The following is a 115,343-nucleotide window of genomic DNA, read 5'->3' as shown; positions in this document are numbered from 1 at the left end:
TGGCGAGCCGGAACCTCGTTCCCCGGCAACGACTACGGCATCATCCGGTACGCCAACGGCTGGGACCGGCCCGGCGGCGTCTACATGTACAACGGCACCGTGCGCGACATCAACGGCGCGGCCGATCCCTACGTGGGCCAGGACGTGGAACGCAGCGGCAGCACGACCGGCAGGCACGGCGGTCGCGTCACCGGCCTGAACGTGACCGTGAACTACCAGGAGGGCTCCGTGTACGGCATGATCGCCACGACGGTCTGCGCCGAACCGGGCGACAGCGGTGGCGCGATGTTCGCGGGCAACACCGCACTGGGCCTCACCTCCGGCGGTAGCGGCAACTGCACGACCGGCGGCGAGACGTTCTTCCAGCCCGTCGTCGAGGCGATGCGCAACTACGGCGTCTGGGTCTACTAGCCGCCTGCTGGCTCTGGCGTCTGCAACTACCTGTACTTGCAGACGCCAAGCCACACTTCCCAGATTCCTGTCCGGTCGTCAACCCGCCGCACGGTTGACCGATGACAGATGACTGCAAGACCATGAGAGCGTTTCCACCGCAGGGAGCGTGGTCGACGTGCTCAACCTCGTGATGGCTGTTTCCCTCGTGCTGGCAGTGCTTCCCACCGCGCCGCCCAGCACCCCCGCGACGCCCGTCGCCGTGGCCGCAGTGGTGTGCGTGTTGTCCTGCGACACCGTCGACCCCTCGCGTGCCAGGCAGGAAACGTTCCCAGTGCCGGAGAAGCAGATCAACGGCAGACGGCTGGTGCTGCACGCGTCGGACCTCGACGGCATGGCGTGGGGCAGCATCGACGGCGGCGTCGCCGGGGACTCGGTGTGGCTCGACAGGTCCTGGGACGGTGGCGTGACCTGGGAAGGCCTGCTGGGCAGAGCGAGCATCCCCGGCACGTGGACGGGCACGAGAACGCTGATGTACAACGTGACCGATCCTGGCCACCACCGGCGCGGCCTCCTGCGCGCCTGCGGCGACGCCGCCGCCGTTGCCTGCACGGACTGGATCTACCCCGCGGTCTGCGACGTGACCTGCGACCGGACCGACGCGGGGCAGGCCAACGGCGACGCCCAGCCGGTGCCACCGACGATCTTGTACGGCCGGGTCATCCGGCTGCACACCGACCAGAACTCGATGGCGTGGGCGAGCATCGAATCGGGTGGCCGCGGCGACGAGGTCTGGCTGGACCGCTCGTGGGACGGCGGGGCCAGTTGGCCGGCCGGTTCGTCGCTCGGCCGGACCGCGGTGGCCGTCGGTGCGAGCACGGCGCGGACCACGATGTTCGCCACGCGGGATCCGCGCGGCCGCCACTACGGCGGGGCCGTGCGGGCCTGCGGCCGGGAAGCCGCCCATCAGGAAGGCAGCTGCACGGCGTGGGCGCGGCCCGCACCGACGCGAGCGCGCGCCGCCGCGGATGCATTGCTGTACTCCTACGACCCCTCCCCCGGCTGGTGGCCCAACAGCTGGTGGAACTCGGCGGCGACGCTCACCTCGGTGATCGACTCCGGTGTCCGCGAGTACGACTGGATCATCGCGCGCACGTTCGACGTGAACCGCGGCCGGTTCGCGGCGGGACAGCGCAGCACCGACCCGATCGACGGCGACTTCATCAGCCGGTCGATCGACGACAGCGCCTGGTGGGCCCTCGCCTGGGTGGCCGCCTACGACCGCACCGGCGACCAGCGCTACCTCGCCATGGCCTCCACCATCGCGGCGTACGTGCACCAGTTCTGGGATCCGGGCACGTGCGGCGGTGGCGTGTGGTGGGACCGGGAACGCACCTACAAGAACGCCGTCACCAGCGGGCTGTACCTGCGGCTGACCGCTTCGGTGCACCGGCGCACCCCTGGCGACTCGGTCTGGCTGCAGCGCGCCCGCACCGCCGCGAACTGGTACCTCGGCAGCGGACTGATCAACAGCGCGGGTCTGGTCAACGACGGATTGACCCGCGACTGCCGCAACAACGGCCAGATGGTCTGGAGTTACAACCAGGGGCTGGGCATCGGCGGTCTGGTCGAGGTGTGGCGGGCAACCGGCGACACCAGGTTCCTCGACGGCGCACGGCGTCTCGCCGACGCCGCGATCGCCAGTCCGCAGCTGACGCGCGGCGGGGTGCTCACCGAGTCCTGCGACATCGGCCAGAGCTCCTGTGATGACAACCAAAAGCAGTTCAAGGGCATCTTCATGCGGTACTTCGCCGACCTCACCAAGGCGACGAATTCCGCGGTGTACCAGCGGTACGCGCGTCAGCAGTCCGACTCGATCTGGGCCACCGACCGCGACGCGCTCAACCGGATCGGCCAGCGCTGGGCCGGCGGCACACCCAACCAGCAGGACTGGCGCACCCAGGCGAGCGGCCTGGGGGCGCTCATCGCCTGACCCGATCGACCGGCCGCCCACCCCTGCATCGGGAGGTCTCAATGTTGAGAGCTGCTGTGCTCACGTCCCTGCTGACGTCCACGCTCGTCGTGGCCGTGCCGTCGGAATCGGTGGCCGTCGCGCCACAGGTGGGTCAACCGACCGCGGATTGCGGCAACTACTGCGACAACCGCGATCCCGCGCTGCCACCCAGCGCGCGGCGCTCGCCTTACCGGCCGGACACCAGCGCACCGCCGCCGACCGGTGGCCCGCCGTCAACGGGAAACGCCGCGCCCTCCCCCACTGCCGTCATCTGCAACAGGTACTGCGACGCCCGCGATCCGGCCCTCGCACCGTCGAACAGGCTCGCGCAGACCGTGACCGTCGGCGGACGCCGGATCTCCCTGCACTTCAACGACACCGACGCGATGGGCTGGGCGGCGATCGCTGCTGCCGGGCAAGGCGACGAGGTGTGGCTGGACCGGTCCTTCGACGCCGGTGTCAGCTGGGGTTCCGGCTCCAGGCTCGGCAACACGGCGGTCCCGCCGGGCTTCGGCGACTGGCGCACGATGATGTTCAACGTGGACGACTGGGCCAATTTCGGCGTCGGCCTGCTGCGAGCCTGCGGACGACCGGCCGGGTCGACCGCGATCGCGTGCACCAGTTGGTATCGCACGACGTGGAACGCCGGTGAACGCCGGACAGCCGCCGCGACGGCGTTGATGGAGCGGTACAACCTCGGCAACGGCTTGTTCGACACGACCAGCTGGTGGAACTCGGCCAACGCGCTCACCGCGATCATCGACAACATCCGGGTGACCGGGATGCCCAGCTACCGCTACGTCATCGCCCGCACCTACGACCTCAACCTCCATGCGTGGCAGGGCAATTTCATCAACGACTACAACGACGACGTCGCCTGGTGGGGCCTCGCGTGGCTGGCCGCCTACGACCTGACCGGCGACAGCAGGTATCTCAACACCGCCAGGATCGGCGCGGACCACATCTTCCGGTACTGGGACTCGGTCTGCGGTGGCGGCATCTGGTGGAGTTCGAGCAGGACCTACAAGAACGCGATCGCCAACTCGCTGTACGTCCAGCTCAACGCCGCCCTGCACAACAGGATCCCCGGCGACGCCGTTTACCTGCAGCGCGCGAGGACCGGCTGGACGTGGTTCCTCAACAGCAAGATGATCAACAGCGCCAACCTGGTCAACGACGGCCTGACCTCCACCTGCGCCAACAACAACTTCACGCCGTGGAGCTACAACCAGGGCGTTCCGCTCGCCGCGCTCACGGAGCTCTACCGGGCCACCGGAGACGCGAGTCTGCTCGCCAGGGCACGCACCCTCGCCAACGCCTCGACCAGCAGCACCTTCCTCAACCCCGGCGGCATCCTGTTCGACGACGGCGGCGGCGGGGACGTCCCCTCCTTCAAGGGGATCTACGTCCGGGGCCTGGCCGCGCTCAACAGAGCACTGGCGGACCGCCCGTACACGAGCTACCTGCGCCGCCAGGCCGACACGGCCTACGCGCGCGATCGCTCCAGCGCCGACGCGTACGACCAGCCGTGGGCAGGCCCCTTCCAGCGCAGTGACGCCGCCAGGCAACACAGCGCCGTGGACCTGATGAACGCCGCCGGCTGATCTCCCGGGGTACCGCTTCAGAGTTTTCGCTCGTCTTCGAATTGAAACGTTACAACTCCTGATTGAAGGTAGTTGATGCGCACAGCAAGCTTGATGAGTGCTTTGCTGCTGGTGGGTCTCTCGACGACACCACTGCCCGTCGCGGCCCAGCCGGGCGCCCGCCCGCTGCCCGCCGCGCTCGCCGCGGTGGCCGCTCCACCCGGTGCCATCGAGGCGCTGAACCTCTCGCCGACATCCCGGACCGTGCGACCGACCGCCGTGCAGGGCACCTCGGGTTCGGTCGCCAACCCGCAGAACGTCCTGTCCGGGCAACCGACCCGGCTCTCCGGCACGAACTCGTCGATCACGCTGGACTTCGGCAAGGAGGTCGGCGGGATCGGCACGCTCTCGTTCGGCGCCACCAGCGGCGGCCAGCGGGTCGGGCTGGCGTTCACCGAGTCGTCACTCCACATCGGACGGTCCAGTGACGCCAGCAGCGGCGGCAACCCCGACGGCGCGATCTACGGAAATGCCCCGACGAACGGCACCTACGTGATGCCGGCGGCGAGACTGCGTGGCGGTTTCCGTTATATGACGGTGTTCCTGAACACTGGCGGCTGGGTCGATCTCACCGGCGTGTCGCTCAACTTCACCGCCGCACCGGGCAAGCCGAACCCCGCCGACTACGCGAACTACTTCTACTCCAGCGACAACCTGCTCAACCGGATCTGGTATGCCGGTGCGTACACGGTGCAGACCAACGTGATCGCGTCCAACCAGGGCCGGGCCTGGCCGCCACCTCCGTCCGAATGGGACAACAGCGCGACCGTCGGGGTGGGCAACTCCGTCCTCGTCGACGGCGCGAAACGGGACCGGACCGTCTGGCCGGGCGACCTCGGCATCGCGGTCCCGACCGCCTACGCGTCGATGAACGAGCTCGAAGCGACCCGCAACGCGCTGACCACCATGTACAACGTGCAGGCCGCGAACGGGGAGATCCCCTGGTCCGGCCCGCCGTTCAACCTCAAGGACTCCGACACCTACCACACGTGGACCCTGCACGGGACCTCGTTGTACTACAACTACTCCGCCGACCGGTCCTGGCTCGACTCGGTGTGGGCGCGCTACACGCGCGGGATGCAGTTCATCATCGCCAAGATCGGCGGTAGCAACCTGCTCAACGTGACCAAGACCCAGGACTGGGCGCGGGCCGGTCAGGGCGGGGAGAACATCCAGGCGAACGCGTTGCTCTACGCCGCACTGACCGGAGGCGTCACCCTCGCGAACGCCAAGGGGGACAGCGGGTTGGCGGCGACCTACGCGAACAGGGCCGCGGCGTTGAAGTCCGCGGTGAACTCCCGCCTCTGGGACGCGAACGCGGGCATGTACCGGGACAACCCGACGAGCAACCTCTATCCGCAGGACGGCAACGCGCTCGCGGTCTGGTACGGCCTGACCGACTCGGCGGCGAAGAACACCAGCATCACCCAGAAGCTCAGCACTCGGTGGAACGCCTTCGGCGCAACAACTCCCGAGTGGGGCGGCAACGTGCACCCGTTCACCGGCGGCATGGAGGTGCACGCGCCCTTCACCGCCAACAACGACTTCACCGCCCTCGCGCAGATCCGCCGGACCTGGGGTTACATGCTCGACAGCCCGATCGGCACGAAGAGCACGTTCTGGGAAGGCATCAACGCCGACGGCGGTCTGGCCTACGGCGGCTCGTTCATGAGCCTGGCCCACGGCTGGTCGAGCGGCCCGATCTCGGCACTGACGTTCCACGTGCTCGGCACCGCGCCGGAGCCCCAGGTGGGCCAGTACCGCTTCGTGCCGCACCCCGGCGACCTGACCAGTGCCGAAGGCCGCATCACGCTGCCACAGGGCCAGCTCAACGCCGCCTGGTCCCGCGACCCCGGTGCGGGCACCTACACCGCCCGGCTCACCAGCCCAGGCAACACGACGGGCCGCATCGGCGTGCCGAAACTCAACGGCGCCAACGTGTCCGTCTCGGTCAACGGGGCAGTCGTGTGGAGCAACAACACCTTCACGCCTCGGCCGGGCATCGGCGGAGCCGGTCAGGACAGCACCCACGTCTACCTCACCGGCGTGGCCCCGGGCACCTACGACGTGACGGCCACCGGGCTCGGCAACCCGACCGCTCCCCCGCTCCCCACCGCCGGCGGGCTCCCGGCCGGTTTCACCCACTGTGCCAGTGAAAGCGGCCAGTGCGTGTTCAGCGGCACCCGCAACGTCGCCTACGGCGCGGGCAGCCACACGTTCAAGACCGCGACCTCGTCGATCGCCTGCACGAACGAGGCGTTCGGTTCGGACCCGGCCGCGAACCTGCTCAAGTCCTGCTACGTCGCCCCGCTCGGCGGCCCGCCGGGATACACGGCCTGCGCGGGCGAGAACGGGACCTGTTCCATCAGCGGTTACGGCCGCAACGTCGCGTACGGCGCGAACGGTGCCTTCATCTACCGCGTGTTCAGCTCCAGCACGCCGTGCACCAACGCCGTGTTCGGCGATCCGGTCGGCGGTGTCGCGAAGTCCTGTTACGTCGCACCGGCCGGACCGCCTGCCGGAGGGTGGAGTCAGTGCGCGGGTGAAGGGGGCACCTGTCCGGCGGTGAGCGGTCAGCCGGTGGCTTTTGGGGCCTACGGCGCGTTCCGGTACGCCAACGCCACCGGAAACACCTCGTGTGCGAACGGCTCGTTCGGTGGCGATCCGATTCCTGGTGAGGCCAAGGCCTGCTACACGCGGAGTGGCAGTCCTCCCGGGTACTCCACGTCGTGTGCCGGTGAAGGGGCCACGTGTGGGTTCTCCGGGCAGCGCACGGTTGCTTTTGGTGCGCGTGGGGCGTTCGTCTATCGGACCTTCACGGGTGGAACGGCCTGCACGACCGGGGCTTTCGGCACGGATCCGTTGAACGGGGTTTCGAAGTCCTGCTATCTGACCCCGTAGTTTCGCTGGAACGAACGCCGCACCGCTGCTCGGCGGTGCGGCGTTCACTCAGGTGCTACTCGGCTGCGCGCCAGGCGAAGTAGCCGAGGCCGATGGCTCCGGCCGCCATCGGGATGCTGGTCAGCAGACCGGCCACCCCGCTGCCGGGGATGACGAAGGTCAGCACGACGGTCAGCGCGGTGATGGGCACCCACTTCGGCACGGCGTGCGAGCGGAACAGACCGACGCACTGCAGCACGGTGCCCAGCAGCACCAGTGCGGCGCCGGGAATCATCAGCGCGAAGAGGTGGCCGGTGTCGTTGTTGGCCGCCTGGACCACGGCCTCGCCGAACGCGCGGTCCACGCCGGGGTCGGTCGGGAAGTAGTAGGCTGCCGCCCAGCCCGCGACGCCCGTGGCCTGCAGTCCCCCGCCGATCCACATGAGCACGGCCCCGCAGGTCGCCCAGGTGCTGCCGCGGCGCCGGACGAGGAACATCGTCGCCAGCGCCTGCAGCGGAATGTTCAGGACCTGCATGGCCGCCAGCCCGGTCAGCAGCCCCCACCACAGGTCGCGACCGGCCACGATGTCGGCGTACGAGTAGGTCTCGCCGCCGCCGGCCGGTTCCGGCCAGTACAGCCCGCCGACGATCGCGGCGACGGACGTGACCCCCAGGACGGCCGCGAGGATGGCGACGCGTCCGCGCGTGGAGCTCGCGGCGGTGTCGTGCGCCGCGGTGATGTCGACGGACATGATCTCTGCCTTTCCGTGGGAATGTGGTTGCTCCAGACAACCGGTGGAAGGACCTGGGTCGCATCGGTGCGGGCGCGGAACCCGGTCTCAGTGCTGGCACGGAGGCCGGGTCGGCGCAGCGGCTCTACCCTGGGCCGATGAGGTGGCCGCGGTCGGTGGGACTGGGCCTGCTGGGCCTCGCCGTCGTGCTGGCGGCGGGCGGCGGCTGGCTCCTCGTCCGCATGCGGACGGGCGGCGACCTGGCTGGCGCGTTCACCGGCTTCGCGGCGCTCGGACTGGCCATGGCCGGCCTCGGCGTGGTGATCGCGTTCCGCGTCGGCGCCAACCCGGTCGGTGCCCTGCTGACCTGGACCGGCTCGATCGTGGTCTTCCTGGCCGCGCGTGACGTGTACTACCGGAGCTGGCTCGACGACCCCGCTTCGGTTCCGCTGGACTCCCGCGTGGTCGCGGTGTTCAACGAGAGCGGCTGGTGGCTGCTCGCCGCCGTCGCATTGCTGTTGCTGTACTTCCCGGACGGCACGCTGCCCGGCCGGCGGTGGTCGGTGCTGCCGCCCCTGATCGTCGCCCTCGCGCTGGCCCAGCAGGGCTTCGGGATGGTGCCGCGGGAGCCGTTCACGTCGCCGATGGAAGGGCTCGCGCACCCGTGGGGCCCACCGTCCGATGTGGCCTATGCACTCGGTTTCGCGGTGAACATCGGGCTGGTCGTGGCGTTCCTCGCGTCTGGTGTCTCGCTGGTTCTGAGGTTCCGCCGGTCCACCGGCGTCGTCCGGGCACAGCTGAAGTGGCTCGCGTTCGCGGGCCTGGCCGCCATGGCGTACCCGGTGGTGTGTCTCGCCGAGATCGTGGTCACCGGCCGAAGTGGCGTCGTAGCAACGGTTTTCGGCGTCGTGACGATCATCGCGCTGCTGTGCTCGGTGGGTGTCGCCATGCTGCGTCACGACCTCTACGACGTCGACCGCGTGCTGGCCGACGCCATCAGCTACACGATCGTGCTGCTGATCCTCGTCGGGGCGTACGCGGTGTCGGCCCTGGCCCTCGGTCTCGTGGTGGGCAAGGACTCCCCCGCCGCCGCGGCGGGTGCCACCGCGATCTGCGCCGTGCTGCTCGCGCCGGTGCGCAAGCGCCTGCAACGACTGGTGGACCGGCGGCTCTTCCCGCGAACGAAAGCGGCCCTGCAGGCTGTCGACGATCTGCAACAACGCGTGCACACACAGGCAGCCCAGCCGGAAGAGCTGGAGTCGGTGCTGCGCACGGCATTGAGGGATCCCGCGCTGCGGGTGGGCCTGCTGCTCCCCGGCTCGGCCGGGTTCGCCGACGCGCTTGGCGCACCGGTGGCCGACACCGGCCTCGTCCCGATCACCCTCGGAGGCACGCAGATCGGCGTGCTCGCCTCGGCCACCACCACTCCGGCCGTGCTCCGGGTCGTGGCGTCCGCCGCGGCCAGCCTCGTCGAGGTGGCCCGGCTGCGCGGTGAACTGGCCACCGCCCTGCGCGAGGTAGAGGCCAGCCGCGCCCGGCTGGTCCAGGCAGGCGACGCCGAGCGGCGCCGGCTCGAACGCGACCTTCACGACGGCGCCCAGCAGCGGCTGGTGTCGCTGGGCATGGCGATGCGGCTGGCCCAGCGGCAGCTGCCCACCGGAGCGGTGGACGTGCACGCCCTGCTCGACCAGGGCGTTGCCGAACTGGCGACCGCCATCGCCGAGCTCAGGCAGATAGCGCACGGCCTGCGCCCCACCAGCCTCGACGACGGACTGCACTCCGCCCTGGCCGCGCTGACGCACAAGCTGCCGGTACCGGTGGCGCTGGAGATCATGTCCGAACCGCTGGCCGACGACATCGCGATCACCGCCTACTTCGTCGCCGCCGAGGCGATCACCAACGCCGCCAAGCACGCGCACGCCAGCGCCATCACGGTCCGGGTCACGCAGCAGGCCGACGAGGTGAACGTCTTCGTGAAGGACGACGGCTGTGGCGGCGCCGATCCGCGCGCGGGCTCTGGTCTGGCCGGGTTGGCGGACCGCGTTGCGGCGTTGGGCGGCTCGTTGCGGCTGAGCAGCCTTCCGGGCGGCGGCACGACGATCCAGGCGGTGCTGCCATGCGCATCGTGATCGGGCTCGCGGGCCCGCTTTCCCACGCCGGGCCAGCCGATCGCGTCGCGGCGCCCGGTTGCGGCACGACGATCCAGGCGGTGCTGCCATGCGCATCGTGATCGGGCTCGCGGGCCCGCTTTCCCACGCCGGGCCAGCCGACCGCGTCGCGGCGCCCGGTTGCGGCACGACGATCCAGGCGGTGCTGCCATGCGCATCGTGATCGGCGAAGACTCCGCACTGTTCCGCGAAGGCCTGGCCAGCCTCCTTTCCCACGCCGGCCACGACATCGTGGGCCGTGCCGCCGACGCCGAAACCCTGGTGGCCGTCGTGGCGCAGGCCGAGCCCGACCTCGCGATCGTCGACGTCCGGATGCCTCCCGACCTCAGCGACGACGGCGCCCGCGCGGCCCGCCGGATCCGGTCCGCCCAGCCCGGGGTCGCGATCCTGCTGCTCTCCCAGCACATCGAGACGCGGCACTCCGTCGAGCTCGTCAGCCAGGGCGGGTTCGGCTACCTGCTCAAGGACCGCGTGCTCGACGTCGACGACTTCCTCGAGTCGATCACACGCGTCGCCGCAGGCGGGTCGGCCCTCGATCCCGAGGTGGTGGGCCGGCTTCTCGGCCGGCCCGCCACCGGGGCGCTCACCCCGCGCGAACGCGAGGTGCTCGGACTCATGGCCGAGGGCTGCACGAACGTCGGGATCGCGCGGAGGCTCTGGCTCACCGATCGCACCGTCGAGACCCACGTCGGCAACATCATGGCCAAGCTGGGTCTGGCCGCCAACGTCGAGGAGCACCGCCGGGTGCTGGCCGTGCTGACCTACCTCGCCGAGTACAGCTAGGGGTCAGCACGGCCGAACCCGGTCAGGGAGTCAGGTTGAGGCTCCACGTGTCGAGCGTCCCGACATCGGCCTGCGCGACATCCTGCACGCGCAGCTTCCACGTGCCGTTGGCGGTCTCGCTGGACACGTCGACGGTGTACGTGGTGTCGATGTTGTCGGTACTGCCACCGGTGCGGTTGTGCAGCGTGTACGCCGTGCCGTCCGGCGCGATCAGGGCAACCGTCAGGTCACCGATGTACGGATGCACGATCTTCACCGCCACCGCGGCACGGTTCGACGGCGCCGTGGGGCACCCGTTGATCACCACGTCGCTGTCGACCGCGGCACCGGCGTCCGGAATGGCGACGTCGTTCGGGTTCGTGCCGTTGCAGCTGCCGGTACCGCCGCCGGTGACGGTCAGCGTGTAGGTCGCGGTGTGCGTCACCGCGCCGGTCGCGGTGATCGTGACCGGGTAGGTGCCGTTGATGACCGACGCCGTGGTGCTGATCGTCAGCGTCGAGTTCGAGCCGGTGGTCACCGACGCGGGGTTGAACGAAGCCGTTGCGCCGGAAGGCAGACCCGACGCCGACAGCTGCACGGTCTGCGGCTGGCCGGTCACGGTCTGGGTCTGCACGGTGGTGTTCACCGACGAACCCGCCGCCACCGAACCGGACGCAGGCGACACGGCCACGGAGAAGTCAGCCGACGGCGTGCTCGTGACGGCCGACTTCCAGAGGGTGTAGGCGATACCGTCGACCGCGCGGTTGAGGTGCGTGTCGCTGATGTTGGCCGTGGTGTCGCAGGACTGGTGGTAGCACGGGTCGAAGGCGCCGCCCGACGTACCGCCCCACTTCGTCGCCTGAGCCGCGGTCTTCCTGGCGCTCGCACCCATGGCGTAGCCGGACGCCGGGATGCTCGCGTTGGTGAAGGACGCGTCGTCCGAACGGTTGCGGCCCTCGGTGTTCTCCTCCGGCTGCAGGCCAAGGGAATCCCAGTAGGCCTTCATGTGCGTCGACTGCGCGGCGGTGATGTTGTTGATGAAGTAGCCGCCGTTGACCGAGCCGATCATGTCGAAGTTGTGGTAGGTCTTGATCTTCGTGCGTTCAGCGGCCGGCAGCTGCGAGACGTAGAAGCGCGAGCCGTTGAGGCCCTGCTCCTCGTCGGTCCACCAGCCGAAGCGGACCTTGTTCAGCATCGTCGGGTTCGTCCTGGCGAGCACGAGCGCGGTCTCGAGCAACGCGCCCGAGCCGGAGCCGTTGTCGTTGATGCCGGGACCGGCGGACACACCGTCGAGGTGAGAACCGAACATGTAGACGTTGTTCGCGTTGCCGCCGGGCCATTCCGCGATCACGTTCGGGCCGGCGCCGCTGGTGCAGCCCGAGGTGCAGGGCTGCTCGGTCACGGTGAAGCCCGCCGCGGTGAGCTTGTCCTTCACGTAGGTCACCGACGCGCGGTACCCGGCCGTGGTGGAGCGGCGGTTGCCACCGTTCTGCGAGGCGATCGTCCCGAACGCGGCCAGGTGCTGCTTGACCGCCGCGATGTCGATGTCGGGGATCTGCACCCCGCCGCCGGTGGTGACGGTCAGCGTGTAGGTCGCGGTCTTGGCCGTGGCACCGGCCGCCCGCACGGTCACCGGGTAGGTGCCCGCGGCGACCGACGACGTCGTGCTGATCGTCAGCGTCGAGTTCGACCCGGTGGTCACCGAGGCGGGGTTGAACGACGCCGTCGCACCGGCGGGCAGGCCGCTGGCGGTCAGCTGCACGGTTTGCGCCTGGCCGCTCGTGGTCTGCGTCTGCACGGTCGTGGTCGCGGACGATCCCGCGGCCACCGAACCGGAGGTCGGCGACACGGCCACGGAGAAGTCGTTCGCCGGAGTTCCCGTGCCGAGGTTGAGCGACCAGGAGTCGATGCGGCCGACGTCGTTGGCCGCGTTGTCGTTGACCCGCAGCTTCCACGTGCCGTTCGAGGTCTCGCTCGAGAGGTTGACGGTGTAGGTCTGGTCGATGTTGTCGGCGGAGCCGCCGGTGTGGTTGTGCAGGGTGTAGGCCGAGCCGTCCGGCGCGATCAGGCTGACGGCGAGATCACCGATGTAGGTGTGGACGATCTTCACCGGCACCGTGCTGGTGGCGGACGGAGCCGAGGCGCACTCGGAGATGGTGATCGGTGATTCGACGGTGGTGTTGTCGCCGATCGCCACGTCGGTGTCACTGGTGCCGGAGCATCCCGCGGCAAGGTTCGCGGGAGGCTGGGACGCTGCGGCGGCAGGGACGACCATCGCCACCGCGACCAGGGTTGCCAGTGCAGCAGAGAGCAGGGGTCTTCTTCGCACCGTGGGGCTCCTTCGCAGGGATTGCAGGGTCTGGCCCCGGCACCCTGGGTGCTCCAGAACGCCGAGGCCGTCGCGGCGAACGTAACCCCGGCGCACGGGATCGACATCCAGTCGTTCGGATGGTTTGTCATCACGGTTGACCACGGCACACCACCGAGGTCGTGCCGACGCGGCGCGCTGCCCGGCCGGTCAACTGGGGCAGATTCACCGACCAGTAGGGCATAATGGGAATGTGCCACGCCCCAAGCATGTTCCCGCCGACGATCTGACATTGCCCGACGCGTTGGTGCCGGACCGCCCCAAAGGCGACCAGCTCAGGGAAATTCTGGAGTGCGTCGCCACCGACGCGGGGCCGGGCCGGTTGATTCCGTCGGAACGATTTCTCGCCGAGCACTATGCGATCTCCCGGGGCACGGTGCGGCTGGTGATCAACCGGCTGGTGGCCGACGGGCTGCTGTACCGCCAGCACGGCAACGCCACCTTCACCGCGGAACGTCCGCCCAGGCAGATCGACATGCTCACGTCGTTCACCGCGGACATCCGCGGCCGCGGCGCGGTGCCGGGGACGAAGGTGCTGCGGGCCCTGGTGGAATCCGCGGGCGCCAAGATCGCGGGCCGGTTGAACATTCCTCCGGGTGCGCCGGTTTTCCGGTTGGAACGGCTCCGTTTGGTCGATGACGAACCACTCGCGCTGGAACGCACGAACCTCTCGGTCGACCGTTTTCCGGGTCTCGACGAATTCGACTGGGCGGAGCAGTCACTGCACAAGACACTCGCCGAGCGCTTCGGCGTCGTGCCGGACTGGAATGACACCGCCATCGGCGCCGAATTGCCGAATCCGCACGACGCCGCGTTGCTGGAGATCGAGGCGACCCAGCCCTGCCTCGTGCTCAGCGGCACGTTGCACGCGGCGGACGGCCAGGTGATCGAGGCGGGGCGCTCGCTCTACCGCGCCGACCGCTACACCGTGTTCACCACCGCACGCCGGTCCCGGTGAGCGCGGAGCAACTCGACACAACGTTCCACCAGCACCTCCGCGGCTCCCTGTTCCACCAGCGCGATGTAGGACTCGTAGAGCCCGTCGCGGTAGGCGTCGCGGTCGGGCAGATAACCGAGGTAGCCGTCGGTGTAGCCGATCACCCTCGTGTGCGCGAACGGGCTGGCGTCCCTGATGCGCAGGCCGATCGACGCGAACAGCTCGAACGGGGTGTGCAGCCAGGCGACCTCGCCCAGCGACACCACGGTGATCGGCACCTCCGCCTCGCCGGGCAGGCCGGCGGCGGCCAGCGTCGTGAGCATCAGCGTGCCCTCGTACCGGGTGCGCGCGATGCGGACGGCGGGGTCGTTCTCCCCACGGGACAACAGCTTTCGCCACCCGCTCTCGGCGTCCTGGCGCAGCCGCCCGCACTCGGCGAGCGACGGCAGCGTGCGGTGAGGCAGTCGTAGCGCCGTCCGCGTCAACCGGACCGGACCCTCGACCGGCTGGCCGAACGGCAGCAGCCGGGTGATCGACTCGGCGAGCCTGCTGCCGAGCGCGGTCACCTCGGCGTGGCCGCGGCCGCGCCGGACGAACCGCGAGCTCGCGTCGCCCGCCGCGCCCTGCAGGAACGCGGACACCGGGGCGAGCGCGGCCAGCCCCCGGCGGGTGGCACCCGGCCAGTCCGCCGACCAGGCGAGGTTCTCGGCGCTGAGCACGGTCGGGTGGCTGGCGTAGTCGAAGAGCAACGCCGCTGCGGCACCATCCGGGTGGCGCAACGCCAGCACGCCCACCGATCCGTCGTGCGGGCCGTCGTGCCGGTGGCGGTTGGTGCCCACCGCCCCGGCCGCGCCGGCGTGCCACTGCGCGGTGACCGGTGTCCGTTGTGGACGGAGCTGCCGCGCGGCCGCCCTGATCTGCTCGGTCAGCCGCCGCACCAGCTCGGGTTCCCGCTCCGCGGGCAGCCCGGGGTGGATCGACCCGGTCCACCCGTCCGGTCCGGAGTGGGTGTGCGAGGCGCACACCAGCACTCGCTCGGCGGGCACACCCGTCTCCTCGGCCACCCCGGCGACCAGCGCGCGGGTGAGCGGGACGTCGGTGGCCAGCGCGTCGAGCGTCACCCAGAGCACGCCGGGATCGTCCTCTGTGGACAACCAGACCAGCGTGGCCTCCAGGTCGTCGTGCACGCCCGTGGCGACGCCCTGCCTCGCGAGGTAGCCGCCCATGGGGTGGCCGGGCTCCGGTGTGATCACCGTGCGCCCGGCCGCGAGCAGCAGCGTCATCGGGTCAGCACCGGTTCGGTCAGCACGCCGTCGCGCCCGGCCGACTGCGCGAGTCCGGCGAGCTCGTCCAGGTCTCCCCCGCGCACCAGGACCTCCAGCAGCATCGGCAGGTTCAGGCCGGTCACGATCCTGATCCCGCCCCGGCGCGCCGCGAGCAGCTTCGCCGCGTTGGCGGGCGTGCCTCCTGGCAGATCGGCCAGCACGAGCACACCGGCCCCGGTGCCGGACACAGGACCGGCCAGGTCAGCGAGACGTTCGCGGTAGGACTCCGGGCTCTCGGCGGGACCGAGTTCGCAGACGGCGAGCCGGGGCTGCGGTCCGAGTACGAGTTCGGCCGCGTCGGCGATGCCCGACGGCAGCGCGCCGTGCCCGGCCAGCAGGACGGGGATCGTCATCGGAGCTTCCTAACTCTTGGGTTCGGCGGGCACGAACCAGCCGAGCCAGCCCAGCACCACACCCACCACCACAACGATGCCGATGACCAGCACCGGTTTCAACTTCGCCTTGGCCAGCAGCAGGTACACCGCGGCGGTGACGAGCACCGGGAACAGGTGGGGCAACAGGTCGTCGAGCCGCGCCTGGATCGGCACGGTCTGCGTGACCTGCTGGTCGTCGACGGTCGTGGTCTGCCGGTACGTCAGCGTCGTGACGACCTTGACGATCGACGGGATGAACCCGCCGAGCACGACGAAGCCGAGCACGGTCGCGCCCTGCGAGAGGGGCTCCAGCGCACCGGTGGCGAGGCGACCGGCCAGCCGTTTGCCCTCGCGGTAGGCGAAGCGGAACTGCCAGCGGCGCACCAGCGCGTACGGCACCAGCACCATGAGAATGGTGAACGCGGGCCCGAGCCAGTTGCCCTGCAGGGCGAGCGACGCGCCCACGGTGAAGATGATGCTGTTGTAGATCGCGAAAACGAGGGTGTCGCCGATACCGGCCAGCGGTCCCATCAACGCGACCTTGGTGCCCTCGGCGGATTCGGGCGACCGCGCCTCCTCCAGCGCGATGGTCGAACCGAGGATCAACGGCCCGCCGACCAGCACCGAGGTGTTGAAGAACTGCATGTGCCGCTGCAGACCCTGCACGTAGTCCTGCTTCTCGGGGTACAGCCGGCGCAGCACCGGTTCCATGGCGTACGCGAAACCGAGGCCCTGCATCCGCTCGTAGTTCCACGACACCTGGCTGGACCAGAAGTACCGGCGGTACGACCTCTTGAGGTCCTGGTCCGTCAGCCTTCTGTCCACATCGGATTCTTCGCCGTCGGCCGGTTCCGCGGGCGCAGGAGCGATCCGCTCGGTGCGGTTGACGACCAGGAAGGCGATCGCGACGCCCAGCAACGCGATGCCCAGCACCGGCACGTCCATGTACGCGAACGCGACGAAGCCGATGAGCAACAGGTACCAGTACTTCGACAGCTGCATCATGGACAGCAGCAACGCGAAGCCCACCGCGGGCAGCAGCGAGCCGGCGAGCGTCATGCCCTTCACGAACCCGGCGGGAATCTCCCTGGTGAGCGTCTCCACGACGCCACTGGACGCCGTGAGAGCCGCGAGGAACGTGGGAATCGCCCGGACCCCGCACCACGGCACGAGACCGAGCCAATGCGTTCTGGCCAGACCACGTGCGTCGCCGGTGGCGGCGTAGTGGTCGGCGCGGTGCACCATGCCCGTCGTGATCATCTTGCCGACCGGGTCCAAAGTGGACAACAGGATCGCGGCGGGCAGTGCCACCGCGATACCGACCGCCACCTGGGCACTGAGCGGTCCGGCCGCGCTCCCCGCGAGCGCGGTGCCGACGATCGCCCCGGTCTGGTAGTCCGGAATCGTCGCGCCGCCGTACTGGTAGACCCCCAGAGCTGCCAGTTCGAGCGTCGCGCCGATCGCCATGCCGAGCAACGGGTCACCGGTGATGAGACCGGCCACCGAACCCGCCACCAGAGGACGCCCCGCGAACAGCAGGAACGGCCCCAGCACGTCGTAGGTGCAGATGGCGGCCCACAACGTCAAAGCCACTGCGACGATCATCCGCGCTACAGCCCTTTCCGGTCGAGCAGCGCGGTGAAGTCCGCCGGCTTGTCACGCGGCATCAGCTGCGCGACAACGGGAACTCCGGCCGCGGCGAGCCTTCGATAGCCCGCCGCGTCCTCGACGGTCACCGCGATCGACCTGGTGACCATCGTGTAGTTCGTGCCTGGGCGGGGTGCGACGTTCCCGACGTTCACCACCCCTGGCCGCACCCCGCCCTCGACAAGACGGAACGCGTCGTCCGGGTCTTTCGCGATGACCATCACGTCATCGCCCCAGTCACGCGTTACCGCCTCGGCGACGGTGAGCACCTCGGTCGGCAGCCCCCTCGCTGCCTGCGGCAGCAGCATTCGCTGCAGCTCGTCGCCGGCCACGCCGTCGTTGCAGACGACCAGCCGGTGCACGCCAAGACTTCCGGTCCACGCGACCGTCACCTGTCCGTGGATAAGCCGGTTGTCGACGCGCAGGTGCACACCCGTCATGTGCCACTTCCCCCCTGCCAACCCCCCGGTCAACCAACGGGGCTAATACTGGTGCAAACCAGTATTTCTTGTCAACGGGTGGAGAGGAATCCGATTAGCGGCAGATGCAACCGCGGGGCAGTGCGGACACCGCGGTCGCGTTGCAGTACCGCACACCGAGCGGGTCGTGCTCGTCGCGCGGGTGGGGGCAGACGTCGCAGGAACCGGTGGTGTCGGGGGTGTCGGCGAGGTCTGCGGTCAGCGACTCAGACGTGGACATGCGGATACTCCGATGAACGATGCTGGAAAGACAGGATGCGGGGGTTCTGGATGACGCCGGCGCGGATCTCGATGGCGCGCCGGATGATCTCGCTGGCGTCCCAGGCGCCGGTGAGAACCGAGCGCAGGTGCGGGAGCAGCGCTTCGCTGATCTCCCAGGTCGCCGAGTTCCAGAGGTACGACGGACTGTGGTCCACCCCGTAGTAGCGGACGTGATCGCCCACCTCGAAGGACGGCTCGGCGAACGAGGTGGGACGGGCCCAGGTGAAGCCCATTCCCCGGTCGCAGGAGACGTCGATGATGAGCGTGCCAGGAGGCAGCGTCGCCAGGTCGTCCTCGATGAGGAACGTCAGCGGCTTGTCGGAGTCCTGCAGCACGCAGTTGACGATGATGTCGTGCTCCGCGAGGAATCCGGCCAGCGGGACGCGCCCGTCGTCGGTCAACGCGTGGCTGCGCCGCGGATCGGCGTCGTCGTGGTCGAAGTGGACCATCTGCGCGGAGTGGATCGGCGAGCCGACCGCCGTGATCCCGCGGTTGGTGAGGATGTTGACCTCGTGCACCCCGTGCGCTTTCAGCGCCGTCACGGCTCCACGCGCGGTGGCACCGAAGCCGATCACGGCGGCACTCAGCCTCCGGCCGTAGTCACCGGTCGAGCCGACGAGTTGCAGGGCGTGCAGGACCGAGCAGTAGCCGGCGAGCTCGTTGTTCTTGTGGAAGACGTGCAAGCCGAACGAGCCGTCGGTGGTCCAGTGGTTCATCGCCTCGAAAGCGATGAGGGTCAGCCGTCGTTCGATGGCCAGCTGGGTGAGCTTCGCGTCCTGCACGCAGTGCGGCCAGCCCCACAGCACCTGGCCCTCTCGCAGTTCCGCGACATCTTCCGGGAGGGGTTTGGGCAGCAGGATGACGTCGCACTCCGCGATGAGCTCTTCGCGTGTGCGCAGCCCCGCGACCGACGTCGCGAGGTGCTCGTCGGAGATGCCGAAGCGTTCGCCGTAGCCGCGTTCGAGGAAGATGCGGCCGCGCAGATCCGCGTCGATCCGGTCCAGGTGCAGCGGGTGGATCGGCAGGCGGAGCTCGTTCTCCTTGCGCGACTGGGCGATGACTCCGAGGCTGAGGTGACCGCCGGGTATCAGCGGGTCCGCCTGACCGGCGGAACGAGCGCGGGCACGGCGATCGCCGGGTCGGTCGACAACGGCCGCCAGCTCCCGGCGAAGTGCCCGTCGGACAACGACTTCGATTTCCGCGACAACCTCTGACCGGGTTCCAGGGTCACAAGTGCGGTGGTGCAGAGCAGATCCGAGATCATCTCGGCGCTCCCGCCTCCAGCCGAGACCGGCCGGGCTTCGTGATGCGCCCAAGGCGGCACCAGCTTGACCGCTGTTGCACGACATGCCCTCGGTAGGTCGATTCTACTCGCCTCTGGACCGATCCACCGCAGCGGCCTGCTGGCGGCGACGCTGCCGCCCTGGTCACAGGCCCATCAGCCACGCCACCTGAGCAGTTCCAGGGCGGCCGCCACCCCCGCCACGTTCTCCGCGAGCGGCCGCGGCAAGAGCTCGTCCGCCCGTGCCAGCCGCCTGATGACCGTGTTCCGGTGCGTGTAAAGCCGTTCGGCCGTGCGAGAGGTGTTGAACTGCTCGGCGACGTAGGTGTGCACGGTGTCGAGCATGTCCGGATCGGCGGAGCGCAGGTCGCCGAGCGTGTCCGCCACGAACTCGTCGGCCTGGGCCGGGTCCGCGCTGAGCAGGACGACGAGGTGCACGTCCTGGTAGCGCGCGATCTGACGTGGTGAGGTCAGGCGGGTCAGCATGCGCTGGGTCGCCACCGCGTCGAGATGGCTGCGGCGGAACCCGGCCAGGTCCCGGCCGGCGCGGCCCACCGCCACCCGCACGCCGGGGTGCGCGTGCAGCGCGGCCTCCAGCTGGTGCGGCACGTCGGCCACCGGCAGCCACACCCACAACGCCGACGCACCTGGGATGACCGTCAGGCCGCGGGTGGCGCCGCTGACCTTCGTGAGCGTCTCGGCGACGCCTTGCAGCGCGGCACCGGCGGTGGACCAGATGATCGCGGCGGTGTGGGGGCCGGTGAGCCCGTAGCCCAGTTGTTCCTCGGCATGGCGGCGGTTGATCGGGGCGCCTTCGAGCAGCAGTGCCACCACGGCCCGGCGTTCGGCGTGACTGCCCTGGGTGAGCTCCTGGCGTTCGGCCTCGATGCGGGCGGTCAGGCCGGCGATCGTGTCGTCCAGGAACGTCGAGATCGACAGCGACGAGAAGTCGAGCAGCTCGCGCAGCTCCGCCTGGTCGGAGGTCAGCTCGAAGCAGATCTCCATCCACCGCCGCCACGCCGCGGCCTGGCCGGTGCGGTAGGAGTCGAGGACGCGTTCGTCGAGGCCGCGGCGGGCGAGGTCGCGGGCGATCTCCAGGGTGTGCGGGCCGACGTTCGCCGCCACCCGGTGACCGGGGTCCTGCACGTTCGCCGCCGCCCAGTGGATCAGGTTCGACACGGTGTTTCGCCGCAACGCCGCCGACAGCACGGGATCCTCGGCCAGCACCCGCATCCGGTCGCCGACGAACACCGCCGCGTGCAGCTCGTCGAGCCACTCCGGCCGCGGGTTCAGCGCGATCTCCGCACCCTGGCGGAGCAGCTCGCGCACCGACGGCGAGGGAAGCGGCCACATGGTGAACATTCTGCACCACAAACTGGCACCGAACGTGGCAGATTGTGCCTTTGTGGAACGCGCCGGACTCGGCAATGTGGACGTAGCCAACCGAGGGAGCAGCCATGACCGCCGAGCACCTCGACGTCCTGATCGTCGGAGCGGGCATCTCCGGGGTCGGGGCAGCCCGCTACCTGCGCGCCCGGCACCCGGCGAAGTCGTTCGCGATCCTCGAGGCGCGCGGTGCGACGGGCGGTACCTGGGACCTCTTCCGCTACCCCGGCATCCGGTCGGACTCGGACCTGCACACCTTCGGCTACGAGTTCAAGCCGTGGCGGGAGAAGGAGTCCATCGCGAGCGCCGATCGGATCCTCGCCTACCTGCGCGGCACCGTCACCGAGAACGAGCTCGAACCGCACATCCGGTTCCACCACCACGTCCTGAGCGCCGACTGGTCGTCGCGTGACGGGCGCTGGCAGGTCGAGGTGCGGCGGGGCGACACCGCCGAGACGGTCACGATCACGGCGAACTGGATCTTCTGCGCCGCCGGCTACTACCGCTACGACGAGGGCTACACCCCGCACTTCGAGGGACGCGACCGGTTCGCCGGCGAGATCGTGCACCCGCAGCACTGGCCGGAGGACTTCGACACCACCGGCAAGCGCGTGGTCGTGATCGGCAGCGGCGCCACCGCGGTGACGCTGATACCCGCGCTGGCGCAGTCGGCCGCGCACGTCACGATGCTCCAGCGGACCCCGTCCTACGTGCTGCCGCTGCCCAGCAAGGACGGCCTGGCGAACCTGCTCAAGCGACTCCTGCCGGAAGACCGCGCGTACGCGTTGACGCGACGCAAGAACATCGCGCAGCAACGGCTGATCTGGCGGTTCTGCCGCCGCTTCCCGCAGGCCGCGCGCAGGCTGATCCGCTGGACGAACCGGAAGGCCCTCCCGGAGGGCTTCCCGGTGGACGAGCACTTCAACCCGCCCTACGACCCGTGGGACCAGCGCATGTGCATCGTCCCGGACGGTGACCTGTTCAAGTCCATCCGGGCGGGCAAGGCGTCCGTGGTCACCTCACCGGTCACGAGGTTCACCCCCGCCGGCGTCGAAACGGCGTCCGGCGAGGTGATCGAGGCCGACGTCATCATCACCGCCACGGGTCTCAACCTCCAGGTCGCCGGCGCGATCGGGCTGTCCGTCGACGGACGGCCGGTGAGCCTGCCCGACACCGTGGTCTACCGGGGCATGATGCTCAGCGGAGTCCCCAACTTCGCCCTCGCCATCGGCTACACGAACTCGTCGTGGACGCTGAAGATCGGCCTGCTCTGCGAGTACTTCTGCCGTCTGCTCGCGCACATGGACGCCACCGGCAGCGACACCGCCTGGGCCGTCGCCGATCCGGACATGCCCACCCGCCCGCTGCTCGACTTCGGCGCGGGTTACGTCCAGCGTTCGCTGGCGGACCTGCCGAAACAGGGCCCGGCGGCGCCGTGGCTGATGTCCATGTCCTACGCCGAGGACCTCGGGTTGCTGCGCGCCGGTGCGGTCGCCGACGAGCACCTGCACTTCGCGTCGTCGGCGGATCGGCAGGAGGCCGGCACGCCTCGCTCGGCGTGACGTCGACTGTCCTTTGAGGACTGTCAGGCTCCCTGCGAGGGCTTGACCGGCTGGCAAACGAGTCACGGTCCTCCCACCGGGGCACGCCAGCCGGTAGCCTCGGCAGGCTGGCCGACCAGTAGCCGCCCGGTCCCCGCGGTCTCGTCACCTCGCCGTGAGGAGATCGACCGATGGGCAGAATCGCACTGGTGTCCGAGCACGCCAGTCCTCTGACAGCACCCGGCCGGCTCGACGCGGGAAGCCAGAACCTCTACGTCGCGGCGCTCTCGGCCGCGTTGTGCGGCCTCGGCCACGAGGTCGCCGTCTACACCCGGCGCACCGAGCCGGACGCGCTCAGCCGGGTGCGAGCCGCCGCCGGTTACGAAGTGGTCCACGTGCCCAGCGGGCCGGCCAGGAGGATCACCGGCGACGAGGCGACCGCCCACGCCGGTGAGTTCGCCCGCTTCCTCAGCGCCGCCTGGACCACGAGCCCGCCGGACGTCGTGCACGCACAAGGCTGGCTGTCCGGCATCACGGCGGTGCTGGGAGCCCGCCGCAACCAGGTGCCGGTGGTGCAGACCTTCCACACCCTCAGCGCCGGCCACCAGCGACCTCAGCCCGATGTTCCCCCGACGAACCGCCTGGCCGTCGAACGACTTCTCGGCCACGAGGTGGCGCGCGTCGTCGCCACCCGCTCGGACGAGGCGGACGAAGTGCTCAAGATGGGGATCAACCGGTCCAAGGTGACCGTCATTCCCCACGGCGTCGACCTGACCCTGTTCACCCCGCAGGGTGCGGTCGCGGAACGCAACGGCGGCCGCCGCGTCGTCTCGGTCGGGCGACTGGCGCCGCACCAGGGCTTCGACGACCTCATCCGCGCCCTGGCCACTGTGGACGACACCGAGCTCGTCATCGCCGGCGGTTCCACGAACGGACGGCTGCGCGGCGACATGGAGGCGAGGCGGTTGCGAGCGCTCGCCCGTGTTCGAGGCGTCGCGCACCGGGTCACGTTCGCAGGACACGTACGCCACGACGAGCTGCCCGCCTTGCTGCGATCGGCGGACGTCGTCGCGTGCACGCCGTGGCACGAGTCGTTCGGCATCGCGGCCCTGGAGGCGATGGCGTGCGGGGTGCCGGTCGTGGTGACCGCGGTCGGCGGTCTGGTCGACACCGTGGTGGACGGGACGACCGGCGTGCAGGTGCCCCCGAGGAATCCGCGCGCGATCGCGAAGGCGTTGAGAACACTCCTCCCGGACAGCTCACGACGACTGCTCCTCGGTGCCGCCGCACACGACAGGGCGCAGGCGCGGTACTCCTGGGATCGCATCGCCGCCGAGCTGGTGCAGGTGTATTCCGCCGTCAGCCGGGCGCCGTCGGCAGTCCGGAAAGGACTGTCGCATGTGGACTTCTGAGCAACGCATCGGGCGCGGCGACCGCGCTGCTGACGACCGGCATCACCGAACGTGACGGACGTCGTCGACTCGCTGGGGGTTTCGTCAGCGCTGCAGCACGGGTACACATGAGGTATCGGCGCGACGGCGCCGACGCTTCTGACTGTTCTCCCGATCGCCCGAGACCCCGGCGGCCAACACCAGCTCGCCGCACCGGAGGTCCGCGACGTGAGTACGACAGTGTCCCGCGTGCAGGCTGCGCCGCAGCCGATGCTCTCGGGTGAGAACACCCCGTTCGAGATGTTCCTGGTCAAGCTCTTCGCGGTGGTTCCCGCGCTGGCGCTGGCCGCCGCGGTCCCGTTCGCGTGGGGCTGGGGCCTCGGCTGGACGGACATCGGTCTCGCCGTCTTCTTCTACACCCTCACGAGTCTCGGCGTGACGATCGGATTCCACCGCCACTTCACCCACGGCGCGTTCAAGGCCCACCGGGGGTTGCGGATCGCGCTCGCGGTGACCGGCAGCATGGCGATGCAGGGCCCGATCATCGGCTGGGTCGCCGACCACCGCCGCCACCACGCCTACTCCGACCGCGAGGGCGATCCGCACTCCCCCTGGCTGTTCGGCACGTCGGTCATCGCGCTGGCCAGGGGGTTCTGGCACGCCCACATGGGCTGGATGTTCCGGCGCGAGCTGACCAACGCCACCCGGTTCGCACCCGACCTGCTCGCCGATCCCGACATTCAGCGGGTCAACCGCTGGTTCCCCGCGCTGACCGCCGTCACGCTGCTCACGCCCGCGGTGGCGGGCGGGCTCATCACCTGGAGCTGGTGGGGTGCGCTGACGGCGTTCTTCTGGGCCGGTCTCGTGCGGGTGGCCGTGCTGCACCACGTCACGTGGTCGGTCAACTCGATCTGCCACATGATCGGCGATCGGCCGTTCGAGGCGCGCGACAAGTCCGCGAACTTCTGGCCGCTGGCGATCCTGTCCATGGGCGAGTCCTGGCACAACTCGCACCACGCCGACCCCACCTGCGCACGTCACGGCGTGCGGCGCGGTCAGATCGACATCTCCGCGCGGATCATCCGGGTGTTCGAGATCTTCGGCTGGGCAACCGCCGTCCGCTGGCCGCGGCAGGAGCGGATGGCGCGCAAGCTCAAGACTTCCGGCATCGGCCGAACAGCGGCGGACCCCGGTGAAGCACCGCACTAAGATCAGCAGTGCGCCTGCTCGGGCAGGCGCCAGGTCGACCAGCCGCCCCGGTCCCCGGCGGTGCCACTTCCACCCGACCCTGGTCTGGAGTGCTGCCCGCCATGATCAGTCTCTCCGATGTCACGCGCCTGGAGCAGGACACCCGCGCGCTGCGCGAATCGGACTACCGCCACGGCGGCGAGCTCTGCCTCGACCGCGTGCGAACCCGGATCCGCGAGAGCGTCCCGATGCTCACCTCGAACGCGGCGCCGGAGGTGCTGCGGCGGCTCCACGTCGCGGTGGCCGACCTGCGGAACCTGGCGGGCTGGGTGTGCTTCGACGCCGGACTGCTCAGCAACGCGCACAACCACTTCTCGCACGCGCTGGCCCTGGCCGGGATCGCCCGTGACGACGGGTTGATCGCCAACGTGTGTTACCGGCTCGGGCGGGTCTACCTGCACCACGGACACCTCGACGAGGCGTTGCGGTACTTCGACGTCGGCCAGATCGCCGCCTCGCGGTCCGGTGACCGGCTCGCGGCCAGCATCCTGACCGTGAACTCGGCGTGGGCCTGCGGCAAGAAGGGCGCAGAGCACAGTGCCCTCACCCTGCTCGACCGCGGTTACGAGCAGTTCAACGCGGCGGACCGCACCGCCGTGGCCGACTGGGCGAAGTTCTTCACCGAGGCCGATCTGTCGGCGCTGGCCGGAGCCGTGCACACGGACCTCGCCGGCACCGTGGGACGGCATCACGCGCGGACGGCCGTTCCGCTCCTCACCACGGCGATCAACGGCTACGGCGAGGACATGGTCCGCAGCCGGACCCTCAGCCTGATCCTGCTGTCCACCGACCACCTCATCGAGGGCGACGTCGAAGTCGGCGTCGGTACCGGACTGCGGGCGCTGGCGTCGGCCGGCGACATCGGTTCGGCCCGTGTGCGCGATCGGTTCCGCCCCCTCGCCGCGCAGGCGCGCAAGCACGGCGCCCACTCCGGCACGCGGGATCTCGCCGAGCGGATCGACGCCGGCACCGCCACGCCCGCCCAGAACCCGCCGTGAGCGACCCGGCATGGCATGCTCCGGGACAACGGAGGGCGGAATCCTTGAGCGGGGAGCGACTGGCCAAGGTGCTCGCACACCTCGCCGACGACGCGATGAGGCGCGGAGTCGCGACCTCCAGCGAAGCGACGTGCGAGGCGTGCGTCGCCCTGATCGGGGTGACCGGCGCTCAGCTGACCCTGATGAACGGCACGGGCCGGGGGGAATCGCGGTACTCCACGAACGAGATCGGCAGCCAGCTCGAGAACCTGAGGTTCACCCTCGGGGAGGGGCCGTGCGAGGACGCTGTCCGTTCCGGTGTGCCGGTGCTGGTGGGAGACTTGAACTCGTGGGAGAACCACCAGCGGTGGCCGCTGTTCGTGCCGGCTGCTGGCGCTTTCGGTACACGAGCGGTGTTCGCGTTCCCGTTGCGCAGTGGCGCGATCCGGTTGGGCGCCCTCGTGTTGCACAGAACCAGCCCGGGGTTGCTGACCCCGGAGCAGCTGTCCGACGCGTACGTCGTGGCGGACATCGTCATGTCGTTGGTGCTGGACGAACTGACTCGCGTCCACCTCGACACAGAGGTTCCCCCGCTCGATGCGATGCCGCTGAGCCGCGCCGAGGTGCACCAGGCAACCGGGATGCTGTCCGTCCAGATGGGGGTGAGCATGGATGAAGCACTGGTACGACTCCGTGCCCACGCGTTCGCGCATGACCTGCCGGTCGTCGACGTCGCTCGCGACATCGTCGCCCGGCGCCTGCGACTGTGTCCGGAAGGCCGGCCTGATGCTCGATGACCAGGTTTCCTTCCGGCGATCGATCAACAGAGGTGACTCTCATGTCCGTGGAGAACCTGGCCGAGACGTTCGTCGAGCTGGCCGACACCCTGGTGGCCGACTACGACCCGATCGAGTTCATGCATCTCCTGGCCAACCGCTGCGTCACCGCACTGGGGGTGGATGCCGCCGGCATCCTGCTCGTCGACCACCACGGTGAGCTGCAGGTGGTCGGGGCTTCCAGCGACCGCGCCCGGTTGCTCGAACTCTTCGAACTCCAGCACCGGCAGGGGCCGTGCATGGAGTGCTATCTCACCAGCGAACCGGTGACCGTCACCGGCCTCGCCGATCCGCCGCCCCGGTGGGCCGAGTTCTGCTCGGTCGCGAGAGACGCCGGGTTCGGTGCGGTGCACGCGCTGCCGATGCGGTTGCGCGAGCAGACAGTCGGTGCGCTGAACCTGTTCACCGTCGCCGAGGGTGCGCTCACCGAGTCGAGCGTCCGGGTGGCCCAGGCCATGGCGGACGTCGCGACCATCGGCCTGCTCCAGGCCCAGATCATCAGTCACCGCGAACTGCTCGCGGGACAGCTGCAGAACGCGTTGCAGAGCAGGGTGCTCATCGAACAGGCCAAGGGCGTGCTCGCCGAGCGACTGCAGATCGACATGGGCAGGGCGTTCGAAACGCTGCGGCAGTACTCGCGCAGCAACAACAAGCACCTCAGCTCCGTGGCGGAGGGGGTCATCGCGGGCACGATCGAGCTGACCGCGCTGGCGGCCGCCGCGACAGATTCGCCCGGCGGCCGCAAACGGCCTTAGGCCGGCGGGCTCACCGCCAGGACGGGGCGAGGTCCTCCTCGGCGTGGACGACCATCGACTCCAGCACCGGGCCGCCGTAGGTGGTGACCATGGCGACGTCGGCGGCGTCCCTGCCCCGGCCGATGACGACCCGGCCCTTGCGGGGCATGTTGTTGCGCGGATCGAAGGTCCACCAGCGGTCACCCAGCCAGACCTCCATCCACGCCGCGAAGTCCATCGGCGCGCCGTCCGGTGGTACGTCCAGGTCCGGCAGATAGCCGAAGACGTACCGGGCGGGGATGTTGAGTGCACGGCAGAACGAGATCGCCAGGTGCGTGAAGTCGCGGCAGACCCCGATTCCCGCGGCGTTGACGTCGGCCGCGGTGGACAACGCCGTCGAGGTGCCGTAGCTGAAGCTCAGCGAGTCGTGGACGTGCTGGCAGATCTCCCGCACCCGGCCGTAGCCGGGCGGATGAGCGCCGAACCTCGACCAGGCCTCGTCGCCCAGCACGTCGGACACGCAGTACCGGCTGGGCAGCGTGTACAGCAGCACGTCGTCGGCAAGACGATCCGGCGCCGTCTCCTGCGCGCTCTCGTCGATGTCCTCGACGCGGTCGGGCACGTCCGCCCACCCGCTGTAGTGCACCGTGGACGTGCCACTCGGCAGAACGACGCGTGCGCATCGGTTGCCGTAGAGATCGAAGTAGTGCCGCACGGGGGTGTCCGGCTCGACGGTCATGCGCTCACAGCTCACGCGCACTTCGCCGGTCTGGTCCGGTCGCACCAGCAACACCGCCGGTGTGGGCACTTCGGCTCGGTAGGTGAACGCACAACCGACGCGGAGCAGCCGGCTGCCCTGCGTCGGTTGTACCTCGCTACCGTGGTGGACCGAGGTCAACGCACCCGCTCCGGGATGTGGTCCAGCGCGCGCAGCACCTGCACGGCGAGATCTCGCGTCGCCTTGTCGTCGAGCGCGGTGTTGCCGGTAAGCACGTCCTGCACCATCTTGAGTCTGCGCTCGTAGGCGGATGTGTAGATCGTTGTGGTCATCGTGATCCTCGCGCTGTCTGCTGGGGTATGCGGCCGCCCTCGGCCTCCCACGCGTCCACAGTGGACTCCGCGGCGGCGCGGACACCCTCGCGGAACAGGTCCTCGACGGTGTCGGCGTTCTCGCGCTGGGCGGCGCGCATCATGGTGTGGTGTGCGGCGGACGGGTCGGTGTCCGGGGGAACGAGGAGCAGTGTGAGGCGATGCCGGTTCGCCGAGATGAGGTCCACGGTGTGCGCCGGCCTGGACCAGAACCCGTTCAGCCGGATCCGGACGCCGTCGGCCGCGATCTGCCGCGGCGCGGTGTCCCACTCGGTCAGGTTGTAGCTCACCCGCGGGATCTCACCCAGCCGAACCGCCAGCACCGCGAGCAGTGCGGGCAGTTCGGCGGCGAGGTCACGGGAACGCGGCCACCACGCACCGTCGACATAACCCTTGGTGAGCGCCTTCGGCCGCAACCGCAATCGCAGCGGATACCGAGGCTGCTCGTTGGCCGTGACGGCCGATGGGGCGATGGATTGGTGAGGAGCCGACGTCATGCCGAGACTCCCGTCTCCGACCGAAAAGAGGCCGGTTCAGGTTTCGCCGAGTACGACTTGAGCTTGACCGCTCAGGTGCGAGATGTTCTCGACAAAATTCACACTACACTCTTTCAGGCATGATCGACCGAAATGGGCTCTTGATATTTCTGGGCACTTCCAGTAGCCGTCTCCGCTGCTAGCGGCACCTGCGGCGACCGCACAGCCGCTGCTCGGCCGTTCGGCCGCCGAATTATCAGCCCACCTCCAGCAGACCGTTGACACAGATGGCACGAAATGAGTCGAAGAGTGTGATAATGACCGTTCCCGGGCTAAGCTGAGAAAACCGCCCGGACCCTGCGGTGACTCTGGTCTCGTGAGGAGATGTCAGTGAGCACCGTCAGCGGCAACGTCAGGAACGCGATTCCGGCGGACTCGTCATTGATCGCCGAGCACCCGCGCCTCGCCACCGGCTTCCCCGCGTCCGAACGCGAGTGGGTCGCCGGACGTCTGGCCGCCTTCCGGGCCCGTTCCGGTAGCTCCAGAGATCGACTGGCGACGTGGGCGGCGATGACAACGAGTGAGAGGTGACCGGCCGTGTCGGACCAACAGGTGGCACAGACCTTCGTCAAGCTGGCTGACACGCTGGTGGAGCGGTTCGACAGCATCGAGTTCCTGCACGTGCTGGCCGACCGCTGCGTCGAGCTGCTGCACGTGGACACGGCGGGGTTCCTGTTGGCCGACGAGACCGGCGCGCTGAAGCTGATGGCCACGTCCAGCGATCTGACCCGTCCCCTGAAGCATTTCCCGCTCCAGGCAGGAGACGGCCCGTCCGAGGAATGCGTCCGCTCCGGGCAGACCGTGCGGTGCGACGACCTGCGCGCGGAGCCCCAACGGTGGCCGATGTTCGCCGCCACTGCCGTGCAACTCGGGTTCGCCGCGGCCGACGCGGTGCCGATGCGGTTGCGCGACGAGGTCATCGGCACGCTGAACCTCTTCCGGACCTCGCCCGGTGCCCTCCCCGCGGAGACCGCCTGCCTGGCGCAGTCGCTGGCGAACGTCGCGACGATCAGCCTTCTTCAGGTGCGATCGGCCCGGCAGAACCAGATGCTCGCCCACGAACTCCAGTCCGCGCTGACGAACCGAGTCACGATCGAGCAGGCCAAGGGCGTGCTGACCGAACGCCTCGAGATCAGCGTCGCGGACGCCTTCTCCCTGATGCGGAACTACGCCCGCAACAGCAACCAGCTGCTGTCCGACGTCGCCGAGCAGGTCAACGCCCGCTCACCGGAGGTCAACGGGCTGTCGAGGATCAGCCGGCCGCGGCCCCGCTGGTGACCGAGGATCCACAGTGGACTGTCAGGCTTCCTGGACAGGAGTACCGTCGGGGAATCGACGAATCAGCGAGCGACTCACCACCGGGCTCGGCTCAGGTCACCGGAAGAATCTGGGCGGGCGCCGCCGTGATGGCAGGCGTGCTCGGGCTGCTCGCGGCGGCCCTGGTGGTGGCTCTCGGTGTGTCGCAGGCGGGTGCGGTGCTGCTGGGCGTGCTCGGCTGGCTCGTCGCACTGGCGGCACGCCTGCCGGTGCTCGCCTCGGCGGGCAGGCTGCACGATGCCCGGCGTCGCGAGACCATTCTCGCGGCGGCGTCGGGAACCACGGACGAGGTGGTCCGTCTCGCGCTCGTCGTGGCCGTCGTGGGCGGGTTCGGACCGGCGCTCTGGGCCGGCTTCGGGTGGGCGCTGGCGGAACTCGTGTTCCTCGCGGCCACCCAGTTGACGAGGTTCGGCTGGCCCATCGGGGAACGGGCCGTTGAGCAACTGAAGGCGCAGGGTGGATTTGTCGGCACACATCCCGTGCACAGCGGTGTTCGCGGCGTCGCGGCAACGTCTTTCAGCATCGGCGCGACGCTGCTCCTGGTGGCCGGGCCGTGGTGGGTGGTGGCCACCGCCTTCGTCCACGCCGCGGTGAATGTCGCGTTCGCGCGGTGGGCCGGGCGGCGGCTGGTGTCGGTCGAGCTGTTCGGTGCTGTCGTGGGGGTGGGGCTGGTGGTGGCTGGGCTGTTCGGTACCGGCTTGTCTTGAGCCGCCTTCCCCCAGACGCCAGAGGGAGCGTGCATCGGAGGATGCACGCTCCCGTGAAGTCAGCGAGCGATCAGTTCTTCTTGAAAGCGTCCTTGATCTTCTCCGCCGACTCCTTCAGGTGACCCTTCGCCTGGTCGACCTTGCCCTCGGTCTGCATGCTCTTGTCGCCGGTCGCGTCGCCGACGCCTTCCTTGACCTTGCCCTTGAGCTCGTCGCTCTTGGCGTCGAACTTGTCGTCGGTGCCCATGTGGCCCTCCTCGGCACCCGAATCTCAGGTGCCACGTTGCACCACTGGATGCCCCCAGCGGCGCGCCTCAACCTTCGAATGCGCCACAGTCGTGCCGGGTTTGTGGCCGGCGTGGCGGGGAATCCGGAAGGTGGCGTGCGAACGCCCCCCCCCCCCGATGACCCCAGACCCCGGCGTCGGTACTCGACACCGGAGGTACAGACGCTGTGAGCATCGACCGCGATGGCGTCGCGCCCACGCGGGGTTCGGTCCCGGCTGTGTTGCGCGTCAGCGCGGCGCTGGGTTGGCGCTTTCTCGTCGTGGTGGCCGCGCTCTACGTCATCGGCTTCATCTTCGGCAGGCTGGCATCGCTCGTCGTCCCGCTCGCGATCGCGTTGCTGCTGGCCGCGTTGCTCGCTCCGGCCGTCGGCTTTCTCATGGCGCGCCGGGTTCCCCGAGGTCTCGCCACCGTTCTCGTGCTCGTCGGCGGACTCGTCGTGCTCGGCGGGATGCTCACGTTCGTCGTGATGACCTTCATCAACGGTGTGCCGGAACTCGCGGCGCAGCTGGCGCGCAGCATCGACACGGTGTCCGGCTGGCTCGTCAGCGGTCCGTTGCAGCTCAGCGAGACGCAACTGCGCGACTTCGCCGACCGGATCGTGAAAACCTTGCAGGACAACCAGTCGGGTATCACCTCGGGTGCCCTCACCACCGCCGCGACGGTCGGCGAGACCCTGATCGAGATGCTGCTGGTGCTGTTCGCGCTCGCGTTCTTCCTCTACGACGGTCCGCGGATCTGGCAGTTCCTCATCCGGATCGTTCCCGACGGCACCCGCAGGCGGGTGGACGTCGCGGGCCGGCGCAGTCTCGCCGCGCTGGTGAGCTACGTCCGCGCGACCGGGGCGGTCGCGGTGGTGGACGCGCTGGGCATCGGCATCGGGCTGGCCGTGCTGCGCGTGCCCCTGGCGGTTCCGCTGGCGGCACTGGTGTTCATCGGTGCGTTCATCCCCATCTTCGGTGCCGTGGTGGCGGGTGGCGTGGCGGTCCTCATCGCGCTGGTCGCGAACGGTCCCGTGACCGCGGCGATCGTCCTGATCATCGTCATCGCGGTCAACCAACTCGAAAGCCATGTCCTGCAACCATTCCTGCTGGGACGGGCGGTGAAGCTGCACCCGCTCGCGGTGGTGCTGGCCATCGCCTCCGGCGTGCTCGTCGCCGGGATCGCGGGCGCACTGCTCGCGGTTCCGCTGCTCGCGGTGCTCAACTCCGCGATCCGCTCGCTGCTCAGCGAGGCCGACGAACACGTGGCGCCCGCCGACGTGCGCACCAGCGAACCCGAGGAGTCCGGACCGGACGAGCCCGGCCTGGACACCGAATCCGCGAGCGACCACTCACCCGGAGCAGATCAATGACCTCGACGACCAACGTCCGCACCGACACGGACGACCGCCCACAAGGCAGCGACTTCGCCCGCCTGACCAAAGAACTCAAGGCAGCCGGTCTGCTGAACCGCCGGCGCGGCTACTACCTGCTGCGGATGACGATCAACGGGTTGTTGCTCGGCGCGATCGCGGTGGCGTTCGTGCTGCTGGGCAATTCGTGGTGGCAGGTGCTCACGGCGGGCATCCTCGCCGTGATCTCGACCCAGCTCGCGTTCATCGGGCACGACGCGGGGCATCGGCAGATCTTCCGCACCCACCGCAACAACAACTTCGTCGGGCACCTGCACGGCGGGCTGACCGGCATCAGCTACCAGTGGTGGGTGGCCAAGCACAACCGCCACCACGCCAATCCCAACCACGAGGGCCACGATCCGGACATCGAGATCCACGCCCTCGCGTTCAGCCGCGCGCAGGCCGCCCACAAGCGCGGCGTGTACAGCTGGATCACCAAGCACCAGGCGTTCCTGTTCTTCCCGCTGCTGCTCGCGGAGGCGGCCGTCCTGCGGATCGCCGGCCTCGTCGCGTTGTGCCGCAACGAACTGCGCAACCCGTGGCGGGAGGCCGCGCTCCAGATCGTGCCTCTCGCCGCCTACCTGGTCGCGGTGTTCCTCGTGCTGTCACCCGTGAAAGCCGTCGTGTTCATCGCCGTGCACCAGGGTCTGATGGGTGTCTACCTGGGATGCTCGTTCGCGCCGAACCACAAGGGAATGCCGATCATCGCCGAGGGGCAGCGCCTCGACCACCTCCACAAGCAGGTGCTCACCTCGCGCAACGTGACCGGCGGCCGGTGGGTCGACGCCCTGCTCGGTGGCCTCAACCACCAGATCGAGCACCACCTCTACCCGCACATGCCCCGTCCCAACCTGCGGCGCGCGCAGCCCGTCGTCGAGGACTTCTGCCTGCGGCACGGCATCCCGTACAGCAAGACCACGATGGTGCGCTCCTACGCCCAGGTCCTGCGCCACCTGCACGACGCCGGAGCGCCTCTGCGGTGACTCAGACTGCGGCGCGGCACACCTCAACGGGGTCGCGCACATCCGCCACCGTCGCCGCCGCAACCGATGCGGCGGCAGCAAAACGCGGGTCGCCCAGCACCTGGTCCACGGCCGCCCGCAGACCGTCCACAGTGGCCGGCCGGACGATCACCCCGCTGCCCTGCCGGGCCACCCGGTTCGCCATCTCCCACTGGTCACCCGCCCCCGGCACCACCACGACGGGAACCCCGGCCAGCAACGCCTTGACGAGCATGCCGTGCCCACCGCCGCAGACCAGCACCGAGGACTCGCGCAGCAACTCGTCCTGCCGCCCCGGCCCCGACCGCGCCCACTCCGGCAGTCCGGCCGGCGCCTGTCCGAACGTCGACACCACGGCCCGCACTCCCCTGTCCCGCAACGCGGTGAGCGTCATCTCGGCCATGCCGGTGGCGCCGGTCCACGCAGTCGACGGGGCGACCATCACCAGCGGATCGGCGCCCGGTGGCGGGCTCATCCGCTGCCGGCTCGCTTCCCACAGCAGCGGCCCGACCACGTGCGCGTTGCCCGGCCAGTCCGGGCGCGGCACCTCCAGCGCGGGCAACGTCGCGATCAGCCGCACCGCTGGGCCCGCACCCCGTGCGCTCAGACCGATGCGCTGCCGCACCACGGCGCGTTGGCGCTCACCCTGGCGGATGGACCTCGCTGTCATCGTGCGCAGCACCGAGTCCCGCAGCCTGCCTCGCACGCCGGTGCCGACGGCCAGCCCGCTCCCGATCGGCGGCAGCCCTCTCGACGGTTCGTACAGCGGGTGGGGCGACAGCTGTGCCCACGGCACGCCGAGCAGTTCCGCCGCCATGCTCGCGCCCAGCGCGAGGACATCGCACACCACCAGATCCGGCGCGTGGGCAGCCAGTGCAGGGGCGAGCGCCGACGCCAGCAATGCGGCCTGGTCGTGCAGCGCCCCGCCGAGATCCTGCGCGTCCCGCAGATCGGCCAGCGCCAGACCGGGCACGCGGGAGGCTCTGATCCCCTCGCTCGCGGCGGCGTCGACCCACCGGTCGCCGGTGAACAGGACCGGGGTGTCACCCGCCTCCGTGAACCTCAGGCACAACGCGATCGCCGGAACGACATGCCCCGGGTCGCCCCCGGAGACAACGGCTACGCGCACACCCACCAGACTCCCCGCACACCGGCCGGACGCTCCGCGCTCAGCATGCCACGGCTGGCGCCGGCGTCAGCTGAGCAACTCCGCCACGTGCACCACCTGGCTGGGAGCCCACATCCGGTGCTCACCACCGTGAAAGTCCACCAGCACCTCCTCACCGGACGTCACCGAGGTCACCTGACCGATCGGCCCGATCGAACCGTGCAGCCGCACGACGTCACCCGGCGCCAGCTCGTCCGCATATCGCGTCCCAACATTCCGCGCCCTGGACGCGGGCCTCAGAAACCCGGTGAACACCGACCACGACACGCCGCACAGCACCGGAACCGTGAGCACCAGGACGCCGGCGGCGACCGGATACGTGCCCACCAGCGCGGCCGCCCCGACCACCGCCCACAGCAGACCCACCACCGCGGCGAGGTGCGCCGAGCTCACCGGGTGGTCGCCCACCTGGAGCCATCCCGTCGTGCGCACCCAGCCACCCGAGGTCAGGCCGCGCGGCGGACTGCCGTCGACGACGGTCGGTGCCCTGTCGACGTTCGCCGGTTTGCTGAACAGATCGATGCGTTCCTCAGTCTGCACGCCGCCACCTCAGCTGGTTCCTGCTGTTGCGGGCGCAGACCATCTCGCCGCCATCCTCGGTCTTCCACCGCGCACCCTCGATCAGGCACGGCCGGCCAAGCCTGGCGCCGTCGAACGTCTCGCTGGGCGGCAGCGTGGAGGACGTGACGTGCGGCTTGGACGATGACGGCGGTGCGGAGGACTCCGTCGTGGGCGGCGTGGTCGTCGTCGGGGTCGTCGAGCTCGGCGCAGGCGACGAGGGAGCGCTGGAAGACGTCTCCGTCACCGTGCCGGGAGCACAGCCGGACGCCCACAGGCCTCGGCGTTCCAGCCGGGCCGCGGACTCGACCGTCGCGAGCTCGCCACGGGCCGACAGGTCCGCGGCAGCCGCCCCTTGCTGCACGACGGTCCGCGCGTAATCGGTTTCGTCTGGCAGCCGCACGTCCACCGCGATCCGATCGCCCACGGAACTGGCGTCGTTCCTGACGGTCAGCTTCACGTTCTTGCCGCGCAGCATGTTCTGCGCGGTATCACGTGACTCCGTCACCCAGCAGTCCGCGATTCCGCGCACCCCCGCCACACGGGCGCGGAAGGAGAGGCCGGTAGCGGACTCCATTCCCTCGAAAGAGTCCACATCGGACACCTTCTGCACGATCACCTCGACGGCATCGCCCCGATGCATTGCCGCGTCGAGTTCAGCGTTCCCGCGGTCGTCCTGGAGCGCATCCCCGCTGAAGGCGGCCGCTCCGGTGGTGGCGAGCGCTGCGACGACACCGACACACGCGATCGTGAGCCTCGCCGGTTGGCTGGTGCGCCACCAGAAGCGGCGGACAATCCCCGGACACATCTTGTGAATGGTGGACTCGGCTGTGCTCGGCAATGGCGTTCCCCGACTTGATGAGGTTCGGACAATCCGTGATACAAATAGGCGGATGATTAGTTGTTTTGGGCAGCGTGATCCCTGACGACATCACCGTCAAGAACGAAAAAGGTTCAATCGAATTCTGCGTCGTCGTTCACAGAACTAGGTGCTGTGATTGCTCCCGCACACGGGCTCAGCCACGTCGCCCGCTGATCGCTTCCGGCAGGCTGTAGTACAGGTCAAGCACCTCGTTCAGCGTGGTGGCCCGCAACGCCCGCAGCACACTTCCCGACGGCGACACCAGCCGCAGCGAGATGTCCTGGTCGCCACCGAGCTGGTGGTACTCGATCAGCACGGAAAGCCCGGACGACGCGAAGAACGCGACCTCGCTCAGGTCGAGCACGACCGGCAGACCCGCGGTGGCCGCAGCGGTGAACGCCGCTGCCAGGCTTTCGCGCAACACCGGGGCTGTGTAGGAATCGACCTCACCCGCGGCCCGCAACAGCACTGCTTCCGCGCGGTGCTCGGTCTCCACCTTCAGTGCGGCCATTCCCTCGTCCGAGCTCACCTGCACGCCTCCCGATCAGTTCGTTCAGCACCACGCTACTCAGGTGTGAACGCGGGACGCGCTACTGCTGCTTCTCCGGCCACACCGTTTCCTCGTTCCACACAGCGCCGTCGAGCAAGGCACCGGTCACGTCGGCGTGGTCGAGCCTGGCACCGCTGAGGTCCACGTCCGTGAGGTCCGCGTCGACGAGCTTCGCGTAGGTCAGGTCGCTGTCGGAGAGGTCGCTGCCGGTGAAGTCGACGCGGCTGAGGTCGGCACCCTCGAAGCTCGCCCACGCGAACTTCGAGCGCGGCAGCCGGGACCCGGCCAGGTTGGCGCCGTCGAGATCGATCGACACGCTCCACGAGTTCTGGTCACCGCGTCGGTGTGCGTGCAGGATGCGCAGCGCGGTGACCCGCACCTGCGCCTCCTCCCGGTCGGTCTCGTAGGGCATGCGCAGGTAGGCGCAGATGACGTTGACGATCGTCTGCCGTTGCTCGGCGTTGGCCACGCCGAGCCGTTCGAGCGCGTACAGGCCGGCCAGGCGCACGGGCGCTTTGTCGCTGCCCAACTGATCCGCGGCCTTCGTGTACAGCTCGGTGATGCGACGTTCGATCGCGTCGTACTCCGCCTGGCGCGCGATCTCCTGCTGGTGCTTCAACGTCAGCTCGGCCGACCGTTGCCGGCGCGCGGCCAGCAGGAGCGCCACCGCTCCCCCGGTGCCCACCACGATCGTGCCCGCCGTGCGAACGGCGTCCAGGTGGGCCTGGTCCTGGGGCGACCCGCCGCCGTAGAGCGTGAGCAGGAGGGTCAGCATCACGCCGCCGACCGCCAGCACGGTGAGGCCGCCCAGCACGATCGACCGCGTGGTCAACGGCTTTGGTCCGGGGTCTGCCATGCCGCTCATTGTGCGGCAGGCGGCACTTACCGGGCTCCGGCCGAGTTCAGACTCGCCACTTCCCAGGCGAACCCGTCCGGGTCGGTGAACGGCTCGGCGGCACCGCTGACCGCGATCCGGTGCGAGCCGGTGCCCTCGGGGGACACTCCGGCGTCCTTGGCGAGCGCGCGGCGCCGGTACAGCGCCAGCTTGATGGAACCTGCCGAGGCGAACTCGACGTACATGCGGCCGAAGCTCTTCGCGACGGTGAAGCCGTGGTCGAGGTAGCACTGCTTGCTCGCGCCCACGTCGGTGGCGCCGAGCAGGAGCACGATGGTGTCGATCTGCCCGGTGGCCGGGCCGGTGTCCTTCTTCGCCGAGGTCGCGATCTTCCAGATGGTGCCGTCCGGGGCCTGCACGACGCCGCCGTAGCCCCACATCGACTTGGCGGCGGGCTTGAGGACCGTCGCACCGGCGCCGACCGCGGCGTCGAACAGCACGTTGACGTCGGCGGGCTGGGACACCGTGAGGGACAGGGTGAAGCCGCGGAAGCCGGTGGCCGGTTCCTGCGCGGCGCGCAGCCGCAGCCGGTCGCCGAGCCCGAAAGCGTTGGCGTAGAAGCGTTCGGCGGCCGCGAGGTCGGCCACCTCGAGGGTGATCGCGTCGATTGAGGTCATGCCGGCAACGCTAGGCGTGGCCCCGCTACCGGTGCTTCTCGATTCCTGACCGGTCTGCGCCCCCGGTGCCGGGCCGGCCCGGCACCGGGGGCGGTGTTCACGGAGTCGCGGTGCCCTTGGTCCGCCGCCACGCGATCACGATGAGCACGATCAGGCCGAACAGCGGAATGGTGCTGATGGCCCAGGACAACCCCATCGGCGGGCCGGGCTGCTCCATCACCTGGAGGTTCTTCAGCTCGCCGGTGCCAGGGCCGGCCGCGCCGTCGATGTCGAACCGCAGGGTCCACGTCCCCGGCGCTTCCATGGCGTGGATGTCCAGGCCCCAGACCTCGCGCTTGCGGGGATGGCGCGCCAGCGGACCGTCGCCCATGTCCTCGGCGCCCCAGAGCATGGTCAGCGTGCCCTGCTTGCCCGCGATCCCGTCCTCCGGCGCGAACGTGAAGTCCAGCGACTGCATGGCTTTGAGCGGCCAGGTGCTGAAGCCCACGGTCAGGTTGTACGGCCCCGCCTGCACTTTCTCGGTGTGGACGACGTTCACCGGCTCGAAGGCCAGCGACGGGGCGGCGAGCCCCAGCAGCAGGGCGACCGTGCCCAGCAGTCCCAGCAACGTCTTACGCATGGCGGTCTTCCTTTGCGGGTGCGAGGTGGCGCAGGATCTGACCGAACCGCCGGCCGAGCATTCCGGCGAGGGCGCCGAACGCGGCGGCGGCCACGATGGTGGCCACGTACCTGTCCAGGTTCGGGAAACCGCCGGTTCCCACGATGATGCGCTGCACGGGGACGAAAGCCGCGATGATCGCGCCACCCAGCGCGCCCGGGATCCAGGCGGGCAGCCTGCGCAGCAGTTCCGCGGCCACCGCGACGATGATCAGGCTCATCGGGATCAGGTTGGGCAGTCCCGGGATGCCGTCGGTGTAGTCGCGCAGCGGCAGACCGCTGGCGTCCGCGTAGACCCTGGTCGCCCACGGCGAGAACCACCAGAACACGGCCTGCAGCGCCGCGACCGTCAGCGCGACGGCGAGAAAACCGCCTCGCCGGCTCACCGCGTAGGCGCCTGTGAAGAGGATCATCACGGAGAAGAACCCCATGCCCACGTTGACCGTGCTGACGATGCCACCGGGCAGTGCACGCAGGCCGAGCACGTTCACCATGCTGAAGACGAGCAGCACCGCGGCGGACCCGACCACGCCCCAGATGCCCCAGCGCTGGTCACGCGCCACCGCGAAGATCATGACCGCGCCGACCATGGTGATCGAGATCGACAGCAGGAGCCCGATGTGCGGCGGCGAGTCGATCACGGCGTCGAAGCCGTACAACCCGTGCCACCACTGGTCCCACAGACCGTAGACGAGGAACAGGGCCGCGCCGATGCCGGAGACCAGGTAGCCCACCGGAGCGGCGAAGGTGCGGCCGAAGACACCGACCGCGCGGCCGCCGACGATCGGGTCGACGGTCTTGTCGCGCTTGGTGTTCGCGGTCGTCATCAGCACGACGACCAGGCTGGCCAGACCCGAGATGGCGCTGCCCGCGTACAGGAACAGGTGCGGCATCGTGAAGAACGTGTCCGGCCCGACATCGCTGTGCCACTGGATGTCCCACGTCAGGCCGATGAGCGAGATGACGGTGCCGCCGAGCACGAGACCCGCCGGGACCAACCCCCGCGGGACCGTCCTGGCGGGCGACGCGACTGCCGTGATGTCCACTTTTCTTCCTCCCCCTCTAGGTGAGCAAGAGCGGTATGACGACCCGCTCGTTGCTGTGTGACACGGTGATTTCCCATTGACCGGCCATGAGCAGGTCGATACCGGCCCGGTAGTGGCCGGGTTCGACCGGCGCCGCGGTGATCGGGGCGAGCGCGTGGCCCATCTGCGGCATCGCCGGTTCGATCGTCACCTCGCCGTGCGCGGCGTTGCCGGTGCGGTCGGTGATCCGCAGGTCGAACGAGTTGCTGCCGGACTTCGTGCTCGCAGGTGTGAGCACGAAGCGGTACTGGTCGCTTTCCGCGAGGTGCGGCTGCGCCTCGACACCGCGTGGCCACAGGACCACCAGCGCCGCCAGCACCGCGACGACCCCGACCAGGACGATCAGCACAGGACGCTTCACTTCGCGGACACCCCCTTCCCCGCCGGGACTTCGACGACGGTGGGCACCGTGACGATCGAGTAGTCCCGTTCGACCTGGATCCACACGAGGTAGCGGCCCGGCAACGGGAACGAGTAGGTGAACGGCACGTCCGGCCCGTACGCGGCGACGCTCTCGTCGGGCTGGTCGGGCATGCCCGGCGTCGGCGGGATCATCGAGTGCACGTGCGCCCAGATCGGCGCGTTCACCACACCGCCGGAGACCGGGCCGACGACGATCATGTGGCCGAGCATGCCCAGCCACGGTTGCAGATCCCGCTCGCCGAACTTCGCGGTGATCGTGCTCGGCCGTCCCGGCTCGCGGATTTCCGTTGCGAGCTCGCCCTTTCCGTCGTTCGGCGGGGTGGCCGCGGCGCCGGAGACCTCGATGCTCGACCGCAGCAGCTGCACTCCCCCGCCACGCCGGGCGATCTCCGCCGCGATCGCGTGCGCGCCCTGTTCCGGCGCCTGCAGCCGGGCGCGGTACTCGCCGGGAGCCGTGCGGATCGGGTGCAGGTGGCGCAGGTTCCCGGACGGGGACACGACCACGAGGTGGATGAACGCGCTGTCGTGCACCATCAGGTCGTCCACCGGCCGTCCCGAGGACCCGTCGGTCAGGCTCAGCACGAGGTCGTTGCCGTTCATGCCCGGCACCAGGTTCACCGGCGGCCGCGATAAGTCCACTATGGACGTTCGCTGGTAGGGGTCGTTGACGTTGTCGTAGGTCGGATCCAGCTGGGTGCCCGGAGCCGCGACCGGTGGAATGCTCGGTGCCAGCAACGCCGCCGTCACCCCGACGGCCACCGCGGCGACCATGCCCGCGGTCGGCACGAGCGCGAGCCCCGGCTTCCCGAACACCGCGAACGACAGCGCCATCAACAGCAGCACGCCGGCCGCGATGAACCCGCCGTAAGTCGCGTTCTCCCACGGCGACGCGACCTTCGCCGGAACGACGAACGGAATGGTCGCCTCATCGACCGCCAGCTCCCACGGACCGGGCCGGTCCACGTGCACAAGACCTGGGTAGAAACCGGGATCAGCACCGAGAACGACCTTGGTGATGCTCGTCGGGGCGCCCGCGGCCCGCAGGGTCAGCGTGATCTCACCCGGCGGCGAACCCGCGTGCGTCACCAGGTCGACGTGCAACGGACCGGGCACCTCCGCGACCCGCCGGATGATCACCGTGAGCTCGCGGTCGCCGATGCTCTGCGCCACGTGGATGTCTCCGCCCACCTGGGCGCCGTCGGCGAGCGCCGGGGCCGCGATCCCCAGGATCGCCCCCAGCGCCAGCAGCAAGATCGCAACACTTCGTTTCATCGCGACCGAACGTATCGATCATGGTGGGCCGAAAGCGTCACTGCCGCGGCGGAAACCGGGTCCCCCGCACGGGGGATTTCCGACCCCTGCGAAGCGGGACGTCCTCAGGGCCGCGATGGGGCAAGATCTCAGGCAATGGACCGGATCAAGCTGCCCCTGAAGCACCAGTCGTGGTTGGTCGCGGCCGTGTGCATGGTCGCCGACGGCGGTTTCATCGTGCTCTCCCCCGGCCCGCCGGTGCGCACCGCCGTCCTGCTCGCGATGACCTTGACGGTGAACGCGATGCTGGCCGGTCCCGCCAGGTTGTCCGGCTGGGTCGCGGTGGCGCAGGCCGCGGTCCCGGTGATCATCCTGGTCACCATGGGCGACCGGATCCACGGCAACGAGGCCGGCATGCTGATCGCCGGATACCGCGCAGGCGCCTGGTTGCGCGGCACACCGGCGTACGCGTCGCTGGGAGTGCTTGCGGCGAGCGCGTTCGGCTGCGCGTTCTCGATGGGCGCGGACCCGGCGCGAGCACTGCTCGTGGTGGCGAAGATCGCGGTGCTGCCGTGGCTCGTCGGCCGGTACACCACGGCCCGCCGCGCCTATCTCGCCGAGCTGGAGAAGCGCTCGGAGCTCGAGAAGCGCGACGAGAAGGCCGCGGTCACCAAGGCGATCACCGAGGAGCGCAGCGCGATCGCCCGCGACCTGCACGACGTGATCGCGCACCACGTGAGCGCGATCGGCATGCACGCGGGCGCGGCCCGGCTTGGCCTGCCCGCCGGCAACGGCAACAACGGCCTGGCCGGCTCGCTGCGGTCGGTCGAGACCGCCAGCCGTGCGGCCATGGTCGACCTGCGCCACCTGCTCGACCTGCTGCACGGCGACAAGTCCGAGGGCGCGCGGCAGCCGGGGCTGGACAACCTCGACGAGCTGTTCGACAACGTGCGCGCGGCCGGCACGCCCGCGCGCCTGCAGGTCCGTGGCCAGCAGCGCGACGTGCCGGAGTCGTTGGACGTCACCGTCTACCGGATCATCCAGGAGATGCTGACGAACGCCCTGCGGCACGGCGACTCGTCCGGCGTGACGGTGACGCTGGAGTACGCGCCGGACTCGTTCACCATCGCCGCGGAGAACAGCGCGGGATCCGGCAACGGCCACTCCAGTTCGGTGCGCCGCGGCCTGGTCGGCATCCGCAACCGCGCGGGCATGTTCGCCGGGACGACCCACTCCGGCCTCGACCCGGACGGGCGGACCTGGCGGACCGTCGTCGCGTTCCCCCTGGAGGCGTCATGACGTTGACGGTGCTGCTCGCCGACGACCACGCGATGCTGCGGTCCGGCATGCGCGCGATCTTCGACACGCAGCCCGATCTCCGATGCGTGGCGGAGGTCGGCGACGGCCGGGCCGCCGTGGCCGAGGTCGCGAGGCTGCGCCCGGACGTGGCCGTGCTCGACATCAGGATGCCCAAACTGGACGGCCTCGGCGCGACGGAGATGATCCTGTCCGACCCGGCGAACCGCACCAAGGTCCTGCTGCTGACGACCTACGACACCGACGAGTACATCTACCGGGCGCTCAACGCCGGGGCGAGCGGCTTCCTGCTGAAGTCCCTGCCGCCCGAGGAGCTGATCTCCGCGGTCCGCGTGGCCGCCCGCGGTGACGCGCTGATCGACCCGTCGGTGACGCAACGGTTGATCGCCCGCTTCGCCGTCAGCCTCGCCCCGCCCTCGACGCCACCGGAGCTGGCACTGCTCACCGCGCGCGAACGAGAGGTCCTCCACCTGGTCGCGGAGGCGTACAGCAACGCCGAGATCGCGGCCAGGCTGCACGTCGGGGACGAGACCGTCAAAACCCACGTGTCCCGCGTGCTGGCCAAGCTGGGGCTGCGTGATCGGGTGCACGCCGTCGCCTACGCGCACATCAACGGACTGGTCCAGACGCGCCGCTGATCCACTGTTGTCTTTTGTTGCTTCCCTTGTCCTTCTGATGAGTGCTGCTCTATCTTGCTCGACGGGCGCAGTACTCGGATAGGGATGCCATGAAGGCAAGTTCCTCTGTTGTCGCCGTGTGCGCCGTGGCGGCGATGTGCTTGACCCCCACCGGCCTTGCCTCGGCCGATCACCCCAGACGCACGACCGTCGAGGTCACGGACTTCGGCGCGGACCGCTCCGGCAGGTCGGACTCGGCGGCCGGGATCGCCGCGGCCATCGCGCACGCGAAGCGCCTCAACCGGCCCACGACCCTGCACTTCGCCCCCGGCACCTACCAGATCTACCCCGAGCGCGCCCCGAAACGGGAGCTCTACGTCACCAACACCATCGGCGCCGACCAGACGTGGAAGACCAAGAACATCGGCATCCTGCTCGAGGACATGCACGACGTCGTGGTCGACGGCGGCGGCGCGACGATCCTCAACCACGGGTTCCAGACCGTGTTCGCCGCGATCCGCTCCACCGACGTGCGGTTCACCAACTTCAAGCAGGACTGGGTCGCCCCGAAGACGGTCGACATCAGGGTGACCGGCACCGGGGTCAGAGACGGCCGCGCCTACCGCGTCATCTCGGTGCCACCGACCTACAACTACGCCATCGAGGGCACCTCGGTCCGGTGGTCCGGCGAGCGGAGCCCGGCGACCGGGCAGCCGTACTGGACCGGCACGAACTCCTTCAACTACGCGCAGGTGCACGACCCGGCGTCCAACAAGACCTGGCGCACCTCGAACCCGGTCTTCGAGAACGTCGCCAGGATCACCGACCTGGGCGGCCGCCGGCTGGAGATCGTCTACCGCAACGGCGTGGCGCCAACGGACCACGGCTACGTCTACGTGATGCGGGAGGACACAAGGGACACTCCGGCCGCCCTTTTCTGGGAGTCGGCAAGGATCTCCGTCGACCACCTGAAGCTCGGCTACCTCCACGGCTTCGGCCTGGTGGGCCAGTTCAGCGAGGACGTCACCATCGACTCGGTGGAGTTCAAGACCGACCGCAGCACCGGCCGCGTCACGTCGAGCTTCGCCGACCACATCCAGATGTCCGGCGTCAAAGGCACCGTGCGCATCACGAACTGCGTCTTCGACAACCCGCAGGACGACCCGATCAACGTCCACGGCACCTACCTCCAGGTGACCGGCGCTTCCGCGCGCCAGCTGCGGCTGGAGTACAGGCACAACCAGACTTCGGGCTTTCCGCAGTTCTACCCCGGCGACACCGTCGAACTGGTCAGCAAGCGCACCATGCTGCCGGTGCCCGGCACGACGGCCACCGTGGTGTCGGTGGACGGCCCGACCGGCCGAAGCGTGCCGCCCGGCGCCGACCCGGCAACGTACCTGCGCACCATGACCGTCGTGGTCGACAAGCAACTGCCCGACCCGGTCATCGCCGCTCCCGGCGACTTCGCCGCCGAGAACGTGACTTACACGCCGTCCGTCGTGATCAAGGGCAACACCTTCTCGGCGGTCCCGACCCGGGGCATCCTCGTCACGACGCGCAAGCCTGTGCTGATCGAGGACAACCGCTTCGACGGCATGACCATGTCCAGCATCTACATCTCCTCCGACGCCCGCTCCTGGTACGAGTCCGGCCCCGTCAGGGACGTCGTCATCCGCCGCAACGTCTTCGACCGCCCGGCCAGCCCGGTGATCTCCTTCGATCCCACCAACCAGGACGTCGTCGCCGGCGAACCGGTGCACCGCAACGTCCTCATCGAGGACAACTCCTTCAACCTCATCTCCGGCACGGTGATCTCCGGTCGCAGCGTGGGTGATCTGACCTTCCGCTCCAACCGGGTGCAGCACTACGCGGGCCTGCACCTGAGCGAGCCGGATCAGCCGGTGTACGTCGGGGGCACCGCTCAGTTGTCCACCGATGCGCCACCTTCGACCGGCAACGCGCCGCTGTTCTCCTTCGACGGCGGCTCTGCCATCAAGCTCGCGTCCAACCGCTATGACGACGGGTTCAACCGGCGCGTCAACACGGCCAACATGCCGGCTTCGGAGGTCGTCGTCGCCGGTGATGATCTCGTGCTGAACGCGGACAAGCTCACCAGCACGCCGGTGGTCGTGAGCTACACCAGTTCGGCGCCTTCCGTTGCCACCGTGGACAGTCGTGGGGTGGTGACCGGGGTCGGTCGTGGGCGGGCTGTCATCACGGCACGGGCTTCGATCGGTGGGTCACGGGTTCGGTCCAACGCCGTGACGGTGTCGGTGGCGGCTCCGCCTGTGCCGCCTCGTGGTCAGGCTTGGGTCAGTGATCTGACCTTCACCTCGCAGAGCAACGGGTGGGGGCCGGTCGAACTCGATCTGAGCAACGGGGAGTTGGGGGCCGGGGACGGTCGGCCGCTCATGATCGGTTCTACCGCTTATGCCAAGGGGCTCGGGGTGCACGCCGAGTCCTCGGTTGGGCTTCACCTCGGATCGCGGTGCTCTCGGTTCACCGCGGTGGTCGGGGTGGATGCTGAGGTTGGCGGGATGGGGAGTGTTGTTTTCGAGGTTTGGGCGGATGGGCGGCGGGTGTTCGAGAGTCCTTTGCTGACCGGGGGTGGTTCTGGTCAGGCCGTCGACGTTGATCTGACCGGGGCTGCCCAGGTTCAGTTGCGGGTTACCGGTGGTGGGGATGGCGCCGGGTACGACCACGCTGATTGGGCGGACGCGCGACTCACCTGCTGATCAGGATCCCGCGCAACGCCTCCGTGACGCCGCGCCCGTCCCCAGGGTCGAGCGCGGCGTAGATCAACGACTGAACAGACGCCACGAACAGATCGCGGTTCTCCCTGGTGTCATCCCCAGCACCCGCAACGTGCTGCGCGAAGCCAGACGTCTGCGCAGACACCATCATGCTGAGACTCCGCGGCGTGATCCCAGGCCGGAACTGCACCCCGAGCACCCGCAAACCTTCCTCGTACACCGGCACCCACCGCGTGGAATACGCCTCGAGCATCTCGCGATAAGCCCGCATCGCCACGGCCTGCCACTTCGCGTCGATCGTCAACGAGAGCTGGAACAGCCAGTACCGCGCCAACCGGATGCGCATCCGCAGATCGTGCGTCGCGATCTTCGAGATGAGATCGGTGAGCTCGAGTTCGCCCGCGTGCACCTTGGGCAGCTCGGCAAGGGCCCGGCGCGGCCCGTAGTCGAGGAAGAGGCCCCAGCGCGGCGCCGTGCAGGTGTACTTGACCAGGCACATGAAGAAGTTCGCCATGCCGCCGCGTCCTGGCCAGCGGTCGCGGAAGGCGCCTTCGCCGACGCGCATCGCCTGCGGCAGCTCGGTGGCGACCTCGGCGGCGCGGCGCAGGACGATGCCTCGCGTCAGCCTGGCGCCGGCGAGCTCGTCGCGGCTGCGGGTGTTGCGGCCCGACAGCTGGTCGTCGATCTCCCTGAGCCCGCCTTCGAGGAACACCATCGTTCTGACGTAGGCGGATCGCCTTGGATTGCGCGGATCGGCGAGGCTGGAGCGGGAGATGTGCTCCCCGAACACGTCCGGCCAGTCGACTTCGTCGTTGAAGTGCACGGGACCCCCTGGAGATCACTTTCATTGCAGCACACGGCCAGGGCACCGGCAACGAACCTGGCGAGGAGGATCTGAACAGGAGGATGACGGGACGCATCGCGGCCGACATCGTGGATTCAGGACGATTCGGCTGAGAGGAAGAAGATCATGGTGGAGACGTCGTTGCTGTCGGCACGGGTGATCGAGGTGCTGCTGCTCCTGCTCGCGGCGGTCGTGTGCGTTGGAAAGGATGATGCAAGGCGCTAGGCCATACGGCCCCATGGCCGAATTGCACCGGAAACTTCTTGCAACGCTTTGCCCACCGCACCCGAGGGTGCTACGACCATGGGTGAATCCCTGCAGCAAGGAGACAACGTGGTTTCCTCGGCTTCGCGCACCCTCGTCGCGGTGTTGCTGATCGTCGGACTGTCCACACCGGTGCAAGGTGTTGCGGCGCCACCGGGCGCCAAGGACGTCACCGTCACCCTGTTCCAATGGCCGTTCGCCCGCGTGGCGGCGGAGTGCACCAACGTCCTGGGCCCCAGGGGCTACGGGTACGTGGAGGTCTCCCCCGCCACCGAGCACGTCCAGGGCCCGCAGTGGTGGACCAGCTACCAGCCCGTCAGCTACCGGATCGCCGGCCGCCTCGGTGACGAGACGGCCTTCCGGAACATGGTCACCACCTGCCACAACGCGGGGGTCAAGGTCATCGCCGACGCGGTGATCAACCACATGAGCGCCGGATCCGGCACCGGGACCGGCGGATCCGGGTACTCCAAGTACAACTACCCCGGCTACTACAGCGACTGGGACTTCCACCCCTGCCGCTCGCCGATCAACAACTACCAGGACCGCTACAACGTGCAGAACTGCGAGCTCGTCGGTCTGTCCGATCTGGACACCGGCAGCGAGTACGTGCGCGGAGCGATCGCCGGGTACCTCAACCGGCTGATCGGGATGGGCGTCGACGGGTTCCGAGTCGACGCGGCCAAGCACATCGCGGCCGGCGATCTCGCCGCCATCAAGGGAAAGCTCAGCAACCCCAACGTCTTCTGGGTGCACGAGGTGATCTACGGCGCGGGCGAGGCGGTGCAGCCCGGCGAGTACACCGGCTCCGGTGACGTCGACGAGTTCCGCTACGCCTACGACCTCAAGCGGATCTTCCAGAACGAGAACCTCGCCTACCTGCGCACGTTCGGGCAGTCGTGGGGCTTCCTGCCGAGTGGTCAGGCGCGGCCGTTCGTGGACAACTGGGACACCGAGCGCAACGGTTCCACGTTGACCTACAAGGACGGTTCCACCTACACGCTGGCCAACGTGTTCATGCTCGCGTGGAACTACGGTGCGCCGCAGGTGTATTCGGGCTACGAGTTCACCGACAAGGACGCCGGTCCGCCCGGCAACTCCGTTTGTTTCAGCGGCTGGAAGTGCCAGCACACCTGGACGCAGATCGCGAACATGGTCGCTTTCCGCAACACCGTCGCGGGCACCGACGTGAACAACTGGTGGGACAACGGCTACGACACCATCGCGTTCGGCCGCGGCAGCAAGGGCTTCGTCGCGATCAACCGCGAGACCTTCCCGGTGAGCCGCACGTTCCAGACGGCGTTGCCCGCCGGGGTGTACTGCGACGTGCAGAACAGCGGATGCACGCGCGTCACCGTCGACTCCTCCGGCCGGTTCACCGCCACTCTTGGTGCCGGTACCGCGCTCGCGCTGCACGTCAACGCGCGCGGCTGAGACCACACGCCTGAGACCTGGGCCGGCCGTCCACCACGAGGTGGGCGGCCGGCCCAGGTCTATTCCGGTCCCGCTGAACAACCGCCTGTCTCATTTCGGTTTTCGACCTCACGTGGCTCGGCGCCACTACGCACATAGAGCGCTGCCCTTTCGAACACATCCACCCCGATAAGGGCAAACCGGGCATAGCCTTTCATCAGATCTTCATCCATTCAAACGCACTGAGTCCGGAATGCGCCGAATAACATCGCGAATTGAGGTTGCCCCCTTGGCCGTTGAATCCGTCCGTGAGACCTATGACCGGACAGCCGCCTTCTACGACCAAGTCACCGAAGCCGACGACTACGGCCGCTGGGTGAGCCTCTACCTCCGCCTGCTGCAGGAGCACGGGGTCACCGCGGGACGGCTCGCGGACCTGGGCTGCGGCACCGGCAAGGCCTCGGTGCGACTGGCCGCGCACGGCTTCGACGTGACGGGCGTCGACCTTTCGCCGGAGATGCTGCGCGTCGCCAGGCTGAAGCCCGGCAGCGAGGGCATCCGGTACGTCACCGGTGATCTTCGGCGACTGCCGGAGGGTCTCGGCGAGTTCGACGTCGCCGTCACGTTCGGCGAGCCGCTGAACTATCTGGCCGACGAGACCGAGCTGCTGGACGCGTTCGAGAGCGTGGCGGAGATTCTCGCGCCGGACGGACTGTTCGTCTTCGACCTCAACACTTCTGGCTTCTACGAGCGCATCGGCACCGTGCGGGCCATCGACGAGTACGACGACATGCTGGTGCTGCAGCGCGGCAGTTCGTCCGAGCGCGGCGCCGATCTGCGCGTCGACCACTTCCTCCCGGACGACCAGGAGCGCTGGACACGCATGTCGGTCGTGCACTCGTGGGCCTACTTCCCGCCGGCACGCGTGGAGGAGCTGCTCCTGCAGGCGGGCCTCGTGCAGGTCGCCGACCACGGCCTCACCGTCCGCGGCCTCACGAACGGCAGCGACGAGAAGACCGACCGCAAGCGGCTGATCGTCGCGCGCGCACAGATGTCCGGGCCGCATGACGGCCAACACTCCCCGATGGGAAAGGAGGTGTGGTGAAGATGCGTGAGATCACGATCACGGCGAAGCCGATCGTGCGGGCTCGCCGGTTCTGGAACTGGGCCTGGTAACCCGTCCCTCGGCGCCCGGCACGCAGTGTGCCGGGCGCCGTCCCACCCTCCACAGAGGACACGACAATGCGTCTCCGTCGCACTCACTGCCTGGTCTGCTACTGGCTCGGCGACGAGTTCGTCGCACATCCCTACCTGCACGGCTCCCCCGTGTCGCTGCCGTCCATGACCGCGGAGGTGCTGGACGCGTTCGGCGAGTGGCGCACCGCGGAGGACGCCGCGAGACTCCTGCCCGCCTACACCCCGGAGACCGTGGCGCAAGCGGTCGACGTGCTCGCGAAGAACGGCCTGCTGCTGCCGGAAGGCAGCCCGGATGCCGCACAGGACGAACACGTGGCACGGCAGTGGGAATCGTGGTCGCCAGAGGCGCCGTTCTTCCACTACGGCACGCGGCACGACGTGTTCGAGCAGGCGGGCGACCAGGACCGGATCGACCTGGTCGTGGACGGACGGCCGCCGCTGTTCACCAGCTATCCGGCCGCGGACCGCGTGCTTCTCCCCCGTCCGCACAGCCATCTCGACATCGCGCTCGTCGAGGCCCTGTACGCGCGACGCACCCACCGCCGGTTCGCCACGGCGCGAGTGCCGCTGACATCGCTGGCCACCTTGCTCGCCAAGACGTTCGGCCCGGTGGACTACATCGACGGCGGCGGTTTCGGGGCGCTCTACCGCCGCACCAGCCCCCAGGGCGGTGCGAGGCAGGAGATCGACGCCTACGTGGGTGCCCGGTCCGTCGCGGGACTCGCGCCGGGATGGTTCCACTACAACGCCCGCGAACACTCGCTGGAGCTGCTCGCCGAGGGCTGCACCGATCTCGGCAAGTTGTGCGGTGGCCAGGAATGGGTCGACGGGGCCGCGTTCGTCGTCGTGCTCGTAGCGCGCATGGAACGGATGATGGTGAAGTACCGCAACCCGCGCGCCTACCGGGTGTGCCTGCTCAACGCGGGCCATCTCGGCCAGACCTTCGCGCTGGTGGCGACCGCGCTGGGCGTCGGGCCGTTCCAGACCGGCGCCTTCGACGACATGGCGCTCACGGAACGCCTCGGCCTGGACGGGGTGACCGCTGTCCCCCTCTACGTGCTGGGCGCCGGCGTGCCGGGCGGGGAGTCCGACACCGTCCCGGCGGGGCTCGCGGCTTTCCGGTGACAAGGCCGTCGTAACAATCCTCGAGGAGGGGCAGATACCCGGGTGTCACGTGCGCAGGAGGCATCGTGCGGGTATTCATCTCATACGCTCAGGAAGACCGTCCGCAGGCGGAGCATCTGAAGCAGCGGCTGCTGGATCTGGGGCACAGCCCGTGGTCCGACTCAGGCCTGCACGGCGGTCAGGCCTGGTGGGACGAGATCCTCAGCCGAATCCGCGACAGCGACGCGATGTTGCTGCTGGTATCGCCATCTTTCCTGGCGTCGCAGGCATGTCTGCTCGAACGGCAGTACGCGACTTTGCTGGGCAAGCACCTGGTGCCGGTCATGGTGGCCCCGGTGCCGCACCACGTGCTGCCGACCGAGCTCGCGCCGTTGCAGATCGTCGACTACGTGCAGCCTGGCGAGGCGGCGGCGTACGCCTTCGCCAAAGCGGCGGCGACGATCCGGCCGGCCCGGCCGCTACCGCACCCGCTTCCGCCCGCCCCACCCGTTCCGCTGTCGTACTTGAACGGTCTGCGCGATCGGCTGAACCGGCCGGCGTTGACCATGGACGAGCAGCGGGACATCGTGGAGATGCTGGGCCGCGGGGCACGGGCCGAGGACTCCGAGGAGCGCCGGGCGGCCCGGGACCTGCTGGAGATGTTCAGCCGCCGCACCGATCTCTACGAAATGGCCTCGCGCCGGGCACACGAGTACCTGGCGCTCGGTCCGGCCGTGCACCCGCCACCGCAGTTCGCCGCGGCTCCACCTCCGGCCCGAGGGCAGATTCCCACGGCCGTGAAGGTGCTCGCCTGGGTCGGCGGAGCCTTCATCGCGCTCATCCTGCTGATCTGGCTGCTCGTGCCCAGTACGCCGCAGTGCTACTACGACGCTTTGGGCTACCTGCAGTGCAGTTGACGCTCACGCCATGACGACGACCTGCCGCACGGCCTCCCCGGACGCGAGCCTCGCGAACCCGTCGTTGATCTCGTCCAGCCGCAACCGCCCGGACAACAGCCCCTCGACCGGCAACCGGCCGGCCCGGTACAGGTCGACGAACCGCGGCACGTCCCGGCGCGGCACGCACGACCCCAGGTAGCTGCCCTTGAGCGTGCGTTCCTCGGCGACCAGGTTCAGCGCGGGCAGCGTGACGGTCCGGTCCGGGTGCGGCAGCCCGACCGTCACCGTTGTGCCGCCGACACCCGTTGCGGCGTAAGCCTGTTCGAGCACCGCGGCGACCCCGGTCGTGTCGATGACCTTGTCCGCGCCACCGCCGGTCAGCTCCCGCACGTGGGCGACGACGTCCGGCCCGCCCGCGACCTCGTGCGTCGCGCCGAGCGTCAGCGCGAGCTGCCGCTTGTGCTCGACGACGTCCACCGCGACGACCTGGGTAGCGCCCGCCGCGACCGCCGCGAGCACCGCTGCCAGGCCGACACCGCCGAGGCCGAACACCGCGACCTTGTCCCCCGGCACGACGTTCGCGCTGTAGAACGCCGCACCCGCACCGGTCAGGACGGCGCACCCGAACAGCGCGGCGATGTCGAACGGCAGGTCCGCCGGCACGAGAGTGGCCGACTTGCCGGAGATCACGGTGTACTCGGCGAAACCGGACACACCGAGGTGGTGGTGCGGCCGCGTGCCGTCCGGCAGCGTCCACCGGCGCTGCCCACCGAGCAACGTGCCGTCGCGGTTCGCAGCGGCCCCCGGCTCGCACAACGCCTGCCGGCCGGACACACAACGACGGCAGGCACCGCACGCGGGAACGAACGAGAGCACGACGTGGTCGCCCGGCGCGAACTCGGCGTTCGGCCCCACCTCGACGACCTCGCCCGCCGCCTCGTGCCCGAGCACCATGGGCAGCGGCCGCAGGCGGGAGCCGTCGATCACGGACAGGTCGGAGTGGCACAGCCCGGTGGCGTGCACTCGGACCAGCAGCTCACCAGGACCGGGCGGGTCCAGTTCGAGGTCGACGATCTCCAACGGCCCGCCGACGCCGGTCAGCACCGCGCCCCGCGTCTTCACGCGACCACCAGGCCTTCCATCGCCGTGCGCAGGTGCGCGGGGATCTCGACCGGTTTGCGCGTCGCCCTGTCGACGAACACGTGCACGAAGTGGCCTTCCGCGACCACGTCGTCGCGTCCCTCGAAGTGGAACCCGACCTCGTAGCGCACGCTCGACCTGCCGAGATGCCCGATACGCAGCCCCGCGTCCAGCGCGTCCGGGAACGCCACGGCGGCGCGGTAGTTGCAGTGGGACTCCACGCACAGGCCGATCTCCGCGCCGTCGTGGATGTCCAGCCCGGCGCCGATCAGCCACGTGTTGATCACGGTGTCCATGAACGCGTAGTGGACGACGTTGTTCACGTGCCCGTAGACGTCGTTGTCCGCCCACCGGGTCGGAATCCGCTGCCAGTGCCGGTAGTCGTCGCGCACGAACCCTCCATGGTCAATCGAGCCTTGCTCGACCATAGACCGCTACCTCACGGGTGGTAGCGCCCCAGGAGTTCGATGATCTCCCCGTCGCGGTTGAACACCAGGCGCGGCGCGTACGGCAGGGACTCCATCGCCAGGAACTCGTCCCGGCCGCACTCGATCGCGCCGAGCCCGTTCCCGGCCAGTTCGAGCCGGTGTGGCGGGCTGCAGCCCAGCGCCGTGCGGATCACGGCGTTGCCCGCGAGCTTCGACTCGTGCCGGTGCTCGGCCCCTGGCAGGGTGTGGACGTCGGAGTTGTTGACCTCCGCCGGCCGGATCTCGGCGTCGACCCACTCCACGGTGCCGTCCGGGTGGACCGCGAGGATCTCCGTGACGTCGGCTGTGGCCGGAGCGCGCCACGCCACTCCGCCCACGACGACCCCCGCCACGACCGCGGTCACTGCGATGACGCCCGCCCACACTCGACGTTTCACTGGCGGCCTCCCCCGAACGGTCATGGTCTGTTCGACGTCCGGCCGGGCTCGCGGTTGCTCCCTGCGACCGGTCAGAGCCCGAAGAACTGGCCGTAAACGAAAACGATCGGTTGCGCTATGCCTAATCTGCGGTACCGTCAAACGAGACCGATCGTTTGCGTTTAAGGGGACACGATGGCCGACCTGGACCTGTCCGGACTCGCCGCGAAACACGGCGGATCCCCCTCACTGCGCGGCTACCTCGCCACCCCACCAGGCGACGGACCCTGGCCAGGCGTGGTGCTGATCCACGAGGTCTTCGGCCTGGACGACATGATGCGCCGCCATGCCGACCGGCTGGCGGACCTCGGCTACCTGACCCTCGCCGTAGACCTCTACAGCGAGGGCGGCGCACGCCGGTGCCTGGTGTCGACCATGCGAGCGATGCTGAAGGGCAGCGGCCGCGCGTTCACCGACATCGACGTGGCCCGCCGGTATCTGGCCGAGTCCGATCAGTGCACCGGCAAGGTCGGCTCAATCGGCTTCTGCATGGGCGGAGGGTTCGCGCTGCTCAGCGCCCGAGCCGGGTACGACGCCGCCGCCGTCAACTACGGCCAGCTGCCGAAGGATCTCGACGAGGCGCTGGCGGGCGCGTGCCCGATCGTCGGCAGTTTCGGCCGGCGCGACCTCACGCTGCGTGGCGCTGCCGCGAAGCTGGAGACGGCGTTGACGAAGGCCGGGATCCCGCACGACGTCAAGGAGTACCCGGCCGCGAGCCACGCCTTCCTCAACGACGCCGACCCCGGCTCACGCCTGATGCGCACGCTCGTGCGCGTCACCGGCTTCGGCCACGAACCGGACTCGGCGGCGGACGCGTGGAAGCGCATCGACGTCTTCTTCGGCGAGCACCTGCGAGGACCGCGCACGGAGAGCGATTAAGGTTGGCGCCATGCCCAGGCTCAGCGACAAGACCCGTGCGGAGCGCCGGCAGCACATCCTCACCAGTGCCTGGAAGTGCTTCTCCCGCAACGGCTTCCACGCGACGTCCATGGACGACGTGATCGCCGGGACCGGCATGTCCTCGAGCGCGGTCTACCGCTACTTCCGCAGCAAGGACGAGATCATCGCGGCGACGACCGAGGAGGGTCTCAACCGCGTGCGCGGCGTCTTCGTCGCGATCCTCGAGCAGGACCCGTGCCCGTCGCCCGCCGAGATGCTCATCCTGCTGAGCGGCGAACTGCACAGCCGGACGACCCACCCGGACTACGACATGACCCGCATCGCGTTGCAGGCCTGGGCCGAAGCCCTGCGCAACCCGCGGTTGCTGGCCCAGGCCCGTGCGATCTACCTCGACACCCTCGGCCTCATCGACGCACTGGCCCGCCGCTGGTGCGAGGCGGGCCACCTGCCCGCCGGTGCCGACACCCGTGCGGCGGCCGCGACGCTGCTCTCGTTGATGAAAGGGCTGATCGTGATGCACCACATCGTCGAGGACGTGGACGCCGGCACCCTGGCCACCGGGCTTTCCCTGCTCGGCGGCAGCCTCGCCCGCTGAGGGTTCACACGCGGGCGGACGACAGCACGATCCCGTCGCGGAGCTCGGCGACCACGTCGAGGAGACGCAACTCGCCGTCCGGCACCAGTCCGGCGCGACCGGACGGGTCGATCTCCAGGTGCTCTTCGAGGAGTACGAGAGAACGCAGGACTCGCTGGGATCCCATGGATTGCAGGACGGGGTGCAGTCCGTAGTCCAGCGCCAGCAGGTGGGCCATGGATCGGCACAGGGCCATCGGCAGCACCGTCTTGCCCTCGAACCCGTTCTGCGGCAACAGGTCCAGGAAGACCTTGAGCAGTCCGGCGGCACCGGCCTTGTAGATCGGCGTCAGCAGCACGACAGCATCAGCGGCTGCGACGGCGTCCACCGCGTCGCGCACCTGGGGATCGCTCGCGTCCGCCGCCAGCAGGGCGGCGGGAGGCAGGTCGCGCAGCCGCACGTGCCGCGCCTCTCCCAGCCTGCTCGCAACGAGATCGCCGAGAAGTGCCGTCTTCGACACGGCGGACGGGCTGCCGGACACCACGAGGAACGAGGTCATTTTCATCCACCGTCTAGTGAGATTGAGCGGGACAGTAAACGCCGCCGAGCGGCTGGCGGTACGCGCCGTAGGACATGATCGTTTCGAGCCGGCTGATGCCGACGTCACGGGAGTGCAGTGCCCAGGTGAGGAACTCGGGGTTGAGCCGCGACATCACCCGCAGCAGCGGGGGCTGCGCCGAGGCCTCGCTCACCCCGGCGACGAGCGCGCGGGCCGCCGCCTCGGACTCGCAGGCGAGGTGCCCCATGAAGGTCAGCCCGGTGGTGTAACCCACGATCCGGCCGGCCTCGATCACCACGTACGGGTCGATGCCGCCGAACCCACCCCGTGCCGCCAGGGCGATCTCGGTGTCGCGGGAGTATCCGACGACCTCGCGGTGCAGTTGCCGGCACTCGTCGATGTCGGCGACCTCCAACGGCCGCACCGTGAACCCTTCTAGTGCCACCGGGTCGTGGATCCGGCCGCGCAGCACGGCGAGCTCGTCGCTCGCGGCGCACCCCGCCGAGGTGTAGAGCCGGTAGACCGGCAGGTTCGCCGCGGTCTGCACGACGTGGGCAGACTTGCGGCCGGTCGCCTCGATCGCTTCGATCGTCGCGGCCATCAGGCGGCGGGCCACGCCCCGGCCCTGCGCCAGCGGGTCGACGCTGAGCGGTCCCCACGTCGCGACCTCGTCGCCGGGCAGGACGAAGTTCGAGCCCAGCACGGCGCCGTCGTCGTCGACGGCCACGAGCGTGACGCACGCGGGAGACGTGAGCCGTTCCCTGATCACCTCGCGCGCCTGATCGAGCGTTTCCCACTCCGGCGGGAGGTTCAGCGACTGGTTCAGCTCGTTGAACGAGGAGAAGCAGATCCGGGCGAGCGGTTCGAGGTCGGCGAGCCTGGCCGGACGAACGACGAGCCCCGTTCGCTCGACTTGCGGCGCGGGGAAGTAGCCGACGCTCGCGAACCACCGCACGTACTTCTCGAAGAGCTCGCGCGTCATCGGCGGGCAGACGACGCCCGAACCGGCCAGCGCCTGCTCGGTGTCGTCCAGGCCGATGGTCACGTACGCGTTGTCGGCGGTGTGGATGGTCGTCTCGAACGCGGCGAGCATCGAGTTCATCGCGTTGTCCTGATCGGACCGGATCGCGGCGGCCCAGTCGTCCCAGTCCAGTTCGGACAGCGGATAACCGAGGCCGCGCAGGCTGTCCAGCATGGCGGCGAACGGCAGGTGCGTGCGGTTGCCGAGGTGGTAGGTGCCCTGCTTGCGCCTCGACAACTCCACGACCGCCGCGCTGACGTAGTCGACGGGGACGAGGTGGAAGTCGCCCTTGGAACCCGCGGGTGCCGCGCACGCCTGCAGCAGGCCCTTGACCGCGAGCCACACGAAGTCGTGCTGCTGGCAGGCGCCGGTGTCCTGCGTTCCGGAGATCTCGTCGACCCGGTAGATCGACACCGGCAGCCCGCGCTCCACCGCCAGGCCGATGAGCTGCTCGGCGACCCACTTGCTCTGCCGGTAGCCGGACCAGAGCTTCTCCGGCGGGCCTGTCACGTCGGACGTCGCCAGTGGCACGCCCGGCTTGAGCTGCCCGGAGAACACGCCGGTGGTGGACACGTGGTGCAGCGGCACGGTCCGGTGCGTCGCGGCCAGGCGCAGGATCTCCTCGGTGCCGCTGACGTTGGCGGGCTTCAGCGCCGAGTACGGGTAGATGCCGTTCACCTGCGCGGCGGCGTGGTAAACGACGTCCACGGTGCGGGCGAGGTGGTCGAAGGTCTCCTCGTCCAGGCCGAGGCGCGGTGCGGCCAGGTCGCCGGGCACCACCACGAGCCGGTCGAGGCCGGCCTCGATGCCGTACCAGTCGAGGTTCGTGCGGACCCGCTCCAGTCCGTCGGCGGCGTCCTTCGCGCGCACCAGGCAATGCACGGTCGCGGTGGTCTTCTGCAGGAGATCACGCAGCAGGAAAGCGCCCAGGAAACCCGTTACGCCCGTGAGGAAAACGTGCTCCGGATCGCTGACTACGGTCTCGACGCGCGCGGCGGGCACGATGTCTGCGGCGAGGGTGACCTCCGCCGCGAAGTCGATCGCGTCCGGGCCGGCCTTCGCGTCGGCCAGCAGCCGGGTCGCGAGCTCGTCGGTCAGCACGGCGAGGGTGGGGTGTTCGAGGGCGACGGTGGCCCGCAGCTCCAGGCCCGTCCGGTCCGCCAGCTCGTTGCGCAGGTCCACCGCGGCGAGGGAGTCGAGGCCCAGGTTGGCGATCACCATGTCGGGATCGATCTCCGCTGGATCCTGGTAGCCGAGCACTCGTGCGACCGCGGCGGCGACGACGTCGAACACCGCGGCGAACTGCTCTTCCTCGTCCGTCACGCCGGTCAGGTCGAGCACTGGTGCGGGAGCCGCTTCCGGTGCCTCCACGTGTGCCACCGGCACCCGGTCGAGCCAGTAGCGGCGGTGCTGGAAGGAATAGGTCGGCAACGCGACCGCACGCGCGCCCGAGCCGGCGAAGAAGCGACGCCAGTCGACCGCGACGCCCCGGTTGTGCAGCTTGCTCAACGCCGTGACGAGAGTGTCCACTTCGGACTTGTTGCGCCGCACCGTGGACAGAGCCCCGCTGTCGCCGACGAGCGCCGTCAGCACCGCGTCGGGACCGACTTCGAGGAACGTGTCGACGCCCAGCGCGCGCAGGGTGTTGACGGCCGGAGCGAAGCGCACGCCCGCCCGCACCTGCCCGACCCAGTACTCCGGATCCGTCCAAGGCGCGCCGGTGTCGCCGGTGACCGTGGAGACCAGCGGAATCCGCGGCGCGTGGTAGCTCAACCCGGCCGCCACCGAGCGGAAGTCGTCGAGCATGCCCTCCATCAACGGCGAGTGGAACGCGTGGCTCACGATCAGCCGCTTCGTCCGGACCCCGCGTTCGCGTGCCACGTCGGCGATCCGCGCCACCACGGCCTCGTCGCCGGAGACGACCACGGACCGAGGTCCGTTGATCGCCGCGATGTCGGCCTGCTCCTCGCCCGCGAGCAGCTCTCGGGCGTCGTCCTCGGTCAGCTCCAGCGCGTACATCGCGCCACGACCCGGCAACCCGTGCATCAGCGTGCCGCGAGCGGACACCAGCGCCGCGGCGTCGGCGAGGGAGAACACACCGGCGACGTGCGCGGCCGCCAGTTCGCCGATGGAGTGACCGGCGAGCACGTCGGGGCGCACGCCCCAGTGCTCCAGCAGCCGGAACAGCGCCACCTCGAAGGCGAACAGCGCGGGCTGGGCGTGGTCGGTGCGGTTGACCAGCTCCGGGTCGCCGTCGCCGAGCAGGATCTGCCGCAGCGGCTGGTCGAAGTATCCCGCGATGTCGTCGAACGCGGCGGCGAACACGGGGAAGCGGTCGTGCAGCTGCTTGCCCATGCCCATCCGCTGCGAGCCCTGGCCGGTGAAGAGGAACGCGGTGGTGCGTCCGGCGGCGACCTCCGGGGAGAGGTCGGCCAGAGCGGCGCGGAAGCCCTCGATGCTGTCGGCGACCACCGCCGCCCGGTGCGGCAGCGCGGCGCGCGTGGTCGCGAGGGAGTACGCGATGTCACCGGCCGGAGCGTCGGTCTCGGCCAGGCGGAGTGCCTGGTCCCGCAGTGCCCCAACGGATCGAGCGGACAGCAGCCACGGCAACGGCCCGTGCTCCCGCGGCGAGGGCGCGTTCTCGATGACCGCTGGCACTTCCTCGACGATGACGTGCGCGTTGGTGCCGCTGATGGCGAACGCGGAGATGCCCGCGCGGCGCCGGTTTCCGTTCGAGGGCCACTCTCGTGCCTCGGTCAGCAGCCGCACCTCGCCCGAGGTCCAGTCGACGTGCGGGGTCGGCTCGGCGACGTGCAGCGTCCGCGGCATCACACCGTGCCGGATCGCCTGCACGGACTTGATGACGCCCGCGATGCCGGCCGCGGCCTGGGTGTGCCCGAAGTTCGACTTCACCGCGCCGAGCCAGGCGGGCTCGGTCCGGTCCTGGCCGTAGGTCGCCAGAATCGCCTGCGCCTCAATGGGATCGCCCAGCGTGGTACCGGTGCCGTGCGCCTCGACCAGGTCGACATGGGCCGCGGTGAGGCCGCCGTTGGCCAGTGCCTGGCGGATCACCCGTTGCTGGGCGAGGCCGTTCGGCGCGGTCAGCCCGTTCGACGCACCGTCCTGGTTCACCGCGGTAGAGCGGACGACGGCCAGCGCCTGGTGCCCGTTGCGCCGCGCGTCGGAGAGACGTTCGAGCAGCACCATCCCGATGCCCTCGCCGAACGAGGTGCCGTCCGAGTCCGCGGAGAACGTCTTGCACCGCGAGTCCGCGGCGAGTCCCCGCTGCCGGGCGAAGGTGACGATGCTGTCCGGAGTGGACATCACCGTGACACCGCCCGCGATCGCCAGCTCCGACTCCCCCGACCTCAGCGACTGGCAGGCCAGGTGGATCGCCACCAGCGAAGCCGAACACGCCGCGTCGACGGTGATCGCGGGCCCCTCCAGCCCGTAGCTGTAGGCGACCCGGCCGGACAGCACGCTCGCGGAGGTGGCGAAGCCGAGTTGCGCCTCGTACTCCCCCAGACCCCGGCCGAGGTGCTGGTAGTCGCCGCCCTGGACGCCCATGAACACGCCGGTAATGGAGCCGTGCAACGACGTCACGTCGATCCCGGCCCGCTCCAGCAGGTCCCAGGACGTTTCGAGAGTGAGTCGCTGCTGCGGGTCCATCGCGGTCGCTTCCTTCGGGCTGATGCCGAAGAACTCCGCGTCGAACCCCGCGACGTCGGTCAGGAAGCCGCCCTCGAGGGTGTAGGTGGTGCCGGTGTGCTCAGGATCCGGGTGGTGCAGGCCGTCGAGGTCCCAGCCCCGATCGGCGGGGAACGGGACGATCGCGTCGCGGCCCTCGGCCAGCAACTCCCAGAAGTCCTCGGGCGAGGTGATGCCGCCGGGGTACCGGCAGGCCATCGCGACGATGGCGATCGGGTCGTCGTCCGCAGCCTGGCGCCGCACTTTGCGCGCCACGGGAGCGGGTTGTTCGCCGGCGACGATGCGGCGGGCTAGCGCTTGTGGGGTGGGGTGGTCGAACGCGGCTGTGGGCGAGAGTCGCACTCCGGTCGCGGAGATCAGGCGCTCGGTCAGGGTGACGACGGCCATCGAGCCCAGGCCTAGTTCGACGAACGGGCGGTCGGGGGCGACCTCGTCGGTGCCGAGGAGAGCGGCGGTCTCCGCGAGGATCAGGGTGAGGACGGCGGCGGGATCGAGGTAAGTCGCGCCTGCCTCGTCGCGACCATGGGGCACGACGGCAAGATCGCTTTCCGCGGTGGCATCGGCCGCTGATCGACCGGTCCGCGCGGCCGACTCCGCGGCACCATCCCCGGCCAGCGCGGTCGCCCCTGCCACCCCGCCCCCAGCCTGCACCAGCGGCACCGCAGGCGCCGCGGCAACTAACCGAGCCGGCAACCCACCCAACCGGTGCCGAGCAACCTTCCCCGACTGAGTCCGCGGAATCTCCGCCGTCTCATAAACCTCAGCCGGCACCTTGTAATAGGCCAACTCCCGCCGGCACAGGTCCAACAACGCCTCGGCATCGAACCCATCAGGCCCAGGCACGACCCAAGCCACCGGCACCTCGCCGAGCACCTCGTCGGGCTTCCCCCCGACCGCGACGTCCGCGATCCCCGGCACCTGCCGCAGCACGTTCTCGACCTCCGCGGGGTGGATGTTCTCCCCACCGCGGATGATGAGTTCCTTGAGCCGTCCGGTGATCGTGACGAACCCCGCCGAGTCGCGGCGCGCCAGGTCACCGGTGTGATACCAGCCGTCGCGCAACGCCTCGGCCGTGGCGTCGGGCTGGTTGTGGTACCCGAGCATCAGGTTCGGCCCGCTGACCCAGACCTCGCCCTCCTCCCCCGGCAACGCCTCGCGGCCGGTGAGAGGATCCACCAGCCGGACGCTCACTCCCGGCACGGGCAACCCGGCCGAGCCCGGAACCCGTTGCCCCGCGGGCCAGTTCGTCGTGATCGCGGCCGTCTCGGTGGAGCCGTACTGGTCGACCAGCGGCACCCCGAACGCGGCTTCGAACCGCTCTCCCAGCGCCGCCCCGCTGGCCGAGCCCGCGACGAAACCCAGCCGCAGCGCCGGGAACGCCTCGGCGTCCGCCGACGACAGCAGGTGGTGGTAGGTCGTGGGCACACCGGCCAGCACGGTGGCGTCGTACTCGCGCAACGCACCGAGCACCTCCGCCGGGGAGAAGCCGCTCAGGATTCGCACGGTCGCGCCGGCGGCGACCGCGCCGAAGACGCCGAGGTTCTGCCCGAGGCCGTGGAAGAGCGGCAGCGGCCACAGAACCGTGTCTTCAGACGACAGACCGAGGATCGGCACGTGACAGGCAGCCGCCATCCACAGCGTGCTGCGCAACGAGTACAGCACACCCTTCGGCAGGGCGGTGGTTCCGGACGTGTACAGGAGGATCGCTGGACCGTCCAATGAGGACCCAGAATCCCCGGACAGGTCCACCGAATCGAAGCCCCCGGACAGGCCAGGCGAGTCGACGTTCCAGGACAGGTCCAGCGAACCGAAGTCCCCGGCCGAGTCCGGCGAGTCAAAGTCCCCGACGTCCAGCACCCGGACGCCGGGGTCCACCACCCGGTCCACCCGCTCGCGGTGCGCCTCGTCCGTGATGACGACCGCGGCACCGCTGTCAACCAGGAAGTGCCTCAGATCCGCATCACCCGACCAGGGGTTCAGCGGCACGCTGATCCCGCCCGCCACCACCACGGCCAGGCCGCTCTCCACGGCCGCAACGGTGTTGCCCAGCAGGATCGCGACGCGGTCACCCGGCGCGATGGCCAGCAGCCCGGCCAGCGAGCGGACCCGCTGGTCGAGCGAGCGGTAGGTGACCTCCCTCGTCGCGTCCGCGAACGCGACGCGGTCGCCGATCGTCTCGGCACGCAGCCGCAGCAGTTCGGGCAGTGGGCGGATCAGTTCTGCACGCATGAGGCACTCCGGACTGACGTCAGCGAACCGCGAGAACGGTCCTGGTAGGACAGATGAAGTCGACCGCCCCGTCGGGCCCGGCGATGACCTGCAGCCGCTCGCGTGCCTCGGACGTGGCCTCCTCGACCCGGTCGGCGGGCACGAGGTCCCACAACATGCGGGTGGTGATGTTCCAGGTCCACTTGATGTACGCGTCGACGGAGTCGAAGTGCGACACGGCGTCGATCGAGCTGATCTCCACCTCGCTGAAGCCGGCGGCGCGCACGGCGTCGGCGGTCGTCTCTGCGTTGGCGAGGGCGGTTCCCACGCCGAGTACCGGCACCCACGGGTTGTCGATGCCGGCGGGGATGTAGCCGCCCAGCACCTCGCCGATGATCTCCGCGGACTCCCAGCCCGCCGCGAGGCGCCCGTCCTGGGTCGGGAACGTCGTGGCGGCGAACCGGCCGCCCGGCTTCAGGGCCTGCGCGATGTTGCGCAAACCGGCGGCGGGGTCGGGCAGCAGGAACAGCACCATGCCCGCGGAGATCGCGTCGAACTGCTCGTCGCTCGAGAACTCCTGCACGTCGCCCTGCCGGACGGCGGCCCGGTCGCCGAACCCGTACTCCTCGACGTCCGCGGCGCACAGCTTCACCATCTCGGCCGACAGGTCGACGCCGAGCACCCGGCCCGCCGGCCCGACCGCCTCGGCCGCGGGGAACAGGCAGGCACCGCGACCGCAGCCCAGGTCGAGGACGTTCTCCCCTTCCTGCAACCGAAGCAGGTCGACGAGCTGCTTGCCGATCGGGTTGAACATGGCCGCGTTGTACTTGCGGGCCGACTTGTCGTACGCGTCCTCGACGCGGGCCGTACCAGTGGTGCTCACTTGCTCACTCCTCAATGGATTCATCGAAATTCACCGGCCGCACGAGGAATCCCGTGCGGAACTCGGCGCACTGCGCCTCGCCGTCCACCCGCCACCACAGCTGATCGGGGGCGGGCAACATCTCCGAGACCAGCACCTCGGCCTCGGGCAGCCGGGCGAGGTCGAGCACCGACACCGGGTCCGCGAAGTCGACGTACAGCGGCTTCGGTTCGGCCGGGTGCTTCACGAACACGTACCTCGGCAGGCCGAGCTCGCGCCGGATCCGTTGCACCGCAAGCCACTGGTCGAACCGCTCGCCCGCACGCGCCGGCAGTGCGACCCGCCAGCGGGCGCGCTGGTAGACGACGCCGTCGATGGTGATGCGGGGCGTGTGCGCGCCGAGGTCGATCGGCACCGGCACGACCGCGGGCCGCGACACCGCGCGGTGCAGGGTCGAGGCGAGATCGCCTGGGTAGAGCCACCGGCGCCTGCCGTCCACCTCGACCGCGTCACCACTCGCGGGGACGATCACGTCCGCGATCGCCACCACGTCCGCCGGGTCCTTGGCCGACAACCCGCTCAGCTCGATTGACACACCGGGCAGCTCCGGCGTGACGTGGGCGCTGCGGCGCCGGGAGACGATCGTCGCCGAGTCCTCCTCGGCGATCACCTCGCCGACCCGCGCGGTGAACTGCCGCCACAGGTCGTCGGGGTCGCTGTGCAACGGCCGTTCCAGGCCGCCGTAGATCGAGCTGCAGTCGTCGTGCATCTCGGAGAGCACCCAGATCGCCGACTCGGGATCGGTGCCGACGGCCATCAGGTCCGGGCTGGGCAGGCACGCGTCCTCGGGTTGCGGCCGCACCTGCGTCCACAACGGCGCGAGCACCTCGCTGAGCCGCGCGCTGGTCAGCACCGGGCTTTCCCGAACGAGATCCCGCAGCACCTCGTCCAACTGACCCCGCCGCTCCCGGCTCTCCGGCAGGTCCCGAACAGCAAGTGCGGCAAGGGAACCGGGCTCTCCGGCGAGGTCGGCGCGCAGCACGTCGCGGGCGTCCTCGCGGGTCAGCAGGGCGGCGAGGTAGGTCAGCGGCAGGATCGCCTCGGTGACCTTCCGCAGCGCGTCGGCGATCGGGCCACCGAGCACGACGCGTTCGCTGTAGGGGCTGGACCTGTCCTCGTGGAACAGCTCCCGGTCGGCGTAGTGCTGGCCCGCGCGGTGCTCGACCTGGCCGAACAGGCCCTCCGCGAACTCCTGGGCCGCAGCGAGATGCGTGGCTCGTTCCGGCCAGCCTGCTGACGCGTAGGCATCGCGGTGGGCGGCAAGCGAGGCGGCGGTGGGTTCGTGCTCAGCCAGCCTCGTCAGCGCGTGCAGTTCGGTCGCGGGCAACCGCCACGCGGACACCGTGAGCGCGGGCCCGAGCCCCTTGGTGGCCGAGGCGGCCAGCGGGCTGCCGTCAGCGGCCTGCCAGACCGCCATCGCCTGCTCCGCCACGCGGAACTTCCTGCCGTCGACCACGCGTTCCAGCCCGGCACCGGAAGGCAGCGCGCGGAACAACGGGTTGCGCCACGCGCGGCGCTGGTCCGGGTCGAGCCGCTCGGTCGCGTGCTTGCGGAGTTCCTCGACCAGCCACACGCTCGCCTCGACCACGACGCGTTCCGCGCCGGGCTCGCCCACCTCCACCGCCGCGGGCAGCTCCGGCCGCAACCGGGCGTACAGCGTCGGCCCGAAGAAGGACACGGTCTCGCACTTCGTGGCGAACCGGCGCAGGTAGCGGTGCAGGGTGTCGAGCGTGCGCCGGTCCGCGGAATCCCGGCCGGAAACGGACCGGTGGAATGCGGGGTTCGAGACGAAGACGGCGTGCTGGAACCGGTCGTCGCGGACCGCCCCGGCAATCTCCGCATAGGATTCGGACAACGCGCGCTCGAATTCCTCGTGACCCGAGTCGGCGCAGCGCTTCACCATTTCGTTCCAGCGCTCTGCGAACTCCAGCCGACCCAGTTGCCGCAGAATCGCGACGCACCGGTCATCCAGTTCCGCACCCTCGGCGACCAGTCGCCGGCAGCTGCGCAACGCGCGCTCGCTGCGCTGCCGCGGCTCGACCGCCCGAACGGCATCACGAAGCTCTGACCAGCATGAATCGAACTCCTGCTGCAACTCGGCCAGCGATTCGCGCTCGGCCAGCACCTGGTCGACGACGTCCAGGCGCACGGTCGCGAGCCGTTCGACCATCCGCACCCCGAAGCCGGTCGTGCGCAGCAGAACCCACGGCTGCGGCCGCACCTCAAGTGCGCCACGCCCGGCAGGAAAAGTCCACGAAATAGCGTCTTCGGCCACGACGGTACCCTCACCAGAAATCGGACTTGAACAGCTTGCTTTCAGTGCGTGGGCCGGTGTATCAAATAGACACCGTCCACGGAGGAAGTCGCATCAATGACCATTCAGACTCGCATCGCCGACGCGGTCGCGGACAACACCGCCGGGCTCGTGGAGCTGTCCCGCAGCCTGCACGCGGAACCCGAGATCGCCTACCAGGAGCACCGCAGCGCGGCCAAGGTCTCCGGCCTGCTGGAGTCCTCCGGCTTCGAGGTCGAACGTGGCGTCGGCGGGCTCGACACCGCGTTCACCGCTCGCTTCGGCGACGGCCCGCTGGTCGTCGGCCTGTGCGCGGAGTACGACGCGCTGCCCGAGCTCGGCCACGCCTGCGGCCACAACATCATCGCCGCTTCCTCGGCCGGTGCCGCGCTCGCGCTGCGCGACGTCGCGGACCAGCTCGGCATCACGGTCCTCGTCATCGGCACGCCCGCCGAGGAGCAGGGTGGCGGCAAGATCCAGTTGCTGCGCGAGGGCGTGTTCGACGAGGTCTCCCTCGCGATGCTGATCCACCCCGCCATCGACGAGATCAGCGCACCGCAACCCCTCGCCCTGCTGGAGCTCGAGGTGCGGTTCACCGGCCGCGAGTCCCACTCCGCCCTGGCGCCGCACCTGGGGGTGAACGCGGCGGACGCGCTCACCGTCGCCGAGGTCGCCGTCGGTGTCGGCCGGCAGCACTTCGAGCCGCGGCAGATGGTGCACGGCATCGTGACCAAGGGCGGTGACGTGCCCAACGTCGTTCCCGTCCGCACCAACGCTTTGTACAACCTGCGCGCCGGTGACATGGAGTCGCTCGAGCGTCTGGAGAAGCGCGTCCGGGCCTGCTTCGCCGGTGCGGCGCTCGCGACCGGGTGCGGTCACGAGGTCGTGGCGGAACCGGCGTACGCGGAGCTCGTGCACGACCCGTTCCTCGTGTCCGCCTACCGGTCCGCCATCACGGACCTCGGCCGCACGCTGCCCCCGCTCGACGTCGAGCGCACCCTGCCCACCGGCAGCACGGACATGGGCAACGTCAGCCGCGTCATCCCGAGCCTGCACCCGAGCATCGCGATCGACACCGCGGGCGCGGTCAACCACCAGCCGGAGTTCGCCGCGGCGTGCGTCGGCCCGTCGGCCGACCGGGCCCTGGTGCACGGCGCCATCGCGCTGGCCAGGACCGCGGCCGAGGCGGCGACGAACGACGAGGCGCGGGAACGGCTGATCGCTCACAGCCGCTCCAGGAGCAACGGACCGTCCTCAGTGGACAGCTGAACACCCGTAACGCCGACGCCCGCTGCCGGGTCGAGCTGAACCGGCAGCGCGTCGAGCGACGGCCAGTCCGCGAGCCACGCACCGTGCGCGTCGGCGCTGCCGAGACGCACGCCGGTGATCGCCGTCGGCCGCACCTTGTGCCCGGCCGCGGCCAGATCGCCGGGAACGCGGTCGGCGCGGGCCTCGGCGTTGCCGTACCGCAGGAAGAACGGCAGCACCCGGCTCTCCCAGGAGAGCTTGAACGCCGCCTCGGCCCACGGCACCACCTGGCCGTCGGCGCGCACCGACTCGCCGCTGAACATGTCCGGGTCCATCCCTGTCAGTTCCTCGACCCGGGAGGAGATCGACACGATGTCGTCGACGAGCACAGCCCAGTTCAGGAACGCGGGACCGTCGGCGGTGCGGTCGAGGAAGACCTCGCCGAACTCGGACTCGGCGAGCGCCTTCTCGTCGTGCACCACCAGCAGTTCCAGGTACTGGACGTCCGCCGTGTCGAACGGCACGACCCAGCTCGCGGTGCCGTCCGGGTTCGGGCTGCCGTCGGTGATGCCGAAACCGTGCCGTTCCCACAGCAGCTCGCGCAACGGCTCGATGGTCCGCGCGCCCAGGATCACGTGATCGATGCGCATGTCAGCCCTTCACGCTCTCGACCGGGCACATGCTGTAGGGCAGCGAATCCCAGTCGTCGTCGAGCAGTCCGCTGGTGAGCCCGCGCGCGGTCGCGCGAGCCGACAGCAGGCCGTGGCCCGCGTGCCCGGCCGACACGAACACCCTGGTGCGATCGGGAACCCGGCCGACCACCGGCCGTCCGGTGGCGCTCACCGGCCGCAGACCCGCGCGGAACTCGACCGGTTCGCAAGCGCCGAGTGCGGGCATCGCCGCGGTGGCGAACATCAGCAACCGCGAGATGCCTTCCACAGTCACGCTCTCGTCGAAACCGGCGCTCTCCTCGGTGGCACCGACCACCACGCGGTCGTCGACGCCCTGAGCCAGGTAGAAGGCCGACGACAGGATGCACGGCAGGTCCACCGCGCGATCCAGGATCAGCAACTGGCCGCGCTGCGGGGAGATCCCGGTGCCGGCGGCCAGCCCGCGTCCGCTCGACCACGCACCGGCCGTGATCACGACCTGGTCCGCCTCGACCACCGCAGTCTCGGTCACCACCGCGACGTGATCGGCCTCTTCCTCGACGAAGCGCACCAACGCGTTCTGGCGCCACTGGACACCGGCACCGATGCCCCGCCGGCGCACCGCGTCGAGGTAGCGGCGGCCGTCGACCATCAGGCCGCTGTCGTCGAGCAGGTAGCTGCGGTTCGCCGGCAGCTTCATCCCCGGTGCCGCGGCGGACACCTCGTCACCGGAGAGCCAGCGGGCCTGGGCCGAGCTCTCGATGGCGTCGCCGAACTGGTCGACGTCGCTCTGCCGCAACGCGCGCAGGATCGACTTCGAGCGGCTGAACGCGCCGAACTGCGGTTCGAGCTTCAGCACGTCCTCGTCGAGGCACTGCTTGGCGTCGCGCAACCACTGGTAGAACTCGGTGTCGGGCAGGTAGCGCAGCGACGGCACCGCCACCCCCGCGGCACGGTTGGTGGCGTGGCCGGGTTCGGATCCCGCGTCCAGCACGACGACCGACGCGCCCCGCGACGCCAGTTCGTCGGCCACGCACGCGCCGACGATCCCGCCGCCCACCACGGCGAAATCACTCCTCGATGATGCGGCCATTGCCCTTCCCCTCGATAGTGCGAGCGCTGGTGAGCACCAGCGACTGGGTGGTGACGACGCTGTCGGTGAAGACCGTCGTGAGTGGACCGTGCACAGCCGTCACGTGGCGCAGCAACCGGATCGGCTTGCCGACGAGGGTCCGCACGGACCACTCGTCCCCGGTCTTCGCGAGGCACTGCAATCGGACGGTGCCGTCGGCGTGGTAGCGCTGCAACCCCTCGACGCACCACACCAGCTCGACGAAGTCCTGCGGCAGCGGCGCCTCCGGCCCCCGCATCCCGGCGCGGGTCAGCGGGTCCTCCACATAGGACTGCCGTTCGTGGTCCCAGATACGTTGTGGTGCCTCATCGGAGGCAACGAGCACACCGGCGTCGACGAGCGTGCGATCCGCTTCCGTGAGGGTCAGCCCCGGCAGAACCCGCTTGCCCGCCAGCTGTCGCGCGTTCTCCCTGCCCCGCGCGGAGGTCAGCGAGAAGACCGCACCCGCGATGAGCACGGCGGCGACGCCGGGCCGCAGGACGATGGGCAGGTCGCGGGCGTCGGTAGCGGGTGAGAGCGCGGCGGGCAGGCGGCCGAGTTCGGCGAACGGCAACGTGGCGGTGCGGTGATCCGCCGACTCGGTGCCGAGCAGGACCGGGCCGCCGATGGTCTCGGCTCGTGCCAGCACGCGAACCTGCCGTGCACCCCGATCGACGACATCGGCCACGGTGCTCTGCAATCGGACACCGGCTTGGCGGGCCTCGTCCGCGGTGCGTTCGAGGAGGTCGACGGCTGCGGCCGCGACGGCCTGGTCTGTCGGGGTGGGGCCCAGGCGGCGCGACGCGACGACGTCAGTCCCTGCCGGTGCCGCGCCCGGCCGCGCCGACGACGCCACGTCAGTCCCTGCCAGTGCCACGCCCGGACGCGCCGACGACGCCACGTCCGTCCCAGCCAGCGTCAAGCCGATCGCCTCCACGGACACGGAGATCCGCGGCCGCGGCGCCGCCGGAGTGAGCAGTCCGGTCACGTGAACCTCGACCTCAGCCACGCCGGACCTCCCTCAGCACCACGGAACCCGCCGGCAGACACACGCCGGCGTTGGCGAACGTGACAGGCACCGGGAACTGCCCGAGCTTCCCGCACCCACCGGTCACCCGGCCGTACTCCGCGACCTCGCGCGAATACGGCCGGATCGAACGCAACACGTCCAGCCCGTTGCCCACCACGTCGAACGGGCCGAGCCTGCGCACGGTGCCGTCGGCCTTGTGCAGCAACGCGAAGGACACCGTGAAGACGAAGTCGCCGGAGGCGATGTTCATGACCTGCAACTTCAGCCCGTGCGCGGCAATCCACGGTCCCTCAGGACCGGTCAGCGATGCGTCCTCGCCGACCAGTCCGCAGGTGTGCGTCATGCGGGGAATCGCGGGATGGCGGTAACTCTGCCGCCGCGCGTGCCCGGATCCCGGCACGCCAAGGCGTTCGGCGAGCGCCAGGTCGGTCATCGGTTCACCGACCCGGCCGCGGTCGATCAGCAGCGCGTCCCGGCAGGGCGTCCCCTCGTCGTCAACGCTGCTGCGGAAGCCCGCCTCAGCCCGCTGCCCGCCGTCGACGACGGTGAGCCACTCGGGGGCGATCACCTGACCGCGCAGGGCACCCAGGTAGCTGGTGTCCGACGCGACGACGTCCGCCTCCATCGGGTGGCCGACGACCTCGTGGAAGAACGCGCCCGCGCGGCCGGGTTGCAGCACCAGGTCGGCTTGGGGCAACTCGTCGACGAACGGGATGGCCAGGCGTGCCCGCACGTCCTCGGCCGCCTGGTCGATGTCGCCGCCCGGCCCGAAGAGCACCTGCGCGTGGCTGGTGCCGTCCTCCCCGCGCAACCGGACCTCGGTGGAGGTGAGGAACCGTTCTGCGGACCTGGTCGTCCCCGGCGCACCGACGGCGATGTGCTGCTGCCACGCGCCGACGGTGATCTCCGCCCCGGTTCGCTTGGCGGCCAGGATGAACTCGTCGTCCACGATCTCGTGCTGTGGACGCTCGAAGACGGCCAAGACGCCGTCGTCGGCCACGTTCTCGACGATCCGGTGCTCGGTCACGCCGGCCCGGTCGACCTCGGTGCACGCGCCACGGCTCGCCGTCGTCTCGTCGGTCACCGTGCCGTCCGGGCTGAACGTCCTGCGCGCCCAGGTGGTGTTCTCGGCGAAGAGCCTCATGACGCGCTCCTGCCGATGACCTGCATGCGCAGCTCGCTCGTGTACCGCCGGCCCTGTTCGTCCTTGAGCCACAACCGTTCCGGCTCGGGCGCCATCCGCTCGACGCCGAGCAGGTCGACGCCGCGCGCCACGTGTCCGATCAGGTCGGCCGCCAGCGGCGAGGCCAGGTCGATCAGGTACGGCTTGCGCTCGTTCGCGCTGCGGCAGAACACGAACCGGCCGCCCGACTCGCGGGCCATGCGCCGGAGTTGGAGGAAGCGGACGTGCGGTTCGGGCGCGGCCAGAGCCTCGGTGGCGACCTGGCGGCGGGCGCGCTGGATCACGACGTCGTTCGCCGCCACCTCACCGTCGGTGGTGAACGACGGGTGCAGCACCTGCGGGTGCGACAGCGCCGCCATCGGCGGGTACTTCACGAAGTCGCTCAACGCGATGTACGTCTGCACCGGCGTGCCCTGCGGGTCACGCAGTTCGACCCCGTCCGCGGAGACGGACACCTGCATCTCCCACGACCGTTGGATCTGCTCGCCCACGACGTCGGTCCAGGTCAACGGCCGCATCGCGACCTCACGGCCGGGGAAGCGGTAGTAGCCCTTGTTGCGCCGGCCGAAGTCCAGGCCCACCAGCCGGCCGTCCTGCTCGGCGATCCACTCCGCCGCGTCCGCGCCGTACTCCGCCGGATCCGGGTGCATGGTCGCGAGCCAGCTCTCGACGAGCAGGTGGTGGTGCACGCGCGAGAGCACCAGTGCGGCATCGGAAAGCCCGTCGACGTCCGGTGCGGCCGGGCACAGGTCGATCACCGCGTACCGGTCCCCCGGCAACGCCTCGGCGTCGCTCACCAGCCGGTCGAGCTCGGTCGCCGGGTAGGTGGGCGCGTAGGTCGCCTGCTGCGTGCTCGTCGCCGCGGCCAGCGCGGCGGCGGCCTGCTCCGCGTAGTCCAGGAAGTCGATCTCGGTCGTCCCGTACTGCTGTCGCACGGCCTCGATCGCCACCTGCTGGGTGGCGTTGCCGTGGGCCACGCACGCCTCGAGGGCGTCCGAGATCACGGCCTCCCACTGGGCCAGCAGCTCCGCGCTCACGGTCAACGCGAACGGCGACGCGCACTCCTCGAAGAAGACGGCACGGTCCGCATAGGCCGCCCCCGCACCGCGGCGAGCGGGCTTGCCGGTCACCTCGGTGAACAGTTCCTCCAGCGCGGCAACGGTCTTCGCCTTGCCGTCCAGGTCCTGCCCGGCGAGGTCGGCGGTGTGGTGCCGCAACGACTCGACACGGTCGAGCCACTTCTCCCGCGCGGCCGACGCGGGCAGTTCCCCGAGCTGGCGAACGATCGTCGCCAGTGGATCGTGGTCGTACTCGCCGCCGCCCAGCTCGATGCAGACCGCCTCGCTCGCGATCAGCGCCATCAGGGCCTTGGCGACCTGACCGGCGGGGAGGTCCGACGCCGCGTGGATCTCGCGGAACGTGCGGCCGCCCGCCGTCACCAGCGCGAGGACCGCCGCCGGAGCGGCAGTCCTGCCCGTGGCGTGGAAGGTCAGGTCCGGCAGGATCTTCGGGTCGCGGGCGATCGCGGTGGCCACCGCCTTGGCAGCCCAGTGCGAGAAGAACACCTGGCGGCCGCGGTCGAGGTCCGTACGTAGCTCGGTGCGCTCACCCTTGGCGCCGTAGGCCATCGGGCCGAAGAAGCTCACGGTCTCGTTTTTCGCGCAGAACCTTTGCACGTAGGTGTACATCTGCCGCCGGACCCGGCGCCACTTCGAGGTCGTCGTGCCACGATGGGCGAGCCAGGGACGGAGCATGTTGTGGTAAGCGTCCGGATTGGACAGAAAGATCGCTTCGCTGACCTCGGGCCGCGCGAGGATCTCCCGCAGCCGCTCGGACGCAGCGTCGTCGGCCTCCTGGTACGCGGCGTTGAACCGCTCGAAGGCCTGCGCCCACTGCTTGACGACAGGCGTCTGGGGCAACTGGGCCGGGCGGCCGCGCAGCAACGCGGATGACGAGCCGTGGGCCTCGCGGACCTCGGCCTCGCGGTCGAGCACCTCGTCGGCCAGCCGCAGCAACTCCGGCTGGGCACCGAGATCCTCGAGCCAGTCGAACGGCATACCCGCGTGCCGCAGCACGAAATGCTTCCCGATCTGCCATCGCCGAGTCATGCGCTCCTCCTGAGCGCTCCGGAGCGGACCAGCTGATCCGCCAGCTTCACCCGGCCCGCCTCAGGCAGGCGGGTCAGCGCGTGGGCGTCACCGTTGGCCAGGCGCTCCAGCACGGGCGCCAGCTTCGGGTGCACGCGGAACGCCCGTCCGGTGCGCAGGTTCACCACCGACGAGTCGACGACGACGGCGGACGGGTCCCAGTCCCCCGGTTCGTCAGGACGCGACAGGCAGCAGGCGGCGAACCGGCCGGGGTAGAGGTCGGTGCGGCTCGCGAGCTCCGCGTTCAGCTCGGCCAGCGGTGTGGCCTCGGCCGCGAACCGGCCGGGGTAATCCGCACGGCTCGCCAACTCCGCGTTCAACTCGGCCAGCGGTGCTTCCGCAACGGCGAACCGGCTCCAGCGCGGCAGGTCGTGCCCGGACACGTCGAGCAGGTCGAGCGCCGTGCCGGCCCAGACCGGCGGGGCACCCGCGGGCAGGCGGAACGGGCTCAGCCCGGCCAGCCGGCCCGACTCGACCAGCCGGATGGCGGTCTCGCGCGTCTCCTCCGCACTGACCCCGGGGGCGCCGACCAGCAGCTCGATCGACGGCGTGAAACCGCTCAGATCAACGGTGTCTCCATGCACGTCAACGAAATCGTCCCCGTGCACCTGCGCCGCCGTCACGGTGAGCCCGACGCACGATGCCCACGCTTCAGCGGGAACAGCCAGGACATCGCGCGGGGCGAGCCAGCCGACCCACTCCTCGCCCGGCGTCCAGTCACCGGGCCGCTTCACCCAGCGGATCGGACGCGGTGCCCAGTCGTCGGCGAGCCGCCACCGCGGCGCCCACTCGTCGAACCGGACTCCGCGCAGCGCCTCGACCGCACCGAGCGCGGCGCGGTGCTCGGTGGCGAAACGACCGCACAGCACCACGTTCCCGGCACCGACCGCCGCAACGATCCCCACGACGGCAGGAAGTTGCTGGTCTGTCTCAAGGACGAGGTGGATCACCTGGCCGGCCGTGGCGGCCAGTGCGATCTCGGGATCGAACAGCCGGGTCCGCGCCGCGGCGGCGACGACCTGCGTGCTCGACTCCGTGCTGCCGTCGACCAGTTCCACGTCGTCGCCGGCCAGGCGCAGGCTCGGGTCGTTCGCGGCGGCGAACCGCAGCGCCAGCCCTGCCGCGCGCAACGTGCCGAAGCCGGCGCGTTCCCTGCCCAGCGCGGCCGCGGCCGCGTGCACGAACACCGCTTCGTCCGCAGGCACCCGTTCCGCGAGTTGCCGCAGCGCGTCGGGTGCGGTCAGCCGGTGCACGAAGTGCGCGTTGAGGTCGATCAGCCGGTCGTCCGCCTCGATGACCGGGGTGAGTGTCAGGTCGAAAAGCGGTGGCACCACTACGAGTCTCATCGTCGTCCTCTGGTGTAAACGCAACGCAGTTCGGATGGGAACCGCAACTCGCCGTCACGCAGCCACGCGTCGTCCGCGGCGGGCAGGACCTCGGACAGCGTCAGCTCGTCCGCGGTACCCGCCAGCCTCGTCAGCGCCTTGAGCAGGTCCGGGCTGGTCAGATCGACGTAGATCGGCTTCCGCTCGTTCGGCGACTTGGCGAACAGCCGCCTCGGCAGGCCGAGGGTGTGGGCGAACCGGGCGACGTCGAGCAGCCGCTCGACCTCGTCCTGCTTGGCGCTGACGGCGAGGACCCGTTCGGAGGCGACGGTCCACCGCCTCCGCGACAGCACCACGTTCCGCCACGTCAGGCGCGGCAGGTGCGGAAGCTCCGGCAGGCGCGGCCGGCGGATGCGCGGCAACGCGAGCGCGGTGTGCAACCCGCTGTCGAGCTCGCCGTTGTGGAACAGCAACGCTTGCCCTGGATGCAGGTCGCTGCGCAGCTCCGCGGTCGTCCCGTCGCTGTGCACCCAGAGCTGGTCGAGGCCGACGCGGTCCCTGCCCGGCGACGCGCTGCCGCCGAGTTCCAGCACGATGCCGGGGAACTCCAGCGGCGGCAGACCGGTGGTGCGCCGGGAGATGACGTTCACCGCCAGCTGGTCGCCGAGGGTGGTGCGCACCGTCTCGTCCCGCATGGCGAGGATCTCGGCGCTGTTCTCGTTGAACTGCAACGCCCACGGCGTGAGCAGTGCGGCGTCGTGGATGTCACCCATGATCAGCGGGGTCGAGCCGGCGTCGTACTGAGCGATGTCGGGGACCGCGGCCAGCATGTCGATCGAGCACAGCACAGGCGCCGACGGACCGGCCGGGGGCGTGAGACCCGCGATGTCGACGACCGGCTGCTCCGGGTCGAACACGAGGTTCTCGGCCAGCCAGGTGCTCGGCACGATCTGCACGTTCGCGCACACGGTGAGCGCCTTCACCAGCGGGAACCGTCCCGGTCCCAGGTGAGCGGCGATCGCGCGGTTGGTCAGGTTCCTCGTCAGCTCGGCCTCGTGAGCCAGCAGGTCCAGCACGGGCGCCACGGCTTCGGCCAGGTCGTCCGCGAACGGGCCGCTCACGCGGAAGTCGGCGGTGCCCACGGCCGCCTCGTGCACGATCACGCGGTCGTTGTAGAACTTGTTGCCGGCCGCCTGCGCCGGAACGGACGACAGCGACGCCTCGATCTCGCCCTGGATCTCCGCCTTGCGCGTGGGATTCGCCGCCGGGTACGCCTCCAGCAGCGCGAGCGTGCTCTCGAGCAGGTCTCGCACCGGTCCCTCGACGCGGTCGACGGTCCAGCGCAACGGATCGATCGTGGTCGACGGCGGCGCCAGGTCGTGCGTCAGCCGTCCCTTGGTCACCGCGGTGCGGAACGCTTCGAGCACCTCGGGCAGGGCGCGACCGAGCCGGTCCGCGAGCTCGCGGACGTTCGCAGCACCGTCGACCGCGCCGACCAGGTCCGCGACCAGATCGCCGGGCCGGGGCGGGCGCAGCGCGGTCTTGCGGCGTGGCACGAGCCGCGCGGCCGCGTCGTCATCACCGAGCAGCAACGCCTGGACCGCGTCGTTGACCCGCGCGGCGGTGTGCGCCTGGCGGGCCCGGATCTCCCGATGCCCCAGCCAGTCCAGTTTGGACGGTGTGCCGCTCGCGCGGTCCACGGTGGCGTAGTTGATCGGTCCGAAGAAGCTCATCGTCTCGCTCTTGGACGCGAGCCGCTGCGCGTAGGAGGCGAGCTGCCGCCGGATCCGCGAGCCCTGGGCGCCACGGCTCAGGTCCCGCTGCGCCGCCGGTGAGGAGCACACGACCGCGTCGTTGAAGCGTTCGTCGGCCCTGATCCGCTGCAGCGCCGCGTCGACGTCGGCCTTGTCCTCGAGGGCCGCCTCGCCGAGCCGGCCGAGCAAGTCCTCCATGTGCGCCGTCAGCCGGTTCCACTCCCGCCGCCACTCCTCCGGGAACGCATCGGCGTCTGTGTCCGGGATCATGCGGAAGTTGCGGAGCTTGCTCTTCTGGCCGCGGGAGAGGTTCCTGGCCGGCCGCAGCCCGCCCGCGTGCTCGGTGGCGGCCTGCTGGAGCTCCAGCAGCTCGTCGATCAGCCGGCCGGATCGGGAGTAGGCGAGCTGTTCGACCATCTGCCACGGGAACCCGGCGCTGCGCAGCACCATCACCGGCAGCAAGTGCCAGTTGTCGTCGGTCATGTCGCTCTTCTCATCGCGATCCGGAACTCGGACGTCGTCAGCCCGCCCCGGCGCCGCAGCCACAGCTCGTCGGGGGCCGGGCGCATCTCCGCCATCGAGATCTCCTGGCTGTCCCCCGCCAGCACCAGCGACACCAGCGCGTCCACCGCCAGCGGGTTGTCGAGGTCGATGCCGACCGGCTTGGGTTCACCGCCGACGTGCACGAAGCAGAACCGCGGGATCCCGCGGGTGGCGCGAAGTCGTTGCACCGCACGCACCACCACGGAGGTGTCCCTCGTCCCGGTCAGGCCGAGGTCCTCGCGGCCGAGCCACCACCTGGCCCGCTGGACGAGGACGTCCCCGACCATGACCCGCGGGCTGAAGTCGCCGAACCTGATGGTCGGCAGCGACACCCCGGGCGGTGCGAACGCGCGCAGGTGCACGTGATCGTCCTCGCCCGCGTACAGCACCAGTTCGCCGTCGGCCGTGCGGAGCTTCGCCTGCCCGTCGTGCAGCACGACCTCGATGTCGGTCAGCGGCACGGTGCGGGACCGGTCGTCGGTCGCGTACGCGGTGATCTCGATGAAGCGGCCGGGGAACCAGTCGGCGACCAGTCCCTTGTGGCGCCGGCGGCGGATCACCGTGGCGAGCTTCTCCGCGCCGCCCCACGGGCTCAGGTCGGCGGCGAGATCGGCCAGCATCTCGTCCTGGTCCCCGCTGAACAGACCCTGCGATCCCCACGCGAACACGTACGGGTGCAGCTCCCCGAGGACCAGGACCTCCCGGCCGCGGGCCGCGTGTTCGAGCATCAGGTCGGGGCTGACGAACCCGGTGGCTGCCGGGGGACCCGCGAGCGCGCGGAGGTCCTCCGGTGCCAGCACCGCTTCGAGTCCGTCCACACCGGACTCGACGAGCTTCGCGTACTCCGCGGTGAACCGGTCGAGCGACTCGGTCGCCGGTTCCTGCTGGAGGCGCTGGATCAACTCGCCGTAGGGCATCGTCTCGGTGCCCGCGGCTCGCAGCACCGCGGCACACGTCTCGTTGGCAGCGACCCGTTTGAGCTCACCGAACCGCGCGGCCAGGTCGAGCACGGGAGAGAGCTGTTCCTCCCACCGGGCCGCGACGTCACCTCCTACCAGCACGGGACCCTGGTCTCCCCTGGCGTCCAGCGACACCACGAGCCGGTCGGCGTACATGCGCCCGCTGGCCCGGCGGGCGTCGACCGCGGTGAGCTCCGTGAACCCCTTCTCCACCTGCTCCAGTGCGACCGCCCGCGCCGCGTGTCCCTGCGCGGCCGCGTACTTCCCGGCCAGTTCACGCAACCCCGCGAGCTTCGCGGGCCACTCGCCGTCCGGCACGTTCCGCCCGGCCCAGTCGATCAGCCAGTCCAGCGGCCGTGCGGTCGTCGAGGGCGGCTCCGGCCACAACCGGACGGTGCCCGCCTGGCGCAGCTTGTCCAGCACCTCCAGCACCGACTCGACCGGCTTGCCGAGCGCCGCAGCCAGATCGCCCGCGGACCGGACGCCGTCGATGAGGTCGACGAGGTCCCAGCGCCAGCCGGTGAGCCGCACCTTGCGCCCGTCGGCGAGGCCGACCACGCCGTTGTCCCGCCCGCAGGCGGGCATCCACGCGACGGCCAGCCGTTCCCGGACCTCCGGCGCCGATCCGATGATCATGGCGAGCTCGCACACCGCCCAGAAGGCGACCATGGCCTCGGTGGCCACGACGCCGGACGGGTGCTCCTCGCCCAGCACGATGCCTTCGCTGACATCGTTGACGCGGCCGTGCACCAGCGGGCCGAAGAAGCTGGTTGTCTCGTTCTTCGCCCCGAGCCGTTGCCCGTAGAGGTACGCGCGCCGGTAGAACGCCCGGTCCTTGGCGCGATCACCGCCGGCCGGGCCGGCGAGCCAGCGCACGACCTCGTCGTAGAACGACGGGGACAGCTGCAGCAGAGCGTCCTGGACCTGCTCACGCGACAGCAGTGCGCGGACGCGTTCCGAGCGGCGCCGTTGTTCCGCCGTCAGTGCGCTCGCGAGCAGCTCGTCGACCTCGTCCAGATCGCGCAGCGCGGCCGAATACGTGTCGATCTCGTGCGTGAGCACGTCGCCGGAGAACTCCCCGGCCGGCAACCTGCGCCCGACCCGGCTGCGCAACTTGGACAGTCCACGCAGGACAGCCTTGTCGGTCGTGCGCCCGACCTCGTCGGCGATGCGGGTCCGCAGCGCCGCGCGAGCGCGTTCGAACACGTCGGTCGCGTCGCGGTACTCGGCCAGCACCCGCGTGGCGGGCCCATCGGCGAGGCCGGTGAGCAGCCCCACCTCGAAACCCGCGCGGCGCAACAGAAGTCTGGGGTACAGGCGCCAGCAGGAGGAGTCACCCATCGAGATCAGTCCTGGAAGTTGATCGGATCGAACGGCCGGTTCAGCTTCGTCTTGGGCGACGGCAACAACTCCAGCACCGCGGCGTTGTTCCCGATCGCGTCGGCGAGCGCCGCGGCCTTCGCCGGGTAGCTGGTGCTGCGCCGTGCCGTGCCGGCCGCGTCGTTGGCCTCGCCGGTGATGACCGTCAGGCCGGCCTGGGCCAGCGCGACGTGGTACGGATCGCCGATGCGCCTGGCCGCGATCTCGGCCAGGCGGAACTGCTCCGCCGCGGCCTCGGACTCGCCCGACCGCGCGAGCAGCCCGCCCACTTCCAGCCGGACCTCGCACTCGTGGAAGTCGTCGTTGAGCGTGACGGCGTTCTCGAGCGTGGTGGCGAGGTCCGCGAGTGCCTCGGTCCGCTCGTCGATCAGCAGCCGGATCCCGCCGCTGCGGTACGCGTGGTGCTTGAGGAACGCCGCGTTGCCCGCGCCGGAGGCCTGCCGGAACTTGTCCCAGGTGGCGTGCGCCTGGGTCAGCTTGCCCGCCTTCTCCTGCAGCACGCTGATGTTCGAGTACAGGTTGATCCGCAGGTGCGCGGAGCTGGCGTCGCCCAGGCCCTCCAGGCACGCCAACGCCTGCTTCTCGTGCTGGAAGGCGTCGGTGAACTTCTTCTGCGCGAAGAGCGTGAGCGCGCGCAGGTTGTGCAGCCAGCCGCGTTCCCGGCGCACGCTGTCGGGCTCGCCGTCGGTGGCGGGCACCGCGGTGAAACCCTCCTCGACCTCGGCGATCGCGTCCGGCAGCTGGCCCTTGCGCTTGGACAACGTCAGCGCGGTGTACAGGTGCGACTGCGCGAGCAGCTCGGGCGAGAGCCCGTCCACCGCGGTGCGCATCGAGCGGAAGTACCCGATGGCCGTGTCCTGGTCGCCGCGGAAGCCGGCCTGGATGCCCAGCACCTTCAGCAGGAACGCACGCAGGTCCGCCGTGGTGCGCAGGATGACGGTCTCGAACTCGATCGCGTCCGCGAAGCCGTCCTGCCGCTCTGCCTTCGTGAGCACCTCGGCCACCGCGGTCTCGGGCAGTCCGCGCAGGAGACCCAGCGCGTCCTTGGCGACGATCGCCATGCCCTCCCAGTTCGCGGAGAAGAACGCCCGCCGGCAGTAGGCCAGCGCGGCGGCGATCCGGTCGGTGCGAGCGCTGTCCGCGTCGACGGCCTGGGCGTAGAGGCGGCCTTCCTCCGAGAACGGCGCGAAGCCGCTGTCCGGCAGGTCCGCCAGGTCGAAGGAGAGGTCGCCGACGGTGACCGGCAGGCCCATCCGGTTCAGGCAGCGCACGCGCTCGGCCCGGTAGTCGGCGTGCGGGCCGGCCGGGACGCGGACACGGGTCGGATCGACCAGCTCCAGCCGGGCACCCGGCGTGATCGCCGAGCGTTCCACCGCGAGCATGAGCCCGCGCAGCGAGGAGAGGTCGGCCCCGCCGGCACCGCGCAGGGCGATGGTCTTGTCCAGCTCGGCCGATGCCGCGCACAGCGCCGCGGCCGCGACCGACAGCACCCGGTAGACCTGCTCGCTCTCCCGGTGCAGGCGCCGTTCCGACGCGGCGAGGGCGATGTCGGACAGCCTGGCCGCCCCGGTGACCTCGCCGGGGAACAGCTCGGCCCACTCCGAGCTGTACCTGCTCGGCAGGTCCCCGAAGGTGGCGCCCTCCGCTCTTAATGTGAGCAGGGCGTGCCGGATGCCCGCATACGACTCGGCCGGTCCGCGGTCGAGGTCGACCACGACCGCGTCCGCCCGTACGACGTGGTCCTCAACGGACCTGATCGACGTGCTCATCCCGGTCACCAACGCCCTGCGAGAGCGAGCGGCGCGATCTTGTTCTCGACCTCGTCGAGGTCGAAGTCGACGTCTCCCAGGTCATCGAGCTCGTCCAGCTCGTTCTCGACGGCCTCGGGTGCCTGTACGGACTGCTCAGACACAGCACTCTCCCATCAATGATTTGCAAAGAATCAGGTGAAGTCGGTGCTGTCGCGCCCACGCCAATTGGAGCCACAGTTGCACACCGAGTAACTAAAGTACCTGAAACGAACTATAGGACAGGGTTGCACCCTTGGCAACGAAGTACAGAGAGCGTTTCCACATGAGTGCAAGCCCGGCGCGATAAACGCAGCTTAGAACACTTCGAGTCCAACTGAGACAGTGCCGCCAGCGTCTCATTTCGCCGTTACACAACTATACCGGAACCATTTTTGGCACACGCGTACGAAACCTTCGCCGCCCACTTTGTCCGTTCCGCATTCAGATACGTGACACAGAGCTCATCATTGCCGTAAAAACGGAATGCGCATTCCGCAATACCAGGTGGTCGCCGCAGATCAGGATCCCTCACCCGCGCACGCCGGGTCGCGTCCGTGAAGTCCACGTCAAAGGCGAACCAAACAAGACATTCACATTCTGGCAAGCCACCCCCCTCCCCCGTCATCAAAAGTAATCCGGAATGAAATCGGGCGTCAAGAAGGTGTTCCACCGGCACCACACGGTAATCATCCGATCGCGGACCGTGTTCGCAAAGAAGTTAAATGTATCAACCATCAAACCCAATGATTTCTCGGTCGCACGGATAATTGCGTCCTCACCGAAACAGGCGGAAAAAGGACCGGGAAATCTCGCCCATCGAACAAACGCGACACCGGTTCGCCCCGGAAATGCCAAAAACCCCGCGCAGACAGCTGCTGCCGGGGTGTTGGAGAAAGGGGAACTGTTATCCGTCGGTGCTGACGGACTCGGACACGTCGAGCAAACCCGCCAGGGTGCGCATCACGATCTTGCGCACCTGCTGCACGTGGTAGTAGTCGTGCTCCAGGACGCGCGGGATGATCAAGCCCTCGAGAATCCCGTTCAGCACCGTGACGACGTCCTCGGGATCGTCGGCCGTGCGGAACGAGCCGTGCTCGACGCCGGCGCGGATCGCGTCGATGAAGGGCTGCCGGTACCGCTGGCACAGGTAGGCACCGACGGCCCGCAGCTGCGGGTCGCGCGCCGACGCGTGCCAGAACTCCAGGAGCATCTTGCCGGTGATCTGCGCGGCCGGATCGAGGCCGCGGTCCACCAGCGCCACCAGCCGCTCCCACGGGGACGACTCCGGACGGTAGCTGGACTCGAGCGCCAGCACCTCTTCCTCGATCGACCTGTGCAGCGCTTCGACCAGCATGTCCTCGCGCGAGCCGAAGTAGAACTGCAGCGTGCTGACCGCCACGCCGGACACCGTCGCCACGTCCGCGAACCGGGTGCGGTCGTACCCGCGCTCCGCGATCACGGCGATGACCTGCCGGAGCACCTTCTCTCGACGCTCCCCACCCGCTCGCCTTCGCGAGAGGGCGAAACCGGAGGCCTCGACTTTGGTGTCCATGAAACGGAGATCTTGGCGAACATGACCCGTGCGTGTCAATACGTGGAACCGGTTGGCGAAGCCGTTTCACCGTACTGTACGGTCATACGGTACCACAATACGGTCAGCCGTGCAGACGGCTAGTGAGGTGTGGATCATGGAGAACGCCCCGCCGGTGGCCCCGGCGGCTCCCGCCGCCACCGACCACGGCACGCGTGGTGGCAACAGATGGCTGGTCCTAGCGCTGATGTGCAGCGGTCTGCTGCTGGCCGCGATGGACAACACGATCCTCAACGTCGCGTTGCCCGCGATCGCCGAGGCGCTCCAGCCCGGCAAGACGGCGCTGTTGTGGATCGTGGACACGTACTCCCTGGTCGTCGCGGGTCTGCTGGTGACGGCCGGCACCGCGGCGGACCGGTTCGGCCGCAGGCGTTTCTTCCTGCTGGGCCTGCTCCTGTTCGGCGTCGCCTCTGTCGTCGCGGCCCTGTCTGGATCGGTCGAGGTCCTGATCGCGTCCCGGGTCCTGCGGGCGGTCGGCGGCGCGATGATCATGCCCGCGACGTTGTCGATCATCCGGACGGTCTTCACCGACGCACGCGAGCGCGGTGTCGCCATCGGCATCTGGTCGGCCACGGCCGCGGCGGGCTCGGTGGTGGGCCCTGTCGTCGCGGGCGCGGCGCTGCAGAGCTTCCCGTGGGGCTCGGTGTTCCTGGTCGGGTTGCCGGTGGTCGTCGCCGCGATGGTGTTGACGATCATCTACGTGCCCGAGTCGCGTGACCCGAACCCCGGCCCGTTCGATCCGCTCAGCGTGCTGCTGTCGATGGGCGGCATGGTCGGCATCGTCTACGGCATCAAGGAGATCGCCGCACACGGCTTCGGCGCCGTCCCCGCGGTGGTCGCCCTGCTCGTGGGCCTGATGCTGGCCATCGTGTTCGTCCGCCGGCAGGGCAAGCTCGAGCACCCGCTGCTCGACCTGTCGCTGTTCCGCGAGCGGCGGTTCAGCGCGGCGACGCTCACCGTGCTGCTGTCGTTCTTCGGCTTCTTCGGCATGATCTTCTTCCTCACGCAGTACTTCCAGCTCCTCCGCGGCGCGAGTGCGCTGGAGACCGGCCTGTGGTTGCTGCCGATGGCACTGGCCAGCATCGTCGCGGCGCCGTTGACCGAGAAGATGATCCGCTCCTGGGGTTCGCGGGTGACGCTGACCTTCTCCTTCGGCCTGCAGGCACTCACGCTGGCGGTGTTCGCCCTGCTGGGCAACGGTTTCGACGACGTGGTGATCGTCGTCGGGTTCGCCGGCGTCGGCTTCGGCGCGAGCATCGCGGTGACCGCCGGGTCGCAGGCGATCATGACCAGCGTGTCGCCGTGGCGCGCCGGTTCCGCCGCCGCGATCCAGGAGACCTCGTTCGAACTCGGCGGCGGCCTCGGAATCGCCCTGCTCGGCAGCGTGATGACCGCGGTGTACGGAGCGAGTTTCGCCGCGGTGCAGGGAGTGCCCGACGCGACGGTGTCGGCGGCCGCGGAGTCCCTGCCCGCGGCGACGGCCGAGTCGCTCCGGCTCGGCGAGTCCGGCGCGGCACTGATGGACGCGGCGCGGTCGGCCTTCTTCGAGGGGTTGACCGTGGTCTCGCTGGCCAGCGCGGGCGTCATGCTGATCACCGCGGTGACGGCGTTCCTGTGGTTGCCGAACCGGGCCGACGAGCGTGCCCAGTTCGCGGCGGCTGGTGGAGCAGGCGGCCACTGACCTTGAGCGAACGCGTCTGCCCTGATCTTCGTGGTCAGGGCAGACGCGTTTCTGCCTTCCGGCAACGCTCTGCGTGCGAAGACCTCGCTCGAGCCGAGACTGCTCATCGCAACCCCGTGGTGGACCGCACCGGTATGTTCTGCGGTGAGGACCAGCCCGCGGACGTGTGGTTCTTCGCCGGGACGTTCGGCCGTGACGCGGACCGGTCGTGCCAGGTGCTCGCCGGGCGCCCCCTCGCCGGCCCCGCGGTCAACCTGGCCGGCACCGAAGCGAGCCGGTCGCGATCACCGTCCAGGCCGCGCGGGGCAACGCGATGGGTCTGCGCGCAGGGAACCTGCCGGCTTACGGGTGCGGTCTGTGGACCTGGTTGCCGCCGCTGAAGGCGGGAGAACACGAGCTGCGGGTCGCGGGTGAGTCGGGCAGTTTCTCGACGTCGGCGCGCTACCGGCTCACCGTGGGCGCCTCGGACTGAAATGCATTCCGCGCCACGGGTGATAGACAGGGCGTGATGCCCACGCGATACACCCTGCTCGGTGACGTCCGGATCCTCGCGGACGACCGCGTCGTCGCCGTCACGCAGCCGCGCGTGCGCGACCTGCTGGTCGCCCTGCTGGCGGACGTGAACACCGCGCTGTCCGTCGACACGCTCGTGCACCGGGTGTGGGGCGACGACCTGCCGCGCAACCCGCGCGCCTCGCTGCAGACGCAGATGCACCGGCTGCGCGCGTTGATGGGTGGCGACGAGCTCGTGCGGCTGCCCGGTGGTTACGCGATCCAGGCCGATCCCGAGTCCGTTGACCTGCACCGGTTCCGGCGGCTGGTGGCGGAGGGGCGCGAGCGCGGGTCGGCGGTGCCGCTGACCGAGGCGCTCGGGTTGTGGACGGGCGAGGTGCTGGGCAGCGCGGAGACGCCGTGGGCGATCGGGCTGCGGGCGGCGCTGGACGAGGAACGCCGTGCCGCACAACGGAGTCTGGCGGTCCCCCGGCAACTGCCCGCCGCGCCGTTGTCGTTCGTCGGACGGAACGACGAGCTGCGGCGGCTGGATCCGATCGCGTCAGGTGCCACGATCGCCGCGATCGCGGGTACCGGTGGCGTGGGCAAGACGTGGCTGGCGTTGCGCTGGGCGCACGACAACGCCGCCGGTTTTCCCTGCGGCCAGCTCTACGCGAACCTCCGCGGCTTCGACCCGGCAGGCGCTCCGGTGGCACCCGCGGCGGTGCTGCGCTCGTTCCTGCACGCACTCGGCGTGCCGCCGCAGGACATCCCGCGCGACGAGGAGGCCCGTTCCGCCTTGTACCGGGACCTCGTCGCGGACCGGAAGTTGTTGGTAGTACTGGACAACGCACGTGACGCCGCCCAGGTCGCTCCCCTGCTGCCCGGCGGCGCCGGCAGCGTGCTGATCACCAGTCGCCACGACCTGGCGGGCCTGACGGCGGATCGCGTGTTCGTCGACTACCTCGACGACGACGGGTCGCGCCGGCTGCTGGCCCATCACGTCGGCGCGCACCGGCTGGAGGCCGAGCCCGCCGACACCGCGGCGCTGTTGCGCTACTGCGCGGGCCTCCCGCTGGCGTTGAGCATCGTCGCCACCCGCGCGGCCCAGTACCCCGCCTTCCCGCTGGCGGCGTTGTCGGCGGAGCTCACCGACGGGCTGGACGCGCTCGACGATCCGAGCGCCAACCTCAGCGCGGTGCTCGCCGGCTCCTACCACGCGCTGACGCCCGCTGCAGCCAGGTCGTTCCGGTTGCTGGGCCTCGTGATCGGCCCGGACCTGAGCCTCGCGGCCGCCACCGCGCTGACCGGTGACGCCGACCCGCTCGCCGAGTTGGAGCGCGTGCACCTGGTCGAAGAGCACCGGCCGGGTCGCTATCGCATGCACGACCTCGTGGCGCGCTACGCCCGCGAGATCGCCGAACCGGACGACGCCGCCACCGCCCGGCTGCTCGACCACTACCTGAGCACCGATCAGCTGGAGGCCGAGTTCGACAACATCGTCGCGGCCGGCGACTTCGCCGCGGCGCACGGCTGGCACGACCACGCGTGGCGCCTCGCGAACGTGCTTTGGTACTACCGCTACACCCGCGGCCACAGCTCCGACTGGGTACCGAGCCTGGAACGCGCGCTGGCCGCCGCCCGGCGCACCGGCGACGTGCTGGCCGAGGCGGCGACCGTGAAGAACCTCGGCGTGGCGCTGTTCTGGAACAGCCGGTTCGACGAGGCAATCCGCTGCTTCGAGCAGGCGCTGGAGGTGTACGCCGCGGTGGACGACCAGCCGTTGATGGCCGCGACGCTGAACAACCTCGGCGCAGCGTGCGCCCGGCTGGGCCAGGACGCCGAGTCGCTTGCCTACTACGAGCGGGCAGTGGCGTGCGCGGACCTCCAGCCGGAATTCGTCGCCTGGGCGCTTGGCAACATGTCGGTGGTGCTCGCGGGCCAGGGACGTGTTGCCGAGGCGGAGGCGCACTGCCTGCGCGCGTTGGAGCTGATCCGCGAGGCCCGCTCGGACGACATCGAGGGGCACGTCTTCGGCAACCTCGCGATCGTGCTGCGAGCCTCGGGACGGCTCGACGAGGCGCTGGACAACCACCGGCATGCCCTCGACCTGCTGCGGGCCGCCGGCGATCGCGCGGGTGAGTGCGAGACGCTCAACGAGATCGGCGAAACCCTTGCCGTCATGGGTGATCCGGCCGCCGTGGAGGCGTTCCGGCAGGCGTTGGCGCTCGCCGAGGTGATGGCGAATCCGCACGAGATCGCCCGTGCCCGTCGACAGCTAGAATGCTAGCATCCTAGGCGTGGCCGGTGAGAAGCAGCAGTTCAACATCTACCTCCCCGCCGAGCTGGTCAGACGGGTCAAGCACGCCTCGGTGGACGCGAACGTGTCGCTGTCGGCGTTCGTGGAACAAGCGCTCGAGAGCTACCTGCGCGAACTCGGCGAGGGAGAACAGCGATGAGGATCGTGCCGATTCGCTACACCGCCGACATCGCCGCGGCGAGGCGGTTCTACCTGGCGCTGGGACTGTCGTCCGGCGCGGAGTCACGCCCAGGCGCGTGGGCCGAACTGCCTGCCGCGTCCGGGATGCTGGCGTTGCACACCGCGGCCGATGAGACGCCGGGGACGTGCGAGCTGGCGTTCGAGACCGAGGAACCACTGGAGGACGTGGCCGCGCGGCTGCGGGAGGCGGGGTTCGAGCCCGGTCCCGTGCTCGACGAGAACCACGGGCAGTCCCTGCGCGTGCGTGATCCGGACGGCGTGTGGGTGCAGATCAACCTGCTGGACCGGGAGCTGTACACATGACGCAGCCGCGGACCCACGCGATGACGCTGGCCATCGGCATCGTCGCGCTGGAGTTCGCGGCCGCGGTCTCCACGTTCGTCTCGTCCACTCTGCTGCCCGCGATCGTGCGCGATCTGTCCGCACGCGACGCGGTCGAACTGCTGATCGCGGGCTCGACGCTCGGCCTGTTCGTAGCCCTTCCGCTCGCGACGCGCGTGGTGCGCCGGATCGGGTCACGCGGCACGCTCGCCGCCGGCATGGTCGCGTACGTGGCGGGCACCGCCGCCTCGGCGGTTTCCGGGACCGCGTGGGTGTTCGCGGGCGGTCAGTTCGTGTCCGGTTGCGCGAGTGGGCTGCTGGCGGTTTTCGGTATCAGCGCGGCGATCCAGCACCTCGACGACCAGTGGCGGATGCGCGTGATCGCCGCGTCGTCCGCGATGTGGATCCTGCCCGCGCTTGTCGGTCCGGCCGCGACGCTGGCGCTCGAACACCTCGTCGGGTGGCGGTGGACGTTGCTGGTGCCGGTACCCGTGGTGTTCGCCGGGCGGGTGCTGATCCTGCGGGCGGCGGGCAGCGAACGGCCTTCGGACGGTGCGGAACGGCCGTTGTGGCGCACCTTGCTCGTGCCGCTGGGCGTGAGCGGCGTGGTGCTGAGCGACTGGTGGCCGTTCGCGGTTGGAGGTGTGGCGCTTGCTCTGGTCGGCGTTGCGTCGATCATGCCCGCGGGCACGCTGACGGCGCGCAGGGGTGCTCCGGCAGCGTTGGTGGCGATGACGTTGTTCGCGGCCGGGTACTTCGGCGCGGACGGCCTGATCACCGTGCTGCTGACCGACGGGTACGGCGCGAGCATGGCGCGGGCGGCGGTCGTGCTGAGCGCGGCACCGTTGGCGTGGGCGGTGACCAGCCTCGCGGTGCCCCGGTTGAAACGCATCGGGAAGGAGCCACCGCCCGCGGCCGGGCTCACGCTCACGGCCGTCGCGGTGGGCGCACTTGCTTGGGGCGCACCGGTTTTCGCGGTGGCGCTGGTGGCGTGGACGCTCGGCGGGGTCGGGGTGGGATTGGCCTATCCGTGTCTCTACCTGAGGTCCACGACCGGGGCCGAGTTCGGGGCGACCGAGCTGGCGGCGGCGGTGATCACGGCGGAGGCGTTCGGCGGGTTGCTCGGGCGGGCGGTGGGTGGCGCGATCGTGTCGGTGGGTGATCTCGGGGCGGCGTACTGGATGTTCGCAGGGTTTCTCGGGCTGGGTGCGGCGCTGGCGGTGCGGTCGAAGCCACTACTTGTCCCACAGCGGTAAAGCCCTAACGGCGCAGCGACCACGCGGCGATCTCAGTCCTGCTGTGCAGCCCCAACTTGGCCAGCACGCTGCGAACATGCGTCTCAACGGTCCGTTCGGACAACACCAGACGGCTCGCGATCTGGCGGTTGGTGAGCGCCTGCGCGATCAGCTCCACGACCTCGGACTCCCGCGGTGACAACGGATCCGCGGTCCGCTCCTCGGCGGAGATGCGCCGCAGCAGTTGGTCCGCGCCGGCCAGCCGGACCGGGAGGCCCAGCGCGCGGAACTCCGCCGCCGCCTGGGTGGCCAGGGTCCGGGCGGCCGGAAGATCGCCCTCGGCGATGAGGGCCTGCGCGAGTCCGAGCCTGCTCAGCGCGAGGAACGGGCGGGCGCCGATGCGGGCGTTCATCTCGATGGCCGTGCGGTAGTGGCTCGCGGCCACGGCGGTCCGGCCGCAGGTCATCGAGAGGTCGCCGAGCAGGTGGGGTGTGGCGGCGCTGCAGAACACCGCGCCGGACCCGTCCGCGAAGAAGTCCGGTTCCAATGTGGACAGTCTGCTGTAGACCAGGCCGGCGGTCTCGGTGTCGTCGAGCAGGCAGGCGACCACCCCGATCTGGCTGACCAGCGGAGCCCACATCGGCCCGATCTCGACGGTGGCGGGCATCGCCCGGAACTCCTCGAACGTGGCACGGGCCTGGTCGAGGTCGCCGCGCAGGGCGTGCAGGAACGGCACGTAGACGCGGGCCAGCGGCATGTCGTGGATGTGGTCCAGCACCTCGAACGCCTCCGCTGCCGCGCTCGCGTCGATGGTGCCGGCGAGCTGTGCGAGCCAGTGTTCGAACGCGTAGTACATGCCTTTTGCCGCGGTGGCACCGATTCGTTCAGCCAGCACGCGGGCGGTCTCGTTGTGCTCACGTGCGGCGTCCAGCCTGCCGACCAGTGCCGTCCTGCTGGCCCGCAGCCGGTGCAGGTGCCACCAGGCGACGGCGTGCTGCCGTGCCGTGGCGAACTGTTCGATCAGGCCCAGCTCGCGGTCGACGGCGGCGAGGTCGCCCACCTGGAACGCCGCGTCGACCAGCCACACGTGGCCCCACAGCGAAGCATGCGGCTGGCGGGCGGTCTCGGCCAGCGTCACGGCCCGGTTGGCCAGCACCACCCGCTCGGCACGGAACTGCGGAGCGCTCAGCGACAGGTGGCGGGCGTGGATGCCGTCGAGCTCGGCGTCCGGGTCGCCGCTGTCCGTGGCGAGGTCCAGCGCGGTGGCGGACAGTTCGCGGGCTAGCTCGCAGGACCCCGTGGCGGTCGCCGCCATCGCGCGGCGGGCGAGCAGGCGTGCTTGCAGGCCTGTCGCTTCGGGAGGCAGGAACCGCAGCGCCGTCGTGCACAGCTGGTCCACCGCGGTGAGCAGCGACGGGTCGCCGAGGCCGGTGATCACCAGCGCGGCGTCGGCGATCAGCTCGGGAGCTCCCGCTTCCTGCGCCAGCAGGGACGCCGCGCGGCAGTGGCCGAGGCTGGCGTCGACCTCTCCGACCAGGAATTCGGCCCTGGCCAGGTCGACCATGAGCGCGGCGCGGTCGCGAGCGGGAGCGTGCTCGGCGGAGTCGAGAGCGAGGGCGGCGAACCGGACCGCGTCGTCGTAGGCGAGGCCGGCGGTGGCCGCGTGTGCGGCGACGGTGGCCCAGCGGGTGCACTCGGCGGCGTCACCGGCACGGCTCCAGTGGGTGGCGACGCGTCCGGGGGCACTTCCGCCGGCGGCGAGGGCCAGTGCGCACCGGCGGTGCAGGTCGGCGCGGGTGGACGGGGCCAGCTCCTGGTAGATCGCGTCCCGGACGAGGGCGTGCGTGAACGCCATGGCGCCGTCGCTGACCTGCAGCACCCGTTCGGCGACGGCCTCGTCGAGCAGCGCGGCGGGCTCCTCCGCGGTGACGACCGCGAGAAGAGCGGGTTCGATCCGCTCCCCCAGCACGCTCGCCGCGCCGAGCACGTCCCGCGCGCGGCCGCTCAGCCGGTCCAACCTGGACAGCACCAGCCTGTGCAGCTCCGGGTGGCCCGCGACCTCCCCGTTGTCGGTGAGGCGGTCCAGCAGCATCCGCACGTAGAGCGGGTTGCCGCCGGTTCCGTCGGTGAGCCGCGCCGCCAGTTCCTCGGGATCGGCCACGGTCGTGACGCGACGCACCCAGCCCGCGACGTCCTCGCGGGTCAGACCGCCGAGCCGGACCACGCGGGTGGCCGGGGCGCGCATCAGGTCGGGCAGCACGCCGGCCAGCGCGCCGCCGTCGTCGCGGTAGGTGGCGATGACGAGGATCCGCGCGGTGCCGAGCTCACCGGCGAGGTGGGCGAGCAGCCGCAACGACGTCCGGTCCGCCCAGTGCATGTCCTCCAGCACGACCAGAAGTCCTCGTGGCGCCGCCTCGGCGACCACCGCGTCGGCGGCGTCGGCGACCATGGCGAACCGCGCCGTCGCCGAGGCGTCCGCATCGCCCGGCTCGAAGTGCGCGTCGGCGAACACGCGGGTCAGCGCGGCAAGATCGCGGGCGAGCCGGCGCCACGGCCACAGCGGCGGCATGCCGGGGTCGTCGACCGCCTGACCTCGGGCGACCGGGATGCCGTAGTCGGCCGCCATGGCCGTGGCGGCGGCCGCCAGCCGCGTCTTGCCGATGCCCGCGTCGCCACCGACCAGCACCAGCCTGCCCGCGCCACCGGCCGCCGCCACGAGCCCCGCGCGCAGTTCGGCGAGCTCGCGGTCGCGTCCGACGATCGGCACGTCCACCTCCGGAGTATCGCCGACCGGTGGCGGTTCAGTACCGAACTCCGTACTGGCACTGATCCGCGCCGCGCCCGCCCGGCCAAGACTCGGCAGCGACACCACAACCGCACGAGCAGAGGAGGACCGACGTGTACGCGCAGCTCACCTACTTCGACCGGCCACGCGGCCCGGAACAGCTGGCCGCCGCCGACTACGCGGTCCAGCAGCGGATCATGCCCGCGACCGTGTCCGTGCCGGGCAACATCAGGACCTACGTGCTGCGGCGCACCGACGGCTCGGAGGTCGTCGTGTCGCTCGCCGAATCCGAACAGGCGCTCATCGACACCCAGAAGGCGATCATGACCACCTCATTGCTGCCCGGCGAGAACCCGGCACTGCTGCCGGGCGCCGACCGGGTCGAGATCTACCCCGTCCACGAGGTCTTCGAGCACACCGGAGCGTCGTCATGACCGCCACCAGGACGCTGGCCGCCGGCGTGTGGCGGGCCGACCTCACGCGCAGCAGCGCGTCGTTCCAGGTCAGCAACATGTGGAGGGTCGCGCACGGGACCGTGCCCGTCACCGGCGGAACCGTCGAGATCGGCGCGGACGGCGCGCTGCTGGCCGTGCACGGCACCCTGGACCTGAGCTCCATCGACACCGGGATCGCCAAGCGCGACAAGGACCTGCGCAAGCCGAGCCTGCTCGACCTCGACAGCCATCCCACGATGACGTTCACCGCCACGTCGGCCTCACCCGCCGACCGCGGCTGGCTCGTCACCGGCACCCTCACCGCGAGGGGCACCTCCACCGAACTGAGCGGCGCCGCCGAACTGTCCACTGTGGAGGGTAACGAGGCGGTGCTGACCGCGACCGCCAGGCTGGACCGCAGGACGCTGGGCATCCGCGCACCCAAGTTCATGATCGGCCACTACGTCGACATCACGGTCACCGCGGTGATCCAGGCATCGTAGCGGGGCAGCAACCTCGCACAGCACAAAGCAACTCGCTCTCCCGGGCCGTCGGGGTCGACCATGCAGTTGGGTCGCCCCGACGGCCCATCTGCACACCGACAGCACTTCAGTTTACTTCAGCTGAGATGAACTAGGCTATCCTGGCTATGCGCTGAATTTGGGCTGAAGGACGTGGTGACGTGATTGCTGCCGAGAACCCCGCGCTGCTGCTCGCGCGGCGGCTGCGGTCGATGCGCAAACAGGGCTGGCCGGGCAAGCGCATCACTCAGGAGCAACTGGCCGAGGCGTTCGACGTCAGCGTTCCGCTGATCTCCTCATGGGAGCGGTCGAGGGAGCCCGTGTTGCCCCCTCAGCATCGCCTCGATGCCTACGCCACCTTCTTCGCCACGGTCCGTTCTGTTGAACGGCGACCGTTCCGGCTCCTCGCTCACCTGACCGACGAAGAACAGGCAGCCAGAGACTCGTTGGTCACCGAGCTCACCGAACTGCGGTCCATGGCGTTGGAGGGAATGCCGGCCGAAGCCGCGCCCCCGTTCGCCGACGACCTGTGGCGGTTCCCGCCCAACGAGGACATCACGATCGTTTGCTCCGAACTGCCGAGGCGGCTGCTCGAGCCGCTCCCGTTCACCGACCCCGAAGATCCTGACTTCGTCGAGCTGTACCGCTTGTCCGACCTCGACTCGTTGCTCGAACTGCACGGGCACATCCGTGCGGCCAATCCCGGCAGCAACGTCCACGTGCGCGCAGGATCATCGTGCCTCGCGTCCGATGTGTACACGAGCCACCTGGTGTTGCTGGGCGGTGTCGACTGGAACCACGTCACCGCCGAGGTGATGCATCGCATCGACCTGCCCATCCGGCAACAATCAAGGGCCGAGGAATCACATACGGGCGCATTCGAAGTCGTTGTCGACGAAAATCGCACTACGTTCCGGCCGATATTGCGTGACTCGGGGAACCGACAGGTTCTCGAGGAAGACATCGCACACTTCTACCGGTCACATAACCCGTTCAACAGGAAACGCACCGTCACCATCTGCAACGGCGTGTACCCCCGCGGAACCCTTGGCGCCGTACGCGCGCTGACGGACGCCCGGTTCCGCGATCGCAACAACGCCTACTTGCGAAGCCGATTCGCCGGCTACCACACGTTCAGCCTCATCAGCCGTGTCCACGTCCTGCTCGGATCGGTCGTCACGCCTGACTGGACCACTCCCGAGTTCCGACTGCACGAATGGCCAGTGGAACCCACATGACCGCAACTGCTCAGATCCGGTCCCCGCACCACCATGGCTCACACCGAAACCTGCTGTACTCCGCTCCGCAGAACTCTCCACGGGCCGATGTGGACGCGATCATCGTGCCGACCGCCCGCCATCCTCAGGCACTGACAGAAGCGATCCGCCTGGCTGCACAGCTCGACTGCGTCCTGGTCACGCTGTGCAGCCAGCGCTCGTCAGCCGACGCCGTTGTCCGACTCGCCACTCAGGCGGACGTGGAACTGCTCGCCATCGACGTCGACGACCTTCCCACTGGGCTGCTGCCCGACTTCAGGACGAACTACCTGCCGAACACGAGGCTCGGACTGCGCAGGGACACCAGCCTGAAACGAAATCTCGGGCTGCTCATCGCCTGGGTCGCCGGCTGGCAGCGGATCGTCTTCCTCGACGACGACATCGAGATACCGGAGCCGCTTGATCTGTGTCGGGCCGCAGCACTCTCCGGTTGGCACGCCGGAGTCGGCCTGAACATATCGGGATACCCCGACAACTCCGTCGTTTGCCACGCCTATCGCCAAGCCGGCGGAGCGCAGGACGTCTTCGTCGGGGGCGGTGCTCTCGCCGTCCACACCGGCTCGACGTCCTCGTTCTTCCCCAACATCTACAACGAGGACTGGTTCTTCCTGCTCAGTGGCGAGAAGTTGCGCTCCACGGCTGTCATCGGCACCGCACTCCAGAAGCCGTACGACCCGTTCGCCCGCGACCTCCGCGCCCGGATGGAGGAGTTCGGCGACATCCTCGCGGAAGGACTGTTCTGGCTCCTCGACGAAGGACGAACGCTCCGAGACGCTGATGCCGCCTACTGGCTTCAGTACCTGGCCAGGCGGCAGAGGTTCATCGAGGAAACCATGGACATGGTCCGTCGCATGGCAGCCGCCTCCGAACTGGAAGCGAGGATGCTCAGTTCGTTGAAGGCCGCACGGGGACGATGCCAGTACATCCAGCCTGAATGGTGCGAAGAATATGTGCGCGCCTGGCGAGCAGATCGACGAACCTGGCAGCAGCACCTCGAGAGGTTCCAGCCGCGCCGGAAACAGAACCGCTGCGCAGGCGACCTCGACAAGGTCATCGCCCATCTGGGCCTGGCTCTGCACCCTCACCGCAGGTTGATGCCCGAACCGCCGGGCAATACGGCAATTGGCCGCACATTACTTATTCCACCCGCCCAATAAACCCCCACGTTCACCTCATCGGTGGCTTGTTCGTTTTGCGATCCATTCGCTACTATTCTCGGTTCTCGCTTCAGTCGAACAGCGGCCGGATTTCGGGTGAAATGCGTGTTCCTGCGGGCGACAACTGCGCCATGAGCCTGCCAGCACCGTAAGTTGAGATCGGTTGGCGACAGATGCGCGCGGGGGGAGGGTGGCGTGGTCGACGAGGAGTCCACCAGTGCCAACGAGATGTCAGGTCTCGCAGGAGCAGTGGTTCAAGCGGGCTCGATCACCGGAAGCGTTCACCTGCACCAGTCGAATTTGTCGTTCTCAGCACCGCACGAACTACCTCCCGACGTGCACGCGTTCACCGATCGGGCAGAGCAGCTCGACCAGATGGACCTGCTCCTCGCCTCCGCGGAGAGCAGCACTTCGACGGCCGCGGTGGTCATCTCCGCAGTGTCCGGAACAGCGGGAGTCGGCAAGACCGCGTTCGCGATCCATTGGGCGCATCGAGTGAGCAGTCGGTTCGCGGATGGTCAGCTGTACGTCAACCTTCGCGGTTTTGGGCCGTACCAACCAGTCTCCGCGGGAGAAGCCTTGGCCGGCTTTCTGCGGTCCTTGGGGGAACGGAACGACGAGATACCCCACGACGTCGAGGAACGCGGGTCCAGGTTTCGCAGTCTGGTAGCGGGTAAGCGGATGCTGATCGTCCTCGACAACGCAGCCACAACCGAACAGGTCAGACCACTGCTACCGGGTACGTCCTCCTGCGTCGTCCTCGTCACCAGCCGCGATGTGCTCCAGGGACTGGTGTCCCGGCACGGCGCGCGGCGCGTGAACCTCGATCTTCTGCCGGTGGGGCAAGCGATCGCGTTGCTGCGGATGCTGATCGGTTTCCGGGTGGACGACGAGCCTGAGGCCGCGATGACACTCGTGCACGAGTGCGGCCGGCTTCCGTTGGCACTGCGGATAGCGGCCGACCTGGCGGTGATGAACCCGGACGTGACCCTCGCGGAGTTGGCTCACGACCTCGAAGACGAGCAGACCAGGCTCGCTGCCCTCGACGCGGGAGACGATCCGATCACGGCTGTGCGCGCCGTCTTCTCCTGGTCGTACCGGAGTCTTCCACCGGACGAGGCGCGGGCGTTCCGGTTGCTCGGCCTGCACCCCGGACGTGACTTCGAGCCAACGAGCGCTGGAGTGCTCGTGGGAATCGGATCAGCGAAAGCCCGACGGCTTCTCGATTCGCTGGTTCGTGCTCATCTCGCTGAACGCACTCGCAGCGGGCGCTACCAGATGCACGACCTGATCCGAGTCTATGCAGCCGACCTCGCGAGGAGCGAGGAGCCGGCGATCGAACAGGAGACAGCTCTCCGACGGCTGTTCGACTTCTTCCTCGCCACGGCATCAGTCGCGATGGACATCCTCTACCCGCAGGAACGTGATCGCCGTCCGCGAGTGCCGACAGCCGGTAGCGCCCACCTCGTCGATGACAGGCAGGCAGCGCGCTGGCTGGACGACGAACGGACAGCGCTCCTCGCAATGGCCGCGCACACGTCGCACAGCAATTGGGCGATCTTCACAATTGCGTTGTCCGCGACGATCTATCGGTTCATGGACAGCCACAGCTACTTCGACGACGCGGTCACGTTGCACACCGCCGCTGTGGCGGCAGGCCACAACCGCCAGGACCCAGTGGCTGTGGGGAGGGCGCTGCACAACCTCGGGAGCATCTATCAACGACTCGGGCGCTACCAGGAGGCGCTTGCGCATCTGGGACAGTCACTCCAGGCGACGAGGCAGGTGGGGCAGCCGATGGTCGAAGCGTTCGCGCTCAGCGACCTCGGCTTCGTCCTGATGTTGTTGGGACGGCAAGACGAATCCCTCGTGAACTTCTCGGCGGCACTGCGGTTGTTCGAGCAGGAGCGTGACGTGACCGGCCAAGGCCAGGTGCTGAACAACATCGGCATGTTGCTGGTTCGTCAGGACCGCTGCGACGAGGCCCTCGATCACATGCAACAAGCATTGGTGCTGTTTCGCCAGACTGGTGATGGACCGCGGAAGGGATATGCCCTCAACGACGTCGGTGTCGTCCTGCAACGGCTCGGCCGGTACACCGAAGCGCTAAGTCATCACGACGAAGCACTCGTTCTGGCACGCGAAACCGGAGATCGTGCGCTGGAAGCCGCCGCGCTCAACGGGCTCGGCAACACGAACCGCCTCCTGACGCACATGGAACCTGTACTCGACCTTCACCAGGAGGCGCACCTGATCGCCCAGCAGATCGGCGATCGTCACGAGGAAGCGCAGGCTCACGAGGGGTTCGCCAGCGCATACGAGAACCTGGGCGACCGCGACCGCGCCCGCGATCACTGGCGGGCCGCTCACCTCATCTACGCAGATCTGGGCTCGCCGGAGGCGGACCAAATCAGTCTGCGATTGACCAACTCGGGCGGTTGACGACGGCCGTCCGCCGGCCGCCGCCCACCGCGGCGGCCGGCGGACCTTCATCAGGTGGTCACCACTCCCCCGACGATCGGCAGCACGACCTTGCTCACACCGAGCGACACGTTCAGCGCGATGCCGTTCGCGCCGGAGTCAGGCCCGATGTAGCCGCTGTGGTTGGTCACGATCACGATGCCGATGCGGTGCCCGGCGGGGATCAGCGCGTCCCTGGCGTGCATCCGCCAGCTGACGTCCGCGGTCTCGTCGGTGGGCAACGGCGTCGAGGACTCCAGCGACAGGCGGTTCTTGGCATCGATGGCGCCTCGGGTCAGCATGGTCGCGGAGACCGCCTGCACGGAGACGTCCGGCGGGCGGGCGCACCCGGTGCGGGCCCGCAGGTCGGCTCGGGTGCAGGTCTCGGTGGAGAGCTGGAGCGGCGTGCGGTCGGTGAGCACCGCCTGGGTGCTCGGGCCGTAGTCCACCAGCAGTGCGGTGAGCGGGGTCGAGGGCCGGTTCGAGGCGACCTGGACGGTGAGGCGGACCTCGCCTGACAGGCGGGCCGCCTCGGTGAGCGGCGGCGTCACGTAGACGAGCCGGCGCGGGTCGGCCTGTTCGGGGTTGGCCATCATGATCGACTCGCTGAGGTTCGCGTTGTCCGACAGGCGTTGCGTCTCACCCGTGCTCGGCGTGATGGTCAGCGAACCCGCGAAACCGCCGGCGGCCGGGCCGAAGTACAGGGTCGTGTCCTTGGTACCCGGCTGCGGCCAGGCGGCGTGCTGTTCCCAGCTGCCGTCCGGTCGCTGGACGTCGGCCATGGGCTCGTCCATGATCCCGTTGTCGGCGCCCTTGAGCCAGTGATCCATCCACAGGCCCATCACGCGCTGCCACTCGGCCTGGCGGAACGAGACGGGGTCCAGGTGACCGCCGCGGTGCAGCCAGATCTTGCGCGGCACGTTGTTGTCGGCGAGGTTCTGCCACCAGCGGCCGAACTGCGACGGCTTGACGTTCCAGTCCGCCTGGCCGTGCACGACGAAGACCGACGCGGACACGTTCTGCGCCGACGGGCGGTAGTCGCGTTCTTTCCAGAACGACGTGTAGTCGTAGCTCTCGTCGCCGTCCTCGCGGGCCAGCCGGTCCATCACCGGCTGGCACTTCGCCTTCTGCGCGGCGCTCACGACGTAGTTGGCCAGGTAGGTCGGGTAGTCCTTGGTGTGACCGCGGTAGCCGATGCCCTGGTCACGGGAGTACTCGTACCAGCTGGAGATCGCCGCGATCGGCACGATCGTCTTGACGCCGGGGATGTTGGCCGCGGCGGCGGCGTTGGGCAGCGTGCCGTTGTAGGACACGCCCAGCATGCCGACGTTGCCGGTGCTCCAGTCGGCGGTGGCGGGGCTGCCGTCGGCGTAGAACGCCTTCGCACGGCCGTTGAGCCAGTCCACCACCGCGCGGACACTCGCGGTGTCCTCAGGGCCACCGGTGGTCGGGCAGCCCGTCGAGCGGGACGTGCCCTGCATCTCCACTTCCACCACGGCGTATCCGCGTGGCACGAAGTACTCGTCGTACCAGCGCTTGAAGCCGCGCGGCACGTTCGTCGCCATCTCGGCGCCCAGCCCGTAGTAGGGGCTGGCCTCCATCACGACGGGGACTTTCCCGGCCGCGTCCGGACGCATGACGTCCGCGGCGATCCGGTCGAGCTTGCCGTCCGCGTCACTGTCCGTTGTGGACTCGACGTACACCGTCTCGGTGACCGCGGCAGGGGCGGCCTCGGCGGTGGGTGTGGCTATCGTTCCGGCGGCCAGCAGGACGGCCGCGACGAACCTTCGCATGAGATCCTCCGTTTGGAGGGCCCGGGTGAAGCAGCAGGGGGTACAGCGAACCGGGCCCTACAAGTGGATCTCACCGATCCGGCGGCGATGCCGGTACGGCCGAAGGATCTGAATGGTTACCGGTTTCAGGCGGCGACCAGTTCTTTCTCGCGGTCGGGCGTCTTGACCTTCTTGTTCGGCAGCGACAACCGGAAGACCTTGCGCCATGCCGAGAAGACCTGCTTGGGCAGCGGACCGGTGACGTACTCGAGCTCGTACTTCTCGAACAGCGCCCGCACCTTCACCGCGACCTCGGCGTACCGGTTGCTCGGCAGGTCCGGGAAGAGGTGGTGCTCGATCTGGTGCGACAGGTTGCCGGTCATGAAGTGCATGGCCTTGCTGCCGCTGATGTTCGCCGAGCCCATCATCTGGCGCAGGTACCACTGGCCGCGCGTCTCGCCCTTGATCGAGCGGCGCTCGAAGGTCTGCACGCCCTCGGGGAAGTGGCCGCACATGATCACCGAGTGCGTCCACAGGTTGCGGACCAGGTTCGCGGTGAACGTGGCCGCGAGCGTCGTCAGGAACGACGGGCCGGACAGCAGCGGGTGGATCACGTAGTCCTTGAGCACCTGCTTGCGGATCTTGCGGCCCACGGCCTTGGCCCGCGCGCGGAACTCGGGGTTCTTGCGGCGGCGCTTGTGCAGGTTCTTGCCGAGCTCCAGGTCGTACGCGGCGATGCCGTACTCGAAGAAGCAGGCGTTGATGAAGTTCCACAGCGGCTGGCCCAGGTACATCGGGTGCCACTTCTGGTCCTCGTCCACGCGCATGATGCCGTAGCCGAGGTCGTTGTCCTTGCCGATCACGTTGGTGTACGTGTGGTGCAGCTCGTTGTGCGAGTGCTTCCACTGGTCGGCCGGCGAGACGTGGTCCCAGTCCCAGGTGGTGGAGTGGATCTTCGGGTCACGCATCCAGTCCCACTGACCGTGCAGGATGTTGTGGCCGATCTCCATGTTGTCCATGATCTTCGCGACGGACAGACCGGCGGTGCCGATCAGCCACGCCGGCGGGAAGATCGAGAACAGCAGGATGCCCCGGCTGACCAGCTCGAGCTTGCGCTGCGCCGAGATGACCTTGCGGATGTAGGCCGCGTCCTTCTCGCCACGGCTCGCGATGATCTCGTCGCGGATCGCGTCGAGTTCGCGGCCGAGCTCCTCGATCTGCGCGGCGGACAGGTGCGCGGTGGGGTCGATGGCGGTCAATGAAGCTCCTAGCGTTCGATCTCGCAGGGGCCCGCCGCGGCGGACACACAGGTCTGGATGAGGACGCCGGCTTCGGCCTCGGTGATCTCGCCGGTGCGGAGGTCGCGGACCGCGCCCGCCTTGAGCGGCGTGACGCAGCCGAAGCAGATGCCCATGCGGCACCCGGACGGCATCAGCACGCCGGCCTCTTCGCCCACGTTCAGCAACGGGGTCGCGCCGTCGGCCTCGACTGTCTTGTCCGTGGTGGTGAACGTGACCGTGCCACCGTCGCCGGTGACGATCACGGTGGGCCGGAAACGTTCGGTGTGCAGGCGGTCGGCGATGCCGTGACTCGCCCAGTGCACCTCGGCGGCGTCGAGCAGGCCCGCCGGGCCGCAGGCCCAGGTCTCGCGCTCGGCCCAGTCGGGCACGAGCTCCTCGAGACGGGCGAGGTCCAGCATGCCGTCGGTGTCGGTGTGCAGCTCGACCAGGCGCAGTGCCTCGTCGGCCGCGAGGTCGTGCAGGTCGTTGCGGAAGATCACGTCTTCCTGGCGGGGCGCGGAGTGGATCATGACCACGTCGTCGAGCTGCGCGTCGCGCAACATGCCCATCGCGGGCGTGATGCCGCTGCCTGCCGTCAGGTAGAGCACCTTGGCCGGCTTGACCGCGGGCAGCACGAAGTCACCGGTGGCCTGGTCGAGCTGGATCATCGTGCCCGGCTTCGCCTTGCGGACCAGGTGGTTGCTCACCTTGCCGTCCGGGATGGCCTTCACGGTGATCGTGATGCGGCCGTCGGCGCGGTTCGTCGGCGAGGTCACCGAGTAGGCGCGCCACAGGCGCACACCGTCGACGTCGATGCCGATCCGGATGTACTGGCCGGCGACGTGACCGCGCCAGGACTTGCCCGGCTTGATCACGATGGTCGCGGCGTCATCTGTCTCGGGGTGCACGGCCTCGATGCGGCCGCGCAGGTCGGCGCCCGCACGCAGCGGGCTGACCAGGTCGAGGTAGTCGGACGGCAGCAGCGGCGTCGTGACCATCTCCAGCAGTTTCCACGCCCTGCTGCGGAGGGCGGCACTCGTCATGACTCCAGCTTGATGCGCCTCAGGGCGTAAAGTCCTGTACCTACGACGTGAATTTGTCCGGCCAGATTGTTCGCAGGGAACAAAACGTGACACATGCAATGCGGAGAGCCACCGAACTGGCGCTGGATGAGACCACGGTCACCGCGCTGCGAGTGGCGTTGAAGGAGACCGCCGACGAGGTCGTCGAGGCGATCATCGACGAGGTGCCGAGCTACGCCAATGCACTGACCGGCCGGATGGGCGGCACGATTCGCCGCGCGGTGCGCACGGCGCTCGGACACTACCTCGACCTCGCGGGCGGCACCACCACCGGTGGCGACGCCGGTGACGCGGCCTACGAGCTCGGGCGCGGCGAGGTGCGGGACGGCCGTTCGATGGACGCACTGCTCAGCGCCTACCGGGTCGGCGCGCGGGTGGCGTGGCGCGGGCTGGCCGCGGGCGCGGTGTCGGCGGGCCTGCCGGCGGAGGAGGTGGCGAAGTTCGCCGAGCTGACCTTCGCCTACATCGACGAGCTGTCCGCGGCCAGTGCCGCCGGGCACGCCGACGAGCTCGCCGCGCGGGGCCTCGCCCACGAGCGTCACCTGGAGCAGCTCGCCCGTGACCTGCTCGCGGGCGCGGGGATCGAGGTGCTGCTGGCCGACGCGAACCGGGCGGGGTGGCCGACGCCCGGCACGCTGACCGCGGTCCTGCTGCCGGCCGCGCAGACCCGTCCGGCGTACCGGGCGCTCGACCCCGGCGCGCTGGTGCTGGACGACCTGCCGGACGCCACCGGGGTGTTGCTGGTGTCCGACGCGGACCGCGCCCACCTGCTGCGGCAGCTGACAGGCCGTTCGGCTGTCGTCGGCCCGGCACGGCCGTGGGCGCGTGCGTCCGCCTCGTACGCACGCGCCGTACGCGCGCGTGCGCTCTCCCCTGACATCCGCGACACCGAGGACCACCTGACCGAACTGGTGCTCAGCGCCGATCCCGACGCGTACGCGGATCTGCGTGCTCGCGCGCTCGCACCGTTGCGGACGGTCGCAGACAGCTCCGCTCGACGGCTCGAAGAGACGCTACGGGCGTGGCTGCTGCACCAGGGCAGGCGAGAAGACGTGGCGGCGGCGTTGTTCGTGCATCCGCAGACCGTCCGCTACCGGATGGGGCAGCTGCGCGACCTGTTCCCCGATCTCGGTTCGCCGCAACGGGTTCTCGAACTGACGCTGGCGCTGGGACTTCCCGGCCAGGACCGCTGAGTCAGGCGCCGATCGGCTTGCGCACCTCGGCGGCCTTCGCGGCGCCGTACTTCGTGACCAGCGCCTGCTCGACCAGCTGCTCGACGGTCACGTTCTTCTGCTTCGCGACCGCGGCCAGCGCGGTGTCGGTGAGGGCGAGCACCGGCTCGAGGTCCAGCTTCCACCTGCCGTCCTCGCGCAGGAACCGGAACTTGTACGGCGCCTTCTCGCCCTTGACGAGCACCTCGGCCGACGCGACGTCGCCGTCGACCGCGACCGCTCCGAGCTCGATGCCGCCGGTGTTCTGCGCGTTGACCAGGCCCTTGTTGAAGGCGGCCGTCACCAGGTCCTTCGGGGACGCGGAACGCAAGGTCGCGGCATCGAGGTCGCCGCGCATCGCGTAGGCGATGACCCGCCTGCTCACCGGCACGTCCGCGAGCTCCTGCTCGGTCGCGGTGAGCGCGAGCTTTCTGACGTCGTCGTAGACCTTCAGGAACGTGCTCGCCACCACCGTGACGGCGGTCGCGCCGTCCTTGGCCACCGCGGCCGTCGTGTACGCGGCCAGGGCTTCACGGACGGCCGGCGACTCGTCGGCCGACTTCGGGGCGGAGGTGGGAGGGGTGGACGGCGTCAGGGTGCACGCGGTCGCGAGCAGGCAGAGGGTCGCCACGAGGAGTCGCTTCACGCGGAGAGCCTAGTAGCGCTCTGTTGTGCGCAAACATTGCGCACTTTTGCGCGATCGCACACCTGAGGCTGCACAAAGTGCGCGATGATGTTCGATGTGAACCGATACGAGCGGCTCAACACGTTGCTGGAGATCCTCGGCGTGCGCGGCAAGATCGAGGTCGACGGCATCGCCGAGGAGCTGCAGGTCTCCGGCGCCACCATCCGCCGCGACCTGGACCACCTCGCCGAGCAGCAGCTGCTCACCAGGACCAGGGGCGGCGCGGTGGCGCACGCAGTCGCGTACGACCTGCCGTTGCGCTACAAGACCGTCCGCCACGCGGACCAGAAGCAGCGCATCGGCAAGGCCGCCGCCGACCTGGTCGACCCCACCGCCGTGGTCGGGCTGAACGGCGGCACCACGACCACCGAGGTCGCCAGGGCGCTCGCGACGCGCGCGGACGTCGCGCGCACTGACGCCGACACCGCGATCACCGTGGTCACGAACGCGCTGAACATCGCGAACGAACTCGCCGTGCGGCCCCAGGTGAAGCTGGTCGTGACCGGTGGCGTGGTGCGGTCGCAGTCCTACGAGCTGATGAGCCCGCTGGCGGAGAAGATCCTCGCGGAGCTGAGCCTCGACATCACCGTGCTCGGCGTGGACGCGATCGACCCCGACGCGGGTGCCTCCGCGCACCACGAGGGCGAGGCCGCGATCAACCGGCTGCTGGCCGACCGGGCGAAGACCGTGGTCGTGGTGGCCGACTCGTCCAAGATCGGCGCCAGGGCGTTCGCCGCGATCTGCCCGATCGGCGTGATCGACGTCCTCGTCACCGACACCGAGGCCGGCGACGAGGACGTCCGCCGCTTCACCGAACGAGGTGTCCGGGTCATCCAGGTCTAAGTCAGGTCACGCAACGCGGTCATTCCCGCAACGGGCCTATCCACTGGCCGCCGTTGATCTCGCTCAGCGCCCGCAACCGCAGGTACCGCCCGGACTTCGCGGTGAACCGCACGACCTTCTCGGCCTTGTCGGCGGCGAAGGACCCGGTCGCCATTCTGCGTACTGCATCGATCACCAGAGCTAGCCGAGCGCCAGCACCTTGTGCATCCGGTACTGCGCGCGATACAGCTCGACGGCCTCGGCGTAGGCAGCGGACGGGTCACGGCCGAGCAGCTTGAGGGCGTGCCCCATCTCCTCCAGCGTGATCGCCTCGCCGAACGGGCTGTCCGCACGCCGCATCAGCTCCAGCGACCGCTGGTAGAGCCCGAGCGATTCGTCCTCGCGCCCCTGCACCGCCCGGAGGTGGCCCAGGTTGCCGAGGTTCTCCGCCTCGCCGATCAGGTCGTCGTGTTCCTGGAACAACGTGATCGCGCGCAGGATGTGGGTGTCGTCGGTCGAGCCGAGCTGCACCGAGAACCAGCCGACGGCGGTGTGGGCGAGGGCGAGCCAGAGGTCGTTGCCCGCCTGTTCGTACGCCTTGAGGCCGCGCTCGGCCAGCTTCAGGGCTTTCGCGTAGTCGCCGCGGTGGGCGGCGACGCGGGCTATCGAGAACTCGGTGTGGGTGACGTTGATGCCGTCCGCGTGCTCCATCGCCCGGTCGAGGTGCTCGGACGCGGCTTCGGTGTCGCCGAGTTGGGAGTGCGCGATGGCCAAGGCCCGGTGGCCCAGGTGTCTGGCCTGGCGGTCGTCGAGGCGTTCGGCGGCTTGGAGGCCTTCGGTCCACGCGGCGCGGGCGTCGAGCAGGAGGCCACGCCACGAGTGGTAGCCGTCCTGGACCCACGCCAGCCGCCACACGTCCTCGTCCCAGCCCAGTTCGGCCGCCAGCTGCTGGGTGGCCCGCAGGCAGTCGTGCTCGGCGGCGAACCAGGCCAGCGGGTCGGCGGGGGCCGGGCGCGGGGTGATGTCGATCGGCAGGCGGTAGCGCTGCAGGTGCCGGTCAGCCGCGAACGCCGTGCCGAGGTAGTGGTCGACGAGCCTGCGGTGGGCGTCGGGTCTCGCGGGCTGTTCGGCCGCGTGGATGCGGACCAGGTCGTGCATCCGGTAGCGGCCGGGACGGTGCTGCTCGACGAGGTGGGCGTCTTCGAGGCGGCGCAGGTCGGTGCGGACGTCACGTCCGGCCATGGCTCTGACGGTCTCGACGCCCACGTCCGGGCCGGGCGCTCGGCCGAGGAGGGCGAAGACCTCGGTGGCGTTGGGGTCCAGGGCGCGCAGGGACCAGGAGAAGACCGCGCGGAGGTTCGCGGTCAGGTCGCCGCCGTCCAGGGCTCCCAGGCGGTCTTCGCGTAGTTCGCGGACCAGGTCGGGGACGGCTTGGGCTCGGGCGGCGGCGATGCCCAGGGCTAGTGGGAGGCCGCCGCACAGGTCGGCTACCTCGTCCCAGTGGGTGCTGGGGTCTGGGTCGGGGTGGGCCGTGCGTGGGCGGTGGGCGACGTGGCGGCCGGGCTTCCCACCGAGGTCGGCTGTGGGTGCGCGGCGGGCGCCAGCCTCCCCGCCGAGGTCGGCCGTGGGTGCGCGGCGGGCGCCAGCCTCCCCGCCAAGATCTGCCCCGACCACACGGCGACCGCCGCCGAGGTGCGCCCGCAGCACCCGCCGAGCATCCTCCGCCCCCAACGCGGCCAACGGCACCGCCCGAGCACCGTGCCCACTGACCAACCCGTGCAACCGATTCCGACTGGTCACCAACACAGTCGCCGACGCCCCAGGCAACAACGGCACGACCTGGGCAGCGTCACGAGCGTTGTCCAGCACCACGAGCAGCTGCTTGCCAGCCGTGATCGTCCGGTACAAAGCCACCTGCTCATCCGTAGAAGCCGGCGGCTCCGCCACCCCAAGAGCGACCAGAAACCCGCGCAGCACCACCTCGAACGACACCGGAGCCCGAGCCGGATCGAAGCCGCGCAGGTCGGCGTACAACGAGCCATCCTGGAACCGGCCACGATGCGCCCAGCACAGCGCGAGCCACGTCTTGCCCACCCCGCCTGGCCCGCTGATCACCGAGATCCGGCCAGCAGAAATCCGCGCGAGGTCGGACTCCCGTGCGACGAACGCAAGGGGCCGCGCGGGAAGTTGCTGAGGCCCGAGGACCTCCACATGACGTTGGCACAGCAACGGTCCCGGCTCCACACCCAGCTCGTCGAGCAGCACCTGCCGGGTCCGCCGGTAGTGCTCCAACGCGTCGGCCGTGCGCCCGGCGCGGTGCAGCGCCACCAGGTACTGGGCGGCGAGCCGCTCGTCCAACGGCCGTTCCGCACACCGCGCGGCCAGGCCCACGAGGTCGATCGGGGTACCAGCGCGCAATGCCGAGTCGACCAGTTCCAGCTCGGCCGCCTCGCGTTCGCGGTACAGGGTCGCGCGCATCGACGTGAACCACGGCGAGTCGAGCTCCGCGAACGGCTCCCCTCGCCACAGGGCCAAAGCCTCTTCGAAGCGTCCCGCAGCCACTAGCGATCGAAACTCAATAACATCCACAGTGGACGGTGACACGAGATATCCGGCGGGCGTGCGCACCAACGGCACCCCGGCCGATCTCAGCCGGGACAGGTAGCTGAACAGGGTGCGCCGCGCCGTTCGCGGCACGTCGGGTCCCCACACGCGTTCGGCCAGCCGGTCGACGGGCACGGGCGTGTCCAGCAGCACTGCCGCGAGCACCGCGCGCTGCCGCAGCGGACCGAGGTCCACCCCAGCCTCAACGGGTCCGAGCAGCACGAACTCCACGCCACAACATTCGCACATCCTGCGAACGCCACGCTGCGGATCATGAACCGCTTCTGGACCGCTGTTACGGCGTCCGAGTTCGGCACGCAGGTCACGGCCCTCGCGATGCCCTTGTTCGTTCTGGTCACCCTGCACGGCTCGGCGACCGACGTCGGCCTGCTCAACGCCGCTCGCTGGGCGCCGTACCTGCTGTTCGGGCTGCTCGCGGGGGCGTTGATCGACCGCTGGCGGCGGCTGCCGGTCCTGGTGACGGCGGATCTGGGCCGGGCGGTGCTGCTGGCGACCGCCGCGCTGTTCGTGCGCGACCTGACGGTGCTGCTCGTCGTCGTCTTCCTCGTCGGACTGCTGTCACTCGGCCACGACGTCGCGTCCCAGTCGTTCCTGCCCCGGCTGGTCGACCGGGCGCGCCTGCCCCACGCCAACGCCCGCCTCGCGCAGACCGGATCCGCGGCCGCCGCGACGGGCCCACTCGTCGGGGGCGGGCTGGTCGGCGCGCTCGGCGCACCGTTGTCGATCGTGCTGGACGCGGTGTCGTACCTGGTGTCCGGTCTGCTGCTGGCCACGCTCAAAACGGAGGAACCACCGGCACCCGACAGACGCGGCACCATTCGCGAAGGCCTCGCCTGGGTCTACGGGCACCCGATGTTGCGTGCGCTCGCACTCAACACGCACGCGTGGATGATCTTCTCCGCGGCGGCGGGCGCGGTGTACGTCCCGTTCGCCACGCAAGTGCTGGGGCTCAGCCCGTTCGAGCTCGGCGCCACGCTCGCCGCGGCCGGTGTCGGTGGCGTGCTCGGCGGTGCCGTTTCGACGCGGATCGCAGACCGGCTGGGGCTGGGGCGCGCGGCCGTCACCGCGCGGTTCCTGCCGATCGTCGCGTTCGGACTGATCGCCGTGTCGCAGGACTGGGCCGGGGCCGCCGCCGGTCAGTTCCTGTTCTGGTTCGGCATCTGCGTCGAGAGCCCGAGCACGCTCGCCTACCGGCAGGCCGTCACGCCGGACCGGTTGCAGGGACGGATGAACGCCACCATCCGCTCGCTCAACTGGGGCATGGTCACGATCGGCGCGCCGCTGGGAGGCCTGCTCGCGGACACGGCGGGCCACCGGGTCGCGCTGGCGGTCGCGACGGCCGGGTTCGCCCTCACCGCGGTGACGTTCGCCTGCTCACGGTTCCGGTCGGCGACCACGGCGATGGCCGCGGGTACGGCGCGTTGAACCTCCCAACTGATCACGACGTACCACCATGCGTCAGTGGAAAGGGTGGTGGTCGTGGATCGACGCAGGTTCCTCCAGGTAGCGGGGCTGACGAGCGCGGGCGCGGTCCTCGCCGCCTGCTCCAGCCCGCCGGTCGCGACACCCCCGTCCAGTTCGTCCGTCCCGAGTGGACCGCCGGACTGGACCGCCCTGCGTTCCCGGCTGTCGGGCCGGCTCGTGCTGGCCGGCGACGACGGCTTCGCCTACCAGGGCTTCAACCCGGTGTGGGACAACCGCAAGCCCGCCGCCGTCGCCCGGTGCACGTCTGCCGCGGACGTCCAGGCCTGCGTGGAAGTGGCACGGCTGCGTGCACCGATCGCCGCACGCAGCGGCGGTCACAGCTACGCGGGCTACTCCACGCCGGAGAACGGGCTGCAGGTCGACCTGCGCGGGATGGCCGGAGTCGAGGTGCTGCCCGGCGACCAGGTGCGGATCGGCGCGGGTGTCCAGCTCGGCGAGGTTGCCAGGGTGCTCGCGGCCTCGGGCAGGGCACTGCCCACCGGGACCTGCCCGTCCGTCGGCGTTGCCGGGCTGACGCTCGGGGGCGGCATCGGCGTTCTCGCCCGCAAGTACGGACTGACGTGCGATCACCTGGTGTCGGCGACCGTCGTCACGGCCGATGGGCGGCTGGTCACGGCGTCCGCCCAGCAGGAGCCTGACCTGTTCTGGGCGTTGCGGGGCGGTGGCGGCGGCAACTTCGGGATCGTCACCGAGTTCGTGTTCACCACGGTGCCTGCGCCTGATGTCGCCGTCTTCTCACTTCAGTACGGCGCGGGTGCCGCCGCGGAGGCGCTCGGGGCGTGGCAGGAGTGGATCACGCAGACGCCCAACGAGATGTGGGCCAACGTTGCAGTGCGCGGTGGCGCGCAGCCGAACTGCCACATCGGCGGCTGTTTCGTCGGCAACGTCGCCGAGCTCGCCGCCCTGCTGGCCGGCTTGCCCGCGCCCGCGTCGCGGTTCATCCAGCCGAAGAGCTACGCCGAGGCCACGCAGTACTTCGCGGGCAGCGGGATCGAGCACGAGTCGTTCGTGGCGTCGTCGCGCATCGTGCGGGAGCCGATCGGCGACACCGCCAAGGCGGTGAACCTGCTGGCCGGGCAGTCCGACGAGACGTACCTGATCTTCGACGGGCTGGGCGGTGCGGTGGCCGGCGTCGCGCCGGAGGCCACCGCCTTCCCGCACCGCTCGGCTCTCGCCTGCGCGCAGATCTACCTCAAGACACCACCTGAGGCGGCTGCGGAAGCCTCCCGCACGCTCGGCCAGATCCGCGACGGGCTCGGCGCTCTCGTGGGTGACGCGAGCTACGTCAACTACATCGACCCGCAGCTGCCGAAGTGGGCCGAGGCGTACTACGGCGCCAACCTCGCAAGGCTGCGAGAGGTGGCCGTGAAGTACGACCCAGACCGGGTGTTCGCGTTCGCCCAGGCGGTTCCGCACTAGACACAAGCGTCAGGACAGGAGTTCCGGGCGGAGCAGCCGGCTCAACCACTCGATCCGCGCCGCGCGGGCCCGGCGGGACAGCACCGCCTCCGGCACCAGCTGGTCGAACCCGTGACACCCGCCCGGCCACACGTGCAGCTCGGCGTCCCCGCCCGCGCGCCACAGCCGGGCGGCGTAGTCGACGGTCTCGTCGCGGAACAGGTCGGCCGAGCCCACGTCGAGGTACGTGGGCGGCAGGCCGGCCACACTCCTGGCACGGGCGGGCGCGGCGTAGGGCGACACGTCCGGACCGCCACGGGCGGCGCCGAGCAACGCCGTCCACCCGGTGATGTTGGACGTGCGCACCCAGGTGTTGCCGTCGGGGAACTCGTGGCTGGACGGGGTTTCGCACCGGTCGTCCAGCATCGGGCACATCAGCAGCTGGCCGCGCACCGGTGGGCCGCCGAAGTCACGGGCCATCAGCGTCACCGCCGCCGCCAGCCCGCCGCCCGCGGACGTGCCGGCCACGACCGGTGAGCCGAAACCGTTGCGCGTCATCCACTCCAGCGCTCGGAAGCAGTCTCGCGACGGTGCCGGATGCGGGTGTTCGGGGGCCAGCCGGTACTCCGGCGACACCAGCACGATCCCCAGCGCGGACACCCACTCGGCCAGCACGTGCAGGTCCGTCCGCCGGGTGCCGGCGACCATTCCCCCGCCGTGCAGGTAGAGCACCGAGGGTCCGGTCGTGTCGACCGGGCGCAGCACCAGCACCGGCATCCCGTCGGCGTCGGCCTCGGTGAACGTCACCGTGCCACCACGGGAAAGTTCGGCATCAGTGGCGCTCCGCGCGTTCTCCCGTGCCATCGCGATGCCCGACCGCTCCAGCCGCGGCCGGGCGAGATCCACCGAAGCGGCGATCTCCTCGTCGATCGGCGGTCTCACCCCTTCACCCCGGTGTGCGCGAGGCCCTCGATGAACTGCCGTTGTGCCAGCACGAACACGATCAGGATCGGCACCGCGGTCATCGTGGCGGCAGCGAGCTGCACGTTCCACATCGGACCGGCGTAGATGTCGGTGAACTGGGGCAGCGCCTGCGGCAGCGTGAACATGTCCGGGGTGGACAGGTACACGATCGGTTCCAGGTAGAGGTTCCACGAGTGCAGGAACGTGAAGATCGCGACGGCACCCAGCGCGGGCCGGGACAGCGGTAGCGCGACGCGGTAGAAGATCCCGGCCCGGCCGAGACCGTCCATGCGCGCCGCCTCCTCCAGTTCCCCCGGCAGCGCGATGAAGAACTGGCGCATGATGAAGATCGCCAGCACACACGGCGCGCCGAACACCGGCACGATGATCAACGGCCAGTGCGTGTTCGTCAGCCCGATCGACTGGAAGAGCTGGAACAACGGCACGATCGTCACCTCGCTCGGGATGAGCAGGCCGACCAGCACCACCACGAACAGCACGTTCTGGCCGGGGAACCGGATGCGCGCGAACGCGTATCCCGCCATCGCCGCGACCGCCATCGTGCCGACGGTGACGATCACCGCGATGTACAGGCTGTTCCAGTACTGCTGCCCGAACGGCTGCAGCTGGAACACCTGCGAGTACGTGGAGACCGTCGGGTCGACCGGCAGCAACGACTCGGAGAAGATCTCGCTGATCGGCTTCATCGACGAAGTGATCATCCACCACGTCGGGAACACGAACGGCACGCACAGCAGGCAGAGCAGTCCGTACAGCGCGATCTTGGCCCTAGGCCTCATGCAGCACCCACTTCCGGCGCATCCGCCACTGCAGCAGGGTGAGAGCGGCGACGATGACGAACAGCAGCACCGAGATCGTCGCGCCGTAGCCGAAGTGGTGGAACTGGAACGCCTGCTGGTACAGGTAGTAGATCAACACGGTCGTCGACGTGCCGGGACCGCCCTGGGTGAGCACCGCGATCTGCGCGAACACCTGCAGCGAACCGACGATCGTGATGATCGACGTGAGCAGGATCGTCGGGCTGATCAACGGAATCGTGATGCGGCGGAACCGGGTCCACGCGCCCGCGCCGTCGAGCTTCGCCGCCTCGTACAACGGGGCGGGCACCCCTTGCAGCGCCGCGAGGAACAGCACCATGTTCAGCCCGACGTTCTTGATCACCTGCACGACGATCACCGAGACCATCGCGCCGGCGTCGGTGCGCAGCCAGTTCGGGCCCTCGATGCCGAGGACGCCGAGCAGGTCGTTCACGCTGCCCTCCGGCTGGAGCATCAGCTGCCAGACCAGCGTCCACGCCACCAGTGACACCAGCACGGGCGAGAAGAACAGCGTGCGGAAGAACGTGGTGCCGCGTAGCTTCTGGTTCAGCAGCACGGCGAGAAGCAGCGCGAGCGACAGGTTGAGCACCACCAGGCCCGCCGCGAACCACGCCGTCGCCACCAGCGACTCGCGCAGCTTCTCGTCCGCCAGCAGGCGTTCGTAGTTCTCGGCGCCGATGAACTCGAACGTGCCGCCGAGAACGTTCCACTCGTTGAGGCTGTACCAGCCGACCAACCCGAGTGGTACGAGCACGAACGCGATGCTGCCGAGCAGCGCGGGCGCGACGAACAGGTAGCCGACCAGGTTGTCACGCCTGCGGTAGGTCCACCACGTCACTTGCGCTCCAGCAGTGGCTTGATCTTCGTGCACACCGCGTCCAGCACGCCGCCGACGTCGGCGTCGGCCTTCCACAACGGGTCCAGCGCCGCGCGGATCGTCTGGTTCAGCTCTTCCTGTCCCTGGTGGCTCGGCTTCACCACACCCTTGCTGATGCCCTCGACGACGACCGACTGCAGCTGTTCCGGCCTGATCAGCGGGTTGCTCTTGGCCAGCGTCTCGGCGTTGAGCAACGACGACCGCACCGACGGGAAGAACTGCGCGAGCTTCGCCGAGTTGGCCTCGTTGGTCATGAACCCGAGGAAGTCCGAGGCGGCCTCGACGTTCTTCGAGCGCTTCATGACGCCGACACCGGCCTGCCCGATCACCGCGTAGTCACCCTTCGGACCGGAGGGCAGCGGCACCAGCGTCCAGGTGAACTTGGCGTCCTTCAACGCACCCGCCCGCGAGATCTGGCTGACCGCCATCGCGGCGTTGCCCGCGAAGAAGTCCACGGTCGTGCCCGGTCCGGGGATGGCCTTGTCGGTGAAGATCGCCTTGTGGACGAACGACATCGCGGCCTTCATCTCCGGGCTGGCGAACCCGCACGTGCGGCCGTCGTCGCTCCACGCGTTCGCACCCCACCCGCGCCAGATCGCCGACAGCACGGCCCAGTTCTGGTACTTGAAGTCCGGCAGCACCAGGCCCTTGCCGGAGGCGGCGGCCGCGGCGATCGCCTGGTCCCAGGTCCAGTTCGGCGGCACGTCCTTGATCAGGCTCGTGTTGACGAACAGCCCGAACGGCGAGGTGGAGAACGGGTAGGCGAACAGCTCGCCGTTCTTCTCCCACAGCCTCGTCGCCGACGGCACCAGCTCGTCGACCTTCTCGACCTTGCCGCGGATCGGCGCGAGGGCACCGGAGGCGACGAAGTCCGGCGCCGACTCCTCGAGGATCCACGCCAGGTCCGGCGCGTTGCCGCCGGCGATCTGGGTGGTGAGCGTCGTCGTGTAGCCGTCGGACGGGATCGAGTCGAACTTGATCTCCGTGATGTCCGGGTGGGACGCCTTGTACTCGTCTGCGATTCCGTTGAGCAGCTTGAGATGCGCCTCGTTGGCCGTCCACACGGTCATGCGCAGCGACTTCGGCCCGGACTGCGCGGTGGACCCGCTGCAGGCCGTGAGGGCGAGGGTTCCGGCGACGAGGAGGGTCGTGAGCTTCGACAGCGTTGTCATTGTTGTTGTCTCCCTTAGTAACCGGACACGTCCGGCCAGCGGAGCTCTACCCCGTCGCGGTCCAGCCGGTGCTGGAACTCCGCGAGCAGGCCTGGGGTGTTGCGCACGGCGCGAGGGGTGACGCGGTGCGCGAGGCAGAAGTCGGCAAGTGCGCCGGCGACCTCGCCGATGTTCCACTCGACCGGGTGCAGCCGGTGGGAACCGTTGGTGATGTGGGTGGTGCCGATGTTCTTGCCCGCGGGCAGCAGGTTCTCCACGCGCTGGGGGATCAGCGCGCCGAGCGGGATCTCGAACGGGCAGCTCGCCACGTCGAGGTAGTTGTCGCCGCCCGTGGACGGGTGCAGGTCGATGCGGTACATGCCGACGCCGACGGCGTCCTCGTGCTCCACCGCGCCCTTGTCACCGCGCACGGCGAGCGAGAGGTCCTGTTCGACGATCGTGTACTCGGCACGGATCCGGCGCGACTCGCGGATGTACGGCGCCTGGGCGAGGCCGTCCGCGCCGCCGGTGACGTCACCGCGCAGCCGCAGGCCGGGGAAGCCGGTGCCGCCGTCCTGGCGCGGCGCCTCGGTCTGCAGCCAGTACAGCACCGAACGGGACAGCTCCCGTGCCGCGGCGAAGTGCGCTTCGGCATCGGGCACGTCGATGACCGGCGACTCGAAGTAGTCGATCATCGGCCAGTTCACCAGGCAGATGTCGCTGGCGTAGGCGCCTTCGACGAAGTTGCGGCGCGCGGCGATCCGGCGGAACGTCCACAGGTTGCCGTCTCCGGCGCTGAGGCGTTGGTCGGACACGACCGAGAACGGGTCGTCGTCCGGGTTCGGCGTGAAGGTGCGCTCGGCGATGGACAGCGTGCGCGGGTCGGGCGAGCGGAACGACAGCATCCGGTCGCCCCAGTACGACGGCTGGTAGGTGCGCCAGAAGTCGTACCGCGCAGGCTTGTCGATCGTGTGGTCGCCGTCGATGTGGTCGATCGCGAAGCAGACCGACATCGCCTGCATGTTCGCCGGCTGCGCCACCTCGGGCGCACTCGGCTCCCCGGTGTCCAGTGTGGACTCGAACCCGGTCACGTACTCCGTGCCGGACAACGGAAGCAGTTCACCGGTCTCGGTCGCGTCGAGCACGTACGGCGCGGAGAGCTCGATCCGCTCA

96 protein-coding genes and 1 pseudogene (2 of these 97 cut by a window edge) are annotated in these 115,343 nt (G+C 69.7%); 43 read left to right on the top strand and 54 right to left on the bottom strand.

Annotated elements, in window-relative coordinates:
- The 4 genes from ACIA8G_RS12835 to ACIA8G_RS12820 all read left to right on the top strand — a co-directional run.
- Positions 1–411, top strand: partial view of a S1 family peptidase gene (locus tag ACIA8G_RS12835; protein ID WP_396418553.1) — the 3' end only. It extends 567 nt beyond the left edge of the window; 411 of the gene's 978 nt are visible here — the last part of the coding sequence; its start codon lies beyond the left edge, outside the window; its stop codon occupies positions 409–411.
- Between the two features lie 157 nt (positions 412–568).
- Positions 569–2,383 carry a glycoside hydrolase family 76 protein gene (locus tag ACIA8G_RS12830; protein ID WP_396418552.1) on the top strand — a complete coding sequence of 605 codons (1,815 nt, stop codon included), beginning with the start codon at positions 569–571 and terminating at the stop codon, positions 2,381–2,383.
- Positions 2,384–2,424: 41 nt separating this feature from the next.
- On the top strand, positions 2,425–4,008 hold the full coding sequence (locus ACIA8G_RS12825; protein ID WP_396418551.1) for a glycoside hydrolase family 76 protein: 1,584 nt from the start codon (positions 2,425–2,427) through the stop codon (positions 4,006–4,008).
- 93 nt (positions 4,009–4,101) lie between these two features.
- Positions 4,102–6,948, top strand: a complete 2,847-nt coding sequence (locus tag ACIA8G_RS12820; RefSeq protein ID WP_396418550.1) for an MGH1-like glycoside hydrolase domain-containing protein — start codon at positions 4,102–4,104, stop codon at positions 6,946–6,948.
- A gap of 55 nt (positions 6,949–7,003) precedes the next feature.
- On the opposite strand, the gene ACIA8G_RS12815 is transcribed toward ACIA8G_RS12820, so the two are convergent.
- Positions 7,004–7,678, bottom strand: coding sequence for a hypothetical protein (locus tag ACIA8G_RS12815; RefSeq protein ID WP_396418549.1), 675 nt, complete (start codon positions 7,676–7,678; stop codon positions 7,004–7,006).
- A gap of 137 nt (positions 7,679–7,815) precedes the next feature.
- Between ACIA8G_RS12815 and ACIA8G_RS12810 the strand changes: the two genes are divergently transcribed.
- Positions 7,816–9,786: a sensor histidine kinase gene (locus ACIA8G_RS12810; protein WP_396418548.1), complete on the top strand. Its 1,971-nt coding sequence runs from the start codon at positions 7,816–7,818 to the stop codon at positions 9,784–9,786.
- Between the two features lie 189 nt (positions 9,787–9,975).
- Positions 9,976–10,608, top strand: a complete 633-nt coding sequence (locus ACIA8G_RS12805) for a response regulator transcription factor (protein WP_396418547.1) — start codon at positions 9,976–9,978, stop codon at positions 10,606–10,608.
- Positions 10,609–10,630: 22 nt separating this feature from the next.
- Here the strand turns inward: ACIA8G_RS12805 and ACIA8G_RS12800 are convergent, their stop codons facing one another.
- Positions 10,631–12,916, bottom strand: coding sequence for a proprotein convertase P-domain-containing protein (locus tag ACIA8G_RS12800; RefSeq protein ID WP_396418545.1), 2,286 nt, complete (start codon positions 12,914–12,916; stop codon positions 10,631–10,633).
- A 136-nt stretch (positions 12,917–13,052) separates the two neighbouring features.
- Here ACIA8G_RS12800 and ACIA8G_RS12795 point away from each other — a divergent pair, with 136 nt between their 5' ends.
- Positions 13,053–13,913 (top strand): GntR family transcriptional regulator, encoded by an 861-nt coding sequence (locus ACIA8G_RS12795; RefSeq protein ID WP_396418544.1) that lies wholly within the window; start codon positions 13,053–13,055, stop codon positions 13,911–13,913.
- Here ACIA8G_RS12795 and ACIA8G_RS12790 read toward each other — a convergent pair.
- The 7 genes from ACIA8G_RS12790 to ACIA8G_RS12760 form a co-directional block, all read right to left on the bottom strand.
- Positions 13,877–15,175 (bottom strand): hypothetical protein, encoded by a 1,299-nt coding sequence (locus tag ACIA8G_RS12790; RefSeq protein WP_396418543.1) that lies wholly within the window; start codon positions 15,173–15,175, stop codon positions 13,877–13,879. The two genes, ACIA8G_RS12795 and ACIA8G_RS12790, sit on opposite strands and share 37 nt — an antisense overlap.
- On the bottom strand, positions 15,172–15,570 hold the full coding sequence (locus tag ACIA8G_RS12785) for a PTS sugar transporter subunit IIA (protein ID WP_396418542.1): 399 nt from the start codon (positions 15,568–15,570) through the stop codon (positions 15,172–15,174). The genes ACIA8G_RS12790 and ACIA8G_RS12785 overlap by 4 nt, the downstream gene beginning before the upstream one ends.
- A gap of 9 nt (positions 15,571–15,579) precedes the next feature.
- Positions 15,580–17,196, bottom strand: a complete 1,617-nt coding sequence (locus ACIA8G_RS12780; RefSeq protein WP_396418541.1) for a PTS system mannose/fructose/sorbose family transporter subunit IID — start codon at positions 17,194–17,196, stop codon at positions 15,580–15,582.
- Between the two features lie 5 nt (positions 17,197–17,201).
- Complete coding sequence (locus ACIA8G_RS12775; protein ID WP_396418539.1) at positions 17,202–17,678, bottom strand: PTS system mannose/fructose/N-acetylgalactosamine-transporter subunit IIB; 477 nt, start codon at positions 17,676–17,678, stop codon at positions 17,202–17,204.
- 94 nt (positions 17,679–17,772) lie between these two features.
- Complete coding sequence (locus ACIA8G_RS12770; protein ID WP_396418538.1) at positions 17,773–17,937, bottom strand: RGCVC family protein; 165 nt, start codon at positions 17,935–17,937, stop codon at positions 17,773–17,775.
- A complete protein-coding gene (locus ACIA8G_RS12765) occupies positions 17,924–19,294 on the bottom strand; it encodes a N(5)-(carboxyethyl)ornithine synthase (RefSeq protein ID WP_396418537.1) in 1,371 nt (456 codons plus the stop codon). The genes ACIA8G_RS12770 and ACIA8G_RS12765 overlap by 14 nt, the downstream gene beginning before the upstream one ends.
- 122 nt (positions 19,295–19,416) lie before the next feature.
- Positions 19,417–20,613 carry a PucR family transcriptional regulator gene (locus ACIA8G_RS12760; RefSeq protein ID WP_396418536.1) on the bottom strand — a complete coding sequence of 399 codons (1,197 nt, stop codon included), beginning with the start codon at positions 20,611–20,613 and terminating at the stop codon, positions 19,417–19,419.
- Between the two features lie 104 nt (positions 20,614–20,717).
- Between ACIA8G_RS12760 and ACIA8G_RS12755 the strand changes: the two genes are divergently transcribed.
- From ACIA8G_RS12755 to ACIA8G_RS12730, 6 genes are all read left to right on the top strand, one after another.
- Complete coding sequence (locus ACIA8G_RS12755) at positions 20,718–22,208, top strand: flavin-containing monooxygenase (RefSeq protein WP_396418535.1); 1,491 nt, start codon at positions 20,718–20,720, stop codon at positions 22,206–22,208.
- Positions 22,209–22,378: 170 nt separating this feature from the next.
- Positions 22,379–23,599, top strand: coding sequence for a glycosyltransferase (locus ACIA8G_RS12750; RefSeq protein ID WP_396418533.1), 1,221 nt, complete (start codon positions 22,379–22,381; stop codon positions 23,597–23,599).
- Positions 23,600–23,848: 249 nt separating this feature from the next.
- Positions 23,849–24,787: an acyl-CoA desaturase gene (locus tag ACIA8G_RS12745; RefSeq protein ID WP_396418700.1), complete on the top strand. Its 939-nt coding sequence runs from the start codon at positions 23,849–23,851 to the stop codon at positions 24,785–24,787.
- Between the two features lie 101 nt (positions 24,788–24,888).
- Positions 24,889–25,824: a tetratricopeptide repeat protein gene (locus tag ACIA8G_RS12740; RefSeq protein ID WP_396418532.1), complete on the top strand. Its 936-nt coding sequence runs from the start codon at positions 24,889–24,891 to the stop codon at positions 25,822–25,824.
- 44 nt (positions 25,825–25,868) lie between these two features.
- Positions 25,869–26,600, top strand: a complete 732-nt coding sequence (locus ACIA8G_RS12735; protein ID WP_396418531.1) for a GAF and ANTAR domain-containing protein — start codon at positions 25,869–25,871, stop codon at positions 26,598–26,600.
- A gap of 41 nt (positions 26,601–26,641) precedes the next feature.
- Positions 26,642–27,394: a GAF and ANTAR domain-containing protein gene (locus ACIA8G_RS12730; protein ID WP_396418530.1), complete on the top strand. Its 753-nt coding sequence runs from the start codon at positions 26,642–26,644 to the stop codon at positions 27,392–27,394.
- Positions 27,395–27,404: 10 nt separating this feature from the next.
- On the opposite strand, the gene ACIA8G_RS12725 is transcribed toward ACIA8G_RS12730, so the two are convergent.
- The 3 genes from ACIA8G_RS12725 to ACIA8G_RS12715 all read right to left on the bottom strand — a co-directional run bounded on the left by ACIA8G_RS12725 (position 27,405) and on the right by ACIA8G_RS12715 (position 28,959).
- Positions 27,405–28,181 carry a transglutaminase family protein gene (locus tag ACIA8G_RS12725; RefSeq protein WP_396418529.1) on the bottom strand — a complete coding sequence of 259 codons (777 nt, stop codon included), beginning with the start codon at positions 28,179–28,181 and terminating at the stop codon, positions 27,405–27,407.
- A gap of 86 nt (positions 28,182–28,267) precedes the next feature.
- Positions 28,268–28,423, bottom strand: coding sequence for a DUF6307 family protein (locus tag ACIA8G_RS12720; protein WP_396418528.1), 156 nt, complete (start codon positions 28,421–28,423; stop codon positions 28,268–28,270).
- Positions 28,420–28,959, bottom strand: a complete 540-nt coding sequence (locus ACIA8G_RS12715; RefSeq protein ID WP_396418527.1) for a DUF5994 family protein — start codon at positions 28,957–28,959, stop codon at positions 28,420–28,422. The genes ACIA8G_RS12720 and ACIA8G_RS12715 overlap by 4 nt, the downstream gene beginning before the upstream one ends.
- 369 nt (positions 28,960–29,328) lie before the next feature.
- On the opposite strand from ACIA8G_RS12715, the gene ACIA8G_RS12710 reads away from it, so the two are divergent.
- The 3 genes from ACIA8G_RS12710 (at position 29,329) to ACIA8G_RS12700 (ending at position 31,022) form a co-directional block, all read left to right on the top strand.
- Complete coding sequence (locus tag ACIA8G_RS12710; protein WP_396418526.1) at positions 29,329–29,529, top strand: hypothetical protein; 201 nt, start codon at positions 29,329–29,331, stop codon at positions 29,527–29,529.
- 6 nt (positions 29,530–29,535) lie between these two features.
- Positions 29,536–30,276, top strand: a complete 741-nt coding sequence (locus tag ACIA8G_RS12705) for an ANTAR domain-containing protein (protein ID WP_396418525.1) — start codon at positions 29,536–29,538, stop codon at positions 30,274–30,276.
- A gap of 128 nt (positions 30,277–30,404) precedes the next feature.
- A complete protein-coding gene (locus ACIA8G_RS12700; protein WP_396418524.1) occupies positions 30,405–31,022 on the top strand; it encodes a hypothetical protein in 618 nt (205 codons plus the stop codon).
- A 70-nt stretch (positions 31,023–31,092) separates the two neighbouring features.
- Here the strand turns inward: ACIA8G_RS12700 and ACIA8G_RS12695 are convergent, their stop codons facing one another.
- Positions 31,093–31,269, bottom strand: a complete 177-nt coding sequence (locus ACIA8G_RS12695; RefSeq protein ID WP_396418523.1) for a CsbD family protein — start codon at positions 31,267–31,269, stop codon at positions 31,093–31,095.
- 206 nt (positions 31,270–31,475) lie between these two features.
- On the opposite strand from ACIA8G_RS12695, the gene ACIA8G_RS12690 reads away from it, so the two are divergent.
- Positions 31,476–32,660 (top strand): AI-2E family transporter, encoded by a 1,185-nt coding sequence (locus ACIA8G_RS12690; protein WP_396418522.1) that lies wholly within the window; start codon positions 31,476–31,478, stop codon positions 32,658–32,660.
- The gene (locus tag ACIA8G_RS12685) at positions 32,657–33,685 is read left to right on the top strand and encodes a fatty acid desaturase family protein (RefSeq protein ID WP_396418521.1); all 1,029 of its coding nucleotides are present in this window, start codon (positions 32,657–32,659) and stop codon (positions 33,683–33,685) included. Before ACIA8G_RS12690 ends, ACIA8G_RS12685 begins: the two co-directional genes overlap by 4 nt.
- Before the next feature lies 1 nt (position 33,686).
- Here the strand turns inward: ACIA8G_RS12685 and ACIA8G_RS12680 are convergent, their stop codons facing one another.
- From ACIA8G_RS12680 to ACIA8G_RS12635, 10 genes are all read right to left on the bottom strand, one after another.
- Positions 33,687–34,832, bottom strand: coding sequence for a glycosyltransferase (locus tag ACIA8G_RS12680; protein WP_396418520.1), 1,146 nt, complete (start codon positions 34,830–34,832; stop codon positions 33,687–33,689).
- 66 nt (positions 34,833–34,898) lie between these two features.
- Positions 34,899–35,411 carry a hypothetical protein gene (locus tag ACIA8G_RS12675; protein WP_396418519.1) on the bottom strand — a complete coding sequence of 171 codons (513 nt, stop codon included), beginning with the start codon at positions 35,409–35,411 and terminating at the stop codon, positions 34,899–34,901.
- Positions 35,401–36,237 (bottom strand): thermonuclease family protein, encoded by an 837-nt coding sequence (locus tag ACIA8G_RS12670; protein ID WP_396418518.1) that lies wholly within the window; start codon positions 36,235–36,237, stop codon positions 35,401–35,403. Before ACIA8G_RS12670 ends, ACIA8G_RS12675 begins: the two co-directional genes overlap by 11 nt.
- 208 nt (positions 36,238–36,445) lie before the next feature.
- Positions 36,446–36,820 (bottom strand): STAS domain-containing protein, encoded by a 375-nt coding sequence (locus tag ACIA8G_RS12665; RefSeq protein WP_396418517.1) that lies wholly within the window; start codon positions 36,818–36,820, stop codon positions 36,446–36,448.
- Between the two features lie 61 nt (positions 36,821–36,881).
- Positions 36,882–37,697, bottom strand: a complete 816-nt coding sequence (locus tag ACIA8G_RS12660; protein WP_396418516.1) for a pentapeptide repeat-containing protein — start codon at positions 37,695–37,697, stop codon at positions 36,882–36,884.
- Positions 37,698–37,723: 26 nt separating this feature from the next.
- The gene (locus tag ACIA8G_RS12655) at positions 37,724–38,353 is read right to left on the bottom strand and encodes a glyoxalase (RefSeq protein ID WP_396418515.1); all 630 of its coding nucleotides are present in this window, start codon (positions 38,351–38,353) and stop codon (positions 37,724–37,726) included.
- Positions 38,354–38,450: 97 nt separating this feature from the next.
- The gene (locus tag ACIA8G_RS12650; protein WP_396418514.1) at positions 38,451–38,972 is read right to left on the bottom strand and encodes a hypothetical protein; all 522 of its coding nucleotides are present in this window, start codon (positions 38,970–38,972) and stop codon (positions 38,451–38,453) included.
- The gene (locus ACIA8G_RS12645; RefSeq protein ID WP_396418513.1) at positions 38,965–40,056 is read right to left on the bottom strand and encodes a hypothetical protein; all 1,092 of its coding nucleotides are present in this window, start codon (positions 40,054–40,056) and stop codon (positions 38,965–38,967) included. The genes ACIA8G_RS12650 and ACIA8G_RS12645 overlap by 8 nt, the downstream gene beginning before the upstream one ends.
- 16 nt (positions 40,057–40,072) lie before the next feature.
- Positions 40,073–40,456 (bottom strand): FixH family protein, encoded by a 384-nt coding sequence (locus ACIA8G_RS12640; RefSeq protein ID WP_396418512.1) that lies wholly within the window; start codon positions 40,454–40,456, stop codon positions 40,073–40,075.
- Positions 40,453–41,790, bottom strand: a complete 1,338-nt coding sequence (locus tag ACIA8G_RS12635; RefSeq protein WP_396418511.1) for a hypothetical protein — start codon at positions 41,788–41,790, stop codon at positions 40,453–40,455. Before ACIA8G_RS12635 ends, ACIA8G_RS12640 begins: the two co-directional genes overlap by 4 nt.
- Before the next feature lie 135 nt (positions 41,791–41,925).
- Here ACIA8G_RS12635 and ACIA8G_RS12630 point away from each other — a divergent pair, with 135 nt between their 5' ends.
- The 3 genes from ACIA8G_RS12630 to ACIA8G_RS12620 all read left to right on the top strand — a co-directional run bounded on the left by ACIA8G_RS12630 (position 41,926) and on the right by ACIA8G_RS12620 (position 46,438).
- A complete protein-coding gene (locus ACIA8G_RS12630; RefSeq protein ID WP_396418510.1) occupies positions 41,926–43,068 on the top strand; it encodes a sensor histidine kinase in 1,143 nt (380 codons plus the stop codon).
- A complete protein-coding gene (locus ACIA8G_RS12625; RefSeq protein WP_396418509.1) occupies positions 43,065–43,724 on the top strand; it encodes a response regulator in 660 nt (219 codons plus the stop codon). Before ACIA8G_RS12630 ends, ACIA8G_RS12625 begins: the two co-directional genes overlap by 4 nt.
- Before the next feature lie 89 nt (positions 43,725–43,813).
- Positions 43,814–46,438 carry an NPCBM/NEW2 domain-containing protein gene (locus ACIA8G_RS12620; RefSeq protein ID WP_396418508.1) on the top strand — a complete coding sequence of 875 codons (2,625 nt, stop codon included), beginning with the start codon at positions 43,814–43,816 and terminating at the stop codon, positions 46,436–46,438.
- Here ACIA8G_RS12620 and ACIA8G_RS12615 read toward each other — a convergent pair.
- On the bottom strand, positions 46,428–47,279 hold the full coding sequence (locus ACIA8G_RS12615; protein WP_396418507.1) for a hypothetical protein: 852 nt from the start codon (positions 47,277–47,279) through the stop codon (positions 46,428–46,430). The genes ACIA8G_RS12620 and ACIA8G_RS12615 overlap by 11 nt on opposite strands.
- Before the next feature lie 324 nt (positions 47,280–47,603).
- Here ACIA8G_RS12615 and ACIA8G_RS12610 point away from each other — a divergent pair, with 324 nt between their 5' ends.
- The 4 genes from ACIA8G_RS12610 (at position 47,604) to ACIA8G_RS12595 (ending at position 52,195) form a co-directional block, all read left to right on the top strand.
- Positions 47,604–48,998: an alpha-amylase family protein gene (locus tag ACIA8G_RS12610; RefSeq protein ID WP_396418506.1), complete on the top strand. Its 1,395-nt coding sequence runs from the start codon at positions 47,604–47,606 to the stop codon at positions 48,996–48,998.
- Between the two features lie 268 nt (positions 48,999–49,266).
- Complete coding sequence (locus ACIA8G_RS12605) at positions 49,267–50,082, top strand: class I SAM-dependent DNA methyltransferase (protein ID WP_396418505.1); 816 nt, start codon at positions 49,267–49,269, stop codon at positions 50,080–50,082.
- A 137-nt stretch (positions 50,083–50,219) separates the two neighbouring features.
- Positions 50,220–51,299, top strand: a complete 1,080-nt coding sequence (locus ACIA8G_RS12600; RefSeq protein WP_396418504.1) for a SagB/ThcOx family dehydrogenase — start codon at positions 50,220–50,222, stop codon at positions 51,297–51,299.
- A 65-nt stretch (positions 51,300–51,364) separates the two neighbouring features.
- Positions 51,365–52,195 carry a toll/interleukin-1 receptor domain-containing protein gene (locus tag ACIA8G_RS12595; protein ID WP_396418503.1) on the top strand — a complete coding sequence of 277 codons (831 nt, stop codon included), beginning with the start codon at positions 51,365–51,367 and terminating at the stop codon, positions 52,193–52,195.
- A 3-nt stretch (positions 52,196–52,198) separates the two neighbouring features.
- Here the strand turns inward: ACIA8G_RS12595 and ACIA8G_RS12590 are convergent, their stop codons facing one another.
- Genes ACIA8G_RS12590 through ACIA8G_RS12580 form a run of 3 tightly spaced genes read right to left on the bottom strand, consistent with a single transcriptional unit; the run spans position 52,199 to position 54,182 of the window.
- Positions 52,199–53,299 carry a zinc-binding dehydrogenase gene (locus ACIA8G_RS12590; RefSeq protein WP_396418502.1) on the bottom strand — a complete coding sequence of 367 codons (1,101 nt, stop codon included), beginning with the start codon at positions 53,297–53,299 and terminating at the stop codon, positions 52,199–52,201.
- Positions 53,296–53,745, bottom strand: a complete 450-nt coding sequence (locus ACIA8G_RS12585; protein ID WP_396418501.1) for an acyl-CoA thioesterase — start codon at positions 53,743–53,745, stop codon at positions 53,296–53,298. The genes ACIA8G_RS12590 and ACIA8G_RS12585 overlap by 4 nt, the downstream gene beginning before the upstream one ends.
- Before the next feature lie 11 nt (positions 53,746–53,756).
- A complete protein-coding gene (locus tag ACIA8G_RS12580; RefSeq protein ID WP_396418500.1) occupies positions 53,757–54,182 on the bottom strand; it encodes a hypothetical protein in 426 nt (141 codons plus the stop codon).
- A gap of 174 nt (positions 54,183–54,356) precedes the next feature.
- On the opposite strand from ACIA8G_RS12580, the gene ACIA8G_RS12575 reads away from it, so the two are divergent.
- The gene (locus ACIA8G_RS12575; RefSeq protein WP_396418499.1) at positions 54,357–55,100 is read left to right on the top strand and encodes a dienelactone hydrolase family protein; all 744 of its coding nucleotides are present in this window, start codon (positions 54,357–54,359) and stop codon (positions 55,098–55,100) included.
- 10 nt (positions 55,101–55,110) lie between these two features.
- A complete protein-coding gene (locus ACIA8G_RS12570; protein ID WP_396418498.1) occupies positions 55,111–55,716 on the top strand; it encodes a TetR/AcrR family transcriptional regulator in 606 nt (201 codons plus the stop codon).
- 4 nt (positions 55,717–55,720) lie between these two features.
- On the opposite strand, the gene ACIA8G_RS12565 is transcribed toward ACIA8G_RS12570, so the two are convergent.
- Genes ACIA8G_RS12565 through ACIA8G_RS12550 form a run of 4 tightly spaced genes read right to left on the bottom strand, consistent with a single transcriptional unit; the run spans position 55,721 to position 66,388 of the window.
- Positions 55,721–56,254 (bottom strand): NAD(P)H-dependent oxidoreductase, encoded by a 534-nt coding sequence (locus ACIA8G_RS12565; protein WP_396418497.1) that lies wholly within the window; start codon positions 56,252–56,254, stop codon positions 55,721–55,723.
- Between the two features lie 13 nt (positions 56,255–56,267).
- The gene (locus tag ACIA8G_RS12560) at positions 56,268–63,212 is read right to left on the bottom strand and encodes a thioester reductase domain-containing protein (protein ID WP_396418496.1); all 6,945 of its coding nucleotides are present in this window, start codon (positions 63,210–63,212) and stop codon (positions 56,268–56,270) included.
- 19 nt (positions 63,213–63,231) lie between these two features.
- Positions 63,232–64,074: a class I SAM-dependent methyltransferase gene (locus ACIA8G_RS12555; RefSeq protein ID WP_396418495.1), complete on the bottom strand. Its 843-nt coding sequence runs from the start codon at positions 64,072–64,074 to the stop codon at positions 63,232–63,234.
- Between the two features lie 4 nt (positions 64,075–64,078).
- Positions 64,079–66,388 (bottom strand): hypothetical protein, encoded by a 2,310-nt coding sequence (locus tag ACIA8G_RS12550; protein WP_396418494.1) that lies wholly within the window; start codon positions 66,386–66,388, stop codon positions 64,079–64,081.
- 96 nt (positions 66,389–66,484) lie between these two features.
- On the opposite strand from ACIA8G_RS12550, the gene ACIA8G_RS12545 reads away from it, so the two are divergent.
- Positions 66,485–67,675 carry a M20 family metallopeptidase gene (locus ACIA8G_RS12545; RefSeq protein WP_396418493.1) on the top strand — a complete coding sequence of 397 codons (1,191 nt, stop codon included), beginning with the start codon at positions 66,485–66,487 and terminating at the stop codon, positions 67,673–67,675.
- On the opposite strand, the gene ACIA8G_RS12540 is transcribed toward ACIA8G_RS12545, so the two are convergent.
- The 11 genes and pseudogenes from ACIA8G_RS12540 to ACIA8G_RS12490 form a co-directional block, all read right to left on the bottom strand.
- Positions 67,630–68,304: a VOC family protein gene (locus ACIA8G_RS12540; protein ID WP_396418492.1), complete on the bottom strand. Its 675-nt coding sequence runs from the start codon at positions 68,302–68,304 to the stop codon at positions 67,630–67,632. The genes ACIA8G_RS12545 and ACIA8G_RS12540 overlap by 46 nt on opposite strands.
- 1 nt (position 68,305) lies before the next feature.
- A complete protein-coding gene (locus tag ACIA8G_RS12535; RefSeq protein WP_396418491.1) occupies positions 68,306–69,397 on the bottom strand; it encodes an NAD(P)/FAD-dependent oxidoreductase in 1,092 nt (363 codons plus the stop codon).
- Positions 69,375–70,424, bottom strand: coding sequence for a hypothetical protein (locus tag ACIA8G_RS12530; protein WP_396418490.1), 1,050 nt, complete (start codon positions 70,422–70,424; stop codon positions 69,375–69,377). The genes ACIA8G_RS12535 and ACIA8G_RS12530 overlap by 23 nt, the downstream gene beginning before the upstream one ends.
- Entirely contained in the window at positions 70,417–71,589 is a 1,173-nt protein-coding gene (locus ACIA8G_RS12525) for a metallopeptidase TldD-related protein (RefSeq protein ID WP_396418489.1), read from the bottom strand. Before ACIA8G_RS12525 ends, ACIA8G_RS12530 begins: the two co-directional genes overlap by 8 nt.
- Positions 71,586–73,736, bottom strand: a complete 2,151-nt coding sequence (locus ACIA8G_RS12520; protein WP_396418488.1) for a lantibiotic dehydratase — start codon at positions 73,734–73,736, stop codon at positions 71,586–71,588. The genes ACIA8G_RS12525 and ACIA8G_RS12520 overlap by 4 nt, the downstream gene beginning before the upstream one ends.
- Positions 73,733–75,121, bottom strand: a complete 1,389-nt coding sequence (locus ACIA8G_RS12515; RefSeq protein ID WP_396418487.1) for a hypothetical protein — start codon at positions 75,119–75,121, stop codon at positions 73,733–73,735. Before ACIA8G_RS12515 ends, ACIA8G_RS12520 begins: the two co-directional genes overlap by 4 nt.
- Positions 75,118–77,337, bottom strand: a complete 2,220-nt coding sequence (locus ACIA8G_RS12510) for a hypothetical protein (RefSeq protein ID WP_396418486.1) — start codon at positions 77,335–77,337, stop codon at positions 75,118–75,120. The genes ACIA8G_RS12515 and ACIA8G_RS12510 overlap by 4 nt, the downstream gene beginning before the upstream one ends.
- Positions 77,334–79,697, bottom strand: coding sequence for a lantibiotic dehydratase (locus ACIA8G_RS12505; RefSeq protein WP_396418485.1), 2,364 nt, complete (start codon positions 79,695–79,697; stop codon positions 77,334–77,336). Before ACIA8G_RS12505 ends, ACIA8G_RS12510 begins: the two co-directional genes overlap by 4 nt.
- Positions 79,698–79,702: 5 nt before the next feature.
- Complete coding sequence (locus tag ACIA8G_RS12500; protein WP_396418484.1) at positions 79,703–81,505, bottom strand: hypothetical protein; 1,803 nt, start codon at positions 81,503–81,505, stop codon at positions 79,703–79,705.
- Between the two features lie 5 nt (positions 81,506–81,510).
- Positions 81,511–81,597, bottom strand: a pseudogene (locus ACIA8G_RS12495) (ammosamide/lymphostin RiPP family protein); the annotation flags it as partial.
- 833 nt (positions 81,598–82,430) lie between these two features.
- Positions 82,431–83,078: a TetR/AcrR family transcriptional regulator gene (locus ACIA8G_RS12490; protein WP_396418483.1), complete on the bottom strand. Its 648-nt coding sequence runs from the start codon at positions 83,076–83,078 to the stop codon at positions 82,431–82,433.
- Positions 83,079–83,214: 136 nt separating this feature from the next.
- On the opposite strand from ACIA8G_RS12490, the gene ACIA8G_RS12485 reads away from it, so the two are divergent.
- The 6 genes from ACIA8G_RS12485 (at position 83,215) to ACIA8G_RS12460 (ending at position 89,367) form a co-directional block, all read left to right on the top strand.
- Positions 83,215–84,798: an MFS transporter gene (locus ACIA8G_RS12485; RefSeq protein ID WP_396418482.1), complete on the top strand. Its 1,584-nt coding sequence runs from the start codon at positions 83,215–83,217 to the stop codon at positions 84,796–84,798.
- Positions 84,799–85,111: 313 nt separating this feature from the next.
- Positions 85,112–85,270, top strand: coding sequence for a hypothetical protein (locus ACIA8G_RS12480; protein WP_396418481.1), 159 nt, complete (start codon positions 85,112–85,114; stop codon positions 85,268–85,270).
- 36 nt (positions 85,271–85,306) lie between these two features.
- Positions 85,307–87,580 carry a tetratricopeptide repeat protein gene (locus tag ACIA8G_RS12475; RefSeq protein ID WP_396418480.1) on the top strand — a complete coding sequence of 758 codons (2,274 nt, stop codon included), beginning with the start codon at positions 85,307–85,309 and terminating at the stop codon, positions 87,578–87,580.
- 10 nt (positions 87,581–87,590) lie between these two features.
- The gene (locus ACIA8G_RS12470) at positions 87,591–87,749 is read left to right on the top strand and encodes a CopG family transcriptional regulator (protein ID WP_396418479.1); all 159 of its coding nucleotides are present in this window, start codon (positions 87,591–87,593) and stop codon (positions 87,747–87,749) included.
- Positions 87,746–88,093: a VOC family protein gene (locus ACIA8G_RS12465; protein ID WP_396418478.1), complete on the top strand. Its 348-nt coding sequence runs from the start codon at positions 87,746–87,748 to the stop codon at positions 88,091–88,093. Before ACIA8G_RS12470 ends, ACIA8G_RS12465 begins: the two co-directional genes overlap by 4 nt.
- Positions 88,090–89,367, top strand: coding sequence for an MFS transporter (locus tag ACIA8G_RS12460; RefSeq protein WP_396418477.1), 1,278 nt, complete (start codon positions 88,090–88,092; stop codon positions 89,365–89,367). The genes ACIA8G_RS12465 and ACIA8G_RS12460 overlap by 4 nt, the downstream gene beginning before the upstream one ends.
- 4 nt (positions 89,368–89,371) lie before the next feature.
- Here the strand turns inward: ACIA8G_RS12460 and ACIA8G_RS12455 are convergent, their stop codons facing one another.
- Positions 89,372–92,113 carry an ATP-binding protein gene (locus ACIA8G_RS12455; protein ID WP_396418476.1) on the bottom strand — a complete coding sequence of 914 codons (2,742 nt, stop codon included), beginning with the start codon at positions 92,111–92,113 and terminating at the stop codon, positions 89,372–89,374.
- Positions 92,114–92,244: 131 nt separating this feature from the next.
- Between ACIA8G_RS12455 and ACIA8G_RS12450 the strand changes: the two genes are divergently transcribed.
- The 5 genes from ACIA8G_RS12450 to ACIA8G_RS12430 all read left to right on the top strand — a co-directional run bounded on the left by ACIA8G_RS12450 (position 92,245) and on the right by ACIA8G_RS12430 (position 97,962).
- Positions 92,245–92,565, top strand: a complete 321-nt coding sequence (locus tag ACIA8G_RS12450) for a hypothetical protein (RefSeq protein ID WP_396418475.1) — start codon at positions 92,245–92,247, stop codon at positions 92,563–92,565.
- A complete protein-coding gene (locus tag ACIA8G_RS12445; RefSeq protein ID WP_396418474.1) occupies positions 92,562–93,068 on the top strand; it encodes a YceI family protein in 507 nt (168 codons plus the stop codon). Before ACIA8G_RS12450 ends, ACIA8G_RS12445 begins: the two co-directional genes overlap by 4 nt.
- A gap of 179 nt (positions 93,069–93,247) precedes the next feature.
- Complete coding sequence (locus ACIA8G_RS12440) at positions 93,248–94,324, top strand: helix-turn-helix domain-containing protein (RefSeq protein ID WP_396418473.1); 1,077 nt, start codon at positions 93,248–93,250, stop codon at positions 94,322–94,324.
- Positions 94,325–94,413: 89 nt separating this feature from the next.
- Positions 94,414–95,520 (top strand): hypothetical protein, encoded by a 1,107-nt coding sequence (locus ACIA8G_RS12435; protein WP_396418472.1) that lies wholly within the window; start codon positions 94,414–94,416, stop codon positions 95,518–95,520.
- A gap of 195 nt (positions 95,521–95,715) precedes the next feature.
- On the top strand, positions 95,716–97,962 hold the full coding sequence (locus ACIA8G_RS12430) for an ATP-binding protein (RefSeq protein WP_396418471.1): 2,247 nt from the start codon (positions 95,716–95,718) through the stop codon (positions 97,960–97,962).
- 50 nt (positions 97,963–98,012) lie between these two features.
- Here the strand turns inward: ACIA8G_RS12430 and ACIA8G_RS12425 are convergent, their stop codons facing one another.
- From ACIA8G_RS12425 to ACIA8G_RS12415, 3 genes are all read right to left on the bottom strand, one after another.
- The gene (locus tag ACIA8G_RS12425; protein WP_396418470.1) at positions 98,013–99,773 is read right to left on the bottom strand and encodes a CocE/NonD family hydrolase; all 1,761 of its coding nucleotides are present in this window, start codon (positions 99,771–99,773) and stop codon (positions 98,013–98,015) included.
- A 125-nt stretch (positions 99,774–99,898) separates the two neighbouring features.
- Positions 99,899–101,011, bottom strand: coding sequence for a fatty acid desaturase family protein (locus tag ACIA8G_RS12420; protein ID WP_396418469.1), 1,113 nt, complete (start codon positions 101,009–101,011; stop codon positions 99,899–99,901).
- Positions 101,012–101,019: 8 nt separating this feature from the next.
- On the bottom strand, positions 101,020–102,075 hold the full coding sequence (locus ACIA8G_RS12415; protein WP_396418468.1) for a ferredoxin reductase: 1,056 nt from the start codon (positions 102,073–102,075) through the stop codon (positions 101,020–101,022).
- 98 nt (positions 102,076–102,173) lie between these two features.
- On the opposite strand from ACIA8G_RS12415, the gene ACIA8G_RS12410 reads away from it, so the two are divergent.
- Complete coding sequence (locus ACIA8G_RS12410) at positions 102,174–103,307, top strand: helix-turn-helix domain-containing protein (protein WP_396418467.1); 1,134 nt, start codon at positions 102,174–102,176, stop codon at positions 103,305–103,307.
- Between the two features lies 1 nt (position 103,308).
- Here the strand turns inward: ACIA8G_RS12410 and ACIA8G_RS12405 are convergent, their stop codons facing one another.
- On the bottom strand, positions 103,309–103,971 hold the full coding sequence (locus tag ACIA8G_RS12405) for a hypothetical protein (RefSeq protein WP_396418466.1): 663 nt from the start codon (positions 103,969–103,971) through the stop codon (positions 103,309–103,311).
- 96 nt (positions 103,972–104,067) lie between these two features.
- On the opposite strand from ACIA8G_RS12405, the gene ACIA8G_RS12400 reads away from it, so the two are divergent.
- Positions 104,068–104,853, top strand: a complete 786-nt coding sequence (locus tag ACIA8G_RS12400) for a DeoR/GlpR family DNA-binding transcription regulator (RefSeq protein ID WP_396418465.1) — start codon at positions 104,068–104,070, stop codon at positions 104,851–104,853.
- 19 nt (positions 104,854–104,872) lie between these two features.
- On the opposite strand, the gene ACIA8G_RS12395 is transcribed toward ACIA8G_RS12400, so the two are convergent.
- Together ACIA8G_RS12395 and ACIA8G_RS12390 are read right to left on the bottom strand one after the other, a co-directional pair.
- Entirely contained in the window at positions 104,873–105,007 is a 135-nt protein-coding gene (locus ACIA8G_RS12395) for a hypothetical protein (RefSeq protein WP_396418464.1), read from the bottom strand.
- Positions 105,008–105,033: 26 nt separating this feature from the next.
- The gene (locus ACIA8G_RS12390; RefSeq protein WP_396418463.1) at positions 105,034–107,667 is read right to left on the bottom strand and encodes a BTAD domain-containing putative transcriptional regulator; all 2,634 of its coding nucleotides are present in this window, start codon (positions 107,665–107,667) and stop codon (positions 105,034–105,036) included.
- 42 nt (positions 107,668–107,709) lie between these two features.
- On the opposite strand from ACIA8G_RS12390, the gene ACIA8G_RS12385 reads away from it, so the two are divergent.
- Both ACIA8G_RS12385 and ACIA8G_RS12380 read left to right on the top strand, forming a co-directional pair.
- Positions 107,710–108,882: an MFS transporter gene (locus ACIA8G_RS12385; RefSeq protein ID WP_396418462.1), complete on the top strand. Its 1,173-nt coding sequence runs from the start codon at positions 107,710–107,712 to the stop codon at positions 108,880–108,882.
- Between the two features lie 54 nt (positions 108,883–108,936).
- Entirely contained in the window at positions 108,937–110,361 is a 1,425-nt protein-coding gene (locus ACIA8G_RS12380) for an FAD-dependent oxidoreductase (RefSeq protein ID WP_396418461.1), read from the top strand.
- A 9-nt stretch (positions 110,362–110,370) separates the two neighbouring features.
- Here ACIA8G_RS12380 and ACIA8G_RS12375 read toward each other — a convergent pair whose 3' ends face one another.
- The 5 genes in view from ACIA8G_RS12375 to ACIA8G_RS12355 are tightly spaced (at most 14 nt apart) and all read right to left on the bottom strand, a layout consistent with a single transcriptional unit that may run on beyond the window.
- Positions 110,371–111,282, bottom strand: coding sequence for an alpha/beta hydrolase (locus ACIA8G_RS12375; protein WP_396418460.1), 912 nt, complete (start codon positions 111,280–111,282; stop codon positions 110,371–110,373).
- Complete coding sequence (locus tag ACIA8G_RS12370) at positions 111,279–112,103, bottom strand: carbohydrate ABC transporter permease (RefSeq protein WP_396418459.1); 825 nt, start codon at positions 112,101–112,103, stop codon at positions 111,279–111,281. The genes ACIA8G_RS12375 and ACIA8G_RS12370 overlap by 4 nt, the downstream gene beginning before the upstream one ends.
- Positions 112,093–112,980, bottom strand: coding sequence for a carbohydrate ABC transporter permease (locus ACIA8G_RS12365; protein WP_396418458.1), 888 nt, complete (start codon positions 112,978–112,980; stop codon positions 112,093–112,095). Before ACIA8G_RS12365 ends, ACIA8G_RS12370 begins: the two co-directional genes overlap by 11 nt.
- The gene (locus ACIA8G_RS12360; protein WP_396418457.1) at positions 112,977–114,191 is read right to left on the bottom strand and encodes an ABC transporter substrate-binding protein; all 1,215 of its coding nucleotides are present in this window, start codon (positions 114,189–114,191) and stop codon (positions 112,977–112,979) included. Before ACIA8G_RS12360 ends, ACIA8G_RS12365 begins: the two co-directional genes overlap by 4 nt.
- 14 nt (positions 114,192–114,205) lie before the next feature.
- A protein-coding gene (locus tag ACIA8G_RS12355; RefSeq protein WP_396418456.1) for an FAD-dependent oxidoreductase crosses the window boundary here: on the bottom strand, positions 114,206–115,343 show its 3' portion. 470 nt of this gene lie beyond the right edge of the window; 1,138 of the gene's 1,608 nt are visible here — the last part of the coding sequence; its start codon lies off the right edge, out of view — the gene reads right to left on this strand; it ends in the stop codon at positions 114,206–114,208.

This window comes from Lentzea sp. NPDC051213, assembly GCF_044455585.1.
In the GTDB taxonomy this organism is placed as follows: Bacteria; Actinomycetota; Actinomycetes; order Mycobacteriales; family Pseudonocardiaceae; genus Lentzea.
This window is presented reverse-complemented; position numbering and strand designations above follow the sequence as displayed.

Coding starts and splice junctions, on each gene's coding strand:
- ACIA8G_RS12825 (WP_396418551.1), top strand. CDS start 2,425: ATGTTGAGAGCTGCTGTGCTCACGTCCCTGCTGACGTCCACGCTCGTC.
- ACIA8G_RS12820 (WP_396418550.1), top strand. CDS start 4,102: ATGAGTGCTTTGCTGCTGGTGGGTCTCTCGACGACACCACTGCCCGTC.
- ACIA8G_RS12815 (WP_396418549.1), bottom strand. CDS start 7,678: ATGTCCGTCGACATCACCGCGGCGCACGACACCGCCGCGAGCTCCACG.
- ACIA8G_RS12810 (WP_396418548.1), top strand. CDS start 7,816: ATGAGGTGGCCGCGGTCGGTGGGACTGGGCCTGCTGGGCCTCGCCGTC.
- ACIA8G_RS12805 (WP_396418547.1), top strand. CDS start 9,976: ATGCGCATCGTGATCGGCGAAGACTCCGCACTGTTCCGCGAAGGCCTG.
- ACIA8G_RS12790 (WP_396418543.1), bottom strand. CDS start 15,175: ATGACGCTGCTGCTCGCGGCCGGGCGCACGGTGATCACACCGGAGCCC.
- ACIA8G_RS12785 (WP_396418542.1), bottom strand. CDS start 15,570: ATGACGATCCCCGTCCTGCTGGCCGGGCACGGCGCGCTGCCGTCGGGC.
- ACIA8G_RS12780 (WP_396418541.1), bottom strand. CDS start 17,196: ATGATCGTCGCAGTGGCTTTGACGTTGTGGGCCGCCATCTGCACCTAC.
- ACIA8G_RS12775 (WP_396418539.1), bottom strand. CDS start 17,678: ATGACGGGTGTGCACCTGCGCGTCGACAACCGGCTTATCCACGGACAG.
- ACIA8G_RS12770 (WP_396418538.1), bottom strand. CDS start 17,937: ATGTCCACGTCTGAGTCGCTGACCGCAGACCTCGCCGACACCCCCGAC.
- ACIA8G_RS12760 (WP_396418536.1), bottom strand. CDS start 20,613: ATGTGGCCGCTTCCCTCGCCGTCGGTGCGCGAGCTGCTCCGCCAGGGT.
- ACIA8G_RS12755 (WP_396418535.1), top strand. CDS start 20,718: ATGACCGCCGAGCACCTCGACGTCCTGATCGTCGGAGCGGGCATCTCC.
- ACIA8G_RS12750 (WP_396418533.1), top strand. CDS start 22,379: ATGGGCAGAATCGCACTGGTGTCCGAGCACGCCAGTCCTCTGACAGCA.
- ACIA8G_RS12745 (WP_396418700.1), top strand. CDS start 23,849: ATGCTCTCGGGTGAGAACACCCCGTTCGAGATGTTCCTGGTCAAGCTC.
- ACIA8G_RS12740 (WP_396418532.1), top strand. CDS start 24,889: ATGATCAGTCTCTCCGATGTCACGCGCCTGGAGCAGGACACCCGCGCG.
- ACIA8G_RS12730 (WP_396418530.1), top strand. CDS start 26,642: ATGTCCGTGGAGAACCTGGCCGAGACGTTCGTCGAGCTGGCCGACACC.
- ACIA8G_RS12720 (WP_396418528.1), bottom strand. CDS start 28,423: ATGACCACAACGATCTACACATCCGCCTACGAGCGCAGACTCAAGATG.
- ACIA8G_RS12715 (WP_396418527.1), bottom strand. CDS start 28,959: ATGACGTCGGCTCCTCACCAATCCATCGCCCCATCGGCCGTCACGGCC.
- ACIA8G_RS12700 (WP_396418524.1), top strand. CDS start 30,405: ATGGCAGGCGTGCTCGGGCTGCTCGCGGCGGCCCTGGTGGTGGCTCTC.
- ACIA8G_RS12695 (WP_396418523.1), bottom strand. CDS start 31,269: ATGGGCACCGACGACAAGTTCGACGCCAAGAGCGACGAGCTCAAGGGC.
- ACIA8G_RS12685 (WP_396418521.1), top strand. CDS start 32,657: ATGACCTCGACGACCAACGTCCGCACCGACACGGACGACCGCCCACAA.
- ACIA8G_RS12670 (WP_396418518.1), bottom strand. CDS start 36,237: ATGTGTCCGGGGATTGTCCGCCGCTTCTGGTGGCGCACCAGCCAACCG.
- ACIA8G_RS12660 (WP_396418516.1), bottom strand. CDS start 37,697: ATGGCAGACCCCGGACCAAAGCCGTTGACCACGCGGTCGATCGTGCTG.
- ACIA8G_RS12655 (WP_396418515.1), bottom strand. CDS start 38,353: ATGACCTCAATCGACGCGATCACCCTCGAGGTGGCCGACCTCGCGGCC.
- ACIA8G_RS12650 (WP_396418514.1), bottom strand. CDS start 38,972: ATGCGTAAGACGTTGCTGGGACTGCTGGGCACGGTCGCCCTGCTGCTG.
- ACIA8G_RS12635 (WP_396418511.1), bottom strand. CDS start 41,790: ATGAAACGAAGTGTTGCGATCTTGCTGCTGGCGCTGGGGGCGATCCTG.
- ACIA8G_RS12630 (WP_396418510.1), top strand. CDS start 41,926: ATGGACCGGATCAAGCTGCCCCTGAAGCACCAGTCGTGGTTGGTCGCG.
- ACIA8G_RS12625 (WP_396418509.1), top strand. CDS start 43,065: ATGACGTTGACGGTGCTGCTCGCCGACGACCACGCGATGCTGCGGTCC.
- ACIA8G_RS12620 (WP_396418508.1), top strand. CDS start 43,814: ATGAAGGCAAGTTCCTCTGTTGTCGCCGTGTGCGCCGTGGCGGCGATG.
- ACIA8G_RS12610 (WP_396418506.1), top strand. CDS start 47,604: ATGGGTGAATCCCTGCAGCAAGGAGACAACGTGGTTTCCTCGGCTTCG.
- ACIA8G_RS12600 (WP_396418504.1), top strand. CDS start 50,220: ATGCGTCTCCGTCGCACTCACTGCCTGGTCTGCTACTGGCTCGGCGAC.
- ACIA8G_RS12585 (WP_396418501.1), bottom strand. CDS start 53,745: ATGGTCGAGCAAGGCTCGATTGACCATGGAGGGTTCGTGCGCGACGAC.
- ACIA8G_RS12575 (WP_396418499.1), top strand. CDS start 54,357: ATGGCCGACCTGGACCTGTCCGGACTCGCCGCGAAACACGGCGGATCC.
- ACIA8G_RS12570 (WP_396418498.1), top strand. CDS start 55,111: ATGCCCAGGCTCAGCGACAAGACCCGTGCGGAGCGCCGGCAGCACATC.
- ACIA8G_RS12565 (WP_396418497.1), bottom strand. CDS start 56,254: ATGACCTCGTTCCTCGTGGTGTCCGGCAGCCCGTCCGCCGTGTCGAAG.
- ACIA8G_RS12560 (WP_396418496.1), bottom strand. CDS start 63,212: ATGCGTGCAGAACTGATCCGCCCACTGCCCGAACTGCTGCGGCTGCGT.
- ACIA8G_RS12545 (WP_396418493.1), top strand. CDS start 66,485: ATGACCATTCAGACTCGCATCGCCGACGCGGTCGCGGACAACACCGCC.
- ACIA8G_RS12540 (WP_396418492.1), bottom strand. CDS start 68,304: ATGCGCATCGATCACGTGATCCTGGGCGCGCGGACCATCGAGCCGTTG.
- ACIA8G_RS12535 (WP_396418491.1), bottom strand. CDS start 69,397: ATGGCCGCATCATCGAGGAGTGATTTCGCCGTGGTGGGCGGCGGGATC.
- ACIA8G_RS12525 (WP_396418489.1), bottom strand. CDS start 71,589: ATGAGGCTCTTCGCCGAGAACACCACCTGGGCGCGCAGGACGTTCAGC.
- ACIA8G_RS12520 (WP_396418488.1), bottom strand. CDS start 73,736: ATGACTCGGCGATGGCAGATCGGGAAGCATTTCGTGCTGCGGCACGCG.
- ACIA8G_RS12515 (WP_396418487.1), bottom strand. CDS start 75,121: ATGAGACTCGTAGTGGTGCCACCGCTTTTCGACCTGACACTCACCCCG.
- ACIA8G_RS12510 (WP_396418486.1), bottom strand. CDS start 77,337: ATGACCGACGACAACTGGCACTTGCTGCCGGTGATGGTGCTGCGCAGC.
- ACIA8G_RS12505 (WP_396418485.1), bottom strand. CDS start 79,697: ATGGGTGACTCCTCCTGCTGGCGCCTGTACCCCAGACTTCTGTTGCGC.
- ACIA8G_RS12500 (WP_396418484.1), bottom strand. CDS start 81,505: ATGAGCACGTCGATCAGGTCCGTTGAGGACCACGTCGTACGGGCGGAC.
- ACIA8G_RS12490 (WP_396418483.1), bottom strand. CDS start 83,078: ATGGACACCAAAGTCGAGGCCTCCGGTTTCGCCCTCTCGCGAAGGCGA.
- ACIA8G_RS12485 (WP_396418482.1), top strand. CDS start 83,215: ATGGAGAACGCCCCGCCGGTGGCCCCGGCGGCTCCCGCCGCCACCGAC.
- ACIA8G_RS12480 (WP_396418481.1), top strand. CDS start 85,112: ATGGGTCTGCGCGCAGGGAACCTGCCGGCTTACGGGTGCGGTCTGTGG.
- ACIA8G_RS12475 (WP_396418480.1), top strand. CDS start 85,307: ATGCCCACGCGATACACCCTGCTCGGTGACGTCCGGATCCTCGCGGAC.
- ACIA8G_RS12465 (WP_396418478.1), top strand. CDS start 87,746: ATGAGGATCGTGCCGATTCGCTACACCGCCGACATCGCCGCGGCGAGG.
- ACIA8G_RS12460 (WP_396418477.1), top strand. CDS start 88,090: ATGACGCAGCCGCGGACCCACGCGATGACGCTGGCCATCGGCATCGTC.
- ACIA8G_RS12445 (WP_396418474.1), top strand. CDS start 92,562: ATGACCGCCACCAGGACGCTGGCCGCCGGCGTGTGGCGGGCCGACCTC.
- ACIA8G_RS12425 (WP_396418470.1), bottom strand. CDS start 99,773: ATGCGAAGGTTCGTCGCGGCCGTCCTGCTGGCCGCCGGAACGATAGCC.
- ACIA8G_RS12415 (WP_396418468.1), bottom strand. CDS start 102,075: ATGACGAGTGCCGCCCTCCGCAGCAGGGCGTGGAAACTGCTGGAGATG.
- ACIA8G_RS12410 (WP_396418467.1), top strand. CDS start 102,174: ATGCGGAGAGCCACCGAACTGGCGCTGGATGAGACCACGGTCACCGCG.
- ACIA8G_RS12395 (WP_396418464.1), bottom strand. CDS start 105,007: ATGGCGACCGGGTCCTTCGCCGCCGACAAGGCCGAGAAGGTCGTGCGG.
- ACIA8G_RS12385 (WP_396418462.1), top strand. CDS start 107,710: ATGAACCGCTTCTGGACCGCTGTTACGGCGTCCGAGTTCGGCACGCAG.
- ACIA8G_RS12370 (WP_396418459.1), bottom strand. CDS start 112,103: ATGAGGCCTAGGGCCAAGATCGCGCTGTACGGACTGCTCTGCCTGCTG.
- ACIA8G_RS12360 (WP_396418457.1), bottom strand. CDS start 114,191: ATGACAACGCTGTCGAAGCTCACGACCCTCCTCGTCGCCGGAACCCTC.